We start from the raw sequence: 115343 nt of genomic DNA, 5'->3' as shown, positions 1-115343 counted from the left end.
TTCCCCGTTTTTATACATCTCTATGGCTCTCATTTCTGTATCAGTAAGCGTGTTATATACTGACATTGCACTTTCCAAGTGCTTCATACTATCCTTAGAAATATCCAATTCCTTCAATCTATTTAGTATCTTTTCTCCGGTTTTTGCTTCATTTACTTCTGTCATATAGTTTCCATAACTTATTTCAAATCCATATTGAACATAAGCCCTGGCTGCATCAGTTTTTTCCTCTGCACTATCGATTAATGCCGTTGCCAGTCTCTGTATTTCTGCTTGTCTGTCTACTGCAAATCGTTCTTTTTCAATTGCTGTGTTAAAGTAGTATATGCTTCCACCGTTTAGCAGAGATAGAATAATAAATATGAATCCCATGAATTTTAACAGCTTTGAGATGTTCATAGTAGTCACCTCCAATATAGTATTGCTATTACATATTTTATCACACAGATACATAAAACACCATATTTAGACAGATAATGGCCTAAATTTATAATATTGGTTTTTTAAAGCATTATTTTATATCAAAATTCTTCATTTTCCTATACAAAGCCGCTCTTGATATATTCAAGACATCCGCTGCCTTCGATTTGCTTTTATATTTATCCAGAGCCTTTCTTATGACATCGGCTTCCACTTCTTCCATGGTAGGGAAGTGGTCCTGATATTGCAAACTAAGCTGACTGCTGCCTTTTGGAGCTTGCTCAGTTACATAGAGAGGAAGATCCTTTTTGGAAATGATTCCGTCTTCATCCATTACCACAGCCCTTTCGATTATGTTTTCCAGTTCCCTTATATTTCCTGGATAATCATAACTATTGAGTATCTTCAGGGCGTCTTCTCCCATCCTCACATCTCTTCCTATTTTTTTGCCCATCTTGCCGAGCATGTTGTCTATATAATATATAATATCTTCCTTCCTCTCTCTCAAAGGCGGAATATATATCTTTATGACTTCAAGCCTGTAATACAAATCTTCCCTGAACTTCCCCGAAGCCACCAGCGATCTGAGATCCTTGTGGGTTGCTGCTATAATTCGCACATCCACAGGAATTATCTTATTGCCTCCAACCTTTATTATCTCTTTGTTTTGAATGACTCTCAGTATTTTAGATTGAAGAGCAATATCCATATCGCCTATTTCATCCAGCAAAAGTGTTCCGCCGGCAGCCATCTCAAAAAAGCCGGGATGTCCTCCTTTTCTTGCGCCCGTAAAGGCACCTTCCTCATAGCCAAAAAGTTCACTCTCAAGAAGATTAAAGGGTATGGAAGCGCAATTGACCACCAAAAAAGGCTTGCCCTTTCGTGGACTGTTCTTGTGCACAAATCTAGCCAATACTTCTTTTCCTGTTCCGCTTTCTCCCTCTATGAGAAGGTTTGAGTCAACCATGCCAGCTTTTAAGGCATATTTCATTACTTCCTTCATGGCCTGGCTCTTTCCTACCACCAGGTCGCTTTTATTCTCATTTACTTCATGCAGCTTTTCATAAAGCTGTTTTATGGTAGTATTGGCATACTCCAACTTATCGTTGAGTTTCTTAATCTCGGTTATATCTCTGAATATGGATATGACGCCAATGATCCGTTCACCATCCAATATTGGTACTATATTGGATATGACGGTGGCGTCATATACATGGGTAGTTATGTCTACCAACTTTTTCCCTGTTTCCAATACTCCAAGCATACCAGAATCAGGCACCACATCCTGCACATGCTTGCCTATGAAATAGCTTTTGTCCTTCCTGGTTATCCTGGTATTGGAGTTGTTTACATAGACAACGATGCCTCTGTGATCTATTATGGATATACCATCATGAAGACTTTCAAATATAAATTCTTTATCCTTTATTATCCTTTCCAGCTTGGTCATAGCATCACCCGATATTCAAATTTCTAATTATTAGTATAATATATCGGCATAAGGATGTCTATTTAGCTTTATTAAACTATATGCTCACAACTCTTATTAACATTTCCTAATCTTAACCAATATGTAGTTCATCTTCTATCCCAGTTTATATATTATCTCTATATTTATATATAATCTGCAAAATTCTTATAATATTTAAGCACTCTTGATGTAAGCTGATGCTTATTCAAAGAGCGCTTCATTTTGTAAAGATATTCTAAATTGGGTTTATCGATGATTTTTCAACCAACTATAGGCACAATGCGAAAACAACGCTGCGCCAAGAGGAAGAACGTCTTCATTAAATATTACTTTAGGATTGTGAGAACCACCCTTATGATACTGGGGATCCTCGCCACCAGCCCCTATACCGAAAAATACAGATGGAACGGCTTGTGTAATCAATGCAAAGTCTTCAGAACCCATTTGTTTGGGAAATGGAATCAACTGATCTGCAATCTCGCTCATATATCCTCTTAATTCCAATGCTAGGATCTCATTATTGACAGTTGGTGCAATGCCGCTCACATATTCCACCCTACACTCGGCACGATAGGCCTTCGCCGTTAGATCCGCAATTTCCGTCAGACGTTTTTTAACAAAGTCCCTTACATCTTCTGAGAAAGTTCGAATACTTCCTTTCATAACAACTGTTTCCGGAATAATATTGTAGGCATCTCCTCCGTTAAAGGACCCAATGGTTATTACCACAGGCTCCTGGGGATTAATTTCTCTGGCGAGAACCTCTTGCAGAGCTATATGAATATGGGCGGCAACATTAATAGGATCAACTGCATCCTGAGGTATTGCACCATGTCCCCCTTTACCGGTGACAGTTATACGAAACAGATCAGACGAGGCCAGAATAGGACCTGTACCCCAATATATCATTCCCACATGCAAATCACCAGGAAATACATGGAGTGCCATAGCTGCATCCACCTTTGGATTCTCCAGAATGCCTGCCTCCAACATGGCATTGGCCCCCTCCAGTTTTTCTTCGCCTGGTTGAAACATCAATTTTACAGTGCCTTCAAGCTCTCCTTCATACTTTTTTAATATTTTTGCCGCACCTAATAGCATTGCTGTATGGATATCATGTCCACAAGCATGTGCACAGCCATTGGATGATGAAAATTCCAACCCGCTGTCTTCTATCATCGGAAGAGCATCCATATCTGCACGTAATAAAAAAACTTTTCCTCCTTTTTTTCCACCTATGGTGGCAGTAACTCCACTTTTACATATTTCTTTCGGTTCAACACCAATTTCAGTCAATTTTTTCTTTACAAAGTCAGTGGTCTTAGGCAAATCACTTCCAATCTCAGGTATTTGATGCAAAAACCTGCGATTGGAAATCAGTTCTTCTTTTATTTGATTGGCGCTTTCTAAGAAATTCGGCATACTTACACAACCTTTCTTCTAGATAATAAGATCTAGATTCAAATAAAAGCAAAATTAATGCCAATATCTTAGAACAATATCCGGTTATGCTTGACATGAGTATTTATACATCAAATAATAATAGTAAGTTTAAAGTCACCCTATATCGTAGAAAGGAAGATTCTTATGCAAAAACAGATAGCCCTTATCACTCTGGATTCTCAAGCAGTATACTTTTATGCATTGCAGTTAAAAGATTTGTTCGGTGACATTATTAAAATAGATACTTATAACATTCAAGACGGTACCGCCCGTTCTATTCGAAAAGCCGATTTATATGTGGTTTCCACAGATGCCTTTGATAGCATTGAAGATATCAACAAATATATCCCCTTGGACGGGAACATAGTAGAAATTCGAGTCACTTTTACCAAACAAAGTTTAAAGGAGTTATTATCCCTGCCAAAAGGAACTAAAGCCATGTTCGTAAACCTTAGCAGCAAAATGGCCATCGAGGGAGTAACGCGCCTTAACCAGTTGGGTGTAAACAATATTGAATTTGTCCCTGTATATCCTGATATGGAGGAGTTCCCAAAACTAGATTTTGCAATCACTCCCGGAGAAAAAAGATATGTACCTTCCTTCGTCACCAGAATTATGGATATCGGACCCAGAGTATTAGATGCCGCAACCATTGTAGAAATCGCTTTAAAACTTAATTTAGAATATTTTTTGGAGCAAAACAAGTTTAGAGATTATTTCAATTCTATAGCGGATAACAGCTACAACTTCGATCTCCTGTTCGGCCGTTCTATAAGATTGGAAAGCCAATTTGAGATTCTAATAAACATCCTCGACGAAGGAATTATAGCAATAAATGATGAAGACCGCATATTCGCCTATAATCCTAAAGTAGAAGAGATCCTAGGCATAAAAAAGAACTTGGTAATGAACAAACCGGCAAAAGAAGTTCTTCCCTTTATCCCTTTTGAGGAATGTCGCAAGAATTTATATGAAATTAAATCCCGCCTGATTAAAGTCATGGATACAGATATCAGTCTCACAATAACACCAGTCATAAGAGGAAATAAATATATAGGCGCTTTTGCCTTGCTAAAACGTTTTACGGACGAAGAATATACCCAGCACAAACTGAGAATGCAACTTTTGAACAAAGGTCACAAAGCTAAGTACGTATTCAGCGATATCACAGGAAACAGTCCCCCTATAAAAAAGGCCATCGATATAGCCAAAAAGATGGCTGCAACCAATGGTTCAATTTTGATTACGGGAGAAAGCGGTACAGGAAAAGAGCTTTTTGCCCACGCCATTCACAATCATTCTCCCAGAAGAGATTATCCATTTGTAGCTATTAACTGTGCAGCCATTCCGGACAACCTGCTGGAAAGCGAATTGTTTGGCTACGAGGAAGGCGCCTTCACTGGCGCAAAAAAAGGCGGCAAGTTGGGACTTTTTGAATTTGCCCATAAAGGAACATTGTTTCTGGATGAAATTGAAGGAATGAGTGCAGATTTACAGGTAAAGCTCCTTCGTGTGATACAAGAAAAAGAGGTGTTGCGGGTAGGTGGCAACAAAATTATCAGCGTTGATGTACGTATTATTGCAGCAACCAACGAAAATCTCATGAAACTAGTAGAAAACGGTACATTTCGCAAAGATTTATATTACAGGCTTAATACCCTCCCCATCGAATTGCCTCCTTTAAGAGAAAGAGGTGATGATATTTTATTGTTATTGAATAAAATAAAATCTGATCTGGGAGGTAAATTTGTTCTTTCCAAGGAAGCAGAAGACATCTTTATGAAGCACAATTGGAGCGGCAATGTACGAGAGTTGCACAATTATGTAGAATATCTTACCTACATGAATATTCCGGTAGTGGAGTATGATGATCTTCCTCCTGCTCTAAAAAATAATACTTCTTCATTAAACAAGGACAATATGGATGAAAAGGAAAAGGCCGATTTTCAATTAATTTTGAAGACCATAGGCAGCCGTGAAGAAGATTATCGTTTCATCCTATCACAACTTTATGAAGCATCTAAAAACGGTACATCCATAGGTCGCAAAGCTATTTCAAAACAAGCCGAAAGACAAGGCATTCTTCTAACAGAGCAAGAGGTGCGAGGATTGCTTTTACAAATGGACAGCTTTAAACTTGTAAAAATCTCAAAAGGGCGAGGTGGCAGCAAGATAACAAAAAAAGGTATTCGTTTTCTTGAGCAATTGGGATAAATGGCTAATATGGTTAAAGTTTTATGATTTTTAACCATTTAATACTTCATTGGATATCTTTCTCTTAATAATTATCTCAGAAATTTTTTGAGTTGTCTGGCAGGGAAACTCACAATCCCTGCCAATTTGCATTTGGCATCCTTTTTGCATCTTGAGTATAATGTCAAATATTTGATGAAAGGATGAATCTTAAATGAAGTACAATTTTAACGAACCCATTGATCGCAGCAAAAATTTTTCAGCAAAATATGATGAAGTAAAAAGCAAATTTGGTAGAGGTGATATAATTCCTCTTTGGATCGCTGATATGGATCTTAAGGTTGCTCAGCCAATAATTGATGCCATTCAAGAAAGAGCAAAACAGGGCATTTTCGGTTATACATCTCGCCCAGATTCCTATTTTGAAGCAATCTGCAATTGGCAAAAAAGACGAAACAACTGGCAAATCGACAGAAACCTAGTTGGTTTTAATCTAGGAGTTGTGCCTGCTTTATGTACCGCCATCAAAGAGTTTAGTGAAGAAAATGATAAAATACTATTTATGACGCCTGTATACTCTGAGTTCTTTGATTCAGTTGAAAACTGGGGTCGTATAGCTCTTACCAGCGAGCTCAAAGAAGAAAACTATCATTACTCAGTGGATTTTGATGATTTCGAAGAAAAACTTAAACAGCATCCAAAGTTGTTTATACTCTGTAACCCTCATAATCCTGTAGGTAGAGTATGGACTAGAGAAGAGCTTGTAAAAATAGGTGAGTTGTGTCTTAAATATAATGTTATGGTGGTTTCTGATGAGATTCATTCAGACTTAATGTTATGGGGCAACAAACATATCCCATTTGCCTCCATCTCAGAGGAATTCGCCAATAACACCATCACGTTCATCTCGGCTACAAAGACCTTTAATCTGGCAGGATTGCAAGCCTCTACCACAGTTTTCCCAAACAAGGAAGTCAAGGAAAAATTCGAAAGATTTTGGAAGCGCATGGATATTACCAGAAACAATTGCTTCAGCCTTGTTGCAGTAGAAGCGGCTTATAATTACGGGGAAGAATGGTTGGAACAACTCCTTACCCATATTGAGGGCAACATGATTTATGTAAAAGAATATTGCGAGAAAAACATTCCACAAATAAAGACCTATCTTCCGGAAAGTACTTATCTCATGTGGCTGGATTGCCGTGATTTAGGTTTAAATGGAGATGAACTTGTAAGCTTCATGGTAAACGAAGCCCATCTAGGGCTCAATGACGGCAGAAGCTTTGGTGCAAAGAATGGATTTATGAGATTGAATGTTGCATGCCCGAGATATATTTTAGAAAAAGCTATGGACAATCTGAACATTGCTGTAAACAGACTTATAAAATGACAGTGATTATTACAATTTCTCAATAAAATCCAAAATCAAAAGGAGGAAGAAATAATGTCCAAACCAGAAACATCAAATGAAAACAAGAAAAAAGGTTTTATCATGCGAGCACTGGACGGTGTAGAAAAAGTGGGAAATGCGTTGCCTGATCCCGCAACCTTGTTTGTAGTTCTAACATTGATTACCATTGTCGTATCCTTCATCTGCGCTAAAGCTGGAGTATCAGTCACTTATAAAGGCTATAACTCCGCAACAGGAAAAATAGAAGAAATAACTGTAGCCGCTGTTAATCTGCTTTCTCCAGACAGCATCCGCCATATGGTGACAACCGTGGTAAATAACTTTACAAGCTTTTTTGCCCTCGGTACCGTATTTACCATCATACTTGGCGTCGGTGTAGCTGATGGAACCGGATTTATGGCAGCCTTGTTAAAAAAGGTTGTAGCCATAACTCCAAAAAGGGCAGTAACCGCAGTGGTTGTATTTCTGGGAATCATGTCTAACATCGCATCTTCAACAGGTTATGTTGTATTGGTTCCACTGGGGGCAATTTTATTCATGGCATTCAAAAGACACCCTATTGCAGGCCTTGCCGCAGCATTTGCAGGAGTTTCCGGCGGATGGAGCGCAAACTTGCTGATCGGTACCAACGACCCCATGTTTGCCGGTATGTCTACACAGGCAGCTCAGATGATTGACCCTAACTACACAGTAATGCCTGTGGCTAACTGGTATTTCATGTTTATTTCTACATTTGTAATTACTATAATAGGCACATTAGTAACAGAAAAAATTATCGAACCCCGTCTATCACCCTATAATTTTGAAAGCAATGAAACCGTCAATGATATTTCTGCTGACGAGAAAAGAGGAATGAAATTTGCCGGAATCTCCGCACTTGTCTATGTTATTATAATGTTGATTTTAATCTTGCCAGAGAACGGACTTCTAAGAGATCCGCAAACCGGCAGCATCCTTAAATCTCCATTTATGAGTGGCATTATATTCTTTATGATGCTTCTGTTCTTGATTCCAGGTATTTTTTATGGTATCGGCGCGAAAGTAATCAAGAATGATAAAGATGTTGTTGCATTGATGAACAAAGCAATTTCAGGTCTTTCAAGTTTTATGGTGCTTATTTTCTTTGCAGCGCAATTCACAGCTTGCTTTAACTACTCAAATTTAGGTACCATTATATCCGTATCCGGCGCCAACTTCTTGAAATCCGTCGGATTCGTGGGACTTCCTTTAATTATATGTTTCATTGTCCTAACAGCTTTCATAAATATTTTTATAGCAGTAGACTCTGCAAAATGGGCAATAATGGCTCCCATATTTGTGCCTATGTTTATGCAATTAGGATTTTCCCCTGAGCTTACACAAGTTGCTTATAGAATAGGAGACTCCTGTACAAATATTATCGCTCCATTAATGCCCTTCTTTGTACTGACAGTGGCATTCTTTCAAAAGTATGATAAAAAAGCAGGGATCGGTAGTGTAATCTCCACTATGCTGCCCTACTCAATTTTCTTCTTAATAGGATGGACCGCCCTGTTTATGATCTGGTATATGTTGGGATTGCCTCTAGGTCCCGGTGCGCCACTTTTCTATAATTTAGGATAAACATATGATACATTGATACAATGAAAGGGAGAATGTCCTGATAATAAATGCATTCTCCCTATAATCAATATTCAAAAGGGGATGTTTTATTTGTTACCTAAGCAAAATAAAATTAAAGAATTATTGCGAAAAAACGGAATTGATGGCGCCATCGTATCCTCGCCTGAAAACTTTCACTATACAACAGGCTTTGCCAGTCATCAGCACACTGTCTCTCGTCAACCCATGTTTTCTTCCGTAGTTATGACAAATTCTGATTCTGAAAAAAGCCATGTAATCGCAATGGATTTCGAAGTGCCTGCATTAAAGGAAAAAATGCAAGATTTTGTAGTAAAAAAATATGATACATGGGTAGGTGTCCGGGAATGGGAAGAAATCGTATCCACTAAGGAAAAGGAGCGTCCCGACTCCTTTGAAACCTCCATTGATGTTCTTATAAAGACAGTAAAAGATTTGGATCTAGGGAATAAAACCATCGGAATTGAACTTGATTTTCTATCCTTTAATTATTACAACATTCTAAGAGAAAAATTTCCTGAAGCAAACTTTGTAAATATTTCCGATCTATTTATCTTAGCCAGGAGCATAAAAACCGAAGAAGAAATCGAGATGTTTCGCACCTTGACTCGTATTCAAGACGAAGCATTATATCATGCCTGCCAATTTGTAAACATAGGAGCTTCTGAGAAGCAGGTTGCCCATGAATATCGCAAGCATGTAATGGCTTCAGGTATTTGCACTCCGAGTTCCTGGAGTATGTTTAATACAGGAACTAATAGCTCGAGGCTTTGCTTGCCGTCAGATAGAATCATAAAGGATGGAGACATATTTAAATTCGACGGAGGTGTAAATGCCGAATTTGACTTTTATACCACCGATACCTCCAGATCCTGGATAATAGGCAATAAACACCCTGCCCTTTCCGCCCTTAAAGACAGGCTTTATGAAAGTCAGCGAAAAATGATCGAAGCTGCAAAGCCGGGTCTTCCAATTAACGAACTTTTTAATATCGGCTTTAATCATGTGAAGGAAAAGTACAGTTGTTACCACAGAGGGCATCTTGGACATAGCATCAGCATGGGACCACAAACTGCTGAAGCGCCTTTTATCAATGCAAAAGAAACTCGTCCTTTAGAAGCGGGCATGATTTTATGTATAGAAGTACCATGCTACATTAGCGGCATAGGTGGCTTCAACATTGAGGACATGATTCTCATTACCCCAGAGGGATGTGAAGTTCTAACCTACAGGACTCCACACTATCTTTAATATGCAATAGGAGAGGAATAATGCTATGAAAATACTTATTGTCGGAGGTGTAGCAGGAGGAGCAAGCACTGCTGCACGTCTAAGGAGAAATGATGAAAAAGCTGATATAATTTTGTTTGAAAAAGGCGAATACATATCATTTGCCAACTGCGGATTACCCTATTATATAGGAGATGTAATAACCGATAAGAAAAAACTAATTATTCAAACACCTGAAAAATTCAGCAAACGGTTTAATATAGACATTCGTGTGAATAGTGAAGTAATATCAGTTGACTGCAATTTAAAAAGGGTTATTGTTAAAAATCATTCAACAGGTGAAACTTACGTGGAAAGTTACGACAAACTGGTACTTTCTCCAGGTGCCAAGCCTATTATACCTCATATGAAAGATATGGAACTAAATCACATATTTACGCTAAGAAACATACCCGATACTTATGCAATCAAAAATTTTGTAGAGCAAAATCATCCTAAGAACTGCGTAGTAATCGGCGGAGGTTTCATAGGTCTGGAGATGGCAGAAAATCTATATAAAATAGGATTGGATGTCAGCATAGTGGAAGCTGCATCCCATGTGATTGCACCTATTGACATGGATGTGGCTCATGACATCCACAATTATATCCGCACAAAAGGAATTAAACTCTATCTTAATAGCAAAGCTATAGGATGTACAGCCACTTCGTTGATTCTTCACAACGGCATGGAAATTCCTGCGGATATGATCATTATGAGCGTCGGAGTTTCTCCAGAAACTGAATTTTTAAAAAACAGCGGCATTGAGCTTGGTGAACGAGGGGAAATACTTGTCAATGAATATATGGAGACCTCAGCCCCGGATATTTACGCTTTGGGCGACGCTGTAAGTGTAAAAAATATTATCAGCAACAAGCAAGTGATAATTCCATTGGCCTCCCCCGCAAACAAGCAGGGAAGGATTGTTGCCGATAACATTTGTGGCAAAAAAATAGGCTATAAGGGCAGTCAAGGCACTTCCATCATGAAACTATTTGAAATGACTGTTGCAGTCACAGGAGAGAAAGAAGAATCTCTAATACGCAACGGAATTTCTTATAAAAAAATATTCACCTATTCTGCCTCCCACGCCACATACTATCCCGACAGTCAAATGATGTCTATAAAACTGCTTTTTGCCCCAGATAACGGGAAAATTCTAGGTGCCCAGATAGTAGGATACCAGGGCGTGGATAAACGAATAGATACCCTGGCAAATGCAGTCCGTTTCGGATTAACCGTTTATGACCTTCAGGAGATGGAACTTGCTTATGCTCCGCCATTTTCTTCAGCCAAGGACCCGGTAAACATGGCAGGATATGTGGCAGGGAATGTGCTGGAAGGAAAGATGAAACCTTTCTATATCGAAGATGTTCCTTCCATTCCAAAGGATGCAATCATATTGGATGTTCGTATCGACGAGGAATTTGCCAAGGGACATATTGAAGGTTCTTTCCATATTCCTCTTGATGAATTAAGGGAACGTTTAACTGAACTGGACAAAAGCAAGAAAATTTATATAATATGTCAGATTGGGTTAAGAGGTTATATTGCCCAAAGGATTTTGGACCAAAATGGATATGACACTCTTAATCTATCCGGTGGTTATCGGCTTTACAGTGCTTCAGAAATCGACAAGAAGCAGGAAAAAGCAACTTATGAAAGCTGTCTGCCCTGCGGTAAATCAATTTAATAAAAAAGATATAGAAATAAAAGGATATACATCTCTAAATATAATATATCCTTTTATTTCTTAATTTTTGCTTCTTAACCAATAAGAATATACTTATTCCTTTGAGTCCTTTTCATATCCACAACTTTGTCTGATGGTATGCCATGGAGCAAGGAAACCTTTCTTGAAATGCTTATACGTAAAGTATAAACTAAGATTTATACTTTCCTAGCATTATAAAAAACGACCAAAGTACGCATTTTGGTACAATGTTTGTCCTATGGTGTTAATTATGTAAAGAGCATGATACTTTATTAATCTTTATCATCACATTTAATACCTAACCTCTTAAGTTTTCCATGGAGGTTATCCATCCTCTGACCGTTCCCTAGTTAGTTTCACAACATTGTTTTGATCCATAGCAAAGCCCCTTGAAATCAATAGTCAATTAATCATATCTGAAATTATATAATGATTTTGCAGTCTATTTATAGTCCCTTGCCAATTCCACATAGTGCTGTGCAGAAGCTGTAATACCGGCTCTGTCTTCTTCATTCAGCTCTCTGATTATTTTAGCAGGCATTCCCATAACCATTGAGTTGGAAGGTATTTTCTTATTTGGAGGAACCAAAGCTCCTGCTCCTATTATCACATTATCACCAATTTCAGCTCCATCTAACACAGTGGCTCCCATTCCAACAAGAACATTGTTGCCTATGGTGCAAGCATGTATTATGGCTCCATGCCCCACAGTAACATTGTCTCCGATTACTGTAGGTTGACCATAGTTAACATGAATTGTGCAATTATCCTGTATATTTGTATTCTCTCCTATAGTTATATCACTGGTGTCTCCTCTTACGACTGTTCCAAACCATATGCTGGAGTTCTTATTTATCTTCACTCTGCCTATTACTGTAGCATTTTCCGCTATAAAGCAGCTTTCATGAATATCCGGTTTATGTTCTTTATATTGTATAACCATATGTACCTCCTATAATGCATATTTACATTTTAAATATAACATATATGTTCGCTTCATTCCAATATTAATCATCATGAGACACTGAGAACCGTTCCCCATGTCTCAGATTATACCAATTATTTGATATCTAAACTAATTTATCTCCGCATACTAAACATTGACATATTTATCTATCATTGTTATATTTTTATCGAGTTTTCATTTTTGGGGGTAATAGTATGGATAAGTTAATGTGGATCTATATGGGATTTAGTATTGTATTAGGTTTTGCTGCCATAGCTATTAGAAATAATATCATTTATTTGACAGTTTTTATTGCTGCATTGATTCTATCAAAAATGATTTCTATTTTTACAATAAACAGATCTATTAAATTTATACATAGAAATTTGACTGAGATTGTCAATGGGCAGCTTAACATAAATATCAAAAAATCCAGAATAAAAATTATTAATGAACTTGCTGACAAGATAAATGAGTATTTAGTAAAAACCAGACATTTGCTGGGAGAATATTGTAATTCTTCTGAAATAACGAATAAAGAATCCAAATCCATTAAGACACATTCGGAAAACTTGAAAATCGCAGCAAGTGAGATAGCTTCTACAACCCAAAACATCTCTCAGGCAGTATATGACCAAGCTGCATCTATACAAAGAGTCAATGATAGCATGGAATCATTCACTAATAATGTACAAGAGATTTTTAGAAATGCGGACCTATCTCTAAAAGTAGCCAGAGACTCAAGAAACATTGTGGAAGAAAGCTTCGATATTCTTCGTGAAGCATTTAGTAAAGTAGGAGAGATTAAAGACTACAATGACAAAGTAGTTAATGATATGAAAGAGTTGGATAAATCCATAAGGCAGATATCAACCATTACGGAAGCCGTAGAAGCCATAGCTTCTCAAACTCACCTTTTAGCTTTGAATGCATCCATAGAAGCAGCAAGAGCCGGCGAAACAGGAATGGGTTTTGCCGTAGTAGCAGGTGAAATAAGCAAGCTTGCAGATGATTCATCATCATATGCAAAAAAGATAAAAGGATTGATTGATGCCATAATAGGAAAAATAGATGCATTAACCTCAAATCTAGAAGTTCAAACCCATGTAATAAAAAACAATGTCGCATTTGCCAATAAAGCTCTTGATCAGTCAGATGCAATAAATGAAGCCGTAAATGAAAATATGAAAGCTGCAGAGGCAATTGTAAAGCTGACTGCAGAGCAAAAAGAGAGCATAGTTAATATTAGAGACGAAATAGAATCGATAAATGAAACCGCACAGCAAAATGCTGCAATCTCCGAAGAAATTACAGCATCAACTCAAGAGCAATTATCAATAATAGAAACCATGTATAATTCTATTAATACTCTTAATAATGCAATCCAGCGAGGCAATAACATAATAGAGAACTTTGCTGCAGGCTTTAAGATTACTGATGAAATACAAAGCAAGATTGACACCACTAAGAAATTGATTGAAGAAATAGCTCAATCTGCTGAAGTAAAAAATCTTAGTGGAAAAGAATTGCAAGATTATCTTATGGAAAAGCAATGCTCCCTTAAATATGTTGAATTCATTGCAGTGGTCAATAAAAATGGTTGGATTACCGATTCCAGCATAGATATTCCAGACACCGAGTTAGATAGACAATGCTCTTCCCGCCCCTATTTCCAAGAAGCTATAAAAGGCAAGCAGTATGTAAGTAAAGAGTACATATCCACTATAACTTATAACTACAATATCACAGTATCTACCCCTATATATTCAGAGGGGCAAATAAATGGCATAGTGTTTGCAGATATTAATTTAAGTTGTTAAAATACCGGTAGTGAGACATCGATGACGGTTCTTCCTGCTCATTTTGAAAATGAAACAGAAAAAACCGTCCCCGATGTCTCATATTTTGCTCTTCAGGTAATCTATCAATTCTTCTACAGCTATTGTTTCCTCTTCACCGCTTCCCATATTCTTCAACTTAACGGTTTGGGCTTTTATTTCCTCTTCTCCCATGATGATTACATAAGGAATTCGCTCTTTATTGGCATAATCAAGGCTCTTTCTAAGCTTCCTGCCTGTCATCTCAACATCTACATAAAATCCATTTGTCCTGAGCTTCTGGGCCAGTTTCATTGTCTCTATTTCAGTTCCCATGGGTATGAGATAAAAGTCAATGGGTGATTTGAAATTTTCTTTGTTTTGCATTGACATAGCAGTATAAATGACATCAAGGCCAAAGGATATGCCTACTGCTGGATATTCAATGCCATTGTTCAGAAATCCTCCAATTATGCGATCATACCTTCCGCCACCCCCGAGGCTGGAGGTTATGCTTCCGTCACTGAGAAATATCTCAAATACTGTACCGGTATAAATATCCAAGCCCCTTGCCAGAAAAGGATTCAATCTTGTCTTTGATGTTATGCCCATAGCATCAAGATAGGCTCCAAGCTCCTCCAATTCTTTAACACCTTCAGCCATTGCTTCATTGCTGCAGTTGTTTTTGAAATATTTCAGAGGATTATCAGTTCCCAGCTTCAATATAGAAAGCAGATTGTCTATAACTTCATCGTCAATACCCTTTTCTATGAGTTCCTGACAGACTCCATCCTCTCCAATCTTCTCAATCTTATCCAAGGATAGTATCACATCATTTACCCTTGTCTCCTCCACATCAGCGCTCATGATTATTCCTGACAGAAGCTTGCGATTATTATATGAAACATAAACATCCAAGCCAAGCTTGTCAAAAACTTCTACTGCCATGGCAATATACTCCGCTTCTGCCATGACAGATTTAACCCCTACCATATCCACATCGCATTGGGTAAATTCACGGTTTCTGCCTGTTTTCACCGGACCGTCCCTGAAAACTTTCCCTATCTCATACCTTTTAAATGGTAGTCTTAGGTTGGGATTCATTCCTACTACCTTTGCAAAAGGAACTGTAAGGTCATAGCGGAGAGCAATTTCTCTACCTCCCTGGTCTGACAATTTGTATACTTCCTTGAGTATTTCTGCCCCTCCCGCATATTTTGACGCCATCACATCATAGTAGTTGAGAATAGGAGTCTCCAGCGGCAGATAACCATATTTCTCAAAGGTATTCTCTAAAGTCTTTCTTATCTTGTTTCGAATATATTGCTCTTCCGGCAAATAATCTTTGGTTCCCTTAAGGTTTCTTAGTTTTAGTTCCATACTTTTCCCTCCTCAGAATATTTTCATAAAAAATTAAGAGCCATACAGATTTTTAACCTGCATGGCTCTCATCATATCTACACCATCGCAGGTGCAAGCACAACCAGTGCTTGCACCTGCGAATTGATTCTCAGCTGCAAGCACCCTTCCTATGATGGTGTATGTGGTTATTAAGTTTTGCTACAACTGCATAAATCATAGTAAGGACCCCTTTTCCTTTATATACAGATTTAATATAATCCGCAGTCAGCTGTTGCATAAATATTATCACTTTTGCTTCTTCATTTCAAGCATCAATGCATAAATAATTCCTAAACTTTTTGTTTATTTCCATACTCGGCTCAGATTTAATATTTCCTGAATGTAGCCTAGTATGGACATGGGACTCATAAGCATTTGATAGAATAATACATAGAATACAAAACCTAACTTGTTCTTCCTTATCTTAAGACCAAGCCTTTTAAAAACTCTTTTTTGATAATTATACAATATGCCATTTTGTATCATACACAGGGGAAGAACAAATAAAGTATAGGGCCCAACTATCCAAAACTTGCCGAAGAAAGCCAAAACAAGCCCTGGGATCCAACAAAAGGTGTATATGAAATCAAGATAGGGCATTATAAAGTTTATACCTGTCATGTATTTTACATACATTATTGGCTGTTTCCATGGTTTAATCAGTTTCAAAGCCTCTATCATTCCTCTGGCCCAACGGCTTCTTTGCCTGGACAGGTGTTTCAGAGTAACAGGCACTTCTGTAAAAGCCACTGCCAATGGTTCGAAATATACCATTGAATTGTTCTTTAAAAAGTTCCATGTAAGAACAATATCTTCTCCTATGGCGTCAGGCCAGCCATTCAACGCCTTGATTACTCTGGTTTCATACAACGAGAAGGCACCCTGGGCTACCAAGGTACCCTGATATAGCCCTTGAAGTCTTTTTATGCTGGCGATGCCTAAAAAATAATCCCATTCTTGTATCCTGGCTATAAAATTCTGACGGCTGTTTCTCACCAAAACAGCTCCCGCCACAGCACAGACTCCCTTGGGGGCTGATTTTATCCTTGATACCAGATATCTTACTGCAGATTTGTGAAGTATAGTATCTGCATCCAAAGTTATCACATATTCTGTATCAACATAATCCAATGCTTTATTCAATGCATGATTCTTCCCTGGTTTAGATTCTCTGAGAATCTGTATCGGCAATGAAAGCTTTTCTGCAAATTCCATTGCTATTTTTGCAGTTTCATCGCTGGAATTATTGTCAACCACTATAACTTTTATTATTCCCCCATAATCCTGCTGCTTAATATATTCAAGAGCAGAACCTATATTTTCCTTCTCATTATGGCATGCAATTATTATTGTTATTGGAATATCCGGATCAGATACCTTAAAGGAAGGCTGCCGGTCCAAAAGCAGGCTTACAACCATAAAAGCATTTATATAGCCAGGCAGATAGCTTATTCCAGCAATAATAAAAACAGCAACAGGCAGTGATACCAGTTGACCCAAATCAGAAATCCAATGTAGAGATACAATTATGGAGAAAGTAGTCCAAATAACTGCTACAGCATGTCCAATCCAAAACTTCGATTTAACTGCCATGTATTTTTTCATATTATCTCCAATCTAAAATATCTTTGTTGTAGTAAGTATTATTAATGAATATTTTATATTATAATCCTTTTTCATCGATGACTTCAATTACATTTGATGGTAATTGTCGAATTTTAGCACTTATGTTTTATTATAATTTATTCTACCACAAAAATAAGCCGGAAAAAGTAACAAATGTTACCTTAACCGGCTTATTCAATATGCTATCTTCTATTTAACTTTTCATATCATAGCCTAACAAAGCGGCTCCTATAGCTCCAGCATACTGCGCTTCTTCCTGGGTATATATGGTGCATTTCAGCTTCTTCTCAAGAATGCTCCTGATCTGCTCATTTTTGGACACCCCACCAGTAAAAAATACCGAATCTCTTATTTTAACTCTGTTAGCTATATGTGCAATCTTATTGGATATGGAATGTAGTATGCCTGAAGCAATAGATTCTTTTGTAGCCCCGGCAGCCAGAAGGCTTATGACTTCGCTTTCTGCAAATACTGCACACATGCTGTTTATATCCCTTGGTGCAGATTGAGCGGCTAAATGCTCTAATTCGTCTACTTCTACCTCCAGTACATGGGCCATTACTTGAAGAAATCTACCGGTGCCTGCGGCACATTTATCATTCATTATAAATTCCAGAACATTGCCTTTGTCATCAATAGATATTACCTTGCTGTCCTGCCCTCCCACATCGATAATTGTCCTGGTTTTTGGATTTAGATACATTGCACCCTTGGCATGGCAAGTTATCTCTGTAATCTTTTTGGATGCAAAAGGTATGGATACTCTTCCATAACCTGTCCCTACTATTTCAACTACATCCTTTTCCTTTCCACCGCTTATGTCTAGAATCTTTTTATAAAGCTCTTCTCCCGTCTTTTTCAGATTCCATCCTGTAGGCTGCATTAGTAGATGCATTTTTTCCCCATCATAGGCAGCAGCTTTTGCACATACAGATCCTATATCGATTCCTATACTGATCATTTCATTCTCCTTAAAAGCATTATTAGATAAACTTAATATCTACGTTTTTTCTCTCCAAAGAGTGTAACCCTAATACCTTTATATCATATTTATCAATGATATCCAAAATAGCTTTTTCATCCTCATGTTCATATTTTATTGCAATGCCGCAGCATTTGCTGAGCTGTCTTGGGGTTGGAGTTATTGTATATTTTATATTGCTTTCCTTTAGTCTTTTAGCCATATTCAAGCCATCGGTATGAGTGTTGAACAATATATAGTAATCATATTCCATTATTAGCCAATCATCTCCAGGAATGCTTCAACTCTTGTCTGTATCTGTCCTACGTCATCGTTGCTGTAGTCACTTTCAATAAATAGCACAGGAATGCCTGCTTCCTTCAAGGCTTTTTCTACATTGGCATATTCTATATTGTAAGTATGGCAGAATTGGAGGCTGTTGTATATTACTCCATCTGCTTTATACTCTTTAGCAAGTCTTATGATATCCTCTTCTCTTCCTTTATTAGGAGTGAAACATGCACAATTTATCTTTAAGTATCTGTCAGCCAATGCCTTTACCATGCCATCCATTGTAGTTGGAGTTTCATCTACCAGGTTTTCGAAATATCTTGTACCTGTGCAGGTTTCTTCAGCAACAACCATAGCACCGCTGGTTTCGATTATATGATGTATCTTCCAATTTGGAACAGCCATCGGAGTACCGCTTATAAGTATTCTCTTGCTGCCTTTCTTGTTAACTGCAATACCCTTTTTAATTCTATCCTCCAGCTCATCACAAAGAGCATTGGTCATTTCTATAAATCTTTCCGGATTATCATAGAATGCTATTTGAGATATTAATAGAGCATCCTTGCCGCTTATGGGCAGATCAAGAGCTTTTCTTGCATTATATAGTCTTTGTAAAGCCATTCTCTTTCTATTGCAAAGCTTAATTGCATCATGAAGCTTTTCTTCTGTTATAACATTTCCTGTCAGTTTCTCCAGCTTATCTTTTAAATCATATATCTCTTCTGCCCACTTCTTGTAGTCTTTTTCTCTCTTCATCTGTGGAAGATCCATTACATATGTATCTACATAATCATCAAGAATTTCCCAGGCCTTCTTCTTTGCATCGCAAGTTGTCTCTCCTATTATCATGTCGCAGGATTGGAAATAGGGACAAGTACCGCTTAGTTTAGCTCCTGTAAAGGCCTTTACCAATGGGCATATGTTTCTTGGTAAAACTTTTTCCCCGTCTTCTATCCAGAATTGAGATCCAGCACACAATCCGACGCCTATGGCACCGGCAGCAAGAATAAGCTCATCAGGAACAAATACGCAGAAAGTGCCTACTACCTTGCCGCCCTGCTGTTTATGGTCATCAAGCTCTTTAATTCTAAGACCATGTACCTCAGCTACTACAAAGTTATAGTAATTCATTCCTTCTGGTCTGTTTTCCTGGTTTAGATAAATTCCGCCGTATAATTGTGGAAGAACCTCACATAATACATCATGTTTTTCCAGATCCATACCGAGTTTTTGCCACAGTTCTCTGTAATCTGCCATTTTATACCCCTCCAAAAATTTTTTCATATTAATAATAACATGTCTACCTTTTGTCGAGGATTGTTTGTTTCTATTGTTAGTTTATATCATATTGATTTTTTCTATATCAAAATTGGGACCTTGCAACATATCTTGAAAAAGTTTCTCTTAAATCTTTTTTATGATACAATTGATGTATACTACATTGAGAGGAAGTGGCTTATGTTTTTTTCCCCAATTGATGATTTCATGTTTAATGCGGTTCCAATAATGGTTATGGTAATCTTCGCCATCGTCATAGGTGCATTTGTTATAATCATAGTCAGAAACATCAGTGAAAATATAAGAAACAGCAAAATGGACGAAATCACAATTGCCGCAAGGATTATAGCCAAAAGAATTCATGTATGGGGCGGTCATGGCGATTCCAGTGCTCATACCAGCTACTATGTGACTTTTGAGGATGAAAATGGTGAAAGAATTGAATTCTCTGTTAGCAGCAAATTTTACAGCATGCATACAGAAGGAGACACAGGAATGCTGACCCACCAAGGCACAAGATTCATACATTTTGAAAGGGATAGATTCTGATATTTAAATAGGAGACTTTAACTGTCTCCTGTTTATATTTATATATGAATACATTTCCTAAGACCAACCTGCTTTTCAACGGATTTAATCATTTGAAGTCTCGTTATACATCAATAAACATTTTTTCTTCTATTTTGCTAATGATTTTCTTAATAAATTTGTAATAATTATAGTTATTTTTTCTTAATCACTGTATGTTATTATTACTGATAGAGATATCTCGAAGAGTTCAGGGGTGAGCGTAAATGTACAATATACTTGTTGTAGAAGATGAAAAGGAAATAGCGGCCGCTATTGAAGTATATTTAAAAAACCAGAATTATGGCGTATATAAAGCCTATAACGGCATGGAAGCAATTAATATCTTTGAAAAGGAGCAAATAGATTTAATACTTATGGACGTTATGATGCCCATAATGGATGGTATCCAGACAACCATTAAAATCAGAGAGACCAGCAATGTTCCTATAATCTTTCTCTCTGCCAAATCGGAGGATACGGATAAAATTATGGGACTTAATATAGGCGCCGATGATTATATTACAAAACCCTTTAATCCCTTGGAGCTATTAGCAAGGGTTAATTCTTGTCTTAGAAGGTATACCAGTTACTCTAATTTTTCACAACCTCAGGAAGATGTGATCAGAATAGGAGGCGTTGAGTTGAATTATACCACCAAAGAGGTATTGGTGGACGGAGCACCGGTAAAGACCACTCCTCTTGAGTTTAAGATACTCCATCTTCTGATGAGGCATCCAAACAGAGTATTTTCCATTGAAGAGATATATGAAAAAGTATGGAATGAACCGGCCTATAACCCGGATACGGTTACAGTCCATATACGAAGGATTCGGGAAAAGATAGAAATAAACCCGAAAGAACCAAAATATTTGAAGGTGGTGTGGGGTATTGGATATAAATTTGAAGGATGATATTAATAATAGAGAAAGCATGAGAGATGATAATGATATAGCAGATATTAAAGATAATCAATCATATGAAGAGAATATTAGTGATAATAAGCATCTTAAGGATAAAGACGCTAAAAAAAGCTCCTTGGCAGCTTCTACATGGGGTACTATGCTAATGATGCTGATTCTTTCAGCAGTTTCAGTAGGAAGTTATGCACCTTTAAAAAATTATATATTTGAAAGCTTCGCTGGTTTTCCTTATTATTGGTATCTGGACCGATATATTATATTGGTCTTATCAATAGGGGTTATAAGCTTGCTTTTGCTCATTATAACAGCCTTTGCCATACCTTATTCTCATCAACAAGAAGCTTCAATTGTAAAAATTTTCAATAGAATTTTCATTGAGTTTAAGGCTATAATATGGTTTATATTCTTGGCATTGATTTATATAATTGCTGAAACTAGCTTATATTCTGATTACGAGAGCCAATTTAATATTGCCACCATGCTCTATAATGCAAACTTAGGCTTTTACCTCATAGGCATTCCGGTCACATTCATACTATACAACCTGATTTACCTAAGCATCACATATATAAAGCATATTTATCACACAGGTTTTGTATCTGGCTTTATCAAAAACAGCATATTCGGAAAGCTGCTTTTCTATGTAGCAAACCTTGTAAAGGAGATAGCCAATGGCCTAATGGAAATAAACACCAACGATGATTCCCACAGGAACCTGCTCAAATTATTAGGAATACATTTAATTGTATTGGGATTTATCTCCTTAGCATATCCCCTTGGACCTTTTTTGGCAATTGTGTACACAGGTTTCCTTTTTAGCTATTTGACAAAGGTTATTGATAAAGCCAAAACCTTGACAGAAGCCAGCAGTAAATTGGCCGAGGGTAACTTTGATATAGTGGTGCCTGAAGACATGGGCATATTGACTCCCTATGCCAGAAACCTCAACAACATAAAAGAAGGTTTTAGACTGGCCGTTGAAAAGGAATTAAAAAGCCAGAATATGAAAACCGAACTAATCTCCAATGTGTCTCATGATCTGAAGACTCCTTTAACTTCCATCATCACTTATGTAGACCTGCTTAAGAAGGATGATATAGATGATGAGACACGGAAGGAATATATAGATATTCTTGATAAGAAATCTAAAAGATTGAAAATCCTCATCGAAGATTTATTTGAAGCCAGCAAAGCTAGCAGCGGCAATATAGAGCTTCACATGGAAAAGCTGGATGTGGTGGCATTGCTTAGGCAAACATTGGGTGAATTGGAGGAAAAGATCAATAACAGCAGCCTTCATATGAAGATCAATTTGCCTGATAAAAAGGTGACATGCCAATTAGACGGCAGAAAAACCTATAGAATCTTTGACAATATAATAGGCAATATTTTAAAATATGCCATGCCAAATTCCAGGGTATATATTGATGCAGAAGAAAATGACAAAGAAATCAGCTTTATATTCAAAAATATATCCGCATATGAGATGAACTTCGATCCTTCTGAAATAATGGAGCGCTTTACAAGAGGAGACAAATCCAGAAATACAGAAGGTTCGGGCTTAGGTTTAGCCATTGCAAAAAGTCTTGTTGAGCTGCAAAGAGGCAAGATAAACATAAATATTGACGGAGACTTGTTTAAATTGACAGTAACTTTTCCTAAAATAGATGAGTAACAATAAGGGACAATTCTTTTGGCTACCAAATGATAGCAAAAGAAATTGTCCCCTTATCTTTATATCTGTTTCAATATATGGACGCCTTTTTTATCAAGTTCTTCGACTTTTCTCAATACAATATCCAGTCTCTCCAAAACTATGTTGGACAATTCAGAAGCCTTGTTGCAATATTCCTTCGCTTTCTGGCTATCATCATCTTTTACAGCTTCGATAACAATTTGTCCGCATTCATGAAGTTCCTTGTGAACGCTGTCAATGGATTCCCAATCCTGCTTTAATTCAGGATGATTGATATTTATGGAATGATAAAAATGACCAAAGGCACACTTTTCTCCATTAACCTGTAATGGATATATCTGCATTTCGTCTACGATTTGCTTCAACACATTCATCCAATTCTTGTGCGCTTCCTTTGCCTGATTAATATTCTTCATTAGTTCTTTGTTATCTATGGCATTAATACTTCCACGTAGAGCATCGAGCATATCCTTTACAACACTGGACAATGCGTCATCTATCTCAGATATTTCCCTTGCAACTTCCGCACTTCTTGCTGAATCATCGGCAATTGTTCTGGTCATTAAAGTCAGTTTTTCCGCATCTGCACTGGAAGTCTCCATGGCTTGGCTTATCTCATTGGTTGCGATTCTTATTCCTTCCATGGATTTATTTATAGACACCACATTATCGATGGTATTGGCCAACATCTCCACATTCTGTCCTATGGTTTCCGTAACTTCATCCAGTTTTTGGCTCATTTCTACTGTTGATTTTAAAGTGTGATCTACACTGCTTTTGCCGTCTTGAGCTGCTTTGTGAATATTCATAACAAAAGCATTCATGTCCTCCAGGCTCTTTTTGGTATCATCTGCTAGCTTTCTGATCTCTTGGGCAACAACAGCAAAACCTCTGCCATGCTCCCCAGCTCTGGCAGCTTCTATAGAGGCGTTGAGAGCTAAAAGATTGGTCTGGTCTGCTATGGCCTTCACACTGTTCACTATATAGTTTATGTTATTAGCCATCTCAACTAATTGCTGAATCTGATCGCTCATAATGTTAGCATCATTGACCACATTATCCTTAAGGCTGTTTATTTCTGATAGTTGGGATAAAGATGCATTGTTCCTGGACATAAGTATCTGAGAAGCTTCTGCTAGCTTGTCCAATGTAGTTGAGGTCTCATTTACTGTTTCATTTACCTCACTCATACTGGCTGTTGTTTCTTGAACAATTGCAAGGTTTGATTCGCTGACCAAAGCCATTTCCTTTGCAAATTCCATCAGATTATAGGCTATATATGACATGTTCACGTCAAAATTGCTGAGAGATGATGCAATAGACAGTATTTTCTTTGCAACCTCGCTCATTTTCTTTTCATTATCGAATAATTTATCAAAGGATTTTAACATTCTGCTATGTATATGATAATCTGCTTTCGGTTTTTCTGCTTGGCTTCCTTCCATTTTTCGTTCAACATACTCCAGTATGCATACAGCCTCATCACAAGGCTTTTTTATACTCTTAAACATTATATACCCCCAATCCTATGGATATATTGATCTATTTATACAAAGAATAACATAATTCTACATGTTTCCTCAAGAACAATTATTAAAGAAGCAAAGTGAATTATATTTTTGCTTCTTGCAAAAATATAATCCACTTTGCTTTTATATCACTACTACATCTTTGCAACCATTTTTTACTGCAATATCCTTAAGCTTTGTCATCATATCATCTGTCGGCATGCTGCTTTTGATCATATCTGTTCGAACTCCGATTGGCCTATATTTTATAAGCTTATATTTTATGCTTGGATCCAATTCGGCCAGCCTTTTGCTTGCCATATCCACATTTCTTTCGTTGTTCAAAACATCAGGAACTACCACTGTCCGGATCTCATAAAGCTTACTGATGTATGCAAGATATTCCATATTTTTAAGAACAACTTCGTTGTCCTGGCCTGTTAGCATCTTGTGTTCTTCTTTGTCAAAGGATTTTACATCCAGCATAACCATGTCTATGGCTGTTATAAGCCTGTCATCACCATAAAAGGGAATAGATCCGTTGCTGTCGATGAATGCTGTAAGACCTATTTTCTTAGCCTCTTCACATAGTTCTGTAACAAATTCCTTTTGCAGCATGCATTCTCCACCGGATATGGTAATGCCTGTTATAAAAGGTCTTACATTTTGTATGGCTTTTAGTACATCTTCAACAGTCATATGGCTGATCTTTGGAGAGCTACAGCTTTTACATGCCTTAAGGCAGCTGTCGCATCCCACGCATTTTCCCTTATCCCAGCGGACTATGCCATTTTCCATATGAAGGCACTGGGAAGGGCATACCTCAATACAGATTCCGCAATTTATACAAATGTTTATGGTTTCCGGATTATGGCAGTAAATGCAATTAAAATTGCATCCCTGCAGGAATATGGCGGTCCTGTTTCCAGGACCGTCTACAGAACTAAAAGGAATTATCTTATTTACTAAACCTCTAATCATCTTTTCTCTCTTTTCTGTCCAGCACATGCTGGTTTTTAACGGCACCAAGACCCAAAACTGCTGCTCCGTTCAATACCTGCTCTCCTCTTTCCAGCTTTTCCATATCGGATCTCTTAACCAGATATCCTGTTATCCTTACTACATCACTGTCGGAAGTGTAGAAGGAAATGTATCTTACACCCAGATTCATAGCACCTTTCATTATATCAAGAACATATTGAGGATTTCTCTTAACGGTGCTGTCAAATCTGAATATATCGCCTATACCTGTTGGGAAGTACTTATGGAAAAGGGCACAATGCTTTAAATGATCCCAAATCTCCGGTTCTTCACCGATAGGTATGCGGCATCCGGGAGATATGTTCTTATCCGTATCTATACCTACCTGGGCATGAAGAAGGAATTTGCCGTCAGAGAATTTGCAATATGGGTTATGATGTTTGTTTACTTCTTCCTCCAGTTTTTCTATTATCCTTACGCCTAAATCATTGGCTTCTTTTGAGTGTCCAAATCTATCTCTAAGCTCCTTGGCTCCCAATAGATGGTTAACTGCATCAGCCAATCCTACCATCCCGAACATGGAAGTAAATCTATCGGCACTTATGAGTCCTTCTTTTACAAGGAAGCTGCTTTCGAAATATCCGCTTTCCTCCATGAGGAATTTGATCCTTTCATCCATATAGCCTGCCATTTTCTCCACCGCATCAGGCAGCAGATTGTTTATGAAATCTTCTGTATCCTTAGCCATAGGAGCCAGCTTACCCATGTTCAATCTCACCAGAGTAAAGTTTCCTCCTCCAATGGGCAGCCCGTTGTAGCAGCTAGCAATGGCATAATCCTCACCTAATTCTCCAGCAAACATTTCATGATTTGCAAAACTAGGTTTAGCAGTAATTAGGGCTGTATTTATGGAATCCAGCACAAGATCATCAGGCGTATTCTTGCTATATTTCAAAGTAAGGTTAGGTATTGAAGTATTAAGCTCCCTGGAAGCTTTTAAAATAAGCCTTCCTGCTTTAGTATCTTCAGGACCTATATTGGCATGGCAGAAAGAATCTGTGATTGTCCTGTCTATATGAAGAAGGAACAATTTAATTGCCTGATACGCTTCCTCTTCATCTTCTATAAATCTGTCAAGAATTGTATCTATATTCCCTAAATATACAGGAAAGGATGTTATTGAAGGAACATGCTTATAAAGTATAAGCAAGCTGTTTACGGCTTCCCAGATGTTTCTTGGCGGCTCCAAACCTAAGAATTTGCTTCCGTTCTTTAAGAAAACTTCATAATCCGGCACTATATATCTTGGTCTGTATGGAGCGCTTCCTTCATTAAGATCGCATATGACCCCAGCTTCTCTGTATTTTTGTGTTTCTTCATCGATTTTAAGCGGCTTAATGCTGTTTTCCGCAGCCTTTGCAAGGGCCAATACTTTTTGCTCATATGTGAGAGAAGTATCTTTTATTATTTTTAATATATCATCCATAATAATTCTCCTTACAATTATTTTTGATTATTTTGTATTAAAATTAAATCTATATATGTATATTATAGTACATTTTTTTTAGAGGATAAAGAAATAAATAATAATTATTATCAAGAAAGGAAGCAGTTTCTTTTTCATAAGTAAAACAAGTTTCGAAAACAAAAAGCCTACGGATACTTGCTGTTAAGTCCGCAGGCAATATGGAAAATTTTAATTCCTTATGATTGATGATTTTTTGTTTCCATTGAAGAAAAATATACAGATGGAATGCTCAAAATGAGACACAAAAAACAGTCCATCATGTATCATGTTATAGTTGTACTGCTTGGTCTATGTGAAATAAATATAAGTATTTCTCGTCCACATTCCTCTTCAGTGCAATTTCTAGGGCTTTTTCATAGTATTTTATCTGATTTCTGTAGCGAGATAGTATTTGGTCTATGCTATTTAAATCAACATAATCTGTTTTATAGTCCAGCAAAACCAGTTTATCTCCCTCCAGGAAGTAAAGGTCTATTATCCCCTGAACCAATATCTTTTCATCCGAATTTTCCAGCCCATCATCAGGGAATATTTCTGCTGGGCTCACTTCTATATTGAAAGGCATTTCCCTATATACCTTGTCTGCATTTCTAATTCTCTTCCCCAGAGGAGAGGAAAAGAACTTATATATTCTCTTTGCATCTACAGCCTTGGCCCACTCTTCGGTGATGTATTCTTCTTCATAAAGCCTTTGAACTTGCTCTTTGATGGCTTCTACAGTATCAATATCTTTCAAATCCAAATGTTGCATTATATAATGCATTACACTGCCTCGCTCTGCAGCAGTCATCTTCTTGGTGGATTCCATGAACTTAGGCTTCTTCAGATATTGAGATTTAAACAAGTTCTGAACAGGTTCCTCTTCCTGTGCTGAAATCATTCTTTTTACCTCTGTAACAGAAAGCTTCACCGGAAGTTTTGCAATGTTTTCATAGGGGTATTTCCATTCCAACCTCCTCACTATCTCTTCACCAAGAACTACTTTATCTTTTTCCTGTTCCAATTGCTCAAGAAGATTTGCTTCACCATTTTCCCCTTCTTCTACCAATATATCCATGAAGTCTTCCTTTTTCCAGGTAGTTATTCTCCATGTTGATTCATCATCAACTATAGCTTTTGCATTGCTAAAGTCAATTCCATATGCCTTCAGCAACTCATGGGAGTCTTTATGCCTCATTAACGCCTGTCCTATCCAATCCAGATACCGTCCTCCTCTGGCTACCAGGTGAGGCTTAAGCCTATCTTGTTCACAGTCCAGTGCTGCTGCCCATCTGTCTATTGATTTCTCTAAACTTTTGTCGCAGCCTGTTATTATGAGCTTCTCCTTGGCCCTTGTCAAAGCTACATAAAGCACTCTCATTTCTTCAGAAAGGCTCTCAAGCCTTATTCTCTGTTTTATCGCCAGTTTAGGCACCGTAGCATAGGATATCCTTCTATCTGGGTCTACCAAATCTATGCCAAAACCCAATTCTTCATGGAGAAGAAGTGTCTTGTTGGCATCCTGCAGATTAAACTGCTTTCCCGCACCGGCTACAAATACAACAGGGAATTCAAGACCCTTGCTTTTGTGTATGCTCATTATCCTTACTACATCATCATTTTCTCCCAGTATCTTTGCATTTCCCATATCTCCGCTGCTGGTCTTAAGCTTGTTTATGAAATTTATGAAATTAAACAATCCCTTGAAACTGGTTTCTTCATATTGCTTTGCCCTTTCAAACAAAACCTTCAGATTTGCCTGTCTCTGCTTTCCCTGAGGCATTGCTCCTACATAGCTGTAATATCCCGTATCGTTCATCAAGTACCATATAAGCTCATCTGTAGGCATATGCAGCGCCTTATCCCGCCATATTCCAAGTTTCTCCAGAAAAACTTTGGATTTAGCTCCCAAATCATCCTCTTTACCCGATGTCTTTATCAGAGCTTCATAGAAACTGCTATCCTTATCCTCCAACCTTATATCCATCAGCTCTTCCGATGTAAATCCTCCTATTGGAGATCTTAGAACGGATATCAACGGAATATCCTGCATTGGATTGTCAATTATCTGAAGCAAGGACATTACAACCTGTACCTCAGACCTCTTGAAAAAACCTGTGGCTGTATCCGCAAAAACAGGTATACCCATGGATTCCAACTCCCGATGAAAAACTTCTGCCCATCCTCGCACGGTTCTCAGCAGTATCACTATATCCTTATACTTTATATTTCTATAGCAATCTAAATCTCTGTCATATATTCTGAAAGCCTGGCAGTTATCTTCCCCCATGCCCATGAGGGATAAAATTCTTTTGCCTATAAGCCTTGCCTCTGCCTGTATGGAATCCAAATCTTCCATATCTTCAACTTCCGCGTTTTCTTCTTCATCCGTCTCTACCCTAGAAGTTTCATCTTTTTTCAAATCTACTATGTGAAGCTCTATTGCATAAGGACTTGATTGTCCAACCATGTCTTCTGGATACAAAGCTTCGGGATTGAGAAACTCCCCTTGGTCATAATCTATTTCTCCTATATATGAAGACATAAGCTGGCGGAAAAGGTAATTGACCCCGTCAAGAACTTCCTTTCTGCTTCTAAAGTTCTTAAATAACTTTATCTTTCTTTCCTTGGAGCCCTCTTCTTCCGAATATCTCTTGTACTTATCCAGGAAAAGCTCCGGCTTTGCCTGTCTGAATCTATATATGCTCTGTTTCACATCTCCTACCATGAACACATTCGGTTGTCCCTGATCCCTTTTTGATATAACAGATAGAATTGCTTCTTGAACCAAATTGCTGTCCTGATATTCATCAACAAGTATCTCCTTGAATCTATCCCTTATGCTTAACGCTGCCGGTGATGGCTGGACCCTTCCCTCTTCATCCCTCTGGGTTAATATATGAAGACAAAAATGTTCCAAGTCATTGAAATCGATAACGGCTTTTTCCTTCTTCTTATCAAGATACATCTTGCTAAAATCCGATACCAATTTAGAAAGTGTTAATATAACAGGATAAAGTGCATCTAAGTCTCCCTTTATGTCCTCTGAACTGCAGTTAAATAATCCATCTCCCAAGGAATTGATCCTGTCCTTGGCTTCCTTTCTCAATTCCTTTAAGACCTCATAGGCAGACTTGTCTGCATTCTTATTGGGACCTTGCTGTCTGGAAAACTCCAATGTGCTGTAGGCCTTGTACAACTCATCCCAGGATTCCTCTGAGGCTTTCCTTAGAAGCTTTACCATATTGATGTCATCAGCCAACTGGGCGGCACATTTCTCATAGCCTTGGTTTCCCTGGGCTATCTTTTCTGCCTTCATCAATTGGTTCAAGGCTCCGTCAATCTCTACTTTAGCATGCTCCATGATTATTGTAGCCCAAGGCGTATTGGTAAAATCCCAGTGTCCTGAGGTGTCATATGATTTGCTCATTTTATCCAGCCATTCCTGAGGCCATGGACTGCTCTGCACAAACTCAAAAATATTCAACAGCATTTCTTGAAGCTTCTTATCATCCTTATTTCCGCCATAACGATCCAACAGGTAAATAAAATCCTCATCTTCCTCTTCATATTTTTGCTCAAACAATTCCTCCATGGTTTCCATCTTAAGCAGTAGGCTTTCTGTCTCGTCAGCTATTCGGAAATTAGGGTCCAGATCAAGCAGATGAAAGTTGTTCTTTACCACATCCATACAAAAGGAATGGATAGTAGTAATGCTGGCCTTATTCAAAAGGAGCATCTGCCTTTGAAGCTTCTGGGAATCAGGCTTTTTCTCCAATTCCTTTCCCAAGGCTTCTCCTATTCTCTCTCTCATCTCCGAGGCCGCCGCATTGGTAAAAGTCACTATAAGCATGTTGTCTATATCTATGGGGGTTGACTCATCAATTATCTTTCTTATTATCCTCTCCACCAGCACCGCTGTCTTGCCTGCTCCTGCGGCAGCTGCCACCAGCAAGTCACAGCCTGATGTTTCAATGGCAGATAATTGTTCATTGGTCCAATTAGCCAACATTCTCACCTCCCTTATCTGATTCCCCTCTTTCCAGAAGCCTCCATACATCCTCATCCTTCATGTCCCCAACAACCCTAAACTTATTGGTTTCACCTTCAAATCTGCATATGGCGGAGTAAGGACAGTATTGGCAGGAAATGAACTTCTTCCTCTTATATGGCGATATGGATATATTGCCGGAAAACATCTCCGACGACAGCTTTATCAATGTTTGTCTCACATGGCTTTTGAGCTTTTCAAATTGCTCCATGGTAGCTGCTGATGACCTGCTTCCCAAGCTTCCGTCCTTTCTGATGCTGGCAGGTATTATGAGAGAGTCTCCCTCTATGGTCTTGTCCATCTGCATTATTACATCCTTATCTGCCAGTATCAATCCTTTCATCTTCATTTCCTTCATAAGCTTCTTATACACATCTTCGTCAGAAGTATTTCCGTCTATTCTTAATATGGGGTCATCCAACTTAAAGTATAGTATGCCTGCAGGCATAATGGTGCCTTTCTTACTTTTCAGTCCCTTTTCCCATATGGCGCTTAGATATGTTATGAGCTGTAGCTCTATTCCGTTATATATGTCGGAAAGCTTGAAATCCTTGGAACCGGATTTATAATCTATTATCCTCACATAAGTGCCTTTGTCCGTTTCCAATATGTCTATTCTGTCGATTCTGCCGGTAAGAATAACCTGTTGTCCCCCAGGAATATCCAAAGTTATGGCAGGTAGCCCATCCTCCTGTCCGAAGGCCACTTCATAGGCTATGGGCTGGAAGCCGCTTCTTTTTACTTGTTCTGCAATGATCCAAATGGACCGAGTCACCACTTTCTTCAGCCTATCCTTCAAATAGCCATATCTCTTAGATCTTTTAAAAGGCAGTTGGTGAGATGATTCAATTATTTCATCCACAATTTTTGATATTTGCTCCTGGCACCAAGCCTCATCCACATCTTTCCACTTTATCCCTTGAGATTCCAATTCCTCAGAAAATCTGCTTACTACCAGGTGCAGGAAACTTCCTATATCAGGAGCTTCCAGTTTCATCACCTTTCTCTCCTTTGCCTTCAATCCATATTGGACATAGTAAGAGAAAGGACAGGAAGCAAATCTCTCCAGTCGGGATACGCTGGAATAATGGACATTTCCATAAAGTTTGCCAACTTTTTCTTTTCCAAGAGGCTTTTCTTCATTGCTGTAACTGAGGCCCTGTGCCACATTCATTAGCTTGTCCTTCCATTGATGGTTGTTCATGAACCATAGATATACTTCCTTCCACAGTTCTGTATCCTTATCATCCTTAACAAGATTTCTTAAAATACCTACGAGATAGTTAAAAGAAGGAAGTGGTGGACCTATAAGGTTTATGGCATCTTCTTCTCCCAAAACTTTGCTTTCAACTACCATTTTGGGGAATATCTTCTTCAACCTGTTTATTACATAAGAAGGTCTCAATGCTTTGCCCTCATGATCCGCCACCGGATAGCTGAGCCTTAAATATTTTCCGGCTTTAGTCAAGGTTGTATATAGAAGATATTGTTCCTGGAATGCTTTTGTCTTGGTATCCAAAGCCAGTTCCAATCCCAAGGATTTTAAAATCTCCCTATCTCCGTCGGAAAGCATTCCCTCATCTCTGGCCGCTGCCGGAAACACTCCGTCATTTACCCCCAGAATAAAAAGGGAATGAATTTCATGGCTTCTCCACCTGTCTACGCTTCCAACCAGCAGTTGGTCCGATGAATGAGGTATGATTCCCATATCATATTGGGCAAAGCCTATGTTCAATAGGTTATAAAAATCATCCAGACTCATTTCTTCATTGCCGCTTATCTCAACAACCTGATCCATCACCTGGGTTATTACATCCCATATCTGCTTATACTCTTCGGCAATTTCAAGTTCCCCTCTCTGGGTATATTTCACTATCAGTTCCTCTATTCGCCCAGGTATGCCTATCTGGCACAAAAATTCATAAAGGCATAGACACATCTGCCTGGCCGACTTAGCCTTTTTCAATTCTTCTTTCAACCTTATCAACGGTTCTATTATATTTTGCCTAACAGCATTGACTCTGTCTATTATTTCTCTTTCTTTCATTGTAGGCTCTTCATCACCAAAGGAATGGTTGAGCCTGTATTCCCATTGTTGTTGGTTATACCATTGGCTTCCCCTTATTCCATTGGCCAGCACATAATTCTCCAATAAGTCCACATCTTCTCTGTCCACACCTGCAAGTCCGGTCTTCAGATACCTGAATATGCTTTCGTATGTAAAATTTTTCTGTATTACTCCAATGGCAGATATCACCAACATAGCTAGGGGATGATCCGCCACGGCTCTCTTCTTGTCTATGAAAAAGGGTATGTCAAATTGGGTGAATATGACTCTAACCAGCTTTTCATAGCTGTCCAAATCCTTGGTAACCACCGCCATGTCCTTGTATCTTAATCCTTTGTCTCTGCAAAGATATATTATTTCATTGGCCACCGCTTCCACTTCGCTGTATGGATTTGCAGCAGCCATTATGCCAATACTTTTTGTTTCATCTTTATATACTGTATAAGGATAAGAAAAGAAATTTTTCTCCAGATGAGCCATTGCCCTGTTTTTAGAAAACCTTACGGGAACTTCTCCTTCCATCTTCACAGGCTTATCTATTTGTACTTTCATCTCCTGGGCTATTTCCAACAATCGGCTGCTGGCATATTTGGTAGGAGAAAACACATCCATATCCTGTATCTTTTCCTCATCTATGAGACAATCTGTACATAGGCATACATTAACACGACTGCACAGCTTCAGAAGCTTCTTTATTATCTCATATTCCTGAGGTGTAAATCCCGAAAACTCATCAATCCATATCTCTGCATTTATAAGCTTCTTGCTCCTGTCCATCCTCTTTGCAAGTATTGTGAGATCATCATCCGTATCCATGTATCTTGCGTGAACCATTTCTTCATATCTCTTATATATAAGGCTTAAATCCTCCAGCTTATCTTTTAGAAATCTGTCCCCCACCAGTTCCTTGGTATCATCAAGCAAATCAGGATTTACATTGTATCTTTTGAACTCACTGAGCATACTTGAAATTCTGTCTATAAATCCTCTCTGGCCTGCTGCTCTTCCAAAGGCCTTGAAATTGACTCTTTCTTTCTCAAGTATGCTATATATAATCATAGCCTTCCCAGCTGAATTCACATGGGTTTTGGCGGCTCCTCCCACTTCATCAAGAACCCGGCGGGCAAGGCCTTTGAAGCTCATGACTTCTGCTTCTCCGATGCCTGATGCGCCTAATGCCTTTACTAGATTTCTCTCCGCCTCAAGGGTGAACTGCTCAGGCACCATCAGTATCAACGTCTTATCAGGGTATTTTGTCTTATTTCTCTTAATATCTTCTATACAAAATCGGCTTTTGCCGGAACCGGCTCTGCCATAAATTATCCTCAGGCTCATATAATCACCAACCTAGTCTTTTTATCAATTATATCACATAGACTGTCCAAAAGTTGACAGTAAAATAATGACTGAAATTTTGGTATATTAAAGCTGGAGCAACAAATTGATTTATTATATAATGCTTTTAAACGCTATGAATAGAGGTAATAATTTATGGAAAATATTATAGAAATTAAAAAGAACCCTGATATTGGACAGGCCGCAGAAACATCCACTTTCAGAAATGATACCCTGAAACTCCTTGCCATGCTGACTATGTTAATAGACCACATTGGATACATGTTTTTCCCCAATTATAGAATATTTAGGACCATAGGAAGGCTTGCTTTTCCCATTTTCGCATATCAACTAAGTGTAGGCTATGTCAAAACCTCAAATTTGAAAAAATATTCCATTCGCCTGTTAGGCTTTGCATTGATATCACAGATCCCTTATTCCTTTTTTTCACCCACTCTGGACTTTGAGCCATTGAGGTTGAACATAATGTTTACTCTATTGTTAGCATTGGGTGTGCTTTATGTCTACGATATAGGTATCACCAAAATCAATGCTTTTAAAGATAGCAGGAGTTACAAGGATTTATTGTTAGCAACTGCTTCCTTCCTATGTATCCTGGCAGCTTTAGTAACACCAGAGCTTTTTGAAATAGCATCAGGAGGGAAATTTCGTTTAGAATATGGACTATACGGATTATTAATTATATTGATTTTCCACATGTTTAAAGAAAAAAAAGTTTCCATATTTATAGGTCTTGTGTTCATCTCTTTTCTCTATGCATACCTTACAGGTGTAAAAACTTTCGTTCCTAACTATCTGAATTGGATAGAGAAGCTGAGAAGAGCATGGTTCTATTCATTGAACTATAAAATGGTTTGGCAAAGGATAGTATACTATAAAAGCGGACTAATAACTCTTGAAGGTTTTTTCTTTCAATCCAGAGCCATATTGGCACTAATACCCATTTATGCCTTTGAATCTTGGTATACGAAGGTAAGAATCAACAAATATATAGGATATCTTTTCTATCCTGCACACATAACCATATTGCTGCTAATAGCAAAGTTTGTGCAATGAGCACTTTCAATGTCTGGATTTTCCTACTGCTTGACATTTGAATACCTCATGTTATACTTATATTAACGTTAACCGAAGTTAACATTTGGATTATGTATTATTTTATATCATTGTATTCATGCCACGAAGGCATTTGCTTTCTGAAGGAAAGCATGTGATTTGTGGTATTTTTTGTTTTTGGAGGGATTTTGAATGAAAAAAACATCAACGCTTAGACTTGTTCTCGCAGGACTTTTTACAGCCATGGGCGTTGGACTTCCTATTGCATTCCATGCTCTTTCACTATCAGGAACCATCTTTTTGCCTATGCACATACCCGTCCTGTTATGCGGCATTGTATGCGGTTGGAAATATGGAATGATCACAGGAATCATTGTTCCTATTATATCCAGCTTCCTGACAGGCATGCCACCTCTTTATCCTGTTGGTGCAGCCATGGCTCTTGAATTAGCTGCCTATGGGACTTTCATCGGAATATTATCAAGAAGAATGAATATTATAGCTGCTCTTTTAGGTGCCATGCTGGGGGGTAGGGTTGTACTGGGAATTTCTAATGTGGTGCTAATGGGACTTGCAGGAAAATCCTATACCTTCTCTGCCTTTATATCAGGAGCCTTTGTAACAGCTTTCCCTGGCATCATCCTACAGCTTGTACTTATTCCTTCCATATACTTGATTTTAGAGAAAAACAAACTTCTGGATAAGGCGGTATAGACCATGATTGACCATGAAAGCTATCATAAACTGCTTGATATAATTGACAGTTTACTGGCAAAAAACAGGGAAATAACAATATCTATAGACGGCAACAGCGGCAGCGGCAAAAGCACTTTGGCTCATCATTTAAGCAAAATTTACCATTGCAATGTTTTTCACATGGATGACTTTTTTCTCCGTCCTGAGCAGAGAACAGCGGAGAGAATGCAGGAAGTAGGAGGAAATGTGGATTATGAACGATTCAAATATGAGGTCCTTGATAATCTGAAAAAGAATCAGGAATTCAAATATCGGATATATGACTGCTCTCAGGGAAGACTTACAGATTACATCAAAGTCTCCCCTAAAAGGCTTAACATAGTGGAGGGTGTATATTCCATGCACCCCACCCTAAGGGATTATTATGACCTGAAGATTTTCCTTACTATTGATGCCAAAACCCAAGTACAGAGAATTCTTGAAAGAAGCGGCAAATATATGCTGCAGAGATTTATTAATGAATGGATACCCTTGGAGAATGAATATTTCTCAAAGATGAAAATTCCTGAAATATGTGATTTTGTATTTACTTGTCATCAATAAGTTGGCCGGCAATTTCCACTGCCTGCTTTATATATTCTGACATAGGCAGGTCCTGTGCCCCTACCACATGGCTGTTGCATTTGTTAACAGGAATCAATATCTTTTCTGCTCTGCTCTGTCCAACGGCCTTAGCCATGGCAGGTGTGACCTCGCCCAACATGGAGTCAGCTATGACAATACCTATGGGGCCTATGATTATATCCGCATCTTTGCTTGCAACCATCACTGGATTTTCACCAGTGGCTCCATAGTCGGCTCCGGCCTTCATCATTGCTGCAGTAGCAATGCTGTTGGTACCTATGGCTATCAACTGTAGAGAAGGATATTTTTCTTTCAACTGTTCCACTATCATCTTTCCCATTTTTCCACCTTGTCCATCTATAACTACTATGTTCAATTGACATGCTCCTTTCTTATGTCATTCTTTGGATTGCATTTTCCTAGAAGCTCTATTAACCTAGATTTTACCACAGCTTTGGCTCAAATCATAGGTATAACACAAAATACAAAACCGGCAGTTGCCGGTTTTGCGTTCTTATTTCTCCTGCCTTAAGGCTTTCATTAATGCTACACATGCAAATATCATTACTATGGCAAAGGGGAAAGCTGCTGCAATAGATGCTGTTTGCAGGGCATTAAGGCCACCTCCCAATAGCAGTGCGAATGCAAGCAGTGCCTGTACCATACCCCAGAGTATTTTTTTTGAAGTTGTTGGGTCTAAATCTCCTTGCTGTGACATCATTCCCAATACAAAAGTTGCTGAATTGGCAGATGTTATAAAGAAAGTGCACAGCAGGATTACTGCAATGACGGATATTATGAAACCTAAAGGATATTTGCTCATTACTACGAAGAATGCTGTTTCTGTAACCTTAATGGCCTCTGCTGCCACATCTGGTCCAAGCTTGATGCCAAGAGTTCCGAATACTGCAAACCATATCAATGAAGCAAGCGTGGGAGCTAATATAACACCTAGAACGAATTCTCTTATGGTCCTTCCCTTTGATATTCTAGCGATGAATGTGCCTACAAATGGTGCCCAAGCAATCCACCAAGCCCAGTAGAATATGGTCCAACCACCAATCCAACTGTTGTCTCCGAAGGCTTCGATATGGAAACTGTCATATACAAATTTGTCAATGTAATTTCCGATACCGTTTGTCAAAGAATTAAGCATGGCTACCTTTGGACCGATGATTATTGATAATACTAAAATTGCAAAAGCCAGAACAAGGTTAATATCAGATAAAAGTTTTATGCCTTTATCTATGCCACTAACAGCAGTCCAAACATATATTACTGTTATCACAGCGATTATTGTAAGCTGTATAATGGTTGTAGTTGGCAATCCAAACATGAAGTTAAGTCCGCTGTTTATCTGAAGTGTTCCGATGCCAAGAGATGTAGCAACTCCGGCAACTGTGGCAAATATTGCAAGTATATCGATGGTTTTTCCTATAGGTCCTCTGACACCCTTTTCACCTATTAATGGGAGAAAAATACTGCTAATAAGGCCAGGGGCATTTTTTCTAAATTGGAAGTATCCCAATGCAAGACCTATTACTGCATAGTTAGCCCATGGATGTATGCCCCAATGGAAAAAGGATTGCTTCATAGCAAAGTTAGCTGCCTCTGCTGTGGCTCCTTCCAACCCTAAAGGATTAAGATAATGGTTTAACGGCTCTGCCACTCCCCAGAATACAAGTCCTATGCCCATTCCAGATCCGAACAGCATTCCAAACCAGGAAACTGTACTGAATTCAGGCTTAGAATCATCTGGCCCCAGTTTTATGTCTCCATACCTGGAAAAGCCAATTATAATGCAAAATACTACGAATAGAAACATGGATGTGAGATAAAACCAGCCGAAATTATCCACTAAATAGTAAAATAAAGCATTTGCAGCATTTCCAAAGTTGGCTGGAGTAATAAGTCCCCAGCCAACAATGGCAAATACCACTATCAAGGAAATAATATATACTGTGTTGTCTTTCTTAATTTCCTTCATATGGTAGCCCTCATTTCATTATATTTTAACTTTGAATACGGTTTGCTCTTTTATGTCAGCCGTGAGTGCATCCAGTGCAACACCCACTCTATGATAACGAAGCTTGAACTGAACTTCCTTCGGTGTGCTTGGATCACCAAGCGGATATGGTATTGATATTGTAGGTACCATTCTGTTTGATCCCACTGTCTTTGCCACAGGTATCAGATTAGCCATCTGCACTATGGTTATACCAGCTTTTTCGATTTCTCTTGTCATGGTTGCACCGCAACGTGTACAAGTACCTCAAGTGGAGGTTAGTATAACTGCCTTTACACCATCCGCCACAAGTTCTGCAGCAATCTCCCTTCCCATTCTTGCTGCTTCTGCCTGAGTGGTACCGGTACCAACAGTAGCATAAAAGTATTTATAAACTCCGCCTATCTTTCCTTCTCTTTCATAAGCTCTAAGAGCATCCAATGGAACTACTACATCAGGATCAGCATTGGCTGCTGCAGGATCATAACCGGCATGAATTGTCATGAATTCCCCCTCTACCAAATCATCAAGCTCAGATATATCGTATTTGCCCCATTTAGTTGCTGATGCAGATTGAATTCTGTCAGGATTTCCAACTGGCACAATGCCTCCGGAGGTTACAAGAGCAACCTTTATCTTGCTTAATTCATCCGGTGAAATAGCCGGTGCTATAGGTACCAGGTCTGATGGAGGTATTGGAAGCTCGCTTTTGAACTCTTCTCCTCTTATCTTTTTAAGAAGCATATCGATTACTCTGTCTGCTGCATTTACCGGAGGATCAAGATAAACCTGTCTCCTTATGCCTCTTCCAAAATAGCCTTCTTCTTCAGCCGAAAAAAGCTCTTCCCCATTCATAAGCTTTTTAGCAAACCTAGCCATAGCAGCTACATCTTTTCTCATAGAAGCTGCACTTGCTCCGCCTTTAAAAATATACATATCCTTCCTGAACATTTCAACGCCAGGGTTTTCTTCATTCATTGAAGTTATTACTGGTACATTGAATTTTTCTTTAACAGCTTTGCATATATTTCCGCAGGCGTTTCCATATCTTCCGGCTCTGAATGCAGGTCCTGCAAAGAATATATCAAAATCTTTTCCTTCCAAGGAACTTAATATGGTTTTTATTGCTTCTTCCTGTCTTGAGCCCATAAAGTTGTCACCACATATGATTGTATGTGTAACCTGATATTCTTCACCAAGCTGTTTTTGAAGCTCCAAAGCCGGTCCTACCAGGCCTTCTCTTACTTCAGGAGCATAATCGGCCATTTCTTCTCCGCCTATTTGTCCAAAAAACTGGTTTATATATAAAATAGCTTTTTTCATCTATTACACCTCCCTAAAACTCTTTCATGGTCTTCGTTGACCAACCCACAACCATATCTCCGCAGAATATGGCGTTATTTTCCATTATAATTGAGCCGTCTTCCCTGACAGATGGGCCTAATATTGCATCATTGCTCCATCCTCCGGACAAACCGTCTCTTGCTAAGGATTCCAGCTCTCCTAAAACCGTTTCCATAGGAGGAAGTTCGATGAGTTCAGATACATTTCCGCAGGATACTATGGCGTTTGCTTTTTCATCCAAAGCAACCAAAGGCTGTGAAGCACCATCCCTTCCTGTACATTCATTAGTCAACCCTACAGTCTTGATTCCTGCATCTTCCATGGCAACTATGCAAGCAATAAAATCAGCATCAGGATTTCCATATCCCTCTTCAGCTACAATAGCCGAATCAGCGCCTAAAGATTTTGCCATCTGTGCCACGAAAAGTGCAGCTCTCTGCTTCTGGTCAAGAGCAACATTCAGGTTTGACATTATAACCCCGAGGAAGTTAATAGTCTTTCCATGTTCTTTATATAATCTCTTTATCATAGGGAAGTTCTGAAAATCATAAGTTGACCATTTTGAAGAGCAAGGCATAAATGAACCAGATATCATGGCTCCGTCCAATACCTCATTAGGATGCATGAAGGTTGGGAGCATTCTGTTGCAGTCCCAGCCATAAACCAGATCATTATATCCCAATTCCTCCATCTGTGACTGAGGCTGAAGAACAAGGACTACGCTTGGAAGTGCATTTACTTCTGCTGATCTCTTCGTTATAGGCTCCAGTTCATAAACTTCTGTTTCTTCTGGTTCAAGATTTTCAACACATTTGCCTACATATTCAGCAAGTCTCATACCTGCCCACCTCAGGGCATGATTTTTCTTTTGCTGCTCTCTCTTCTCGAAATCTTCATCGGTATCTGCAACCAGAACCAGGTTTTTCAGCTGTGAATAATAAGTATATTTAGCTCCTTCTCCGCCCATATCTATAAGTCCGTCCTGGAAACCGCCCCAGTGCTTTCCTACCACAAGTATGCTTGAATCCTTAATGGCATGGATTTTGCCATTTCCTGTCTGCATGAGTTCTCCTGTCACTCCCGGAAATACAGGTCCACCGCCTATCCTGCATCTTGCTTCAATAGCTTCCTTTACAGGCACCAGACGAACCATATCTCCAGGCTTCACAATATAAAGATCTGCTTCTGTGATATGCTCGTCCTCAAAAACAACTCTCAGAGCTTCTTCTTTGTTGATAGTCAGAAGACCATCCTTGAATTCGGTTTTAGCTCCAAACACCATGTCCTTTACATAGAAATTTCCAATTTCCAGTCTCATTTTTCCACTCCTTCCAATGCTATTTTTCAATAGCATAATTGTGTTAATTTTGTGATATTTTAATTGTAACATAATATAGTTTATAATGTAAACTTGTTTATTTTTTAATCGTGATTATATATGGTTATGCTTTCTTAGCCCTAGAAAAATTGTATGTTTTTCAATATGTAATTCACATGCTATAATTATTATTGAATTCTGTCTAATGAATGAGGTATTTAAGATGAATGTGGATAAGAAAACTTTACAAAAAAGAAGAATGATGGGATATTTTATCGATGCAGCAAAGAAGATAATAGATGAAAAGGGCATAGAAGCCTTGTCAGTTCGTGAGGTGGCAGACATAGCAGGCTATAACAGCGCTACACTATACAATTATTTTGAAGATTTGGAACATCTAACTTTCTATGCTTCACTAAGTTATCTTAAGGATTATATATACGATTTGAAATGTTATACGAAAGACGTCAGAAATCCAATAGAAAGGTATTTCAAGGTATGGGAGTGCTTTTGCCGTCATTCTTATAGTATGCCTAAAATTTACAATGAAATATTCTTTGGAAAACACAGTAGCAAATTGAACCACTCTATAAAGGATTATTATTCAATATTTCCAGAAGAATTGGAGGATACTGAGGAAGATATTAAGCCAATGCTTTTGGGGGAGAACATATATGAAAGAAACCTCACATTGCTTAAGCCATGCATAAATGCAGCTTATATTAAAGCAAAAGATGTGGATAAACTAAACGAAATGGTATTGCTTATGTATCAAGGTATGCTCACGAGACTGGTCAAAAACCAAACCAGCTATTCTGAAGAGGAAGCCAGGGAAAAAACTTTGTTTTACATTAAAAAGGTTTTTGAATCCTTTGGGCTTAAAAATTTTTACGCTAAAGACGATTCTCAATAGTTCCTAGTATATTAGGACGCAGAATATCAAACACTACTTGCAAATCTAAATCTTCATATTGAGGAGGTTTTTTATGCGCGAAGGATTGATCCCTACATTACTTGGTACTGCAGTTACAGCCACTGGTACCGCAATGAGGGTTAAAGACATGCGCAAGCATGGCATGACCAAAAGGGATACAAGAGTCGCAATAGGAGCAGGCCTCATAGGTCTAGGTCTCGCCCATATGGCTCTTGGCGGCATAGACCTTTTTCAAAACGGAAGATCTTAGATTGGAAATGCGGGGTTGGTTTGCCCCGCATGAATCATTAAAGAATCTGCAATCGCAGTCTTTTTAAACTGATTCATAAGGGACTGTTCCTGAAGTTCCATTTTCTTTTTTATTACATGCCATCCTGTATTCCATAAATTTTTCCAATGTTTCCGGATATGTATTAAAGAACTTATTCAACATCTCTATTTTATTAAGGGCATCCACAGTAACATTGTGCTCAATAAGTTCAACGTTTTTTAACAACTTGTCCTCCACCCCTATAAGCTTTAAAAATTCCTCAATTATCTGATGCCTGTCGAGAAGAAATTTTCCTACTTTTTCTCCCTTTGGGGTAAGCCTTACGATGCTGTACCTTTCATATTTTACAAATCCTAGCTTTGACAGCTTCTGCACCATTCTGGTGGCTGAAGGTGCCTGAACATTCAACAATTCTGCCAGTGTATTAATGCGCGTATACCCTTCAACCATACTGCTTCTATATATCATTTCAAGATAATCTTCCATACTGTGGGACAATACCTGTTGTTGTTTGCCCAGTATTTCATATCCCCTAACAGTATGAAAACCTTGATTTCCATTCATGAAACCACATCCCAATCTCTATTATATTCTTTTCATTTAAATCATATGTGTAACACATTTCCTATATCACTCATATATTAGCCATAGATAACAATTTTACCATTGGCTAACTTTAATAGCTTTGGAGGTGATAATGTGAATAATAATATAGTTCCATTGCATCTTATTCCTTGTGGCAAAAGCGCCAAAGTAAAAGAAATAACTGCAAAGGGTAATATCAGAAGAAGAATGCTGGATTTAGGCCTTATTGTAGATACAATTGTAGAATCACTTCGAAAAAGTCCTTCAGGTGATCCAATAGCATATGAAATCCGCGGAGCAGTAATCGCTCTCCGTTCCGAAGAGGCATCAAAAATATTGGTAGAATTATTATAAATAAATGGGGGGTACAATATGGGGCTTACCAGCCAATCAACGGGTATTAGCACGCTGAAAGAAATGTTGAACATACAGCTGAGTTCCACAGATGATATAGTATTGGCCTTAGCGGGAAATCCCAATACAGGCAAAAGCACAGTCTTTAACAGTCTCACCGGCTTAAATCAACATACAGGCAACTGGACAGGAAAAACAGTTACAACTGCTCAAGGCAATTATAAGTTCAAGGGCAAAAATTTTGTCTTAGTAGATTTACCGGGAACCTATTCCTTATTATCCAATTCAGTGGAAGAAGAAATCGCAAGAGATTTTATATGTTTCGGCAATCCCCACGCTACAATTGTTGTAGCTGACGCAACTTGCCTGGAAAGAAATCTTAACCTGGTTCTACAGATACTTGAAATGACGGATAAAGTAGTTCTATGCGTCAATCTCATGGATGAAGCAAGAAGAAAGAACATAGGAATAGACTTGGACAAATTATCAGATATTCTAGGCATACCTGTTGTAGGAACAAATGCCAGAAATGGAGAAGGCTTGGAAAAGCTAATGGAAGCAGTATATAAAGTATGCAGTGGTGAAATATCAACAAAACCGGTGAAAATACCCTATGATAAAAATATTGAAGCCATAATTGAATCTATAGATGAAAAGATAAAACCTTTGATAAGCAATAAAATCAACAGCAAATGGGTAAGCTTGAAGCTCATAGATGGTGACAAAACCATACTTAAATCCATATATAAATACTTAGACATTGATCTGGCAGAGTTAAATATAATACCTGGAATAGAAACAAATCAAATCCAATACAGCTCAATACGGGATGAAATAGTGTCAAGCATAGTGAAGTTTGCGGAAAGCATAAGTAGACAGGTAGTGCATATAAAAAACAAAACTTATAATCGGTTGGATAGAAAAATCGATGACATATTAACATCAAAATTATTCGGTATTCCAATAATGATTGCATTGTTGGGAATAGTATTCTGGATAACCATCGAAGGAGCTAATGTTCCATCTTCTGCCATAGCAAATGTCCTCTTTGCCATAGAAGACAAGTTAACATTATTATTTATAAAGTATGATCTACCGGATTGGCTTCATGGAGCTCTGGTTCTTGGCGTTTATAGAACCCTTGCCTGGGTCGTATCCGTAATGCTGCCGCCCATGGCCATATTCTTTCCTTTGTTCACTTTTTTAGAAGATCTGGGCTACTTGCCTAGGGTGGCCTTTAATCTTGACAATTACTTTAAAAAAGCATGTGCCCATGGAAAGCAGGCTTTAACCATGTGCATGGGATTTGGGTGCAATGCTGCCGGAGTTATTGGTTGCAGAATAATCGATTCTCCGAGAGAAAGGCTTATTGCCATTCTAACAAACTTCTTTGTTCCTTGTAATGGCCGTTTTCCTACGTTGATCACCATCACAACAATATTCATTGCAGGTGCTGCCAAGGGCCATCTTCAGGCAATAATTGCTACCTTGACGATAACCGGTGTAATAGTTTTGGGAGTGATAATGACCCTGTTTGTATCCAGAATCTTATCTAAAACCATATTGAAGGGCATTCCATCTTCCTTCGCTCTGGAACTTCCTCCTTATAGGAAGCCTCAGGTGGGCAGAATAATAGTAAGATCCATACTTGACAGGACCATATTTGTTTTAAGTCGGGCCGTTGTTGTGGCTGCTCCTGCTGGCCTAATAATATGGCTTATGGCAAATATGAACATAAACGGCATAAGCCTGCTGGATTACGGCGCCGGTTTCCTACAACCCTTTGCTCATCTATTGGGTATGGATGGATATATATTGATGGCTTTCATATTAGGCCTTCCTGCCAATGAAATTGTTATGCCCATAATTATCATGAGCTACATGGCTACAGGTACAATGATAGAGTTGGAGAGCATGGAAGCCTTGAGAAATCTTCTGGTATCTAACGGATGGACTTGGCTCACGGCAATTAATGTAATGCTATTTTGCTTAATGCACTTCCCCTGTGGTACCACTCTTCTGACCATCAGAAAAGAAACAAAGAGCTGGAAATGGACTTTTGCAGCCTTCCTAATACCTACTATGGCAGGAATAACAATAACATTTATAGTAACCCAAACTGTTCGTCTCCTAGGGCTCATATAATTAACGTAGATGAAAAAGGCTTCTTTTGAGAGCATATCATTTTAACAATCAAGGAAGCCTTTCTTGAAACCCATTACGGAAAGTTAATATTAAGGTAGAATTACACTTTCCTATGGGTTATAAAAATTGCGGGGCTTATATACCCCGCATGAATCATTATTCCCTTAAAAGTATATCTACTTTTTTCAATGTCTCCATTATAGGCAGCTTCTGAGGACATGCTGCCTCACATTTGCCGCACTCAACACAAAGGGATGCAGCTTCATTTCTTTCTTTAAGCTTTCTATACATTTCCTTAGAGTATTCCTCTGTGTCATACATGTAATAATCGTTATATAACTGAAAATTATATGGAATCCATACCTTGTTGGGACATGGCATGCAGTACTCGCAGTTGGTACAGCCTATGGCAGTTTTTGATTGGAATTTTTCTGCCGCTTCTTTTATCAAGTCCAGTTCCTCTTGGGTTAATGATCCAGGCAGTGCATCTTCAGCAGTTTTTATATTTTCCTCCACCTGTTTTATATCGCCCATGCCACTTAATACCACTGCTACTTCCTTATGGTTTAATACCCATCTCAAACCCCATTGGGCAGGAGTTCTCTTTACAGTCGCCTTATCCCATATATCCTGTATTTCTTTTGGAGGTGTTTTGGCAAGCTTTCCACCCAGAAGGGGTTCCATAACAATAACCGGAATATTCTTGGAAGCTGCATATTCCAATCCTTCGGTACCCGCCTGATAATCTTCGTTCATATAATTGTATTGTATCTGGCAGAAGTGCCAATCGTAGGAGTCGATTATCTCTTTAAACAAACTCAAATCATCGTGAAAGGAAAAGCCTATATGCTTTATCCTTCCGTCCCTTAAAGCCCTATCTGCAAAATCAAAAACATTTAATTCCTTTATTTTTCCCCATTGCTTTTTGCTCAAACTATGCAATAGATAAAAATCAATGTATTCCAAATCCAGTTTCTGAAGTTGCTCATTGAGGTATTTGTCAAAATCCTCATATGCATTGACAAGCCATACAGGCAGCTTGGTAGCAACTTTGACCTTTTCCCTATACCCATCCTTTAAAGCCTTTCCAACTAGTATTTCGCTGTTGCCCTTATGGTAGTTATAGGCTGTGTCTACATAGTTAACCCCATTATCAATGGCATATCTTATGAGCTTTATGCTTTCCTCTTCCTTGATATTGCCTTGGTCTCCTCCCTCTACAGGAAGTCTCATGGCCCCGAATCCCAAAACGGAAAGCTTTTCTCCCAGCTTTTCAAATTCTCTGTACTGCATACTGCAACCCCCTTTGCTTATTATGGCAACTTACTCATATCTATACTTTAACGCATATAATGTCTTTTTTCCAGAAGGAAAAAGGCTTGCTTAAGCAAGCCTTCTACTATACTCTTTCCACCTTCATTCCTGTCATATGGCCGTTCAAATCCTGTTTCTCCAAGCTGTCATCCTTGACCCGCTCCACTACATCAGCCAATGTTTCTGTCATTATATAATCCTTGTGAACCTCTACTGCCTTGGCAATTTCATCATCACCATCGAAGTAAATCCTTATTCTGTCCAAAACTTCATAGTCATTGTTCTTTCTCATCTGCTGAACCTTGGATATGAACTCTCTTGCATAACCTTCATCCAATAACTCCTGGGTAAGAGTTGTCTCCAATATTACAAACAGATTGTTTTCCATGGCTACTGTGAAACCTTCCTTGGCTGTTATGGTGATGAGGACATGATCCTTAACCACGTCAAGGGTTTCTCCGTCAACCTCCAGCTTGAGGGTTTCACCTGCTTCAAGCTTCTTAACTGCTTCGGCTCCGTCAACTTCTGCCAGAGCTTTACCCAACAACTTGATCTTAGGGCCAAATATGGGGCCTGCAACCTTGAAGTTTGGCTTCAGGCTAAATTCCATATATTCATCAAGATGCTTTGCAAATATTACCTTTTTCACATTTAGCTCTTCCTGGAGCAAAGGAACGAGATCCTTTATCAAATCTTCATATTTGCCATCTATCAATACTTCTGCAATGGGCTGCCTTACCTTTATTTTTACCTTTTCTCTGGCGGCTCTGCCCAAGCTTACCAAGTCTCTAACAAGATCCATTCTCTCCTCAATGTGGGGCTCCAGTAGATCCTTATTGGATACAGGATAATCTGCCATATGCACTGACATCTCTCCTGTCAGGTCTCTATACATTTCTTCTGCCATAAATGGTGCAAATGGAGCAATTATCTTTGTCAATCCAACAAGTATTTCATAGGTTGTATTGTAAACTGCTTTTTTATCATCTGTTAATTCCGTTGCCCAGAATCTTCTTCTTGATCTTCTTATATACCAGTTGGAAAGATCCTCATTTACAAAGTTCTGTATTTTCCTTACTGTCTTTGTCAGATCATATATGGACATTTCATATTCGATTTGAGCCAGTAAGTTATTGTACTTGGAAAGTATCCATCTGTCCAATTCAGGTCTGTCTTTATATTCTATGAAGAATTCCCTTGGGTCTATATCGTCTGTGTTTGCATATAGAGTAAAGAAGGAATATACGTTTCTCAAGGTACCAAAGAATTTGCTTAAAACTTCCTTTAAGCCTTCTTCATCAAACCTTGTAGGTGTCCATGCAGGCGATACATAAAGAAGGTACCATCTTAGTGCATCAGCACCGTATTTGTCAAACATATCAAAAGGATCTACTGTATTGCCTCTGGATTTTGACATTTTATGGCCGTCTTTATCCAGTATCAAGTCATTTACCAATACCCTCTTGTAAGGTGAAGTACCCATTATAAAAGTGGATATAGCCATAAGGGAGTAGAACCAACCTCTTGTCTGATCTATACCCTCACATATGAAATCTGCGGGGAATAATTCATGGAAGTTTTCCTTGTTTTCAAAGGGATAGTGATGCTGTGCGAAAGGCATGGAACCACTATCGAACCAACAGTCTATAACCTCAGTGACCCTTGTCATTGTGCCTCCGCATTTATCACATTTCAGATGCACTTGATCCACATAAGGTCTGTGTAATTCAATGCTCTCATCTATATCCTCTATGGCTCTTTCAACTAACTCTTTTCTTGAACCTACAGAGGTTACATGTCCACATTCACATTTCCAGATATTCAAAGGTGTTCCCCAGTATCTGTTTCTTGATAGGGCCCAGTCATTTACATTTGCCAACCAGTTGCCGAATCTTCCTTCTCCTATAAAATCCGGATACCATTCAACCTTCTTGTTGTTTTCTACAAGCTGGTCTCTCAGCTTTGTCATTTCTATATACCATCCGGGCTTAGCATAATACAATAGAGGCGTCTGGCATCTCCAGCAATGAGGATAGTTGTGGGCTATCTTTTCTTTCTTGTAAAGCTTTCCTTCCTGGGCCAGCCATTTTATTATGTCCAAGTCCGCATCCATTACAAACATGCCTTTCCAAGGCGTTGTGGTGAATTTACCTGTTTCGTCAACAGGCTGTAATACGGGAAGATCATATCTTTTACCTGTATTGTAGTCATCTTCACCAAAGGCCGGAGCAGTATGAACTATACCTGTACCGTCTTCTGTAGTTACATAATCTGCAACAGTTACATAAAACGCTTTCTTGTCAGCTTCCACAAAAGGCATAAGCTGTTCATACTCAATGTATTCTAAATCCTTGCCCTTTAATTCTTCCAATACTTCATAGTTCTCTCCCAGAACCTTATTGGCAAGATGCTTTTCTACATAATATATGGTATCGTCCTGTTTAACCTTTAGATAAGTTTCCTCAGGATTCACGGTCAATGCCACATTGGATGGGAGAGTCCAAGGTGTAGTGGTCCATACAAGGAAGTATTCATCCGCATCTTTTCTCTTGAATTTTACTATTACAGTATTGGTTTTTACTTCTTTATATCCTTGGGCTACTTCGTGGGAAGCCAAACCTGTACCGCAGCGGCTGCAGTATGGCAATATTTTGTGACCTTCATACATGAGGCCTTCTTTGAAAAATTTGTCCAGTATCCACCATTCAGTTTCTATATAATCATTGTCCAATGTTATATACGGGTGATCCAAATCTATGGAATATCCCATTCTCTCTGTCATTTCTCTCCACTGTTTTTCATATGTGAACACAGACTCACGACATTTTTGGTTGAACTCTGCTATTCCGTATTCCTCAATTTCCTGCTTGTTGGAAAGTTTCAACTGTTTCTCAACTTCTATTTCAACAGGCAGTCCATGAGTATCCCAACCTGCTTTTCTCTTAACCTGATATCCCTTCATGCTCTGATATCGGCATACAGAGTCCTTCAAAGTCCTTGCAATTACATGATGTATTCCAGGTCTGCCGTTGGCTGTTGGAGGTCCCTCGTAGAATATGAAGGGTTTAGCTCCTTCTCTATTTTCAACAACTTTGTTGAGAATATCTATCTCTTTCCAAAACTTAGCTATCTCATTTTCTCTCTCTGCTACCGGTTTTTCCGAAAGAGGTTTAAATTTCATCAGACTCATCTCCTTGCTCTTATATTGTAAATTAAAAACCCTATGGCAAAAGCCATAGGGACGTTTGGACACGCGGTACCACCCTCATTACAGTCTGCAATAGACTGTCACTCGGTAAATTTAACGCATTACTGCGGAATGCCCTACTAAATTTCAGGCATCCGGCTCCAAGGTGATCTTCGCCAAGAGCTCTGCAGATAGTCTTTCACCAACCGACTATCTCTCTGGATGCATCATCTCTTGCTACTGTCCTTTTCATAGCCATTACAACAACATTTTTAAGAATTATGCATTATTGTACATCAATAAAATACACTTTGTCAATATATAGATTTCTAATATACTAATTATTAATATTATCAATATTGTATATTCCATACTATGTATTAATCTCTGAAATCAAACAATTTATACTTCCATAATCAACCCAATACAGTTAATGTTCAAACCTACCTATGTACATATAAAATATGCAAAAATCCTAATACAGTCAAAAAGCTTTAGAACATCCTTCTATGGTATAAAAAAGTGAAATTTATACAGAATAGTATTGGAGGTGTATAACATGCAAATACAGTTGTCACAAAAAGAAAGAATGCTCTTGGAAGATCAAAAAAATCACGAGCAGATATGTATACAAAAGTATACAAACTATGCTAATCAAACTCAATGCCCTCAACTAAAACAAATATTCACCAATAATGCTCAGATGGAAAGAACCCATCTTGATACCATCAACCAATTGCTAAGCGGCAAGCTCCCTCAGATGAATCAGCAGCAAAATCAGAATTCCGGGCAGAACATGGGTTCACAAAACACTGGAAACAGCATGAATAATATGAACAATACACAGCAGTTCACCGGAACCAACAAAGATGCAGATATGTGTACAGATATGCTGATGACAGAAAAATATGTCTCAGGAACTTACGATACTACCATATTCGAATTCAGCAATCCCCAAATTCGTGATATACTGAACCATATCCAAAAAGAAGAACAAAAGCATGGGGAAGCTATATTCAAATACATGGAAAGCAACGGCATGTACAGAGTACAATAGTTCATAAGCCTAGTTAAAAGTACGAGATTTTAGCAAAATCTCGTACTTTTATTTATAATGGGAAATACAATACCGGAATAATATGTTAAAATAAAATAAAGATATTTTGTATTAAAACTATTTTCAAGGGGGTCAAATCATGACAAAAATAATGAAACATAAATATGCTCTGATGACGATATTCATTGCTGTCTTTTCGCTTTTTATTTTGACCGGCTGTTCCCAATCAAAGACTCAACTTGAAGAACTAGGCAAAGCGATTATTGAGTCAGAAAAAAAAATTAAAGCTTTAGAATCGGAGATGAACATTCTTACTGATCAAAATGCTAAACTAACCCTTGAATTAGACTCCATTGGCGCACCTGCCAAAATCAAATATGTAAAAGGTTACCAAGGTAATGTGAAAATAGGAGAAGATACTTCATTCAAACTCATGCCTACAGGAACCTCCGAAACACTTGCCACCTTGAAAGCAGGTACTGTAGTGGAAGCTTTGGCAGTAGGTGAAGTAACAACCTTTGATCCCTGCTGAACCCTGCCCTTTGAGACTCAGGATTGGGTGTTAATCGTTTACCAAAGTGATGATATCTCTTATGAAATAGGCTGGATCAGAGCTGCTGCAGTACCTGAAATCAATCGGCAATAATACGGTCAAGCCAATGGATTATATCCTCATAGACCTGTTCTTTATTTATTTCATTTATCATCTCATGGCGACCTCCTTCGTAGAGCTTTAGCTCTACATCTTTTATGTTCAAGGCTTTATACATTTTGTAAAGCTTTGTTGGACCTTTCCCATATTCTCCAAAGGGGTCTTGACTTCCTGATATGATGAATATAGGTAAATCTTTAGGGATTGCTGCTAACTTGCTATGGTCATACAACGGCCCTAAAGCCCTTGATAAATAATAGAAAAAGGCTATAGGGAATAATGTTCCGCAGTAAGGATCTTCCTCATATTCTCTTACTATATTTTCATCCCGGCTAAGCCATGCAAACTTGCTTTTAGGATTGTCTATGCCCTTGTTATAATTAAAGAATGTTATGGTATCCAATAACTTTAACTTCTTTCTTTTTCCAAATAATTTGCTGCATATACTTGTAATTACTATACCAGCAGATATGAGCATTCCTTCTTTTTTTGTGGAGCCGGATAATATGACACCGGAAATGTCATTGCCGTATCTGGTTATGAAATCCTGGGCCAAAAGGGAGCCAAAGCTGTGTCCAAGAACTACCACAGGCAAATTTGGATGTTTTTTCTTTATGTCATTCATCAAATCATATTCATCCTCTATAATTCTATTAAATCCGTCCTCTCCTATATACCCCAGATTTTCAATGCTATTGGCAGTTTTGCCATGGCCTCTGTGGTCATCTGCATATGCAATATAGCCGTTGGCATTTAGATGCTTTGCAAAATCCTGGTATCTTCCGCCGTGCTCAGCCATGCCGTGATATATGAGAACCACTCCTTTTGGTTCTTCCACATTGTCCCAGCGTCGGACGTATATCTCTAATCCATCCTTTGCTTTCATCATGTAATCCATAATTTTTCACCTCTTATAGGAAAAGTAGAGTCACTCCCACTATGGAAACAACAGCCCCCAATATTTCCCTTGGCAGAACCTTTTCTTTAAATATTGCAATTGAAGCCGGTATTATCAACACCGGAGATATGGAACTGATGGATGAAACAATTCCCGTAGCAGTATATTGAACCGCCAGCAGAGAGAATGTTACTCCTATGAAGGGGCCAAATACAGCACCTATGGCTATTTCACCTATGGCTTTTCTATCATCAAAGGCAGCCTTTATTTCCGACCATTTATGCCTGATTGTAATGATAACGGTAAATCCTATGATTGCAGCGATAGTCCTTATCTGTGTAGCTGCAAAGGGATTGTAGGAACCCATGCCCAGCTTGCTGAGTATTAAACCAAAGGCTTGTCCTAAAGCTCCCAAACCGGCATATATAATTCCTCTCACCGGACGATTGAATTGAACCTTGTTCTCCTCCGGATTTCGGCTTAATATTACAAGGCATATTCCTACCATGGTAGTAAACATACCCACTAAGCCCAAGAATGAAATTTTTTCCCCCATGATGAAAAATCCTGCCAATGCCGTGATAGGAGGAGCTGCTGACATGATAAGCAGAGATATTCTGGAGCCGATCTCCACATAAGCTTGAAAAAGAAACAAATCTCCCAATACTAAGCCTATAAGACCGGATATAAGGAGCCAAAACCAGGTATGACTTGTCGCATCCGTTGGAAAGGCAAGCCCCCTAGTCATATATGAAGATATGCTAAGGAAAAGGAAAGCAATAAACAATCTTATATAGTTTACCGACAAAGAACCTACCTTTTTGCCTGCAGATTCAAAGGCAACGGCATTAATCGTCCAGCATATTGCCGTAATCAATGCAGCTATTTCTCCTATATGTGTCCCCACAATTTTCGCCTTCTCCCTTTTATTCAGATTTAAAGCAAAACATATTTACAGTGCGGCTTTTATTCTGTTTAAGGCTTCTTCCAATATGGCCCTCGAACATCCCACATTAATTCTTGCAAATCCTTCTCCCGGTTTTCCAAAGGTTAATCCACTGTTTAATCCTACCTTGGCCTTATTTATCAAGAAATCATTCAAATCATCCTGCTTTGGATATATGGCTCTAAAATCCAGCCATCCCAAATATGTTGCTTCCGGTTTCCTGCACTTCACATTGGGAATGTTCTCTTGTATGTAGCTTATCATGTAGTCGAAATTGCCTTCTATATAGTTCATCACTTCCTTCAGCCAATGTTCCCCATATCTATATGCAGCTTCCAAGGCAGTGAGTCCGAATATATTGAGCATTCCTATGTGCATGCTTTGACTTGCTTTACTATATGCCTTCCTCATATCTTCATCGGGTATCAGCACTATAGAAGCAGTAAGACCGGCTATATTGAAGGTTTTGCTTGGTGCCATAGCTGCCATTGCCATCCTTCTGTACTTTTCATCCAAGGATAAAATGGAATTAAACTTGTTACCTTTCAAAATCAGATCTGAATGGATCTCGTCGGAGAATATTTTCACATCATATTTGAGACATATTTCCGCCATATTCTCCAGTTCTCCTCTAGTCCATACCCTTCCCACAGGATTATGAGGGTTGCACAGTATAAATAATTTTACATTATTATCCCTTATCTTCTTTTCAAAGTCCTCAAAATCTATGGTGTAATATCCTTCATTTTCAACAAGCTGATTCTCAATTAATATTCTGTTGTTATTTTTGGCACTGCTGTGAAACGGCGGATATACGGGAGTCTGTATCATGACCCCTTCTCCTTCTTTTGTAAAGGCATGTACAGCAAGGTTAAATGCTGTTACAACTCCAGGACAGGTAAGTATCCATTTCTGTTCTATATCCAAGTTGTTTCTTCTTTTATTCCACTCTATGAATGGTTCATATACTTTGGATGAAACATGAGGATATCCGAATACTCCATGTTCTGCCCTATTGACTATTGCTTCGATGATTTCTGGACACGATTTGAAATCCATATCCGCAACCCAAAGTGGTAAAACATCATCTCTTCCGAATACCTCTTTTAAACCATCCCATTTTGCACAACCTGTTTGCTTTCTGTTCACCACAACATCAAAATTCATTCTTACTCCTCCTATTTCTTTTGATGATATCATTAAATTGCATATTATTCTGCCGCCTTAAAATTATATATAGGTTTAATGATATCCGTGATTTCCACCGTATCGGCGATATTATTTACTATTTCATCCATAGGTTTGTATACAAGAGGGCATTCATCGAGAGTATCCTTATTCACCGATGTAGTAAAAATACCCTTCATAGTCTCTTTAAATTGAGGGAGAGTAAGAGAATTTTTAGCCTGTGTCCGGCTCATAATGCGGCCTGCTCCATGGGGAGCTGAAAAGTTCCATTCCGGATTTCCTTTTCCTATGCAAATCAAACTCCCGTCCCTCATATTTATAGGTATCAATAAAATCTCTCCCTTTTGTGCCGATACGGCTCCTTTTCTTAAGATCATGTTTTCTGTATCTATATAGTTGTGAATAGTTGTAAAGCTTGATGCAACCTTAAGTTTCATCCCCTTTATTATTTCCTCAGCCATAGCCTTCCTGTTGAGATCAGCAAATTTCTGGATTATTTTCATATCATGGATATAATCATCAAAAAGCTCTCCGGAAACATAAGCCAAAGATTTAGGTATATCTGTCTTGCTGTTCAATGATTTGTAGGCTTCTTCCTGATAATAGCTTGCCACCTCTTTACCCAGATGGCGGCTGCCGGAATGGATAACCAGATAAAGATTGCCTTCGCTGTCCTTATCTATTTCTATAAAATGATTGCCTCCTCCAAGTGTGCCAATGCTGAGCCTCGCCCTCTTCAGGTTGACTTTGCTTCTACATCTTAGCTGGTTCAAATCTATTTCATCGTTATATTTATGTTCCTTATCCCTTATGTCAAATCCACTGGGTATTTTCTCATAGATAAGCTTATCTAGCTTCTGAAGCTCTATATGGTTGCTTTTAAGCTTTACAACCTCCATGCCGCAACCGATATCAACACCAACCAGATTGGGAACCACCTTATCCTCAATGGTCATGGTTGTACCGATGGTACATCCTACCCCGCTATGAACATCAGGCATTATGCGAATTTTACTGTCCTTAGCAAATTCCTGATGGCATAAGGTCTCAATCTGAGTCACCGCACCAGGTTCTATGTTTTCCGTATATACAATTGCACTATTATATTTTCCCTTTATTTCAATCATTCACTATGTCCTTTCTTAATATTTATCATTTATCTGCTTTCCTCCATATGATAATATTTCAGTCTGCTGTCTAATCCGTCAGTATTTATACAATTCATATTCTACAAACATCCTTGATTTCCTTGAAGATTTAAAACATTTTGTTATAATTTGTCTGCCAAGATTACCATGATCTTTGCTGTCATCGATTTCACAGAATAAGAAAGGCATCCCATGAAAATTATAATTGCATGGAAGCCCTTCCTTGTGTAAAGAATACGCTATTTTTTCGCTGTATCATTCAACAAAAACTTTCTTTTTTTCTCATTGTGAAGTTATGGCAGAACACGAAGCTCTAAATAGCTATCCTTATTTATGACATATGTACCTACCTTTGTTGGAATACCATTCCCATAAACAGTTGTAAGTTGTAATATTGTGCTTAACCTTACCTATAAATCCGACAGCGCTTCTCTATATGACGGATCATTAGGAGCCACAATTTTTGTTGTTTCCGGTGATAGAATAAGTTTTCCATCATATTCTTCAAAGTTTCCTATATAGAGCAATGCCTCTGTACTTTTGTCTTTTGTATGTGTTGATCCTACAATTATATATTTATCATCCTTTGATTCAATATATCTGAAATCTCCATTACTGGAACCTCCATCAGATTTTGCCCATTTAAGTTGACCCTTTGAGTCATAACTGACAACTATTGAGTTTACCGGCATTTCAGAATAACTATAGCCTACCGAAATATAGCTACCATCCTTAGTGCCAATTACGCTTAACAAGTTTGTATAATCTGCGTACTTATAAATTTTTCCCCATTCTATATTCCCATTATTATCAAACTTAAACAACCTTCCATCGCTGCATACTTTATAAATTCTTTCTTCCTCCTTTAAATATATACCCGCTCCTGACACAATAATGCCATTATCAGATGTAACTGCCACATCCGTAAACCCATATACAGATGCATAAACTATGGTTCTGATGTCCGGATTCATAAGTTCAAGAGCTTTTACCCATATGATGTTTTGATTTGAATCAAATCTTACCATCAATCCTTTGAGAAGAGCTGACCCGGTTCCATCCATGTATCCGTCTGTGCTATTAGTATATCCTACAGCAACAAAGCTTCCATCCTGACATTCAACCACTGAACTCAATCCTTCGATTCCTCTGCTTCCGAAGCTATCTAACCACATTAGATTCCCATTAGAATCATACATCGCAATAAGACAATCGCCCTCCCCTTTCAGCAATCCGGTCATAGATCCATCCCATGATTTTGTTTCCCCTACTGCTAAGTAATTGCCATCCTTTGTTTCAATAACAGAATTGTATTTATCCAAATTACTTCCGCCAAAATCACTGAACCATTCCATATTTCCTTTTGAATCAAACTTTACAATGATTGCATCATGATTGGGAACCTCAGTATTACCTTCCCTGACAGCCTTTGCAGAACCTACCATATCACCATCTAACGAGTTGCTGCATCCAACAGCTATGTATCCTCCATCCCTTGTCTGCTTTACGTCATAGAAAGTATCAAAAAAACTTCCCCCAAAGGTTTTTATCCATTCTACATTTCCATTTGCATCATATTTCACCAAAACTGCATCATCGGAGCCTTTACTAAACCCTTTCATATCGCCGTCATAAGACCAAGATTCTCCTACCGCCACACATCCTCCATCTTTCGTTAGACTAACTCCCCGGAAATAATCAAAACTAGAACCTCCAAAATAATCAATTATTGGCGATTCTGCTGCAAAAGCTGTAGAAATGCTCATTACCGAGGCCAAAACAATTCCTAGGAAAACAGCCTGCAATTTTTTCATATTAATCCTCCATTCATTTCCATATTTTATAAACATGAATAATTGCTGCCACATAATGCCTATTGTCTCCATTCTATGTAAACTCAAATTATTAGTCAATATTCACCTATATATGCTCATATTATACTACCCATGGTTTATGTTTCTCCATATACATTCACATTGCACATATGAAACACCAGATGATATAATCTAGAAGGAATATGGGCTTAAAGGGAGACAGAATCATGACGGAAAATTATGATATAAAGCTTATCAATAAACGAATTATATCTATGATCCTGCCTGTAGCCTTTGAAGGAGTCCTTCAAATGTCTGCAGGCTTGGTTATGATGGGATTTATCGGCAGGATTGACGTTATAACCGTCAGCGCTTTAGGTATAAGCCAGAGAATTACCCAGATGGTCTGGGCTTTATTTAAAGGCATAACAACAGGAGCCTCCGTATTCGTGGCTCAATACTATGGTGCTAAAGAATGGGAAAAGATGAAACATGTGATGCAACAGACCATCATATCCACAATATTGGTGGTATTGCTGCTTCAAGTAGGAATATATACTTTCTCTTCCCAATTGCTGAGCATATTCGACCCAAGCCCTGAATTACTGGAAAATGCCAACACATATATAAAGACTGTTTCTTTTGGCTTGCCCTTCTTAGCTATTTCCTTGATAGTGGGCGGAGTGCTCCAAGGCATGGGAAATGCCAAAACACCCATGATAATAACGGCCATAATGAACATGATAAATATAGTCTTAGGTTATTTGTTGATATTCGGCGGCTTAGGCTTTGAGCCTATGGGAATAAGAGGAGCAGCCATTGCAACGGCTTTATCACAGGTTGCTGCTTGCATCATTGGCTTGTATGTATTATTCAGCAGGGATGGTGTACTGAGTTCATATCTAAATAAGGACTTCTTCCGCATCGATTTGTCGCAGATAAAATCTGTCTATAGAGTAGGACTCCCAACTTCCATGGAGAATATGTTCTGGCAGTTAGCTGCAATAATACTTACCAGATCCATTCTCACTTACGGCGAAACAGCTTTTGCGGCTCATCAGCTAGGATTACAAGCAGAATCCATATCCTATATGCCCTCCGCAGGCTTTGGAATAGCTGCAACAGCCTTTATAGGACAAGCATTAGGAGCTGGGGACAAAAAGCTTGCGAAAATATATCTGCGACAGATAATGAAAGGTTCCTTAGCCATGACATCTATCAGTATAATAATCCTGGTGTTTTTCCCTAAAACCATGATGACTTTGCTTACAGACAATCCTGAAGTAATCGCCCTGGGAGCCATATATCTCATTCTCATGGGTTTGGTCCAGCTACCTCAAAATGCTTCTCAAGTATTGATAGGAGCCATGAGAGGTGCAGGCTATACCAACATACCCATGTTGGTAGCCGGTACAGGACTTTGGGGTATCAGGGTTCCTTTCACTTTAGTGGTAGTTTATATATTAAAGCTTCCCATAGTAGCTATTTGGGTAGTAATTGCCATAGATATAACATTTAGGTTCCTCTTTAACCTAGTGCTTTATAAGAAAAAGAATATATATGAAAAAACATTAGTATAGGCAGGGAAGTTACCCTGCCTATTCAAATTCTAAGCCTTGTTCCACAGTATGGACAATATTCAAAATGAGGCTCTATCGTTCTTCCACAATGAGAACATCTATTGCCTGTTGTATAACTATTATAAAAATCGGTTTTTACCTCTTTCAAATCCCAGTATGTTATCTCTATCTCTTCTCCTCTTTCTATCCTTTTGCCTTTCTCATTGGGGATCTCATACAGGGTATTGCAGTTGCTGCATATTAAGTTATATTTTTCATTCCATTTGAACAAAGGTATAAAGAAAAAGTGAAAGAAATTATAGGTCTTAAACAGTTTCATACTTGACTCGCTATGACAATGGCTACAGGATATATTGGTCAAATATTTTATTTCTTTTTCCTTACTCTCTATTCCAAATATACCTATAAAAAACATATAATCCTCCACAACTTCATTAATCTTTGAAATATATTATAGCATTTTTATGAGCCATTGACATAGAAACTCAGTTAATATTCCAGAACATCATTTGTCAACACAACTTTTAGATTGCCCGATGATAAGATTTGTCCGTTATAGTCCATGTATTACATAGCCTCTGAGGGCTGCAGCAATACATACATTTTCCTTTCACCTGACAGGGAGTTTTCCTTGGTTTATATTAGCTATCAGACTCTGCTTAGCTTATCTATAGCTTCTTTCTCATCCGGTAGGAAAAATATGCTCTCCCCTTTATTGCTCTCATATATGAAATCTCTCAAACTCTTGCTGGTATATAAAGAAAAATCACCTACAATAGCTACTTTAATATTGTAATTGATGAATTATTGCAATATCTCTCCCGCAAGCCTTGCACTTAAGTCGATGGCTGCTGTCTACAACAGCAATTTACACATCATTCTCCTTTTTAATATTGATATCCATAATAACTTCACCTTCTTTTCTTTATTACTTATAATCATATAAAAATATTGTATAACCAATTTCCAATTTTCTGATATAATATTAGTGAATATTTATTAAAAATACGGAGGTCAACTTTATGCCCAATATTCCGGCATTCATATCCTATGTAATGGTTACTACATTCACTCCTGGTCCCAATAATATAATGGCTATGTCAAATGCCACCAGATACGGATTCAAAAAGAGCATACCATTTAACACAGGTGTATTTACCGGCTTTTTTATCATATTTACTTTATGCGGACTATTTAGCGTCACTCTTTTCAATCTTATACCGTCTATTCAATCAATTATGACTTATTTGGGCGCCGCTTATATACTTTGGCTTGCCTGGAAAACTTACAACAGCAAGCCCAATAGCGATGAAGATAATTCAAGAAACACTAATAAATATATATGGGGATTGCTACTACAGTTTGTAAATCCAAAAGGCATCATTTATGCCATTACAACGGTTTCTGCCTTCGTAGTGCCTTATTATAAGTCTGCTCCTATAATCACAGGCTTTGCCCTTCTGCTGTCCTTCACTGCTTTTGTATCAAACTGCTGCTGGGGATTGTTCGGATCTATATTCCAAAGATTCATTGTGAAAAATGTTAGAATGGTCAATACTATTATGGCTTTACTTCTTGTATATTCTGCTGTATCCCTGTTCCTATAAAGGCTTTGTATTTGCACATTCCTCCAAAAAAGGCTGATAGATCATGAGAGCATTATTTTCTGTTATAAATTCATCGTCGAGCAAATTTCCATCCATATCATAGCATCTTCTGCATATTACATTGTGCCGTATATATCCTCCCCAGTATTCATGGCTTATTGAGTGTTCCTTGTCATATACTTCATATTTGAAGCAAGGTTTTTTGTCTGTCCTCCATTCTCCTGCCAGCTCCTCCCGTCTTAAGGTCAAGTGAAGTTGATAGGTTTCATTGGTTCCATTATATATCTGTAAATCCCGATAGTTATATACACATGTGGCACCGCTTCCAAAGGGTTGAGTCCTGTTGGAATCAGGAAAAACATCATAGCTGTGCCTATATCTCTCTGTCACTGTCAAAGGCGTGTGCAGAGTCATCCAATATATGAGATTGGATAACTGGCACAGACCTCCTCCTATTTCTGCTTTCTATCCTCCATAAAAAAGGGCCATGCCTTCTACGTACCCTTTCCTCTTGGTAGGTTTACCTATCAACCGCCAGTAGGAAAATGTCTCCACCGGCTTAATAATTATGTTATTAAGCCTCTTCAAAGCTATACCAAGATTGATAATCTTGTTATACTGATATCACATATCCACATCTTTAAGTTTTCTCAAGGTAGGAGTGCTATGACTGAAATATACATAGGGCAACAAATTGTCATCTTTGATTGAAGCATATTTTTCAATCCAAAGTACCAATCCAAATATCTCTTGAATGTATAATATTTTTTACCAAGAAAGATTCTTAGCTTTGAACGGGCTTTAGGTTTCATTGCCAGTTTCTCATTGATATATTTCATCGATGCTCATCCTCTATTCTTCATGTATAGTTTTTTATCAAAAAGCTCTTCACATTCTATAGATATATAGCAACCTAGTATATCACAACTATCATGAAAATGATTCCTATTATAGGAATCATAACATAGAATATTTTCTGCATGAACAGATAAAACTCCGATGGCTAATGTGTTATTAAATCAAGCACCTTCCGTGAAAAAGGCTTTGAAGTAAAAATCAATAATACTATCACATGCAGGCAATACAATTTTCAAAAATATATCCTTTGGATTCGTCTCCTTGATTCTTTCAGCTATCATTGTTCTCCCCCTTCACAGGGTACTATCATCAAAAACGCCTGACAACATCCTCACTTTCTTATTGGTGGCATCCAGTTCAACTTCAACGCCTATTGGCAGTGTCAACATGGGATGGGTATGGCAGCAGTCAAAGTCTGCTATGAAAGGAAGCTGTCTTTCACCCAAAACCTCTAATAGTATTTCATAAGGCTTTCTTCCCGTTCCCATATCATTAAAAAGTTCATGCTTTCCTAATATAATACCGGATACTTTGTCAAAAACTCCATTGATCTTTAATAGAGAGAAGCTCCTCTCTATTGTGGCTGCATCCTTTAAGGAATCTTCAATGAAAAGTATGTCTCCTTCCTTTATTTCAGGCATATATTGGCTGCCCCATATTCCCATCATAGTATTGAGATTTCCTCCAATCAATCTTCCCCTTGTAACACCCTCACAAACAGTTATCCACTGATTTTCTCTCTTTTCCTTTTCTCTGTCCTGTTGTGACCAGTCTATGTATTCATCTGTCCAGTATTCCGGTATTGGGAATTCATAAGGCAGTGGTACATCTTCGGTTAACATATCTTTGAAATATTCATAGGTATAATCTACAAAAGGAGGAAATTCTCCAAAAGAAGCTACCAAAGCAGGCCCATAGAAAGTTGATATTCCCGTCTTGGCATATATCCCTAGCAGTATGGCTGTAACATCTGAATAACCTATAATTATCTTTGGGTTTTCTCTAAAAGCTTCATAATCTATATACGGAAGTATGGAATTGGAATTCATGCCGCCTATAGTAGACATAATGCACTTTACCTCAGGATTTCTTATTAACTGATTCAGTTCATCTGCTCTTTCTTTTATAGTGCCGGATCTGTAATAATCATGCTTTCCTGTCAGGGCTCCTTCAATTATTTCAAAACCTTTAGCTTCTAAATAGGCTTTTGCTCTATGAAATCTTTTGGGTACAGTATATGTTATAGGTGATGATGGGGAGAATATCCCGATAGCATCTCCCACCTTCAATCTCTTCATGTTCAACTCTCCTTTGTCCAAGCAATAAGTTTAATTTTTATTTATATATCTAAACTTTATCATAGAAAAATGGTTTTTTCTACCTTTAATCAGCATGACATATTCAATGTGAAATAGTGTTATCATGTATTATATATGACGAATTTTATGTAGAAATGTTCGGGGAGATTTGATATGCATTTTATAGTATTTGATATGGAATTTAACCAGGATTTCTCTTCTTTGCAAAATACCAAAGAGAAATGGCCCAAATATCCATTTGAAATAATTCAGATTGGTGCCTTGAAATTAGATTCTGACTTCAATAGAATCGCTTCTTTTAATAGGTTTGTGAAACCAACTTTCTACGAAAAAGTAAGCTCATTCATCACTGAGTTGACAAATATTACTACGGAACAGCTTATAGAAGAACAGACGTTTCCTGAAGTTTATAAATGCTTCATAGATTTCATGGGGGATTGTGATTCTGTATTTTGCGTCTGGGGCATGTCTGATATAAGAGAGTTATTTAAAATGTGGAATATCATAATTTAGATTCTAAGCATTTGCCCAAAAAATACATTAATCTTCAACCCTATGTATCTAAATATTTTCATCTTCCAGCCAAAAACCTGATGCGATTGGAAAATGCTGTGAGAGCACTTCATATTCCTGTTATATATAACTTTCATGATGCATATTCTGATGCTCACTATACTGCCGAAATATTAAAGAGGATATACAATCCGTCTATTGAACCTTGTTTATACGATCCATCCCATATACCAATAAAAACAAAACAATACAGGAGAGAAATTGATTATGACAAGCTCATAAAGCAGTTTGAAAAAATCTATAATCGAAAAATGACCAAAGAAGAGCAGGAAATGATCAAGCTTGCCTATCATATGGGAAAAACTCGTCAGTTTTTAAAATGATAAAAACATAGCTCCAAAAACAAAACTTTTATTTCTTACTCTGGACTTTTTTGGAAAATCAGAGCCATAAACCGGGCTTTTTGATTCGGATTATTTCGTACATTATGCCACAACATACCTATTATTAACTGTTAAAATCAAATTCAATAGGCATATGTTAACTATAATTCTCTGTAGCCGGAATAATGCAATATCAGCAGGCTTCTGAATGTTAAATCGCATATGCGCCTTGTTCCTGACCTCCAATCCTTTTCCAATGCCAATCCTGAATATGGGCTCCACTTTGTAAAGTAATAATGATTCATTCTCTTATTGAATATGCCGTTATTCTCTCTTAAAAGCTCAGCTAAAAAATCAAGATGCTGCTTTAGTTCTTTAATTTCACTGGCTACTCCAAGCCTAGACAATATCTCCATCCTATGAAACCACATCATCCATTCCGAATCTTTCAGTTTATTGACATCAGGGTTAAAATCCTGCATACAAAAAGCTGCTGGTGCGATTAGTTGATTTCTTTCCAAAATATGTATGTATGGTATAGGTGACAATTCTATCATTTTTTTAATAGAAACAACAACTGTCCTTTTGTTTTCCTCACTTCTCCAACCCTTCGTATATGCAAGAAGCCTCAGGTCATATATACAAGGCCATTTGGTTCCATCCTTAAAGACCAGTTTATCCTTATATTGCTTTGCAACACTATCTATAGTGGAAACTGAACATACAAACTTAAGCTTATCCAACGCCAATTCAATCTGTTCTTTTATGAAGTGTTTATCCTCAATCCCTGCTTGAGCAAAAGCAGCGGCTCTTATAACCTTTGACCCTCCAAAGGATTTATGATCCAGTATTTTCCCAATATTAAAAAGGCATCCTTTGTCGAAGGTGTCTTCTCTTCTTTCCAATTCTTCAAGCATTACTTTAAAAGAAGGCTGACTTGCCAGAACTCCCTTCTCCGAAAATAACCTGATAGCAGTTTCTACCCCTTTTTCACTATGAAAGTCCTCATCTATCCAGCCATCTGAGTTTTGTCTTTCTATAAACTCCCGTAGGAGCTTGTCCTCTAAAATCTGGCTTTGCAATTTTTCCTCCTCTTGAGGACTTATTTCATCCAGAATCTCTCTTTTTACTCTGTATCTTATAGATGGACAAGCATTATCCAATAAAAATCCTATAGTTTGATTCATACTCATCTTCCTTTCTATGGTTATTTAATCAAAAAATCATAGGTCCTTTTCATTGTTCATGATATATTCTCTTGCCTTAATCAATATGTTTCTTGTACTGTCATATGTCACTAAATCATATATCTCATCAAATGAGGCCCATTTATATTCTTTGACTTCATCTTCATTCACGACCACTTCCTGATCTGTTGCAAAAGCTAGAAAGAAAACAACCTCTTTATAAGTATCTTCGGATATCTTATACTTGTCATATGCTATAAATCCATCCTGCGGCGTAACCACTAATCCGGTCTCCTCATATACCTCTCTTATGCAGGTCTCTTTTTCCGTTTCTCCCTCTTCGACATGACCTTTAGGAAAGCCCCAATGTTCTCCTGGAGAATTGCTTTTAATAGCTAAAAACTCTATATCATCATTTATTTTCCTATAAACAATAGCTCCACATGACTTCTCTAATTTCATAAAAACTCCCCTCATCAACATGAAGTATATATTAATATGCATATTGAACTCATTGTCTCGGTTTTCTCATGTTGACTAATTCATTAAATCGCTTTTGTGAAGGTAAACCTCTTTGCTTATCCTTTTTTGGGAATGTGCTATCAAATTCTATTGCAGCTTTTTCGTCTATTTCATATATTGGATCTTCAAAAAAGCATCCTACACAATCAGATAATGCTCCTGGATACAACTCTAAGGCTTGAAATGGAACTGCATACATATTATCAGACGTTCTGATGCCAAATTTTTCAGCTTCAACAAATCCAAACTTATTGTAATATAAAGGGTCTCCATAAATTAATATGGCTCTATATCCAAAGTATCTGGCTAGTTCCATTGTGCGCTATATGAGCATGGCCCCAATACCTTTGCCCTGGTACTCCGGAAGAACAGATACCGATCCAAAAGTAATTACATCATGGTATTTGCTCTTGTCACCCATTATTTTTGATTTTGCATATACTATGTTTCCTACCACCTTACCATCAATTTCGGCAACAAAATCTAACTCCTTTATAAATGAATGACAATTTCTCATCATATGTATCAAATAATGTTCATCACATCCTGGCACATGATTATTCCAAAATGCTTCTCTTGTCATTTCTTCAACAACTCGGTAGTCTGAAGGCATTTCATTGCGTAATATGACTTTTTCCATTAAAGCGCACCTTTTCTGCTTTGTATTTTGATCCAATCATGAAATATATAATATTATTTTTTCCATTCAGAAGCTAACATCCCATAAACAATGTGATTGACATAATGATTGTATAACCACTCCGCTTCTCTTATAATACCCTCTTTTGTAAAACCTAATCTTTCAGCAATGGCTCTGCTCCTATGATTATCTTCGGCACATCTGATTTCTGCCCTGTTTAAATTGTATGTATTAAAAGCATAATCTATAAATACCCTGCATGCTTTTGTCATTACACCTCTTCCCATGTATCTTTTGTCAAGCCAATATCCTATGTTTACCGATCTGTTAAACCAATTGATTCCATAATATCCTATGACCCCTGCAAACTCATCTTTGTACCATATGCCTGCCTGAAATCCTTCGTTTGATGCATACTGTCTCTTTGCCATTTCTATAAATTTAATTGCATCTTCAATTGTCTGAGTACCATCCACCCAGGGTAGCCATTGCCTTAGATAATCCCTGCAATAATTAATTGACTCAAGCAATGTCATTGCATGATTATTATCAAGGAGTCTTAATTCTACATCTTCATCAATAACGTGCTTGAACATATAATTAACCCCTCCCATAAATATATCTATTTGAATTGTATTGCATATGGTGCAAGAACTATGCACTGATTCCAATATTATTCAAATATCTTTTCATATTCAATCCTGTATGGCTTAAATCCGCAACTTTCATGAAGTCCTCTGGATGAAATGTTTCCATAAACTGTTCCGGAGCGAAGAACATTGGCTCCTCTCATTTTTGCTTTTTTCCAACATATTCAATAATATATCTCCCAATTCCGTTTCTTCTATAGGGCTTTGCAACTGCAATTTCATTAATTTCTGCCAATGTTCGTACATCGCCCATACTTTCTGATAGGGCAGAAATATATTCTTCAACCTGATCTTCAACCCTCAGCCACTTATCCTTATATAACTCATAACTTGTTTATTTAAAAAAACTGTATTCAAAGTCATAGTTAATTTGACAATGGAAATCAAGCAATAATTCTTTATCCCTAATAATATCAATGTTCCTATGCAATATCATGCCTAATCCCCCTTATATATTCCCCCAGTATACATATGGCTTTTACTTGATAACTTTCTCAAACTCCGTTATATAAACTCCACCTCTTGCTTCAATATCTTTTTTCATCTTATAACCGTTTTTTAAATATAAATTTATAGCAGGGAGATTATCCTTGCCAGTACACACTATAATTTTACTGATATTTCTATTTAACCTCTCTATAAAATTAATAAGTATATTTGCTATACCCATTCTAAAAAAGTTTGGATGTATCGCCACCCTATGTATATCTAATACATCGTCAATGATTTTAAATGAAATTATACCTGCCAAGATATCATCTATATAATATCCATAAAAATCTTCATCACATTGCTGCAAAACATCTAAAGTTTCCACTAAGGCCGGTATCTCATAAAATCCTATTATCTGAGCCTCTGTTTTGTATGAGGCTCTTTGCAGATCCATTACACGGTTTGCTGTTTCCATATCTTTTAAATTAAGTCTCTTAATCATGACTTTCTCCTTATATCTCGTGCAATTTTACAAATATCCATGCTCTATAATATTGCTTTATAAATGTGTAACTAATTAACATACTATTATGTAACTTTCTATGCGCCTCTACGTGCCTTTGTTATACCAACATTGTCACAACACACAGTATAAGAAAGGCTTCCTTTGGAAGCATTTTAACAATCAAGGAAGCCTTTCTTGAACCCCATTACGGAAAGTCAATTTCTGCTTATTTGATCATATCTGTACCTCGAATTTTTGTTTCCTATGCTACCAAAACTATAAATTTTCTTCCGATAATCTGTTTAAGTTGCTTTTTCGAAACCCACTATTTTATAGAACTCTTTGTTAGAACACATAATTGTATACTCTTCTCCCTTTCTTATGATTCCATCTAGTACTTCATAGATAGCTGCCTGTCATAAACTCACTTCTAGTGCTCTGGTATTGTACCTACTGGCTCGGGAGAAACATGTTCCTTTAACCCACAATGCCATACGATGCAATAAGTCTTCATTTTCATATATTTTAATTATATTTTCATAATGAATTTGCCCCATGATGATATTATCCTGTTCTGTTTTAATTTAAAAATGCACCGATAATAGAAGAGATAATCAGATACTCAAAAGCTACAACTACTATACAAGCCGTCATGAAAATCGATAACTTCATCTCTCCAAGCCGATCCTTCCAATACTTGCCTCTCAATAGAGAAAATATATCCGGTGTAAAGGAATACTCTACAGACTCTCTAAAATCATCAGTGTTTCTAAATATAAAATAAAATATTTTTCTATATACAGGTATGTTGAGCACTAGCAGCACTATAATTATCAATGCCTTTATCTTTATCACCTCCACAATAATACTTGAAGGCAACAATTAAGCCAGCCTTATAATTAAATAATCATCATAATGTTCAAACCCTAGTGCATTATATGCCTTTACAGCAGGAATATTATCCTTCTTTACCATAAGAGTAGGCATCTTACCTCTCCCAGTTATCCTTTCACATATCTCTGATACAACCGCCTTTGCATAACCTTTGCATCTTTCTTCTTCTGGAGTATACACGCTGCCTATCTGATTTACCTTTGGTGTATAGGTCTGAATTCCTGCCTGAGCTACCAGTTTCCCATCTTTTTGTGCAATGATAAAATCTTCCTCCTTGGCCCTTTGGGATAATGTTTTTAATATATCTTCTCTGGTAGCTTCCTGATTGAATCCTTTGATTCTTCCATCCAAAACAAAATCAACTATCTTATCGTCTGTAGATCCGGCAGCATCTATAAAGCTCACTCCTCCCAGTGTGAAAGGTTTAAAGTTTTTGTTTATAAAATAAGAGCTTTCATCAAATTCAAGAACTTTTCTACAATCTTTTATCTCTTCATACAAAGGTTTTACAACCTTTTTCATGCCTAGAAGGAATTGAAAATCTCTTTTTTTCATAATCTCTGCAAAATATGGCACCGCTTTATGGCTTTCATAATGGGGTATACAGCTTCCCAGATTGTAGAAAGGAAGGATTCCTCTTAACTCTTCTCCTTCAAAGAAACCATAATAGTCTCCACACCTTCTAATATCTGGGTTATTATCAATGCCAAATTCAACTACATTGGCATAGAGAAACGATGTCTCAATTTCATTTCTTCCTATATAACTCATAACTTTCTCTTTATCTGATTGTGTAAGCAATTTTATCACTGTCGGCACCTCCATATGATATATAAATTAAAAACCCCACAGAGTCTCCTTAAGAAGTGACTCCGAAGGGTTGTAACCATTCGTGTAGGACTTACCCGGTCCCTATGCTGCTCGCATATACATGCTCAAGCATACTCACTTTTGTTATATTATTCCATATGTTTCCCAATTTGTCAATATGGCTGTTCCTCCATGATTTCGCACATTTTTTTACCACTCAGTACAAGGTATAGCTCGGCCTTGGTAGCGTTGTCATAAGGGAGTACAAAAAGAGTTCCCACACCGAGAAGCAAAGCCCCTAAAAGGTACCATCCTAAGAAGGATAGATCCAATATAAACATATCAAGTTTATGTCCATTTGTCATTTCTATGCTCATGTTTATTGCTTCCCTGGCTCCTATATTGGGGTTTTCAGCCAATATATAAGGTACCATGGAATATGCGTAAGACTTTACTATGCCGGGTATTATGAAAAGCAAATACCATAGAAAATTCTGTACACCTCTAAGAAGCATGGTTTTCACGATTCCCATGTAGTTTTCTCCATCAAAGGCATATTTGAAGCAACCGCTGCTGTCTTCATAAAGAGCCGATTTGACAAAAAACCTTCTTCCTCCAACCTCCAAAGAATAACCTAGAAATATTCGTAAAACTGTAAGAAATAATAATATGAAAATAGAAATAGAACTAAAAATTGCTAAATGGGCAAAGGTTACGTCAAAAGGCAGAAAATTTATCGTCGTGGTATATCCTTCTAATTTTTTTCTTACTTCTAAATCTCCTCCGTCCATTCCAGCCAACAGAATTACCAAGCTTATTAAAAAAGCTTTCCAGTAATTATTTCTCAGTACAGCTTTTGCTCTGTCCTTTAATTCTTTTCTTGTCCACATATGAGTTCCACACCTTCCATCTATATATTTTTATATATCATATTCATTTGATAAAAGGTTGGCACTGACTACAATAGTAAATGCTGCCTCCCAAATAGGATTCTTTATTTATGTCATTACAACATATTGGGCACAGCATTTTTTCATTTTTTGAACTCATCACAGTTTTATAGCCTCCATTTATGCCAAATAAATCTTTTTCCGTATCTCTTCCTCCTTTTTCAACCATTTCCCCAATTGTTGCTTTAATAGATTTAAAAAGATTTATTAAATCTGCTTCTTCTAAAGAGTTCATTTTCCTTTTGGGATGGAGTTTTGCATTCCAAAGGATATCCTGCAAAATACCGTTTCCAAATCCGGGAATTCGCTGCTGAGTTGCAAGAAAAGCCTTTAGACTTAACCCTTTAGTGTCCTCATCCAACATGTTTAAAAAATAATATTCATTGAACTCCACAGAGAAAGGTGATGGTTTTTCTTTTGCAACTTTATAATAAGGATCCTGGTTTTTTCCTTCTCTAAAGCACCACATGCCTCCATACATCTGCACGGAACAAACCATTGCACTTCCATCGTCAAAAGTTATCATAAGTTGATGCTTTACCGGAAGCTTTTCTCCTTTTTCGTAATACTTGATTTTCACACCTTCCCCGAGCAATATTCTGCAATCTTCCGCAGATATTTCAATGAATCCCCCAAAGCTGCTGCTTCCGTCTATATACTTTCCTGACAGAAGCTTTTGATAATCCTTCGGATCTTCAAAATACCAAGCAAATTTATGAGGTGTATTAGCTGCCACAACTTCCTCTATTCTTTTCCCTTTTAAAGTTTCCTTTATCTGTCTTGCAATAACTTTTGCTTCCGGCAATTCAATCATATTGGTACCTTCTTTCTTCTATGTATATGCTTAAATTTTACCATATATTTTCTATATTTGATACTAATGTTAATATAATTCATCATTATAAAATTCACTGCTGTAAATATGACCATTTTTATGATAGTCTAAGATTGTGAGCTTATATAAGGAGGGGTAGCATGGGTAAGTTTAAACACATTGAAGATTTTTTTAAAAAATATAAGTGGAAATATATACTGGGCATATTCGTTCTTCTATTCGTTGATGGCCTTCAGCTTATAACACCTAAGATTTTGGGTTATGTCACAGATGCTTTGAGCGCCCATACGCTATCAATGAAAGAGATATTTTTTTATGCATTTTTAATAGTGCTTATTGCAGTTTTTATAGCAATTTTCAGATATCTATGGAGAATGCTCATAATTGGTTCATCCAGACAGCTGGAATTCTGGCTTCGCAACAAACTGTTTTCTCATTTGGAAAAGCTGTCACTAAATTATTTTTACCATAATAAAACGGGAGATTTGATGGCTCATGCAACCAATGATATAAATGCAGTTAGAATGGCCTTTGGCATGGGTGTTGTAATGATGACTGACGCCATATTCCTCACTGCTTCTACCATCATAATTATGATGGTGTCTATTGACATTAAGTTTACTTTGATAGCTTTGATTCCTTTTCCATTTGTAGCTCTCATTGTTACTTTTTTCGGTAAATTGATTCAAAAGAGATTTAAAAGGGTTCAGGAAACTTTCTCAAGCTTGACGGACAAGGCCCAGGAAAGCTTTTCAGGTATAAGGGTCATAAAATCCTTTGTCCAGGAAGAAAGTGAGATAAATAATTTTGCAAAGGCCAATGAAATAAATTTACAGGCTAATATGAACTTGGTAAAGGTATGGGGAGCTATGTCTCCGCTGGTAATCTTCCTGCCAACCCTTAGTTTTGTAATCACCCTTTATTACGGTGGAACCCTCGTTATAGATAAAGTCATCAGTCTTGGTCAACTGGTAAGCTTCATCTCATACCTAGAGCTTCTCACATGGCCTATGATGGCTATAGGTCATGTTATCAATGTATTACAAAGAGGAATAGCGTCTATGACGAGAATCAACGAGATATTGGATACAGAGCCAGAAATCCACGATGATGATAATACATTGGATATAGATAACTTCGAGGAATCAATAGAGTTTAGAAATCTATCATTTACATATCCAGGAGCAAAGGTGCCTGCCCTTTCAGATATCAATATTAAATTGGAAAAAGGAAAGACCCTGGCTGTCATAGGCAAGACGGGAAGTGGCAAAAGCACCTTGGCCAATTTGCTTCTAAGGCTCTATAATGTGGAAGAAGGAAGCATATTATTAGGCGGCTATGATATAAACAAAATCCCCATCGACCTTCTCAGAAGGAAAATTGGCTATGTACCTCAGGATAATTTTCTCTTTTCCTGCTCCATAAGAGACAATATAGCCTTTGCAGATGAAAATATGCCTTTCGAGAAGATAGAGGAGGCAGCTAAGATAACCAGCGTACATGATGATATAATAGGCTTTCCTAACAAGTTTGACACCCAACTGGGAGAAAGAGGGGTAACCCTTTCAGGAGGCCAAAAGCAGAGGGTTTCCATAGCCAGAGCCATAGCCAAGAATCCGGGCATCATGATATTTGATGATTGCCTTTCTGCTGTGGACACGAAAACCGAGGAAAAAATGCTTAGCAATCTAAAAGAAGTAACCAAAGACAGAACAAGCATAATAATAGCCCATAGAATTTCCACTGTTAAACATGCCGATGAAATAATAGTATTAGATGAAGGCAGGATAATAGAAAGAGGAACCCATGATGAGCTTGTTGCCTTAGGCGGTTACTACAGCAGCATATATCACAAGCAGCTGCTGGAAGAAAAGATTGCAGGACAGGAATAGGGGGTAGTATTTATGAATAACTTTCATGAAGAAGAAGTAGTAGTTAAAACCTTTGATACTCAATTATTGAAAAGACTCCTTAAATATGCCAAACCCTATGTCGGTCTAATATGTACCAGCTTCCTGCTGTTGATTCTCATAACCTTAGGTGATCTTGCCAGACCTTACTTGATGAAGATTGCCATTGATGATTATATTGCAGTTGGCAACAAGGACGGATTAAAAAACATTGCATTGATATTTGTTGCTGTAATCACAGGAAGCTTCGCCTGTAACTACATACAAGTTTATATTTTAAATTATACGGGGCAGAAGATCATATACAACATGAGGCAGGAGCTTTATTCCCATCTTTTGAGGATGTCTCTCTCATTTTATGACAGAAATCCTGTAGGCAGGCTTGTCACTAGGGTAAGCAATGATATGGAAAACCTCAATGAAATGTATACTACCGTTTTGGTAAATCTATTCAAGGATATTTTCACTCTTACAGGCATCGTCATAGTAATGCTGAGAATGAACGCAAAGGTTGCCCTCATAAGCTTTATAGCCATACCCTTTATATTCTTGTCCGCTTTGATATTTAGGAAGGAATCAAGAAAAGCCTACAGAGTGACCAGGGTAAAATTGGCCAAGATAAACGCAACCCTTAGCGAAAACATAAGCGGAATGAAGATCATTCAAATATTCAATAGGGAAAAATATAAATATGATGAGTTTTTTGCCATAAATGATGAGCATAGACAAGCCAGCTTGAGAGAGGTTTTTGTTTTTGCAATCTTCAGGCCTTCAATGGACCTTATATATTCCTTTTCTCTGGCATTGCTTATCTGGTACGGCGGCGGAAGAGTATTACAGGGAGCGCTGCCCTTTGGAGTGCTCTTCGCCTTTGTAAATTACATCGATCAGTTCTTTAAACCAATAAATGATTTGACCGAGAAATTTGATATACTACAATCCGCTATGTCATCGGCAGAAAGAATATTCATGCTCCTTGACCAGGAGGAAGAAATCAAAAATATAGAATCTCCCAAATCATTGGGCAAAGTAATAGGAAAAATCGAATTCAAGAATGTCTGGTTTGCTTATGAAGGAGAAAATTGGGTCTTAAAAGATGTAAGCTTTACCATAAATCCTGGAGAAACAGTAGCCTTTGTAGGTGCCACGAGTGCCGGCAAGACTTCAATAATAAGTTTGATAGCCCGGCTTTATGACATTCAAAAAGGTGAAATACTCATAGACGGCAAGAATATTAAAGAAGTAGACAAATACGAGCTTCGTTCTCATATAGGGGTAGTTCTTCAGGATGTTTTCCTCTTTACAGGAGACATAAAGGGAAACATAAGATTGAACAACCAGAATATAGACGATGAAAAGATAAAGGAAGTAGCCGGCTTTGTAAATGCAGATACCTTCATTGAGAATCTGCCCAACAAATATGATGAGAAGGTTATGGAAAGAGGGGCCACCCTGTCGTCAGGGCAGCGGCAACTATTAGCCTTTGCAAGGGCTCTTGCCTTCAATCCTTCAGTGCTGGTCCTTGATGAAGCAACTTCAAATATAGATACAGAGACAGAACTTTTGATACAAGATGCCATCAAGAAACTGATAAAAGGTAGAACAAACATAATAATCGCCCATAGGCTTTCTACAATACAAAACGCAGACAAGATCATCGTCATGCATAAGGGTAAGATAAGAGAAATGGGCAAACATCAGGAACTCCTAGACAAAAAGGGAATGTATTACGATCTGTATTTATTGCAATACAAGGAATAACTTTGTATAAAAAACATTTCTTTAACAGATAATTAGTTAAAGAAATGTTTTTTTTCAAAGTGGTGGTAGTATGGACTTAAATACTAAAAATCTGGAATCCTTATTGAGCAATAATTTAGATATATGTTTTAAAAATATATATGTTGGCTTAGACAGAACTATTAAAGTAACAATTGTTTATATAGAAGGGCTGACTGAAAAAGAACATCTAAGCAGTTTTGTCATCAGACCCCTTTTGGAAAGCCCTGATTTTCGTGACGCAGAAAAAGAAGAAGAAATAATTGCATTAATTGAATCAGGGGGCTTATATTATCCTCTGAGCAATAAGCTTAAAGATATTGATTCTGCTGTTTCTTCATTATTTAAAGGAAATGTTTTATTGGTTTTTGATGAAGAATCAGTTTCATTTTCATTTGAAGTCCAGGGATTTGAAAAGAGAGCTATAACTGAACCTTCCAGTGAAAATGTAATCAAAGGGCCAAAAGATACCTTCGTGGAAGATCTTATGACCAATATTTCCACAGTAAGAAGAAGAATAGCATCCCCGGACTTAATTATAGAGAAAACAACTGTGGGACAACAAACAAAAACTACAGTTGCTTTAATATATCATAAAGGCATTGCTAACGAAGATATAGTTGATGATATAAGAAGAAGAATCGATTCCATTCGTATTGACGGGGTATTTTCTACTGCATATCTGGAAGAATATTTGATAAGTAAAAAGTATTCACCTTTTCCTCAAATTATATTTACAGAAAGACCTGATAAGTTTTCATCAAATATCATAGAGGGGAGAGTCGGAATAATCATAGACGGCTTTCCCACAGCTTTAATACTTCCAGCCACCTTGGTAGCTTTAATGCAAGCTCCTGAAGATTATTCCACAAACTTCCTAGTGAGCTCTCAAATAAGATTTTTACGATATTTATTGATTATCGTAACTCTTTTTCTGCCGGGCTTTTATATAGCTGTTACCTCTTTTCATCATGAAATGCTGCCGACAGTATTGATATTATCAGTAAAAATAGCCAAAGAAGGAGTCCCCTTCCCAACGTTTCTTGAAACTATAGCTTTGCTTATCGCTTTTGAGATTTTGGTTGAAGCCGGTATCAGACTTCCTAAAAGCATAGGTCAAGCCTTATCAATTGTAGGAGCAGTAGTAGTTGGTCAGGCAGCAGCCCAGGCCAAGCTTTCTTCTCCTGCAGTTGTTGTACTGATATCTGTTACTGCCATATCAAATTTTGTATTGCCCAATCAGGATTTGTCCAATGCCATTAGGCTATGGAGGCTTATCATAGCTATAGCTAGTAGTATAGCTGGTCTTTTTGGCATGTGCATAGGCGGTCTTTTTCTGTTATGTCATCTTTGCTCCATTGAAAATTACGGTGTGCCATATCTGTCACCTTTTGTGTCCAGCACTAACCCTCAATTTCAGGACACTTTTATCAGAAGTCCTGTAAGGTTAATGAAAAAAAGACCTATTGATTTGAAAACCCTAAATAAGAAAAGGATAGATTAAGATATGAACTATAAAGTGTATAAGATACTTATTGTTATTCTTATATTCATGCTTATTACAGCTGGCTGCTCAAATATTAGTTTTGGAAAAGTAGAGATAGATGAGCTGTTAATTCTAAATGCAGTGGGAGTAGACAGGTCAAATGACAATAACGAAAGCGCTGTAGCAATATCCGCTGCTTCAAAAAGCATAAACGCAACCTCAGAAGAGACCAGTAATGCATCTGCTGGTCAAAAGGGTAATTCAGCACTGCTTGTCTCTACTGGTGAAACAGTTTTTGAGGCTATTAGAAAGCTCTCAACCTTTTCTGAAGATAGATTATTCTGGGGACATGTTGACTATATCCTGATTGGAGAAGATGCAGCAAAGGATAACTTGCCCCAATATCTGGACTTTTTTATGAGAGACCATGAGTTGAGATTAAACTCAAAGGTTTTGATAGTAAAGGATAATACGGCCAAGGCCGTTTTTCAGCAAACCATTGAAGAAGAGAACTTTATAGGTGATATACTGGAAAATCTATTTAAATCAAAAGGACGGATGTCCATATCCGATGAATTACTCCTGGTAGAAATTATGGGTATGTTTGATAATACCTGTATATCAACCTACATCCCATGTATTGAATTAATAAATGAACCAAATAATAAAATAAAGCTGTCCGGATTTGCTCTATTCAAAGATACTGATTTGTTTGGGTATATTACTGATGGTATGGCAAGAGGCTTTAACTGGGTCAGAGGAAAAGTTGACTCAGGAGTTATAGCTGTTAAGGACAGAAATGGGCAAAAAATATCACTTGAAATAATAGAATCAAAAACTAAGATAAAACCTGTCATATCCGATGGCAGGCTTGATATAAAGATCAAAATATTATTTTCAACTAATATAACTGGTGTAATGGGAACAAAGAATATTTTTGAAAAGGATGAACTGGATTTTCTGAAAACACAACAGGAGGAAGCAGTTAAAAATGAAGTAAAAAAAATAATAGAGTTTGCTCAAAAAAATAATATGGACATATTTGGAATATGCAATGAAGTTCATCATAAAAAGCCAGTTTATTGGAAAAGTATAAAAGACAACTGGTCTGAGATATTTCCAAATCTCAATATAACAGTGGAAGTTGACTCCAATATAAACAGAACTTATGATATAAAACAACCAGTAAGAAGCGGTTATGGGGTGGATTAATGATTGCCTGGATCATCATAATAATTCTGATATCATCTTGGGAACTTTATAATATGAGAAAAAAAGATTTGAAGAAAGAAAAAGTAATCCTTATTTTTCTTACCTTACTATCTTTATTTATGGTTTTTATAAAATCAAAATATCCTTACGATATCAGTATAGCAAGATTTGCACTTGATCTGTTTGGCTTACCACATTAAATCAAAGGAGAATAGTACATATGCTGGCAGGTAGACAAAAGATATCATTGAAACAGGCTTTGCTTATTTATATTACTTTATTTTTCTCACCTTCAATACGATTCATGCCTTCCTATACTGCAGTCATTGCAAAACAGTGCGGTTATCTGTCCCCTATAGTACCTTTTATTATTTTACTCCCTGTCATTATCTTATTGAATAAAGTATTTATGAAACATAAAGATAAATCTTTGATAGATATTTACTACCATTCCTTAGGCAAAACTGCAGGAAAAGCTTTGCTTTTTTTATATGTCTTATGGATGCTGCTGATAACTGCATTATACACAAGATATTATAGTGAAAGGCTTGTAACTACAGTATTTACCCAAACTAAGATCGATATTTTTATACTGGTAATGATGGTCACTATTGCATATGTATTAAAATCTGGTTTTGTAGTAATTGCAAGAATGAATGAAATAATCTTCCCATTAATCAGCGTAATCTTCTGGAGTTTAGCAATATTTATGCTGCCTAACTTTAAAATAGATAATATCACCCCAATAAGTTATTTAGATATAATACCTATTGTGAGAGCCGGTTTTGGCATCTCTTTTCTATGGGGCTATCTTATTTATATATTATTTTTAAGTGACATTATAAATGATAAAGAAAACTTAAAACATCAGGGTATGTATACATTAACTTATTTGACTATTTCGTCTTCAATTTTAGTTGCCTTTGTAATTGGTATAATTGGCTATTCCATAACAGCTAAAATTCCTCTTCCATTCATGGATGCTGTTAAAATAGTATCCTTTTTTGACATAGTAGCCAAAATTGAATCGGTAGTAGTCATAATATGGATCTTAGCTGATTTTATCCTTATCTCAACCTTTTCATATATTATACTGCATTTACTGAAATCCATATTTAATTTAGAGGATGAAAGACACTTTATCAATATATTTTTAATAATCTTATACTTCCTTGCAATGCTGATCACATCCAGTAAAATTGAACTTGAAGCCTTTTCATATACTATAGGTATTGCAGGCAATTTTTTACTGAATATAATCATACCCTATATTGTTTTGGCTATAGCTTTATTCAAAAAATAAGACACTGGGGACGGTTCTTTTTGTCCCCAGTGTTTTATTTGAGGAGTGAGTATTGTCGGTCTATGGTTATGATGGCATCATAGTTTGGATGCCTCTTTTTTATTGCCTCTTTTACTTCTTCCACCAGTTGCTTTTCATCCTTCTCCCTAAATTCATAGGGCACCACCATATCGAATATCACATTCAAGTGCTTTTCATTGCCCACAACACGAAAGTCATGGATGCTCAAGTCCTGGGGGAATTCCTTCAACACATCCATTACCTGGGTTTTTGCTGTTTGAACAAGCTTATCGTCCGTATTTATTGGATCCATGTGTATCACCAGATGCAATCCTAATTCCTCTGATATTTCTTTTTCAGCTCTATCGATTATATCGTGAGCTTCCATTATATCCATGCTATAGGGCATCTCTGCATGGATGGAGGCCACTATCCTTCCGGGACCATAATTATGAACTATCAAATCATGTATGCCAATTACACCTTCGTAAGAAAGCGTCTTATCCATAATGGCTTTAACCAGGCCCTCATCTGGAGCCTCTCCTAATAGAGGATTCAATGTATCTTTTATGAGATTATAGCCATTGTAAAGTATGAAAATGGATACTGCCAGACCCACATAACCATCAATGGGTATGGTAATCCATTTTGAAGCCATCAAAGATAAGGCTACAACAGAAGTAGCTGCCACATCGCTTAGGCTGTCAAAGGCAGTAGCTTCCATAACTTTGGACCCAATAGTCCTGCCTATTTTTCTGTTAAATAAGGCCAGCCATACTTTAACTATTATTGAAGCCAGCAACAGTATAAATGTAAAGATGCTGAATCTTAAAGCTTCCGGATTAACTATTTTCTTGATGGAGCTTTGAACAAATTCAAAGCCTACCACTATTACCATCAAAGAAACCACCATTGCAGCTATATATTCAAACCTACCGTGACCAAAAGGATGCTCCTTATCAGCAGGTTTTCCGCTCATCATGAATCCAAAGATTGTCACCACAGAAGAACCCACATCTGAAAGATTGTTGAAAGCATCCGCCATTACGGCTATGCTGTTTAAATATAATCCTATGGATAGCTTCAACAAGAACAATATAATATTGGATATGATGCCTGTAATGCCTGATAGATAGGCATATCTCTGTCTTACCTCCCTCGTAGCCGTATTCTTATAATCTCGCACAAAGGTTTTAATCAAAAAGTCAGTAAACAATCCAACATCTCCTAACTAAAATTTTTAAGATAATAAATTGCCAACTGAGTTCTATCTCTTAGATCCAATTTTTCCAAAAGTGCAGTTACATAATTTCTTACGGTTCCTTCGCTCAAATATAGTTTTGCCGATATTTCTTTATTTGATAATCCTTCGGATATTAGCTTCAAAACCTCAGTTTCTCTAGCTGTAAGATCCACATCCGGCTTTCTCTTTTTCTCCTTTTCCATCATAGATGTAAGCACTTCGGCTATGTCTTTTTGAAAAACCGCATTGCCCTTATGCACCGTCCTCAGGCAGTCAATTATGCTGTCTGAGGATTGATTCTTAAGTATGTATCCTTCCGCCCCATTTTTTATGGCTTCTCTAATATATTCATCATCTCTGAAAGTGGTGAGAATTATCACCTTTACATCTTTAAAGTTTTCTTTAATAAGCTTAGTCCCAAGAACCCCATCCATAACAGGCATCCTCACATCCATGAGAACCACATCAGGTTTTTCCTTCAGACAGAATCTATAGGCTTCCTGCCCATTGGATACCGCACCAATGACTTCAATGTCTTCTTCCAATTCAAGCAGAATCTTCAGACTATCCCTTATCAAGGCATCATCATCTACTATTAGCACTTTCAATTATACCACCTCCATCGTCCATTGGTATAATGCATACTATATTAAATCCATCATCTCCGTTTACGGACAGCATGCCTCCTGCATATTTCATTCTTTCCCTCATTCCGCTTATGCCCAAGCCTTCTCTGATATTCTTGCAGCCTCTGCCATTATCCTTTATGTGGAGTCTTGTGTAATTATTATTGGCTTCCAAGATTATTGTAACCTTTGTAGCTTCTGAATGTTTCAATATATTGGTGAAGGCTTCTTTTACATTCTGGCCGAATATTTCAATATGATTGGGTTTTAACAATGCCATATCTCCTTTTTTGGAAAATTCCACGGCACAATAGTTAAAGTTCTTAATAATATTCTCTATATATTCTAATCCCATAGCTTCCTTTGGTCTAATATTATGTACCGTCTCCCTAAGAGTTACTATGGCTTCTGACAGTCCTTTGATGGAGTTCTGCAAGAGTTCCCGTGATTTGTGCCGGTCCTTGTCCCATATTTTGTACGAAGCTTCAAGCTGCATCATGATACCTGCCAGGCTGTGGCCTACGCTGTCATGAATCTCCCTGGCTATTCTATTCCTCTCTCTCAGTTCCGCCAAATGCTCAATATTCTTGGAAGCATTAAGCATCTCAGCTCTAATCTTTTCCAGTTCATATCGCAGCCTTCTCTCATTGTCATAGGCTTCTCTGTACAACCTTTCTCGCGCTTTTATACGGTTACTAATATATGAAAAGTATCCACAAAGTATCATAAGCAACAAATATGTTGCCATGGACTTAGCCTCAAGAAAGATTATCCCGGGAATTATTAACAGTCCGGATATATTCAAATATCCGGACTGAATAAGGTCATAGACCATTATTGGATATATATAAATATAAGTAGCTTCCATATAAGACAGATACAGTATGACAGCAGCCTCTCCAATCATAAGGGCCATACTGTTCTTGTACATATCCCTATATACATTGGAAGCTATGATTATAAGCAGCAAAGATATCTCTATGAATCCAGGGCTGCCTGCAATTATTTTCATTGTTATAACATATGAAAACAATAATATTTTTATTATACATTTCATAGCATGACCTCAAAGCATAATAAACTATTTATTCCATAATACACCATCACCTGTTCATCATCAATATGCTATGCATAGCTATTTATTTTGACTGAACCTACAAGGAAAAAAACCAGTGAAAAAAGCAACAGCACTATTATTTCATTGCCTACAGTTGCTATGTTGCCACCATTTAGTATTTTCTCCACACCTTTCATAGCCCATGTAGCAGGCATCAGTTCACTAATTCTCTGAAGCATAATAGGCATTATTTCTCTTGGCCATAAGCAACCACCAAGCATGGCCATTGGAATCACAATCAATGGTGTCAATGCTGATACATGGCTCAAATTTTTTGACAGGTTCACTATTGCCATACCCATGGATACACAAACCGCAGAGTATATTAATATGAAAATCAGCAGACTTGACATTGAAGAACCAAAACCCATTCCAAACATATACCTAAGGATTCCGAATAATACTATTATCTGTACCCAGATTATTGCAAAGAAACTAAGTATATTGCCCAATGCATATTCCTTAAGGGTTAAGGGAGATATTAAAATTCTTTCATAGGTTTTTAACCTCTTATCCTCTCCAATCAATGATGCAGCATTAATTGCCATATACATCATAAACATCAACATAATCCCTAATCCTGATTGAACATAGTAACCTCCTGATGAAACAGATGAAACATCTTCATATTGCGTTTCAAAATTTCCTTCCATGTAATATTCAAGGCCTTTTTTGAATTCTTCCTCATCACCCTTTGATGCTATGGCTATTTTCCTTGCTGAGTTTATAAAATTATTAATATAAATCTTTGCAGGTATTAGACCATTATAATCTCTTATTCCATAGGTTTTTAACTGTACTTCCTCTCCTGACATCAGGCTTTCTGTAAAGCCTTTGTCTATCTTTACTCCAAAATCTATCTCATCATTTAGCAGTCCATATTTTATTTCTTCTTCTTTAAGAAATAAAACCATACAGTTTTTTTCAAGGCCACGTATAAGACTCTCAGTGAGAAAAGTAACATCATTGTCTGTGATTCCAACTCTTACAGGGCTATTGTTGTTTCCTACAAGCACATATAGCACAAGGGTTATGACCGGAAGAACTACCATCACCATTAAGTTGTATTTATCCCTCAGTAATCTTCTCATATTATTTTTGAATATGATCAAGCCAGGCTCCTCCTTCCCCTAAAAGCACTTATTACCAATAAAGACAATGAAGCTATCCATAGTATTGCCATATAATTTCTTATTTGGCTTTGGCTTCCGTCATAAATTGCATTAAGCATTATCCTAAGACCCAAATAGTTTGGTGACAAAAAGCTCAGCTTTTTCATGACAGATGACATGGAATGATATGGTACATAACCTCCACCTAAAAATGTAAGTACCTGAACCATTGTACTCAGCAATGCATGGGCTTTGTTTTCATTCCCTATTATCATGGAAGTCGCAACTCCTAAACTTGTGGCTAAAACAGCCAAAGTGATACATGTAAACATTATAAATGGTATGTTATCTCCCCAATTGACATCATAAACATATTTTGTAAATAGAATTATGACTGAAGCATCAATTACTAGGGTTAAAATTATACCTGCCACCTTCCCTATAAATATTTCATGAAAATGCAAAGAAGCTGATTTTAGCCTTATTTCTGTCCTATAAAACTGCTCTTCAGCCATGGAAAAGGCTCCATAGGTGGTACCATACATCATGGTCATAATCAGCATGGTCATAGCATAGTAATCTAAAGCCTTAGGTCTTTTACCATCTGGGTTTATAGACTCTTCAGAGATGTTATCATAGAAGGATGTGTTTACGTCATTACCTCCTAACATTGAATAGGCATATTCTGCATTGGCAGATTGGTTGAAGCTGTCAATAACACTTTGCACAACAGAGCTTCTGAAAATATTCCCACTTCTTTTATATACATGGATTCTACCTTCATTGTCTGTTTTTACATGCACAAGAGCAAAGGCCTCTCCGTTTTTTATCTTTTCCATGCCCTTATCAAAATCCTCAACGGTTTCTGTGTTGATGATTTCTTTTATATCTTCCTGTTTCAAAAATTCATTTAAGCTTTGTAGCAACTCATCCTCATTTTCATTTACCAGTATCACCTTTACCGGGTTTATGTTCTCTATTTGGAAGGATCCATCGAGAGCAGCGCCAAGTATAAGTATCATGACTATAGGCAACGCCAGCATGGAAGTCAAATTTCCATAATTCCTCACTTTTCTTAATGCTGTGTAGTAGGCTATATATAAGGCCTTCATGCTGTAGTCACCTCATCTCTCAAGGTTCTGCCTGTCAATGTAAGAAATACTGTTTCCAAATCAGGCTTTTCTGATATGAGAGATACTATCTGATTTCCTGAGTCGATGATGCATTGGATAATATTGTTCAAGTTATTGGTTCCTTTCTTTGATATAACTGTAATCACATTTCCTTCCACGCTGCAATCTACAACATTGTCCATGGTCTTAATTCGATCCACTAAGGTATAATTAATCCCATCCAGAGTTATGACAGTTTTTTCTTCTACTGTCACAAAATCTTTTAACTCTTCCTTGCTTCCTCTGGCTATTATCTTGCCATGATCCATGATGGCTATATAGCTGCATAGCTGTTCAACTTCCTCCATATAATGGGAAGTATATATTATCGTAGAGCCTTCATTCCTCATCTTTTTAACAGATTCAATAATATGATTTCTTGACTGGGGATCTATGCCCACTGTAGGCTCATCCATTATTATAAGCTTAGGCCTATGGACCAAGGCGCAGGCTATGTTGAGCCTTCTTTTCATACCTCCGGAGAAATTTCTCACAAACTGCTTTTTTTGGTCTAAAAGGCCGGTAAATTCTAACACTTCTTCAACTCTGGCCTTTAGCAAAGAACCCTTTAGATCATAAAGCCTACCGAAAAACTCCACATTCTCATAGGCAGTAAGATCCGGGTATATGGCTATATCCTGTGGAACAATACCTATATATTTTTTGATTTCAGAGGCATGTTTTTTCATATCCTTGCCGAATATGTTTATCTCGCCTTTATCTGCATCTCTTATGCCTATTACTGTATCTATGGCAGTGGTCTTCCCAGCTCCGTTAGGTCCCAGGAGTCCGAAAATCTCCCCTTCCTTTATGCTGAAACTTATATTGTCTACTGCAAGAGTATCTCCATATCTTTTTATGAGATTTTTAACTTCCAAAATCATGATAAAACCCTCCTTACTCTTCCTACCATAATATTAAACTTTGGATCATGTCCATTCTAATGACAAAAATCAAAAGATGATATGACATTTGTCATATCATCTTTTGATCTGACTGGTGCGAGCCAGAGGATATATTATTAGATAGCATAACAGGAAGAAAGCTAGGGAATAAAGAGTCATCATGATATATCCTTTACCTCCGGCACAAGATAATACCAAGGATTCCAAAAAACCAAATACTGCCTGAGTAACTCCTGGAATAAACATCAATAGCATTATTAATGCTCCTATTCCAAATAAAAACATCATTCCCTTTTTATAGTAAATGCTTGCTATAAGAGTAAAAAGGACTGTGGCGCAAAGGGTAACCAAAAAGCAAATCCATGTCATTTCAAATATTCCCTTTACTCCAGAAAAAAACTGTCCAAAATGCTCATAATTAAATCCTAAAAGTTTATACATCAACCATTCCCATATTGAAAGGAGAGTATATATAACCGACATTATAAGGGATAGCAATATGTTGTATATAGCAAAACCAAATATGAAATCCTTTCTTGTTATTCCCATGTTAAGCATATATGGCAGAGTTTCATTATAGCACACCATTCCAGAAACTGCCCCAAAAATCACTACAGCGACAATGCTGTTTGTAATAATTACGCTCTCATATCCTCTGCTCTTGAAGTATATTGAAATTAGTATGCCTAATGCTGAAATAGCAAACATGATGGACCAAAATATCACAAAAGACTTCTTTGAATTTAGATAATGCATCTTTAGATGGGACTTTATCCTATTCATTTATGTCACCCCTTTTAATCATTTTTCCGCCTGTGAGGAATATGAACAATTGCTGAAGAGGAATAGAACTTATAGCTAGATCATCTAACTCCATAGCCCTTATTTCATTATCTGAGATACTGTCAAATATAGCTACTGCCATTGTATTCCCAAACTCCTCTTTACTCAAAACCTTTTTCCCGGAAATATGCTTTTCAACTCTATCTTTAGTCCCTCTGATATAAAAAGCCTTGTTCTTTATATCTTCAGAATTACCTTCCAACATTACTTCTCCCTTGTTCAGTATGATTACATCTTCCAACAGATTGCTTACTTCATCTATAAGATGGGTAGATAATATGATGGTTCTTGGGTTTTCCATATAATCCTCTATGAGTACATCATAGAATAATTGCCTGCCGGCAGCATCAAGACCAATATAAGGTTCATCAAATATAGTTATGGGTGCTCTGCTGGCTAATCCTACAATTATCCCCAATTGAGATTTCATGCCTAACGAAAGATTCCTATATGTTTTTCTTTTATCCAGCTGGAACTCTATTAAAAGCCTTTCTGCCAGCTTTTTATCCCAATTATTATAAAAGCTTGAAGCTATGTCTAAAGCTCCTGTTACACTAACATCTTTCAGAAACATACCGTTTTCCTTTACTATGCATATATTTCTTAAGGCTCTGCCATTTTCATAAGGACTCTCACCAAATATCTTCACTTCTCCGTCGTCAGGGAATGTCTGTGCAGTAACAATATTCAAAAGTGTGCTTTTACCTGCCCCGTTTCGCCCAAGCAATCCGTATATCTTATCCTTTTCCATATTCAAATTTATATGGGAAAGTGCCGTGGTTTTTCCAAAATGCTTGGATATGTTCTTGCATTCAACTGCATAGGTCATCATTTATCTCCCCCTTCATAATTTCTTATGATATCTATCAGGTCTTCTTTGGTTATATTTAATTTCTCCGCTTCACGAATAAGTTTGGATATATGATCTTCAATGAATTGTTTCTTTCTTTTGCTTATTATCATATTTCTTGCTCCTTCTGCAACAAACATGCCAATACCTCTCCTCTTAAACAATATTCCTTCTTCTACCAGAAGGTTTATTCCCTTGGCGGCAGTGGCCGGATTTATACCATAAAGTCTGGCAAATTGATTGGTAGAATACACCTGATCTCCTTCGCTCAACTCACCGCTTATAACAGCATCCTCTATGGCTTCAGCAATCTGCATATATATCAATTTATTCTCATCCAAAGGTAACTTCATCAAAGCACCTCCTTGCTTTAGTGGTTAATTACTTGTGTAATTAACTATATAACTTTTGAATTTATTTGTCAATATGATTTTAGAAGTTTATTACAAAAAAAGAACGGTATAACCGTTCTTATATGATATATGTTATTTAGAAATAAATATCTGAAAACTCAATATTCATTCTTTCTATATTTTTTCTTCTTATAGCGTTCAAAGCTTCATCACTGAAAACATTGTTATTATCTACAGGAAGTTCAATTATGAACTCACTTCCACACCCAGGTGCACTTATTAAAGATATGGTTCCATCATGAAGCTCTACCAAGGATTTAACCAACGATAATCCTATGCCGCTACCTTCCTGTTCCCTGGTCAGCGACTTATCAATCTGTCTGAAACGTTCGAATATGATATGCTGTTTTTCTTTGGGAATTCCTATTCCTGTGTCCTTAACACTTATGGCCACACTGCTCACTTTGTCATTTATATATACGCTTATCTTCCCTCCAGGCTTTGTAAACTTAATAGCGTTTGATATGAGATTAAGCATTATTCTCTCTATTTGGTCCGGATCACACCTGATTTCTTTTTCTTCGACATTTGTATCAAACTCCAGCCACAAACCCTTTGCTTGAACATACTGTACTACAGAAAGGGTTATATCCTCCACGATTTTAACTATATCATAGTAACCCATATTCACATCATAATATCCAGAGTCAATCTTAGTTATATCAATCAAGTTGTTTACCATTCTCAGGAGCCTGTAGCAGTTTTGTTTCATAATGTTGGTGTACTTGTCCATATTTTTGCCTTCTTTTTTGTTTTGTATTTCCATTAGCTGCAACGTTCCTAATATCACATTTAAAGGTGTCCTGAACTCATGGGAAATATTTGAGAAAAATTCATTCTTTATCCTATCATATTCCTTTGCTTCTTCCAATTGCCTTTCATTTTCTTTCATTGTCAATCTAAGTTCCTCTGCTTTTTTCCTCTCTGTAATATCTCTTACGATTGCCATCACCTGAATACTCTTTTCATCCGTGAAGCCAACATTTACCACCTCTACATCTATTTCCATGCCTTCTAGATTGCATAGCTTTATTTCAAAAGGACTGCCTCCGCAATTTAGATTTGTTAAAGCTCTGCTCACTTGGTTTTTCATATTGTAAACATAATCAGGATGTATAAAATCATATATACTCCTACCTATTACTTCCTCCTTGCTTGAAGCCTTCAACATCTTTACACCTGCATTATTTATAAAAGTAATTATGTCTCCTTCATGAATCATCACTGCATCAGGCTCCAGTTCCACCAGATTCCTATACCTGCTTTCACTTTTGGCTAATTCCTGTTCCTTTTTTATTAATTCCTGACTCATAAGCTTTCGATCTGTTATATTGACCATATACTTTAGCATATATAGGACTTCCCCAGCATCATTCCTTACAGCAGAAACATTGCAAAACACCCAAACAGTGTCCAAATTTTTCTTCCGTAACTTCTTTTCAATATTATAGGTCTCCCTGCTTCCGTTAATGATACCTCTTGTCAATTCCTCTTCTTTCAAAGCGTCATGCAAATCTGTTATATCCCACCAGTACATGTTAAGAAGTTCATTTTCTGTGTATCCCAATAAAGAACATAATCTTTGAGGTACTTTTATAAACTTTCCTTCTACAGATACATGACAAGTCATTATATCTGATATTTCTTCTGCCCGAGATACAAATGTTTGACCTTCCACGAACTTTTCATAATAGCTTCTGTATCTGTAATCCATGACAGCAGCAATTGTTGCTATGCATATGATGGTTATAATATTCATTGTAAACTCATGATTGGATAAACAAATCAAAGCTGATTTGATGCTAGTATTATTTCTTATGTAAATCATGAACAATATGGCCATAAGTCCACTGCCTACTCCAGACATCACTCCACCCATATATATTGAAAAAATTATAAGCATCGAGAAGATAACCATCAAGGAAGATGGTTTCCATGATATTGAAGAGTTGCAAAACAGCAGTATGGCAAAAACTGTTAACATTATGCCTATGTATTTATTGCGTTTTCTCTGCATCATATTATCTGCTCCCGCACATAGTCTGGATATTATGTAATATATTGACTTATTCTATACATTTATGCCATATCCTCTAAATTAATTATCGCAAGTTCCGACTTCATCTGAGGTGTTTTTTTCTATTTTTCTTCAAATTTCTCCATGCATTATTGAGGTAAAATTATTTTGTATACGTATTATTTTGGTTCTGTTTATGATATTATATAGTCAAGATGCAAAATCTACATTTTGATAATAAAGGGGGTATATGGTTGAATATTGCGGTAGTTGGCGCCGGGACAGGTGGATCTAAAATCATAAAAACCCTTTCTAGCATATCCGATGTAAAAGTTACCATAATAATAGATAAAAACATGGATGCACCGGGTATAGCTCTGGCTAAAGAGATGGGTATTAAATACAGTGATTCCTTAGATGATATAGAAAAAGAGGCACCTGATTTGATTATAGAAGCTACTGGAATACCTGCAGTATCTGATGAATTGACAAAATCATATAAGAACATATGTGAAATCATAAATTACAAAGGTGCAAAGTTATTTATGTCTTTAGTAGAAAAAAATAACCATACATTGAGCAGACTTAATTACCAGATTGCAGCTGTTAAAGAGGCTTCATCCATAGTCCAGACATACCTTAACCAAATAAACAACAGCATCGATAATGTTCATGAAGTAAGCAACAGACTTTTAGAAATTGCTAATAATTCCAACAACCATATAATTGAAAGCGACAAAATACTCCAATATGTCAATAAAATAGCTAAACAAATAAAAATACTAGGAATTAACGCTAACATAGAATCTGCTCGTGCAGGTGAACAGGGAAAAGGTTTTTCAATTGTAGCAAAAGAAGTTCAGAATTTGGCAGACAATAGTGAAATAAGCGCAAAAGAGATAAACAAGATTCTTTTTATGCTTTCGGAAGAGATATCCAAAATCACTGATCAATTGGACAGCCTCAAGAATTATTCAATGATTCAGGTGGAAGCTTCTAAAAAAGCAACAAAAGCTGTAGAAGATCTATTGGAAAAAGCGCAAGTCTAATTGAAAAAAAGAACAGCCTAAGCTGTTCTTTTTTCAAACAAACTGTAAACCACCGGTATAACCACCATTGTAAGCAGTGTTGACACCATGAGGCCGCTCATCAGCGATACTGCCATAGGTACCATGAGACTGCTGCCACCCAGTGCCAATGGTATTAGGCCTATTACTGTTGTTGTAGTTGTAAGCATTATAGGTCTAAATCTCTTATCCACCGCATCAACACAAGATACATTTACATCCTTTCCTTCTGCCCTCTCTGCATTGATGAAGTCAATGAGCAATATGGCATTGTTAACAACTATTCCCGCCAGGCTTACTACACCTAGAAGGGCTGTAAAGGACAGAGGTTGCCTGAATATCGCCAAACCTAATATGGAACCTATAACAGAAAGAGGTATGGTCACAAGTATTATAAAAGGTTGTAAAAAGGACCTGAACTGAAATAACAGTATGATATATACAAGTATTACGGCAAATATCATTGATACTCCCAAATCTCCAAAATACTGTACTATCTTTTCCCTCTCTCCATCAAATACTATTGAAACATCGCCCATATCTGTTTCTTTCAGCTTCTCCTCCAATTTTCGCTCTATGTCCACCGGATTATATCCGGTTTTTACATCGCTGTATACCATGACAGTCATATCTCTGTCGTATTTTTTTACTTGTGGATACATGTGTTCAACGCTTATGGGAGCTACTGACTTAAGAAGAGCTTTAGTATTTGTTACAGAAGATTTTATCATGAAATTCTCCAAGTCTTCCTTTGAGCTTATATTTCCTTCCACCCTCACATTGTATTCATTTCCATGTTGTCTAAGCTTGGTGGCCACCCTGCCCATCAATGCAATATTAACTTCATTTTGCACATCATAGGCACTGAGACCACAATATGCCGCCATTGCAGGATCCAAATCCACATTATATTCATATATTCTGTCTGAATGATCGTCATCAATATTCATGGTTCCTGGTATATCCTCAAGCATTGACTTAATTTGCTCAGCTGAATGAACCAATGTATCCATATCATCACCTGAAATCCTTACAATTACGGGCGCTGTTGTAGGCTCAGCTAACTCCAGCATCTTAACCGCCGCAGTTCCTCCTGCAATTCTCTTGTCCAACTCAAGTTGCAAATGATCCGCAAACTCTGAGTTGGATTTAAACCTTTCTGTCTTTTTCAAATCCAGCTTAATCAAAATCTGTGCATAATCCTTAGAAGGCGTGCTTATAGGTATGGCATTATAAAACTTAGGAAGCCCATCTCCTATGGCTCCTGTATAAAATACTACTTCAGGTTGCTCTTTCAGAACTTTAAACACATTTTCAGTTATCTCTTCTGTTCTATCTAAATCATTGCTTTTCTCACTGTCTATATTTATATACATCATATCCTTGTCTGCATAAGGGAAAAACTGAAGCCCCAACTGCAAAGCTATATATAGAGAAAGAGCAAAAACTCCTATAGATACAGCAATTGTCACCTTTCTAAATCTTAAAGCCTTGCTCAATAGGTTCATAAACATCTTTCTCAAGGAAAAACTTTTGACCTTTCCTCTTCCCGGCTTAAAGAAAATATAGGCCAAGGATGGTGTTACAAATAAAGCTGTTATATATGAAAAGCTCAGTGATAACATTACAATCTGGGGTACGCTTATGACGTATTCTCCGGCTACAGAATCCAACATCAACAAGGGTATAAAAGCAGCTACAGTAGTTAGAGTAGAACTAAATACAGGTACTGCAACTTCCTTTACACCGTCAATGCAAGCTTGGAGCCTGTCATCTCCCCTGTCAAGTCTCACTTGGATGGCATCGCTTATAACTATCGCATTATCCACCAGCATCCCAAGGGCTATTATGAGGGCTGATATGGATATCTGATGGAGCTTGATGCCTGTCAAATACATGGCTATAAAAGTTGCCATGATGGAAAGGGGAATTGCAGTAGAAACAACTATGGCGTTATTAAGACTCATGCCTAGAAACACAACAATTATCACAAAAATCATACCCTCTAAGAGATTCCTAATGAAATTGCTGGTGGACTTAGATACATCTTCAGGTTGGAAAAGTACCTTATCCAGAGTTACATCCTCAGGCAGATTATCTTCTAACTCTTGTAAAGTTTTTTCTACTTTCTTGCCTATATTCACTATGTTTTTATCCTTGACAAAATATCCTGTCAAAAGAACAGCATTCTGTCCATTATGCTTTATCTTATAACTGGAATCCTCAAGACCCATTTCTACATTCGCTATATCCTTTAGCCTTACAGAAGCTCCGCTATCCTGTGACACATATACAACAGTGTTCATTATATCTTCCATGGTCTCATATTGGCTGGATATTTTAACATTGATGGAACTTCCTTCTATGGCACCGGAAGGTATCTCCACATTTGAAGCTTGAATGATGTTTACAACATCCTGCAATGAAAGCATATATTGATTCAGCTTTCCGATATCAACTCTAACTTTAATTTCCTTTTGCTGTGATCCGTTTATATCAAATTTTGATATACCTTCAATCTTCATCAATTCATTTTTTAAATCTTCCGCAAAAAACTCCAGTTCTTCATAGCTGTAATTGCCTCCTGTCAGGCTTATTATGATTCCCGCTGTATCCGCCAAATCTGTCTTTATGTTTATCTTGCTGCAATCTTCAGGAAGCTCGCTTTGAAGATCGTCCATTTTTTCACGTAGCACTCTCCAAGATTCCTCTATATCTGCTCCATTCCTCAATCGTAAAATAACTATGCTTGCACTGTCCCTGGAGTAGGATTGGGAATATTCATATCCTTCAATTTCCACCAGCTTATCTTCTATTTTTTTTGTAACCAGCTTCTCAACAATTTCCGGTGAAGCTCCGGGATATGTGGTTGTCAACATGGCAAAAGGTGGGGTAATATCAGGATCCTCCTGCTTTGGGATTGCAAAATAGCTATAGAGTCCAAATATCATTACCACTACTGCCAATACAAGGGTTATCTTTCTATTTCTCAGTGCGGCGGTAATAGCCTTCATCATAATATCTCCCCCCTTGTCATTGGATAATCTCTAACGAATCTCCATGTTTTATATTCTTAAAGCCTTCAACTATAAGCTTTTCTCCCTTGTTGAGTCCCCAAACTTCAACCATGTCTCCTCTTACACTTCCCATACTTATCTCTCTTTTCTCAGCTACTCCGTCCTTAAATACGTACACATAGTCATAATCGCCTCTTAATACTGTGTTGAGGGGTATCATAATGGAGTAATACTCCTCGGTGGCTATGTTGATTTTAACGATGGCTCCCGCAGGCAACTGTTCATCATCTACAACGGCTTCTGCATTGTATGTCTGGGTCTCACTATCCTTTATTCTAGAGATATTCTTGACAGTTCCCTCATATTTCTTACCATTATGTTCCACCATGATATTATGGCCTATATCCACTTTAGTCACGTCTTCTTCGGTAAGTCCAAAGCTTACGATGTTTTTCTTGCTTCCAAGGACTAACAGAGGGTATCCGGCAGAAATCATCTCTCCCTCTTCATATAATATCTCCATCACATATCCGTCCATATCCGATTTCAAAGTTGCATCAGCCACTGCACTTTCCTTATATTTGAGATCTGCCTCTGCCTGCTCCAACTGGGATTTTAAGGCCAGTTTATCCTCTTCCCTGGCTCCTTTTTCTATTTGCTGCAACAAAGTTTTTGCGCTTATGTATTCCTGTTCTCTTATGGTTACCTCAAGTTCTGCCGCATCCAAATCCTGTTTTGATATGCCGCCTCCCTCATATAGCTTCTTTGCCTTTTCCAAGCTGTCTTTGGCAAATTCATAGGCTTTCTGAGCTTTAATCACATTGGAAGCTGCCAAATCCAAGTCTTCTTCTGTGGCACCGTTAACCGCTTTCATATATTGGGCTTCAGCTCCAGCCTTTGCAGCCTGAGATCCTTCCAATGCTATATTTAATTCCTTTGTATCCAATATAGCCAAAGTGTCTCCCTTTTTTATTTCCTGACCCTTATCCACTTTTATGGAAGCTATTTTACCCGATGTCTTAAAGCCTATCTTTTTCATTTCCTCCGGTTGCACAATTCCTATATATTGAAGCTCTTTTGTAATAAGTCTTTCTTCTATGTCAGTAACTTTGACAGGCTTTTTAATTTCCTCTGCTACCTCTTCCTGAACCTTAGCTTTGCATCCCGTCAGAGTGACCGTAATTATAATCATTGACAAGAACACTAAAATACTTTTATTCTTCATTCAGATAACCTCCAGTTTACAGGATACTTTTGAAAACTTCATCAGTTATTTAAACGTATGTTTTAAACTTCTGTTTTAATAATAGCATGGTGAGTCCTGCTGATCAATAAAAGTGAAAAAAAGCCTTTCGAAATGACCACAAAGAATGATACTGTATATGAAGCTTCTAAATCAGGCCAGAACAGCATCAATAAGCAGCTTCATATATTCCTCCAAATCGTCTTTGCTGCTGAAATTTAATGTTAGAGGACTATCGGAAAAGTTTTCTTCTACAAGCCTGTTAATGACAGGTCCCAAGATTCCTGAAAAAAGCTGCAGATATTTCAGCTTCAGCAATTTTTTGCTCTCCGATTTTAATATGGTGCCTATAATTTGCTGCATCATATCTTGCAGTTCCTTGTTAAGATATATTTTATCAATCAATACAGGGGTATAATTCTTATCATCCAGAGAAAGCTTTACTATAAGGCTTATGAGAGCAGGATATTGGGAAATAAACTCTGACATAGTTTTAGCCCATTCCAGCAGCTTATCATAAGGAGACAATTCGGTAGATGTAAAAATGCTATATAATACATTGTACAAGGCCATGGAGTAATGCATTTCCACTTCCTTAAGAAGATTCTCCTTACTGCCAAAATAGTAGTTAATGGAGGCCACATTGACCCCTGCTGCTTCCGCAAGCTCTCTTATAGTCACATCGCCCCTTGACCCTACCATGTCAATTGCATATTGCATTATTTTGCTTTTTGTATCAAGTTCCATATCGTTCATGACAATACCCTCATTCATCTCATTATTCATTTGCTTTTTAAATTGAGTTTCACAAAACCTAAAACATTACTATGACAAATATCATTTAGAAGATGCGCTTAACCCTGCTATATATCCACTGGACCAAGCCCATTGAAGGTTGAAACCACCACAATCTCCGTCAATGTCAATTATTTCTCCTGCGAAGTACAGACCAGGTGCAATCTTGGATTCCATGGTTTCCGGGTTTATATGAGATACATCTACACCTCCCGCTGTTACCTGAGCCTCACTCCAGGATTGGGTACCGGAAACACTCATTACCCACCTCTTCATCTTATTGGCTATGGCTTTCATGTCATCTTCAGTTACATACCTGCAAGGCATATGGAGATCAGATATACCTGCCTCTTTAAGCAAAACATTTATAAATCTCTTGTTTATTAAACCAACAAAACTAAAATCAAAGGGTTTATCTTCCCTTAAATAAGTTCTCCTCTCCAGCAAATCCTCTAGCTCTTCGAAACTCATGTCAGGAAACAAATCCAGTGCTATATTTACCCTTTTACCCATTCTTAAATGTTCTCCTGCAATTCTGCTCAACTGCATCACAGGAGGTCCTGATAAACCGTAATCAGTAAACAGTATTTCTCCGCTTTCCTTTCTGAGCACTTTACCATCTACTTCAATAGCTGCTTCCCCGTCTATCTTTGCACCGGAGAGGGATTTTAAAAAAGGTGCATCCAACTTTAGTTTAACCAACGAAGGAAAAGGTTCGATTATCTTATGTCCGAAGGCCTTTGCCAATTCATAACCACTTCCATTGGCCCCCAAACTGGGGTTTGCCTTTCCTCCGGTAGTCAGTATGACTTTATCAACCCACATGCTGTCTCTATCCTTAACATTTATCTTAAAGCCTTTTTTTCCATATGAAACAGATTCTACCCGAGCATCACATATCTCTTTGACTCCAAGGCGCTCCATCTCAAACCTGAGCACATCCAATACTGATGAGGCTTGACCTGACGCAGGGAAAACCTTGCCTTCGCCTTCCACAACACAGTGAATGCCCAAATCCTCAAAAAAATCCATAGCAGACCTTTGGTCAAACTTCTTCAAGGCAGAAATTGCAAAATTTACATTGCTACCATGAAAGCTTCGTATATTCATATTAATATTTGTAAGATTGCATCTGCCATTGCCTGTTGCCAACAGTTTCTTCCCCACCCTGGGCAGTTGTTCCAACACTAAAACTTCCGCTCCATTTCTTGCGGCTACTATGGAGGCAAGCATTCCTGCTGCTCCGCCGCCAACTACAGCTATCTTCAACTCTCTCATCACCCATTTATCAATAATTATTGCTATTATTATATCAAACTCTTACCTTTCCTGTTATATCTTTGCTCTTCTGATAATCTTCTATTAAGGAAGGATTATCCTCAAGAATCATTTCCACCAGTTGCTGAACTATGTTTACATGGTCTGACTTTATGGATATGTTTTCAATATATTTATTTATGTCTTCAGGTTTATCCATACCTGCAATTTTTAGAAAATTAAACAATATATCCGCCCTGCCCATTGTTATCTCTTCATCCTGCTTACCGAAAAGCTCCTGTATCCTGTTATATATGAAGGCCGCCAATTCAAAATGGTTTGAAAAGGGCACCGACTGCTTGCTTACCCTTTCATTAAATGCTTTTTGCAACCGTTTTAGTGCGATTTCTCCTGATAATATGAGTCCGTTAAGCTCATCCAATATTTCATATTCATCGGTGGAAAGTTTGCCGCTCAAAGGTTTATATACCAAGTCGTGCTCCACCTCTGCCCATGCATGCATAAGAACAGTTGCTATCTGTATCTCAATCAATGCATCCCAGTGATTCTTCATATCATCTCCATAATGCTCTGGCTTTAATCTTACCCTATAGTGAGTTGCATGATATCCGGAAAAAACCTTTTTGTATATGCCTGAGCCGCCGTTTGGCTCCTGATCCTGTGGAAATTCCTTGACTTCTACAACTTCGAATGTGGATTTAATAAACTTCTCAACCTCCTCCTTATCCCCTGGGAAATATATGGCTATTCTTACTCCCGCCAAATCAACAATATCCTCCAGGATTTCCTGAACATTCTTATATTTATGTTTTTCATTTCTTTTTATCAATTTATCCTTAAGTTTATCAGGTCTTTTGGCTCTATATGTAACAATAGCCCTAATACCTGCTGTTTCCAACTCATTTTCACATATATTTGCACATAGTTTTGAAGCTCTTTCATAGTAATCTATATCCCTAATATATTGCTCCAGAAATTTAGCTAAAACTTCCATATACACACCTCACTAAAATAATGTGTCCTTTATAATTACTCTCAAAATATATTATAGCATTATTACCATTAAGATGATATCAAGCTTTCCATTGACATGATCATTAAAGTTACCTTAAACTAGAATATATGGGATAAGCTTAAATATAGAAGTATGCATTAATGATTTACATCTTCTGCTGAATTTAATATCAAAAAAAGTAAAGATTCGGCACCAACCTGATTAGCAATTTTATAATTCAGAGGGTTCCTGAACTTCTCTTCATTGAGAATTGGTTCAAATCCATGATGGGAAGCTAACCCTTAAGTTATTTATTTTCCCTATGAACTACACAAAAATAAAAGGCGGGTTTAAACATGAAGAATAAAAAATCTAAAAACTTAATATTAATTGGGGTATTCATTGTGCTAGTCCTCTCATTTTCATTTGTAATTGCAGCTCAGAATAAAGACATATCATTGCTGTCCATATTTAAAAGCAATAGTTACAAAATTAAGCTTGGAGATGAAACCAAAAAGCTTGAGAAAAAAGATAACGTGATTTACTTAGGTGTAAACGATCTAAAGACTATGCTGATGAAACACTATGGTTCATCAGACATATATGTGGATTTAATTGATAATAAACCTGATGAAAATGGAATCATCTCCCTTATAGTAGATGAAGAAAGCAGCAATCCTGTTTATAGCTTAGGACAAGTATTTTTTATCAATAACAATGGTTGGTCAGTTAATAAAATTCAGCTTTCTATAGATGACACCAAATACTTACATTTAATAGACAATAATTCATACGTAAATGCTTTGGTTGGCCTCTCTCCGGATATCCATTCAAGGCTAATAAACAGGGATCATACCATTCCTGAAAACTTTAACGACGGCAATATTGTAGCTTTAAAAGGTGTACAAGCCATATTAAGCAGCAAAGGCATGAAGCTGGATAAGGTCACCCTTGAAAATTTAAAAGTCATGCTTGATAAAGCAGCAGAAGATGGGATTAAAGGCTTTGTACTAAACAGCACATATAGATCCTATCAGGAGCAGAAAAGTTTATTTGACTACAGATATAACGAGAGGAAGAACAGCGGAGTAGCAGATCCCTACGAAGAAGCTTCCAAGGTGGTTGCATACCCTGGCACCAGTGAACATCAGACAGGTATGGCATTAGATATACTAAGCACAAAATATCCTAAGGGCAGCACATTTCATAATTCCGAGGAATATGCATGGCTGATGGAAAACTGCTGGGATTATGGTTTCATACCAAGATATCCGGAAGAAAAGGTAGAGAAAACAAGAATAAGCTTTGAACCTTGGCATTACAGATACATTGGCAAACCATTGTCTCTTTATGCCAAAGCGAAAGGATATTGTCTTGAGGAGGTTGTAGAAAGCCTGCAAAATAATAGACTTACAAACTTTAAAGCTTCTAACGAAGAAGAATATGTTTTCCTTTTACTGAAAAAGGACCAAAACTTCATGGTGGAAAGCGGACTCAATGTGGATTTCTCATATTTGGAACTTACGGCAGAAGACAATTTGTTAGTTGTAAAACTGGGTGCCTAAATATTATTTGAGGAGGGCTGCAATCATGAGTTATGCTGATCATCCCCTTATGGAAAAGGTAAAAGAAGCTAAAGAAGTCCTATGGTTAAATCCTCAATATGAATCTGCTGATGTTCATAAGATTGCAGATTTAACAATTGAGAACATTATTGAAGCAGAGGAAAGGCTTAAACGTTTTGCGCCTTATATAGAGGCAACATTTCCTGAAACTAAGGAAACCAAGGGTATAATTGAATCTCCTTTAAAGGAAATAGGCAAAATGAAAAGCCTGATGGAAAAAAACTCGAATTGTCCCATTAAAGGCAACTTGTTATTGAAATGCGACAGTCATCTGCCCATATCCGGCTCTATTAAGGCCAGAGGCGGCATATATGAAGTTTTGAAGCATGCAGAGGATTTGGCCCTTTCAGAAGGTTTGCTGTCATATGAAAGCGATTATAGCATATTGAAGGAAGACAGATTTAAAGAGTTTTTCTCTCGCTACAAGATTGCTGTTGGGTCTACAGGCAATCTTGGATTAAGTATAGGAATAATGAGCGCAGCTCTGGGATTCAAGGTTTACGTCCATATGTCGGCTGATGCAAGACAATGGAAAAAGGATCTGCTGAGACGAAAAGGAGTTAACGTCATAGAGTATGAATCAGATTATAGCAAAGCAGTTGAAGAAGGCAGAATGCAATCTAATATGGATCCTTTAAGCTATTTTGTGGATGATGAAAACTCCAAAGCCTTGTTTATGGGGTATTCCGTAGCCGCATTGAGGTTGGCTAATCAGCTTAAAGACATGGGAATTGAGGTAGATGAGGATCATCCACTGTTTGTCTATCTCCCATGTGGAGTAGGAGGAGGGCCTGGTGGCGTAACCTTCGGATTAAAGCAGATCTATGGCCCCAATGTACACTGTTTCTTTGCAGAACCTACCCATGCTCCCTGCATGTTGTTAGGGATGATGACCGGACTCCACGATAAAATATCGGTTCAAGACATCGGTTTGGACAATATAACTGAAGCCGACGGTCTTGCAGTGGGAAGGCCATCCGGCTTTGTTGGAAAAATCATGGAAGCTATTTTAAGCGGAATATTTACCATAGAGGATAATAAACTTTATAAATATCTCTCCATGCTTGCAGATTCGGAAAATATTTTCATAGAACCTTCTGCTGCTGCAGGCTTTGACGGACCGGCATGGCTTATGTCAAGCCCTGAAGGCAAAGAATATATAGATTCTATGAATCTGCACAGCAAGATGGATAATGCTTGTCATATTGTATGGGCTACCGGAGGAAGCATGGTGCCTGATACCATAATGATGAGCTACTACCACAAAGGAAAGAGCATACGATAAAGAAATAGAAAGGCTTCCTTCAAAAGCGTTTCTATAACAATCAAGGTAGAGCCTTTCTTGAAATGATTTTAACTGAAAGTATAAATTAAGAATTTATACTTTCTAAACATTATAAATAAAAATAACGGAGTCTTCATTTACTCCGTTATTTTTATTTGTATTATCAACGTTTTTTTCAGTCATAATTTACAATCTGAACCCTGCCACATTACTCTGTAACTCTTCAGCCAGCTTTGATAGTTCCTTAGCCATATTGGCTATCTCCTCCATGGCAGCTGTCTGTTCTTCCGAAGCTGCGCTTATTTCTTCGCTTGAAGCAGCAGTTTCCTCAGCAATGGATGCTATGCTTTCTATGGATTCATTCATGCTTCTGCTGCCTTCAGCTACCTGCTGCACTGACGCGCTCAACTCTTGTATCTGACTTGTAATGTTGTTTATATGGTTAAATATGTTTTCAAAGGAGTTTCCTGCTCTGTTAACAGCTTCTACTCCATCAGAAACTTCATTTGTAACGGCACTCATTATATCTATTACCTTATTGGTTTCATTTTGAATGTTTCCTATGAGGTTTGCAATCTGTACCGCCGATGATGAGGATTCTTCTGCCAGTTTTCTCACCTCATCGGCCACCACCGCGAAGCCTTTCCCCGCTTCACCCGCTCTTGCTGCTTCAATGGCTGCATTTAATGCCAATAGATTCGTTTGGCCTGCTATTTCCTTAATAACTTCTACAATTTCACCTATTTTGCTGGATTCATTGCCCAATGCCTTCACGCTTTCAGAAGATTCTTCCGTAACCTTTTGGATGTATTGTATTTTCTCTACAGCTTTCTTTGCTTCATTTAGCCCATTGTTTGCCTCTTTTATAATATTTGTGCTTGCCATTGCGGCAGAATTAGCATTTTCGGCAACCTGTTGTATGCTTTCGGCAATCTGGTTCACCATCCCGCTTGCCTGTGATGCATCTTCCGCTTGTTTTCCAGCTCCTGAAGCCAGCTGATTTATGGTTGAAGCCACTTCTTCTGCTGCTGTTGTGGTCTGCTGAGACGAAAATGATAGCTGCTGGCTTGATACCGCCACTTTTTCAGAGGCCTGGAGAACATTGCTTATAACCGCATGCAGGCTGTTTATCATAGCATTGAATGAATCAGCCAGATCTCGTATTTCATCATTGCTCTTCACATCGACAGACTCTATTGTCAAATTGCCTTCTGCAATATTCCTTGCTATATGGGCCATCTGAGCAATAGGCTTGCCAATCATGCGGGACATGGTCAATGATATGAAGAATCCTATAAGTATGCTTAATGCAATAATAGCAGTTGTAACAAATCTTGTTTCTTTATATAATTTGTTGCATTCCTCATAAGCCTCTAAAGCTAATTGATTTTTTGATTCAATTAGAGCATCCACCTCTTTTCCTATACTGTTTGATAGGAGACGATTTGCCTTTGCCTGTACTTCTGCATATGCAACGAGGTTTTTGTTAGCTGATTGTATCAATACATCTTCATTGGTTTTCAGTTCACTCCAGAATTTTTCTATTTCAGCGATTCTCTTCTTTCCCTCTTCACTGGTCTCAATTTCTTTATAGGCTGCCAAGCTTGACTCAAATCTATCCATCATTGATTTTATACTGTTTGAATATGTATACCTCTCATCAGAGTGTGTTGCCATTATGATATTATATCGGTCTTCTCCCATAGACATCAAGCTGACCTGGGCATCCTTTATGTACTGAATACCTTTAAGTTGTATTTCATATAAATCATTTAACTGATTTTTTAGCTTTTCAATATTGTAAACACTATTTACGCCTGAAATAAAAATCAGTACATTCAAGATAACAAAAGCATATACAAGCTTCCTCCTTATGGTCATTTTTCTCCCTTGTTTTGCTTTAAAACCCTTTTGTCTTGGGAGCCTTTCCTTAATAGCCTTAATGGGATTAACAGGCCTTTCACTCCTGAAATTGATTTTCAAAGGTTTCAGTTTCATTTGTCTCTTCTTGGCAACTTTTTTACTAAATATCCTCCTCATATATAATCCTCCTTTGTTGCACAGATTGTTGCATAAATATTGTTTATATTCTGCATTTGCTAATTTTTATACATATCCATCTACTTCGACATTTTTCCTATTTTTCCTTTTTTATATATTAAAATATAACAAAAAAGGTTGCTTCATAGGTTTTGTTACTCAGGAATCCTTCATTATCTTATTTTTCCAATAAAAGTCACCTCTCATCATATAGTCAGAAAACAATACAATAGTTGTGGATAAACTTGATGAGGAAGAGTTGGGAAATTAATTTTTACCACTTCCCCATATCTCTCATATAATACTATCCCTTCATTTTAAGTGATTTCATAAAAAAACATACAAAAAGGATGATACAGCTAATTGAACATAGCTACATCATCCTTTCTTAATTCCAGTCACCAACCGAGTTTTCAAAGGTTGATTTTACCTGCCTATCTCATAAGCAGATTATATAGCACTTGGGCCATTTCCCCTCTGGTAGTCATACCATTGGGGTTGAGTCTGCCTTCGTTTCCTCTCATGATTCCCACTTCCACAAGATGCTTCATGGCCTCATAGGTCCATGGTGCAACACTGTTTGCATCATCAAAGGATGATATGTATCTGCTGTCAGTCCTTTCCGGCAATCTTCCTATGGCTTTCAGTCCATTGTACAGCAGAGTTGCCATTTCTTGATGAGTAATTTCTTTTTCCGGCCCGAACATGTTATTTCCAATACCTCTGGCTATGTTTAACCGTTTTGCCGTTGCAAGATAGCCGGTGTAATAGGTATCTCCTACGTCCTCAAAATTGTCTTTAATGTCTATATCAGGAGCTATTCCATATGCCTTCATGAGCATTACCATGAATTGCCCTCGGGTCAGATTTGCTCCGGCATTGAAGTTGCCGTCTCCCGTGCCTGTACTTATCCTCCTTGTGGATATAAAAGTGACAGCCTTGCTGTACCATGCATTTTCTGCCACATCCTTGAAGTTTACCTTGTTGTAGCCTACAGCATACAGGGAGAAATGCTTTGTGGTAAAGCCAATTCTTCCTGTTACCGGGTCATAGATGCTGTTGCTTATCACATCTAATTCTCCTGAGGCATTGGGGGCCTTTTCCACTTTGAGCACAATCCTCATTATGGTGCCTTCTGTACTTCCATCTGCCTTACATATAAGTGCAGGTATTCCCACCAGCTCAGTATCACCCTTGAGTTCTCCTTTCACTGTATAGGTAAAACTGGGCAATCTTTCCCCAGCGGTCATGGTCATATCATTAGCCTTGACGGTCACCGAACGCTTTTGGATACTGAAGAAGTAGCTTTGGCTGCCTGTATAATGTATGTCATCTCCCTCCGGTATGGAGATAGTCAGCAAATATTCTCCTGCATCGGTAGGAGCCGTTGGTGATGAATAGCCTCCACCATCTGTGGATTGGTACAGCACCGTAAAGTTTTCTATATTTATCGACGAACCATCGGAGACTAGATTGAATACCGGTGTTCCCTTATAGCCATAGGATTTACCGTTATATACTCCTCCTGTCATGGTTATACCGGAAATGTTCACCGGCTGCTTGTTTGTAGTTTCCACTTCAGCCCTTGTAATGTCCCTCTTAGTCAGGTACAGGCTTCCATTGCCGGACTGCCCGGGTAGATTACGGAGAATTGGAAGCTTGTCTTTCTCAAAAATCCAGGCTATGCTGCTATCCCAGACATCTACTTCCCAATTGCCGGCTACACGTCCGGTGGTTGAATTACCGCTGCCGTTGACAACACCATCGGCATAGCAACACTGCACTGTACCGCTTGTTTTTCCCCCCAGGCCGCCGACATAATTTTTACCATATATGTTCACACTGGTTAAACTTACATTTTTTACCGTTCTACCATCGATACATCCGAACAAACCCATGTAATCATACCAGGGACGGTTAACCTTCAATCCGGTTATACTTTTGTTGTTGCCATCAAAGTGACCCTTGAATGGCTTACTACTCGTTCCAATGGGCATCCAACCCTCACCTGTGCTATAAGCGGAAAGGTCTATGTCATTTCCCAACTTCAAATAAACTGTAGCACTGCTATCATTGAGTATAAAGCTTTCCAGCCTACCCATATTGACCAAGTTGGCAATCTCAGAGAGTTGGGCCCCTGTGGTGATTACAAGAGGGTCCCTCTGGGAGGCGGAGCCCGCCATAAACAACATCATTTTCTTTTCTTTTGGAATGTATACCGTTATGCGAGGAAGTTCCACATCATCAGCAAGAATACAACTCTCTCCTACCTTTGCGGTAAACACATAAATCCCTGATTCGGGATTGTCTGGGTCATAATCATGGTCAGCTTACCAGGTTACGGATATATCCGTAGTCCTGCCTTTCACAGTACCCTTCACTGTTTCGGGAAGTATTGGGTTTCTGGTATTTTGCCAGCGGATATCATCCACAAGCTCTTCAAAAACTGTGATAATTCCCTTTGGATCATCACCAGAACCATCAACAGCATATACCGCATCTGCAACTGTGTTTTCCGGAGACAATTCTCCAACGGTTATGCCCTCGCCATTTTCAGCAGTTGCAATCTGGTAGCTTTCTGAGGCCTCCTCCATTGCATATGCGGTTATAAGCCCCGTGGTTACGATACTGAAAATGATTGTAAAAGCTAAAAATAAAGACAAAATTTCATAATCTTTTTTCTTTTTCATTTTGATCCCTCTTCCTCTTTAATCATTTGTTTCCTTTAAAATACAAATGGATATTTTATTTCACAGGTATAATAGTATCTTGAATGATTTTATCCATTTGTTGAATTTAAGTTCCTAATGCATATTATTACATTTATTCCCTTATAAGTAAAAATAACCAAAATTATATCTTTCCCACAACCTGTTGACATTTGTAGAGTAGGTCAGTGAAAAAATTAATTTTTTTCCCATATTCTTCTTCCTTCAGCATTCATCAAACCACAAGGTTTTGTAAGCCATTTCTGTAAATCATTTGCCGAATTTCTTAAATGTGAGCATGCCGTCTTTTATTCTGCCTTTTATGGTTATATCATAATGTAATCTTCTTAATGATATACCAACCTATCTTGTTCAGATATTTTCCAGCATTCTTCAATCCATAGTAATTCCTCATTCCAATTATCTTTCGATTGAGAACCTTTACCATCAGCTGTACATCCGGTGGCAAATTTGTCCTATTGTTGAATACGATTTAATAATATCACCTATCTTTTGCATAGCTTTCTTAGATGGAAACTGATGCGTCTCTTGGAATATTAGCCCCTTATGTACTTTCACCGATAAATGTGGTCCAGCTTTGCTGGACGCACGCAAAAATAAAGAGACCATATATGGTCTCTTCGTTTCTACATCTTTACAGCTTTAACCTAATATATCTCCTACTCCTTGCAATATATATTTAGGTCTGTATGCAAACTCGTAGGGTGTATTTTCATTGCTGACTCCGCTCAGCACCAATACGGTATCAATTTCTGCCTCTATACCGGATATTATGTCCGTATCCATCCTGTCTCCTATTATAACCGTATCTTCGCTTTTGCAGCCTAAGAGCTTTAGGCCCGTTCTCATCATAAGAGGATTAGGTTTTCCGACAAAATAAGCATGCTTCCCTGTTGCCATTTCAATGGGGGAAATAAGAGCTCGAGTTGCTGGAATTATTCCATCTTCTGAAGGACCTGTCATATCATAATTTGTTCCAATAAGCCTTGCTCCGTTATTCACCAGCTTCACAGCTCTTAATAGACTGTCGTAGTTGTAGCTTCTTGTTTCACCTACCACTACATAATCAGGATTTACATCATTTATGGTTATATCTACATTATATAATGCATTGTAAAGCCCCGCATCACCTATTACATATACACTGCAACCCGGTGCCTGAGTTTTCAAAAAATACGCAGTTGCCAGTGCACTTGTATAAAAATGCTTCTCATCAACATATATATCTAACCTTTCCAGCTTCTGCTTCAACTCCCTTGGAGTTTTTGAAGCATTGTTTGTGAGAAAAAGAAACTCTTTATTTTCAGCTTTTAGCCACTCTACAAACTCCTTTGCTCCCGGAAGAAGAGAATCTCCATGATATATAACACCATCCATATCACATATGAAACCCTTCTTGTTTCTTATTTCTTCCATAAACGTCACCTCCTAGTCACGCCTTATTTATTATTATACTCTTTTATGCAGAAATGTAATGGATAGAAATTCACTATTTCAACATTCTCATAGCCTCAGCAATCCTAGGTATAACCTGTTTCTTCCTTGATACCAAATCCTTTACAAACACTCCTTGACATGCTTCTACATTAAAGGATAATGTTATAATACTTGAGTTTGAGCTCCTAAATAAGAGATAGGAACCTTCCTTTATTATATCAGTAATCAATAGAAGGGTAAGATAATATTCTTTATCTGTGTAAACCTTATCAATAAAATTAATAAATTCCTCCTTGCGGCTGAATACACTATCAATATCCAGAGTAAACACTTGCCCTATACCTACTCTTCCCATTTCCATATGGAAATCCTTAAAATCCCTGTAGAATATCTCTCCTATGCTATAGCCTTCCAAAGAAGTCCCTGCCCTGAACATATTCATGGAATAGGACTCTAAATCCAACCTCACAATTTCATTTAATTCATCTGCTGCTTTCCTGTCCATATTTGTTGTTGTCGGTGACTTAAAAAGCAATGTATCCGATATGATTCCCGATAGCATCAATCCAGCTATATCATAGGGAATTTCTATTCCAATTTCCCTGAACATATTATAAACTATGGTGCAGGTGCTTCCTACAGGCATATTTCTGAAACTTATGGGCATTGATGTAGATATATCTCCTATCTTATGGTGATCAACTATTTCCAATATTTCCGCTTCATGTAAGCCTTCAACACTCTGATCATATTCATTATGGTCTACCAATATAACCTTCTTTTTATTTGGGGTCATTATATGTTTTCTTCCTATGAACCCCAAAAAAAGCTGATTTTCATCAACTACAGGAAAGTACCTGTAGTTCGTATGGATCATTTCTTCTTGTATGTCTTCCAGATATTCTTTTTCATAAAATTTTATTATATTTTTAGACTTCATTATGGATTCTACAGTGTTGCACTGACATATTAGCTTAGACACAGTATATGTATCCATTGGAACCTTTACTATTCCTATTGATTTAGCACTAGCCTCATCTATATATTTTTGAGGTATCTTCTTATTGCCAGTGATCAAGATTAGCTGTACATCCGCTCTTATAGCTTGTTCAATAACCGCATACCGATCCCCGACTATTATTATGTCTCCTTTTTGAATAATTCCTCTTAGGGACTCTTCATATAAAGCCAGCACCCTAATTCTTCCCTTTACTCTATCATTACCCTTGGACAGAATCTCACCATCCAAATCCTTTACTATATTATCCAAATAGGTGTCAAGGCTATAAAAGTCACCTTTTATTAGACCCATGGCAATATCCTTCATTGTAATTATACCTAACAAATGATTATGTTCATCAACTATGGGAAGGGTTTTTATATTGTTTTCATCCATTATTCTATATGCTTGTCGGATTGATGTATTTAGGGGTATGGGCTCTATTCTCTCATAATCCAAATCCATCACTTGAGTCTTTACATTATTGATAAGTTGAGGTTCCGGTATATTAAAATAACTCAATACAAATTTTGATTCATTGTTTAACTCTCCCAGTACACCCGGCATGGTATCATAGCCTGTCCCATTTTTTAAGTAAGATAAGGCAATGGCTGAAGCCACCGAGTCCGTATCCGGGTTCTTGTGTCCAAAAACAAATGTATCCATATCTATCTCCCACTCTCACTCTATGTAATATACATTCAGCCCCATAGGCATAATTATTTTATATTATACCTTTATATATGGAAATTGTCATGTATACAAAATATATTAATAATATAATATCTGACTCCTAAGTTGAGCTTCCATAAGCAAAATTCCACCATGAAGCATCTCTGTTTTTTCTCTTAATTGAAACTATACTATATTGATACCTTATTATGTTACCAGAATAGCTGCTACATTTCTTACGGCATTATTTCCTGCTTTTCTATCAATACAATATTTCTTATACCATTTACCTATAGAGTGAACAGATCCATTATTTCCTGCTGGTTCATCTTAGTAATCATTGTTTCCCCAGGCTGAATCACCGCTTCTATCATTTCTTTTTTCTTCTGCTGCAGTTCATATACCTTTTCTTCTATGGTTCCACGAGTAATAAGCTTTATAACCTGAACAACATTTTTCTGTCCGATTCTGTAAGCTCTGTCTGTGGCTTGGTCCTCCACAGCAGGGTTCCACCAAGGATCATAATGAATAACCATGTCTGCTCCTGTAAGATTAAGCCCTGTCCCTCCGGCTTTCAGTGATATGAGGAAAACCTTTCCTTGGCCTTTGTTGAAAGATTGCACCATTCTTTCCCTAAGCTCCGGCTTTGTGGTTCCATCCAAATGAAAATGATCTATCTTCTCTTTCTCCAGATAACTCTTAATGATATGCAGCATGGAAGCAAATTGGGAAAATAGCAGAATCCTGTGCCCACTTTCTAAAGCGGTTCCAATCAATTCTTCCAACATCTCCAACTTTCCGCTTCCTCCTCTATAACCATCAATAAAAAGCCCTGGATGACAGCATATCTGCCTTAACCTTGTTAGGGCCGCCAGTATTTTTATCTGACTTTTTTCAAAGCCAACACTGTCTATTTCCTTGGATATCTCCCCTCTGGCCTGTTGTAGATATGCCAAATAGATTTTCTTCTGCTCCTCCGTCAACTCTGAAATCATATTGCTTTCTATCTTCTCCGGCAGTTCTTTCAGCACATCCTTCTTCATTCTTCTCAGTATAAAAGGACTGATTTGCTTATTCAGTTCTTTCAATGCTTTTTCATCTTTTTCTCTTACTATAGGCTTCTCATACTTATTTACAAACTTGTTGTGGGATAGCAGATAGCCAGGCATTATAAAATCAAATATGGACCACAGTTCCGTCAACGAGTTTTCAATAGGTGTTCCGGTCAGTGCGAAGAAAACTTTTGCCTTTATGCTTTTCACAGACTTAGCGTTTATAGAGTCAGGATTCTTGATATGCTGGGCTTCATCCAAAAAACAATAAGAAAACTCCATATCCCTGTATAAATCTATATCTCTCCGGATGAGAGGATATGAGGTAACAATGATATCAGCGCTGTCTGCATCCTTCAAAAGCTTCAGCCTGTCTTTAGGTGAACCTGTTACGACAGTAACCCTCATATATGGTACAAACTTTTCCCCCTCTGCCTTCCAGTTATATATGAGAGAAGTAGGAGCTACAACAAGTACAGGTTTATGGTTTTGATTTTTCTCCGATGCCATAAATGCCAAAGCCTCCAAAGTCTTGCCCAATCCCATGTCGTCTGCCAGAATTCCACCCATACCATAAACCGCAAGGGTTTTAAGCCACCTGTACCCCACTTTTTGGTAATCCCTGAGCACCCCTTCCAGATCTCTTGGAATTTGGAAATCCATATCCTTAGGCTCCAGGATATTCTGCACCATTTGCTTGAAAGGCATATTCCTCTCCACATTTGTCAAATTGGCTTCACGAAGCTTTTTATCTAAGTATAAAGCTCTATATTTGGACAATTCCAAAGTTTCATTTCTGAGCTCACTGCCTGATATATGAAGATGCTCTATTAATTCTGATATTTCTATAATCTCGGAAGATTCAAGAGGCACAAAGGAGCCGTCTTTTAATCGATGATATTTCTTTTTTTCTTTTATGGAATTGAACAAATCTTCCAGCTCATCCCTATCTACGCCCTCAAAACTAAATGAAAACTCAAGCAAATCCCATTTCTCATTGAGCCTTACACGCCCTGAAAAGGAACGGGGGTCCTTTATGGTCATCCTTTTAAAGGCATCTGAATAGTACACCTCTGACAACTGTTGCAGTTCAGGAAGTATATCCTTTAAAAAGTAAAATATCTTCTCTTCTTCTTCAAGATAGACTTTATCTTTCATTATTTTGAATTCTGCCTTTTCCAGAAGTCCAATTATTGTTCTTTCCTTTTCCACATCCCTTATGAGTATCCTGCCATTTGACGAAATGTCTTTTCTTAAAATAAATGGGTCTATTGTATCCTCTCCATAGCAAAACTCCACTCTTGCTGAAATTCCTTTATCCAGCTTGTCAAAATATACTTTGGATAACAATTCCTGCTGATAGAAATTCTTCTCCAGCTTCGGATCTATAGAGACTTCTCCCGCATTTCTCAAATAGGGCAGAACTTCTGAAATGAATCTTTCCTTCTCATTTGAAGAAAATATTAATTCCTCTTTTTGTTTTACTATCATGTATTTAAAAAATGGAATAAATGACTGCCTCTGCTTTTCAGAAGGTTTATATATGTTTCCTTCATGGAAAAAATACTCTCCTCCACGAGTAAGAGGATATAATAACCCTTTTATATCCATTTCTAATGCCAGATTATCACCCTTGGCATTAAGCCTAAATTTAACAGGAATATCATCCTCAATTATCTTAACACTCTTCATCTCCCTATCAGCAAACCTAAATGTAAAGGGTTTAGTCTTCAGTATATCAAAAAGTCTCATCAAGATGGCATCGGATATATAAAGCTTTTTTCCTTTAAAGCTGCTGACATTGTTATATGAATAGGGATTTATAGCGATAGCCGCTTGCTCATTTTCATAGAGCTCTATTGCTAATTTGATAATTGCATTATCTGCTTCTGAAAAGCAATGCTCCCTAGGATTAAATGTAAAGTTTTTGCCAAAGGTTATTACTTTTCTCCGGTAGATTCTCTCAATAAAATCCTTGATATTTTTGACAACATATAATCTGTCTTCTCCTATTCGAAGTTCCATTGAAATAAAATTTCTTTTGAAACCATGTCCTATTTCCAAAATAACTTCCAACTTTATTTCTCTCAATGGTAACGAAGCATGTATAGATTCAAAGAAATCGAATATCTCCTTATTTGAAATATTACTTTTCTCATCTATTTTTTTACCTTTGCCAAAGCTATTCTGAGCTGCTTTAAGAACAGCTACTATGTGCTTGCATATCCCTTGATACTCATCAAATGCAGGGCAATCACAATGGCACTCACCTAAACTGCCGTCATATAAAAACTCAATTGTCACCCTGTATTCTTCATTTCCCAGCACATCAGCCTGAAGAACCATTTCTTCCTCATCAAAATATAAATTTTTCACCATGCCTCTTTGATAGTAATTAACACCTCTTGCATAAACACTAAAATTAGAGACATTTTGTAATATTTCTTCATCGACTATATTCAATCTATACATATTAGACTCCTTTGGAAAGATATGATAATGTGTTTGTTATAGCCATCTCGATACTTTAATACAACATACCCAAATTTACTTCTTTGATAATGATCATCTATCAAACCTTCTTTCCTATTTCCTATATAGCTCCATGCCTTCATTAATCAGTTTCTCTTCCCAAATCATATGCAACAACACCAACTCATCCTTATAATCCGTCTTGGTTTCATCCTTGTCATACTCAAGATGTTCAAGTATCTCAACAACAAAATTCTCTTGACCGTATTCATTCCATTCCTTCTGCAATTCCCTGCAAGGATGCATATTAGCTCCCAACCTAACTTTAGTGCCGTTCATCACACCTCTCAAGTCAGGAGTTGCCTGAATATAGCATTTGTTATTTGCTTTGCATCGTATCATAAATATACCCATATCAGGCTTCATCTGTTTATACCATTCCTTAAGCTCCTTCTTTCTGTCCATCAGTTTTCACCTTCTTCATCCTTGGATGTAACCCAATATTCTGCTCCGTTAGGGGTTCTCCCCATATACTTATAATCAATGAGGGACCTTCTCAGTAAAAAATAATCATTGAAGGTATGCCATTTATTTATTATCTCATTGACCTCCTTTTCATTATAGATTCTGTCCCTTTCAAATTTATCGGCCAAGTAGCCTACTACAGCTATCTTAGTCTTGCTGGCTGCAGGCCACTGCTTTATTTTACCCTCCTGATCCAAAAATTGTGAAATATTTACTTTTTTCTTTTCATCAGTCATTAACTAATACCCCATCTCTTTCAATATTCTCGATAAAGTGAACAACCTCTCGCTTATGAGTTCATCATCATTGCTCAATGCCTGACTGAAGAGCTTAATATCTTCATCAATCTTCTCGTTGTCTGTGCATACAGCCACCGTCATGGCATCTCCCTGGAGTCCAACCCTGTCTATTACAGGGTTTTCCTGATCATATAACTTCTCATAGCGATAAGCTTCCCTGAAATACAGCTTTGCTCTGCAAACGAGTATTGCTAAATCTAATACTCTATGCAAGGGCAATTCTTCAGACTGTCTTGACCATTTCTCACCAGTGTATCTCCATACCTTGGCCGAAATATCTACCTTTCCTCTGTCGTTCCACTGGGCCAATCCCAATGACAAGCCCTTGGCATCTGTGTTATATGCATATCTTCCATCTACATTTTCATAGTTTTCTGATACTATGACAGGTTTATGCTTCAAGTTTGTTGGTATCTTCATAATTTCTACCTCCAAATACTAACCTAATTACTGTTCTATTCATGTATTTATTTACTAAATTACTAATATAGTATATTAGTAATTTTACCAGATGTCAATATAGAATGAATTCTTCAAAAGCTAAAAATAAAACTGTAATTTTCTCCTACAATTGGAGCATTGCATATGTTGCATCTTCACAACTAATACTAATCATATAATGTTTAAAATTTTAATTATTGCAGGCATAATCCTTGCGTAGGAGATGAAACAATGGAAGAAAACCTAAAGAAATCAGTAACATTTATGGAGGCAATAGCATTAGTAGTGGGCATGATAATAGGCTCCGGCATATTTCTCAAACCTGGAATTGTGTTCAGCAATGCAGGCTCACCAATGATGGGAGTGCTGGCCTGGATTGCCGGAGGTGTTATAACATTAGCTTCAGCCCTTACAGTGGGAGAAGTTGCATCCTCCATTCCAAAGACAGGAGGCCTATATGTTTATCTTGAAGAATTATACGGAGAAGTATGGGGATTCATGTTGGGCTGGGTCCAGACAGTAATATCCTATCCCGCTTCAGGGGCAGCATTGGCAATAGCCTTTGCCACTTACTCCGCATTCTTTATACCCATGACTGAATTTCAGCAGAAATTATTGGCAATTGCTATATTGGTATTTGTGATAATAATGAACATAATATCCACAAAATACGGTGGAATTATTCAAGTCATATCAACTATAGGAAAGCTCATTCCCATTGCAGGGATTGTCATTTTTGGTTTGATAAAGGGGACAGCCCATGATTTCCGATCTATACCTGTAATAACAGAAGGAGTCGGTTTTGGAGCTGCAATACTGGGCACCTTGTGGGCCTATGACGGTTGGCTGGGTGTTACAAACATGGCAGGAGAGCTTAAAAACCCTGCAAAAGAAATGCCTAGAGCCATAGTTTTGGGAGTTTCAACGGTTACATTAATATATGCCTTGATGAACATCGCAATGCTCAATGTAATGCCAATAGAAAAAATCGCTGCATCAACCAGACCTGTATCTGATATTGCCATTGAGATATTCGGAAACGCAGGCGCTTCATTGATAACGGCAGGTATTATGATATCTGTATTTGGTGCCATGAACGGCTATATAATGACAGGCGCTCGTGTGCCCCTTGCCATGGGAGAAAGAAAACAGCTTCCCTGCTCAGATTTTCTGGCAAAGATACATGAAAGCTTCGGGACCCCTGCCAACGCCCTTATAATTGAGGGTATTATAGCTATAGCTTATATTTTTTCAGGAACCTTCAACACTCTGACGGATTTGCTGGTATTTGTTCTTTGGATATTCTTTGTAATGGGTGTATTTAGCATATTCATATTGAGAAAAAGGGTGCCTGTAGACAGAAGGCCCTATAAAGTACCTCTCTATCCCATAACTCCTATTGTGGGAATACTGGGAGGAATCTATATCATATACAGCACCATAATATCTGAGCCATTAAACTCAATAATCGGGATATGTATAGCTTTGGTGGGCCTTCCTGTATTTTATTATTTAAAGAGAAAAAATCGAGTAGGAGGTAGGTGATTATTTCACCTACCGACCTCTCACACCACCGTACGTACCGTTCGGTATACGGCGGTTCAATAGAATTTATTGTACTAGCATATACCTTTTATAGATACTT

Annotated in this window: 91 protein-coding genes, 3 pseudogenes and 1 other annotated feature (1 of these 95 running past the window's edge); of the genes and pseudogenes, 31 read left to right on the top strand and 63 right to left on the bottom strand. The window is 37.6% G+C overall.

Annotated elements, in window-relative coordinates:
- The 3 genes from BUB48_RS07185 to BUB48_RS07175 all read right to left on the bottom strand — a co-directional run.
- Window positions 1-399, bottom strand: partial view of a methyl-accepting chemotaxis protein gene (locus tag BUB48_RS07185; RefSeq protein WP_073025569.1) — the beginning only. 1299 nt of this gene lie to the left of the window's left edge; the window shows 399 of its 1698 coding nt (coding positions 1-399); its start codon is at window positions 397-399; the stop codon falls past the left edge of the window.
- Window positions 400-511: 112 nt separating this feature from the next.
- Complete coding sequence (locus tag BUB48_RS07180) at window positions 512-1870, bottom strand: sigma-54 interaction domain-containing protein (RefSeq protein ID WP_073025568.1); 1359 nt, start codon at window positions 1868-1870, stop codon at window positions 512-514.
- A gap of 267 nt (window positions 1871-2137) precedes the next feature.
- Window positions 2138-3313, bottom strand: coding sequence for a M20 metallopeptidase family protein (locus BUB48_RS07175; protein WP_073025567.1), 1176 nt, complete (start codon window positions 3311-3313; stop codon window positions 2138-2140).
- Window positions 3314-3478: 165 nt separating this feature from the next.
- Between BUB48_RS07175 and BUB48_RS07170 the strand changes: the two genes are divergently transcribed.
- The 5 genes from BUB48_RS07170 to BUB48_RS07150 all read left to right on the top strand — a co-directional run bounded on the left by BUB48_RS07170 (window position 3479) and on the right by BUB48_RS07150 (window position 11520).
- Complete coding sequence (locus tag BUB48_RS07170; protein WP_073025566.1) at window positions 3479-5548, top strand: sigma-54 interaction domain-containing protein; 2070 nt, start codon at window positions 3479-3481, stop codon at window positions 5546-5548.
- A gap of 193 nt (window positions 5549-5741) precedes the next feature.
- On the top strand, window positions 5742-6917 hold the full coding sequence (locus BUB48_RS07165) for a MalY/PatB family protein (RefSeq protein ID WP_073025565.1): 1176 nt from the start codon (window positions 5742-5744) through the stop codon (window positions 6915-6917).
- Window positions 6918-6971: 54 nt separating this feature from the next.
- Complete coding sequence (locus tag BUB48_RS07160; RefSeq protein WP_073025564.1) at window positions 6972-8540, top strand: AbgT family transporter; 1569 nt, start codon at window positions 6972-6974, stop codon at window positions 8538-8540.
- Between the two features lie 81 nt (window positions 8541-8621).
- Window positions 8622-9809 (top strand): M24 family metallopeptidase, encoded by a 1188-nt coding sequence (locus tag BUB48_RS07155; protein WP_408631043.1) that lies wholly within the window; start codon window positions 8622-8624, stop codon window positions 9807-9809.
- 25 nt (window positions 9810-9834) lie between these two features.
- The gene (locus tag BUB48_RS07150; RefSeq protein WP_073025562.1) at window positions 9835-11520 is read left to right on the top strand and encodes a CoA-disulfide reductase; all 1686 of its coding nucleotides are present in this window, start codon (window positions 9835-9837) and stop codon (window positions 11518-11520) included.
- Between the two features lie 463 nt (window positions 11521-11983).
- Here BUB48_RS07150 and BUB48_RS07145 read toward each other — a convergent pair whose 3' ends face one another.
- Window positions 11984-12484: a gamma carbonic anhydrase family protein gene (locus tag BUB48_RS07145; RefSeq protein WP_073025561.1), complete on the bottom strand. Its 501-nt coding sequence runs from the start codon at window positions 12482-12484 to the stop codon at window positions 11984-11986.
- 218 nt (window positions 12485-12702) lie between these two features.
- Here BUB48_RS07145 and BUB48_RS07140 point away from each other — a divergent pair, with 218 nt between their 5' ends.
- Window positions 12703-14307, top strand: a complete 1605-nt coding sequence (locus BUB48_RS07140; RefSeq protein ID WP_073025560.1) for a methyl-accepting chemotaxis protein — start codon at window positions 12703-12705, stop codon at window positions 14305-14307.
- Window positions 14308-14385: 78 nt separating this feature from the next.
- On the opposite strand, the gene BUB48_RS07135 is transcribed toward BUB48_RS07140, so the two are convergent.
- From BUB48_RS07135 to BUB48_RS07115, 5 genes are all read right to left on the bottom strand, one after another.
- Window positions 14386-15684: a histidine--tRNA ligase gene (locus BUB48_RS07135; RefSeq protein WP_073025559.1), complete on the bottom strand. Its 1299-nt coding sequence runs from the start codon at window positions 15682-15684 to the stop codon at window positions 14386-14388.
- Between the two features lie 324 nt (window positions 15685-16008).
- A complete protein-coding gene (locus BUB48_RS07130) occupies window positions 16009-17310 on the bottom strand; it encodes a glycosyltransferase family 2 protein (protein WP_073025558.1) in 1302 nt (433 codons plus the stop codon).
- 214 nt (window positions 17311-17524) lie between these two features.
- Complete coding sequence (locus BUB48_RS07125) at window positions 17525-18292, bottom strand: acyl-CoA dehydratase activase (protein ID WP_073025557.1); 768 nt, start codon at window positions 18290-18292, stop codon at window positions 17525-17527.
- Window positions 18293-18314: 22 nt separating this feature from the next.
- Complete coding sequence (locus BUB48_RS07120) at window positions 18315-18566, bottom strand: DUF3343 domain-containing protein (RefSeq protein WP_242944180.1); 252 nt, start codon at window positions 18564-18566, stop codon at window positions 18315-18317.
- A 2-nt stretch (window positions 18567-18568) separates the two neighbouring features.
- Window positions 18569-19840, bottom strand: a complete 1272-nt coding sequence (locus BUB48_RS07115) for a double-cubane-cluster-containing anaerobic reductase (protein WP_073025555.1) — start codon at window positions 19838-19840, stop codon at window positions 18569-18571.
- Window positions 19841-20041: 201 nt separating this feature from the next.
- Here BUB48_RS07115 and BUB48_RS07110 point away from each other — a divergent pair, with 201 nt between their 5' ends.
- The 3 genes from BUB48_RS07110 (at window position 20042) to BUB48_RS07100 (ending at window position 23026) form a co-directional block, all read left to right on the top strand.
- Complete coding sequence (locus BUB48_RS07110) at window positions 20042-20410, top strand: DUF2500 domain-containing protein (protein WP_073025554.1); 369 nt, start codon at window positions 20042-20044, stop codon at window positions 20408-20410.
- A gap of 245 nt (window positions 20411-20655) precedes the next feature.
- Window positions 20656-21342, top strand: coding sequence for a response regulator transcription factor (locus tag BUB48_RS07105; RefSeq protein WP_073025553.1), 687 nt, complete (start codon window positions 20656-20658; stop codon window positions 21340-21342).
- Window positions 21320-23026, top strand: coding sequence for a sensor histidine kinase (locus tag BUB48_RS07100; RefSeq protein WP_073025552.1), 1707 nt, complete (start codon window positions 21320-21322; stop codon window positions 23024-23026). The genes BUB48_RS07105 and BUB48_RS07100 overlap by 23 nt, the downstream gene beginning before the upstream one ends.
- A 59-nt stretch (window positions 23027-23085) precedes the next feature.
- On the opposite strand, the gene BUB48_RS07095 is transcribed toward BUB48_RS07100, so the two are convergent.
- The 5 genes from BUB48_RS07095 to addB all read right to left on the bottom strand — a co-directional run bounded on the left by BUB48_RS07095 (window position 23086) and on the right by addB (window position 34497).
- Window positions 23086-24558: a methyl-accepting chemotaxis protein gene (locus BUB48_RS07095; protein ID WP_073025551.1), complete on the bottom strand. Its 1473-nt coding sequence runs from the start codon at window positions 24556-24558 to the stop codon at window positions 23086-23088.
- A 141-nt stretch (window positions 24559-24699) separates the two neighbouring features.
- Entirely contained in the window at window positions 24700-25536 is an 837-nt protein-coding gene (locus BUB48_RS07090) for a YjjW family glycine radical enzyme activase (protein ID WP_073025550.1), read from the bottom strand.
- Window positions 25529-27022: a YjjI family glycine radical enzyme gene (locus BUB48_RS07085; RefSeq protein ID WP_073025549.1), complete on the bottom strand. Its 1494-nt coding sequence runs from the start codon at window positions 27020-27022 to the stop codon at window positions 25529-25531. Before BUB48_RS07085 ends, BUB48_RS07090 begins: the two co-directional genes overlap by 8 nt.
- A 310-nt stretch (window positions 27023-27332) precedes the next feature.
- Window positions 27333-31055 carry a helicase-exonuclease AddAB subunit AddA gene (addA, locus tag BUB48_RS07080; RefSeq protein WP_073025548.1) on the bottom strand — a complete coding sequence of 1241 codons (3723 nt, stop codon included), beginning with the start codon at window positions 31053-31055 and terminating at the stop codon, window positions 27333-27335.
- The gene (addB, locus tag BUB48_RS07075; protein WP_073025547.1) at window positions 31045-34497 is read right to left on the bottom strand and encodes a helicase-exonuclease AddAB subunit AddB; all 3453 of its coding nucleotides are present in this window, start codon (window positions 34495-34497) and stop codon (window positions 31045-31047) included. Before addB ends, addA begins: the two co-directional genes overlap by 11 nt.
- 156 nt (window positions 34498-34653) lie before the next feature.
- Here addB and BUB48_RS07070 point away from each other — a divergent pair, with 156 nt between their 5' ends.
- The 3 genes from BUB48_RS07070 to BUB48_RS07060 all read left to right on the top strand — a co-directional run bounded on the left by BUB48_RS07070 (window position 34654) and on the right by BUB48_RS07060 (window position 36873).
- On the top strand, window positions 34654-35574 hold the full coding sequence (locus tag BUB48_RS07070; protein WP_073025546.1) for a TraX family protein: 921 nt from the start codon (window positions 34654-34656) through the stop codon (window positions 35572-35574).
- Between the two features lie 192 nt (window positions 35575-35766).
- The gene (locus BUB48_RS07065) at window positions 35767-36288 is read left to right on the top strand and encodes an ECF transporter S component (RefSeq protein WP_073025545.1); all 522 of its coding nucleotides are present in this window, start codon (window positions 35767-35769) and stop codon (window positions 36286-36288) included.
- A gap of 3 nt (window positions 36289-36291) precedes the next feature.
- On the top strand, window positions 36292-36873 hold the full coding sequence (locus BUB48_RS07060) for a uridine kinase family protein (RefSeq protein WP_073025544.1): 582 nt from the start codon (window positions 36292-36294) through the stop codon (window positions 36871-36873).
- Here the strand turns inward: BUB48_RS07060 and BUB48_RS07055 are convergent.
- The 4 genes from BUB48_RS07055 to BUB48_RS07035 all read right to left on the bottom strand — a co-directional run bounded on the left by BUB48_RS07055 (window position 36857) and on the right by BUB48_RS07035 (window position 41561).
- Entirely contained in the window at window positions 36857-37270 is a 414-nt protein-coding gene (locus BUB48_RS07055) for a DUF3842 family protein (RefSeq protein WP_073025543.1), read from the bottom strand. The two genes, BUB48_RS07060 and BUB48_RS07055, sit on opposite strands and share 17 nt — an antisense overlap.
- Window positions 37271-37408: 138 nt before the next feature.
- Window positions 37409-38881, bottom strand: a complete 1473-nt coding sequence (locus tag BUB48_RS07050) for a glycine betaine uptake BCCT transporter (RefSeq protein WP_084524415.1) — start codon at window positions 38879-38881, stop codon at window positions 37409-37411.
- Window positions 38882-38899: 18 nt separating this feature from the next.
- The gene (gene grdH, locus BUB48_RS07040; protein ID WP_084524414.1) at window positions 38900-40222 is read right to left on the bottom strand and encodes a betaine reductase selenoprotein B; all 1323 of its coding nucleotides are present in this window, start codon (window positions 40220-40222) and stop codon (window positions 38900-38902) included.
- A gap of 13 nt (window positions 40223-40235) precedes the next feature.
- The gene (locus BUB48_RS07035) at window positions 40236-41561 is read right to left on the bottom strand and encodes a glycine/sarcosine/betaine reductase component B subunit (protein ID WP_073025540.1); all 1326 of its coding nucleotides are present in this window, start codon (window positions 41559-41561) and stop codon (window positions 40236-40238) included.
- Window positions 41562-41784: 223 nt separating this feature from the next.
- Between BUB48_RS07035 and BUB48_RS07030 the strand changes: the two genes are divergently transcribed.
- On the top strand, window positions 41785-42474 hold the full coding sequence (locus BUB48_RS07030) for a TetR/AcrR family transcriptional regulator (protein WP_242944179.1): 690 nt from the start codon (window positions 41785-41787) through the stop codon (window positions 42472-42474).
- Window positions 42475-42547: 73 nt separating this feature from the next.
- A complete protein-coding gene (locus BUB48_RS07025) occupies window positions 42548-42745 on the top strand; it encodes an asparagine synthase (protein ID WP_073025539.1) in 198 nt (65 codons plus the stop codon).
- Between the two features lie 63 nt (window positions 42746-42808).
- On the opposite strand, the gene BUB48_RS07020 is transcribed toward BUB48_RS07025, so the two are convergent.
- A complete protein-coding gene (locus BUB48_RS07020) occupies window positions 42809-43330 on the bottom strand; it encodes an iron dependent repressor, metal binding and dimerization domain protein (protein ID WP_073025538.1) in 522 nt (173 codons plus the stop codon).
- A gap of 135 nt (window positions 43331-43465) precedes the next feature.
- Between BUB48_RS07020 and BUB48_RS07015 the strand changes: the two genes are divergently transcribed.
- The gene (locus BUB48_RS07015) at window positions 43466-43705 is read left to right on the top strand and encodes a FeoA family protein (RefSeq protein WP_073025537.1); all 240 of its coding nucleotides are present in this window, start codon (window positions 43466-43468) and stop codon (window positions 43703-43705) included.
- A gap of 18 nt (window positions 43706-43723) precedes the next feature.
- Window positions 43724-45850: a ferrous iron transport protein B gene (gene feoB / locus BUB48_RS07010; RefSeq protein ID WP_073025536.1), complete on the top strand. Its 2127-nt coding sequence runs from the start codon at window positions 43724-43726 to the stop codon at window positions 45848-45850.
- 156 nt (window positions 45851-46006) lie between these two features.
- Here feoB and BUB48_RS07005 read toward each other — a convergent pair whose 3' ends face one another.
- Window positions 46007-47143, bottom strand: coding sequence for an aldo/keto reductase (locus BUB48_RS07005; RefSeq protein ID WP_073025535.1), 1137 nt, complete (start codon window positions 47141-47143; stop codon window positions 46007-46009).
- A gap of 106 nt (window positions 47144-47249) precedes the next feature.
- The gene (ileS, locus tag BUB48_RS07000; RefSeq protein WP_084524421.1) at window positions 47250-50348 is read right to left on the bottom strand and encodes an isoleucine--tRNA ligase; all 3099 of its coding nucleotides are present in this window, start codon (window positions 50346-50348) and stop codon (window positions 47250-47252) included.
- A gap of 50 nt (window positions 50349-50398) precedes the next feature.
- Window positions 50399-50613 (bottom strand) — a binding site (T-box leader).
- A gap of 297 nt (window positions 50614-50910) precedes the next feature.
- On the opposite strand from ileS, the gene BUB48_RS06995 reads away from it, so the two are divergent.
- Together BUB48_RS06995 and BUB48_RS06990 are read left to right on the top strand one after the other, a co-directional pair.
- Window positions 50911-51408, top strand: a complete 498-nt coding sequence (locus BUB48_RS06995; RefSeq protein WP_073025534.1) for a spore coat protein — start codon at window positions 50911-50913, stop codon at window positions 51406-51408.
- A 139-nt stretch (window positions 51409-51547) separates the two neighbouring features.
- Complete coding sequence (locus BUB48_RS06990; RefSeq protein WP_073025533.1) at window positions 51548-51940, top strand: hypothetical protein; 393 nt, start codon at window positions 51548-51550, stop codon at window positions 51938-51940.
- A gap of 100 nt (window positions 51941-52040) precedes the next feature.
- Here BUB48_RS06990 and BUB48_RS06985 read toward each other — a convergent pair whose 3' ends face one another.
- The 5 genes from BUB48_RS06985 to BUB48_RS06965 form a co-directional block, all read right to left on the bottom strand.
- Window positions 52041-52958, bottom strand: a complete 918-nt coding sequence (locus tag BUB48_RS06985) for an alpha/beta hydrolase (RefSeq protein WP_073025532.1) — start codon at window positions 52956-52958, stop codon at window positions 52041-52043.
- Between the two features lie 13 nt (window positions 52959-52971).
- Window positions 52972-53865: a DMT family transporter gene (locus BUB48_RS06980; RefSeq protein WP_242944178.1), complete on the bottom strand. Its 894-nt coding sequence runs from the start codon at window positions 53863-53865 to the stop codon at window positions 52972-52974.
- A 45-nt stretch (window positions 53866-53910) separates the two neighbouring features.
- The gene (locus BUB48_RS06975) at window positions 53911-55071 is read right to left on the bottom strand and encodes a MalY/PatB family protein (protein ID WP_073025530.1); all 1161 of its coding nucleotides are present in this window, start codon (window positions 55069-55071) and stop codon (window positions 53911-53913) included.
- 44 nt (window positions 55072-55115) lie between these two features.
- A complete protein-coding gene (locus BUB48_RS06970) occupies window positions 55116-56219 on the bottom strand; it encodes an RtcB family protein (protein ID WP_073025529.1) in 1104 nt (367 codons plus the stop codon).
- Between the two features lie 431 nt (window positions 56220-56650).
- Window positions 56651-58054 carry a hypothetical protein gene (locus tag BUB48_RS06965; protein ID WP_073025528.1) on the bottom strand — a complete coding sequence of 468 codons (1404 nt, stop codon included), beginning with the start codon at window positions 58052-58054 and terminating at the stop codon, window positions 56651-56653.
- 227 nt (window positions 58055-58281) lie between these two features.
- On the opposite strand from BUB48_RS06965, the gene BUB48_RS06960 reads away from it, so the two are divergent.
- On the top strand, window positions 58282-59634 hold the full coding sequence (locus tag BUB48_RS06960; protein WP_073025527.1) for an MATE family efflux transporter: 1353 nt from the start codon (window positions 58282-58284) through the stop codon (window positions 59632-59634).
- A gap of 22 nt (window positions 59635-59656) precedes the next feature.
- Here the strand turns inward: BUB48_RS06960 and BUB48_RS06955 are convergent, their stop codons facing one another.
- Together BUB48_RS06955 and BUB48_RS19095 are read right to left on the bottom strand one after the other, a co-directional pair.
- A complete protein-coding gene (locus BUB48_RS06955; RefSeq protein ID WP_073025526.1) occupies window positions 59657-60049 on the bottom strand; it encodes a zinc-ribbon domain-containing protein in 393 nt (130 codons plus the stop codon).
- A gap of 233 nt (window positions 60050-60282) precedes the next feature.
- Window positions 60283-60477 (bottom strand): annotated as a pseudogene (locus BUB48_RS19095) (DUF4180 domain-containing protein); the annotation flags it as partial.
- A 179-nt stretch (window positions 60478-60656) separates the two neighbouring features.
- Between BUB48_RS19095 and BUB48_RS06945 the strand changes: the two are divergent.
- Window positions 60657-61241, top strand: coding sequence for a LysE family transporter (locus tag BUB48_RS06945; protein WP_073025525.1), 585 nt, complete (start codon window positions 60657-60659; stop codon window positions 61239-61241).
- Here BUB48_RS06945 and BUB48_RS06940 read toward each other — a convergent pair.
- Together BUB48_RS06940 and BUB48_RS06935 are read right to left on the bottom strand one after the other, a co-directional pair.
- Window positions 61236-62080 (bottom strand): annotated as a pseudogene (locus BUB48_RS06940) (VanW family protein). The gene BUB48_RS06945 and the pseudogene BUB48_RS06940 sit on opposite strands and share 6 nt — an antisense overlap.
- Window positions 62081-62392: 312 nt before the next feature.
- A complete protein-coding gene (locus tag BUB48_RS06935; protein WP_073025524.1) occupies window positions 62393-63397 on the bottom strand; it encodes a S66 family peptidase in 1005 nt (334 codons plus the stop codon).
- Between the two features lie 174 nt (window positions 63398-63571).
- Between BUB48_RS06935 and BUB48_RS18520 the strand changes: the two genes are divergently transcribed.
- Both BUB48_RS18520 and BUB48_RS18515 read left to right on the top strand, forming a co-directional pair.
- Window positions 63572-63931: a 3'-5' exonuclease gene (locus BUB48_RS18520; RefSeq protein WP_242944177.1), complete on the top strand. Its 360-nt coding sequence runs from the start codon at window positions 63572-63574 to the stop codon at window positions 63929-63931.
- Window positions 63913-64314, top strand: coding sequence for a 3'-5' exonuclease family protein (locus tag BUB48_RS18515; protein ID WP_242944176.1), 402 nt, complete (start codon window positions 63913-63915; stop codon window positions 64312-64314). The genes BUB48_RS18520 and BUB48_RS18515 overlap by 19 nt, the downstream gene beginning before the upstream one ends.
- 161 nt (window positions 64315-64475) lie before the next feature.
- Here BUB48_RS18515 and BUB48_RS06925 read toward each other — a convergent pair whose 3' ends face one another.
- The 9 genes and pseudogenes from BUB48_RS06925 to BUB48_RS06885 form a co-directional block, all read right to left on the bottom strand.
- A complete protein-coding gene (locus BUB48_RS06925; protein WP_073025523.1) occupies window positions 64476-65501 on the bottom strand; it encodes a hypothetical protein in 1026 nt (341 codons plus the stop codon).
- Between the two features lie 36 nt (window positions 65502-65537).
- Window positions 65538-65963 (bottom strand): bis(5'-nucleosyl)-tetraphosphatase, encoded by a 426-nt coding sequence (locus BUB48_RS06920; protein ID WP_073025522.1) that lies wholly within the window; start codon window positions 65961-65963, stop codon window positions 65538-65540.
- A 49-nt stretch (window positions 65964-66012) separates the two neighbouring features.
- Window positions 66013-66663 (bottom strand): annotated as a pseudogene (locus BUB48_RS19090) (GNAT family N-acetyltransferase).
- Between the two features lie 53 nt (window positions 66664-66716).
- Window positions 66717-67259: a GNAT family N-acetyltransferase gene (locus BUB48_RS06910; RefSeq protein ID WP_073025521.1), complete on the bottom strand. Its 543-nt coding sequence runs from the start codon at window positions 67257-67259 to the stop codon at window positions 66717-66719.
- Window positions 67260-67791: 532 nt separating this feature from the next.
- Window positions 67792-68247 carry a GNAT family N-acetyltransferase gene (locus tag BUB48_RS06905; protein ID WP_073025520.1) on the bottom strand — a complete coding sequence of 152 codons (456 nt, stop codon included), beginning with the start codon at window positions 68245-68247 and terminating at the stop codon, window positions 67792-67794.
- Between the two features lie 582 nt (window positions 68248-68829).
- Window positions 68830-69132, bottom strand: coding sequence for a hypothetical protein (locus BUB48_RS06900; protein WP_242944175.1), 303 nt, complete (start codon window positions 69130-69132; stop codon window positions 68830-68832).
- Window positions 69133-69954 (bottom strand): GNAT family N-acetyltransferase, encoded by an 822-nt coding sequence (locus BUB48_RS06895; protein WP_073025519.1) that lies wholly within the window; start codon window positions 69952-69954, stop codon window positions 69133-69135.
- 173 nt (window positions 69955-70127) lie between these two features.
- A complete protein-coding gene (locus BUB48_RS06890) occupies window positions 70128-70844 on the bottom strand; it encodes a DUF975 family protein (RefSeq protein WP_073025518.1) in 717 nt (238 codons plus the stop codon).
- Between the two features lie 43 nt (window positions 70845-70887).
- Complete coding sequence (locus BUB48_RS06885) at window positions 70888-71718, bottom strand: DNA-formamidopyrimidine glycosylase family protein (RefSeq protein ID WP_073025517.1); 831 nt, start codon at window positions 71716-71718, stop codon at window positions 70888-70890.
- A 161-nt stretch (window positions 71719-71879) separates the two neighbouring features.
- Here BUB48_RS06885 and BUB48_RS06880 point away from each other — a divergent pair, with 161 nt between their 5' ends.
- The 5 genes from BUB48_RS06880 to BUB48_RS06855 all read left to right on the top strand — a co-directional run bounded on the left by BUB48_RS06880 (window position 71880) and on the right by BUB48_RS06855 (window position 79429).
- Window positions 71880-73631 carry an ABC transporter ATP-binding protein gene (locus tag BUB48_RS06880; RefSeq protein WP_073025516.1) on the top strand — a complete coding sequence of 584 codons (1752 nt, stop codon included), beginning with the start codon at window positions 71880-71882 and terminating at the stop codon, window positions 73629-73631.
- A 12-nt stretch (window positions 73632-73643) separates the two neighbouring features.
- Complete coding sequence (locus tag BUB48_RS06875) at window positions 73644-75410, top strand: ABC transporter ATP-binding protein (protein ID WP_073025515.1); 1767 nt, start codon at window positions 73644-73646, stop codon at window positions 75408-75410.
- Window positions 75411-75480: 70 nt separating this feature from the next.
- On the top strand, window positions 75481-76932 hold the full coding sequence (locus BUB48_RS06870; protein ID WP_073025514.1) for a spore germination protein: 1452 nt from the start codon (window positions 75481-75483) through the stop codon (window positions 76930-76932).
- Window positions 76933-76935: 3 nt separating this feature from the next.
- The gene (locus BUB48_RS06865; protein ID WP_073025513.1) at window positions 76936-78126 is read left to right on the top strand and encodes a Ger(x)C family spore germination protein; all 1191 of its coding nucleotides are present in this window, start codon (window positions 76936-76938) and stop codon (window positions 78124-78126) included.
- Window positions 78127-78346: 220 nt separating this feature from the next.
- The gene (locus tag BUB48_RS06855; RefSeq protein ID WP_073025511.1) at window positions 78347-79429 is read left to right on the top strand and encodes a GerAB/ArcD/ProY family transporter; all 1083 of its coding nucleotides are present in this window, start codon (window positions 78347-78349) and stop codon (window positions 79427-79429) included.
- 34 nt (window positions 79430-79463) lie between these two features.
- Here BUB48_RS06855 and BUB48_RS06850 read toward each other — a convergent pair whose 3' ends face one another.
- From BUB48_RS06850 to BUB48_RS06805, 10 genes are all read right to left on the bottom strand, one after another.
- The gene (locus BUB48_RS06850; RefSeq protein WP_073025510.1) at window positions 79464-80645 is read right to left on the bottom strand and encodes a cation diffusion facilitator family transporter; all 1182 of its coding nucleotides are present in this window, start codon (window positions 80643-80645) and stop codon (window positions 79464-79466) included.
- An 11-nt stretch (window positions 80646-80656) separates the two neighbouring features.
- Window positions 80657-81280, bottom strand: a complete 624-nt coding sequence (locus tag BUB48_RS06845; protein ID WP_073025509.1) for a response regulator transcription factor — start codon at window positions 81278-81280, stop codon at window positions 80657-80659.
- Window positions 81258-82355: a sensor histidine kinase gene (locus tag BUB48_RS06840; protein ID WP_073025508.1), complete on the bottom strand. Its 1098-nt coding sequence runs from the start codon at window positions 82353-82355 to the stop codon at window positions 81258-81260. Before BUB48_RS06840 ends, BUB48_RS06845 begins: the two co-directional genes overlap by 23 nt.
- A 68-nt stretch (window positions 82356-82423) precedes the next feature.
- Window positions 82424-83527: an ABC transporter permease gene (locus tag BUB48_RS06835; RefSeq protein ID WP_073025507.1), complete on the bottom strand. Its 1104-nt coding sequence runs from the start codon at window positions 83525-83527 to the stop codon at window positions 82424-82426.
- Complete coding sequence (locus BUB48_RS06830; RefSeq protein WP_073025506.1) at window positions 83524-84639, bottom strand: ABC transporter permease; 1116 nt, start codon at window positions 84637-84639, stop codon at window positions 83524-83526. Before BUB48_RS06830 ends, BUB48_RS06835 begins: the two co-directional genes overlap by 4 nt.
- Window positions 84636-85586 carry an ABC transporter ATP-binding protein gene (locus BUB48_RS06825; protein WP_139249939.1) on the bottom strand — a complete coding sequence of 317 codons (951 nt, stop codon included), beginning with the start codon at window positions 85584-85586 and terminating at the stop codon, window positions 84636-84638. Before BUB48_RS06825 ends, BUB48_RS06830 begins: the two co-directional genes overlap by 4 nt.
- A 93-nt stretch (window positions 85587-85679) precedes the next feature.
- Window positions 85680-86387, bottom strand: a complete 708-nt coding sequence (locus tag BUB48_RS06820) for a hypothetical protein (protein WP_073025504.1) — start codon at window positions 86385-86387, stop codon at window positions 85680-85682.
- Entirely contained in the window at window positions 86380-87279 is a 900-nt protein-coding gene (locus BUB48_RS06815; RefSeq protein WP_073025503.1) for an ABC transporter ATP-binding protein, read from the bottom strand. The genes BUB48_RS06820 and BUB48_RS06815 overlap by 8 nt, the downstream gene beginning before the upstream one ends.
- On the bottom strand, window positions 87276-87650 hold the full coding sequence (locus tag BUB48_RS06810) for a GntR family transcriptional regulator (RefSeq protein WP_073025502.1): 375 nt from the start codon (window positions 87648-87650) through the stop codon (window positions 87276-87278). Before BUB48_RS06810 ends, BUB48_RS06815 begins: the two co-directional genes overlap by 4 nt.
- 136 nt (window positions 87651-87786) lie before the next feature.
- Entirely contained in the window at window positions 87787-89730 is a 1944-nt protein-coding gene (locus BUB48_RS06805; protein WP_073025501.1) for a sensor histidine kinase, read from the bottom strand.
- 251 nt (window positions 89731-89981) lie between these two features.
- Between BUB48_RS06805 and BUB48_RS06800 the strand changes: the two genes are divergently transcribed.
- On the top strand, window positions 89982-90776 hold the full coding sequence (locus BUB48_RS06800) for a methyl-accepting chemotaxis protein (protein ID WP_073025500.1): 795 nt from the start codon (window positions 89982-89984) through the stop codon (window positions 90774-90776).
- A gap of 17 nt (window positions 90777-90793) precedes the next feature.
- On the opposite strand, the gene BUB48_RS06795 is transcribed toward BUB48_RS06800, so the two are convergent.
- The 5 genes from BUB48_RS06795 to BUB48_RS06775 form a co-directional block, all read right to left on the bottom strand.
- On the bottom strand, window positions 90794-93811 hold the full coding sequence (locus BUB48_RS06795; RefSeq protein ID WP_084524408.1) for an efflux RND transporter permease subunit: 3018 nt from the start codon (window positions 93809-93811) through the stop codon (window positions 90794-90796).
- Window positions 93812-93827: 16 nt separating this feature from the next.
- On the bottom strand, window positions 93828-95036 hold the full coding sequence (locus tag BUB48_RS06790; protein ID WP_073025499.1) for an efflux RND transporter periplasmic adaptor subunit: 1209 nt from the start codon (window positions 95034-95036) through the stop codon (window positions 93828-93830).
- Between the two features lie 171 nt (window positions 95037-95207).
- On the bottom strand, window positions 95208-95810 hold the full coding sequence (locus tag BUB48_RS06785) for a TetR/AcrR family transcriptional regulator (protein ID WP_073025498.1): 603 nt from the start codon (window positions 95808-95810) through the stop codon (window positions 95208-95210).
- Between the two features lie 81 nt (window positions 95811-95891).
- Window positions 95892-97127, bottom strand: coding sequence for a BaiN/RdsA family NAD(P)/FAD-dependent oxidoreductase (locus BUB48_RS06780; RefSeq protein WP_073025497.1), 1236 nt, complete (start codon window positions 97125-97127; stop codon window positions 95892-95894).
- Window positions 97128-97161: 34 nt separating this feature from the next.
- A complete protein-coding gene (locus BUB48_RS06775) occupies window positions 97162-98121 on the bottom strand; it encodes a GTP pyrophosphokinase (protein ID WP_073025496.1) in 960 nt (319 codons plus the stop codon).
- 356 nt (window positions 98122-98477) lie between these two features.
- On the opposite strand from BUB48_RS06775, the gene BUB48_RS06770 reads away from it, so the two are divergent.
- Entirely contained in the window at window positions 98478-99686 is a 1209-nt protein-coding gene (locus BUB48_RS06770) for a M15 family metallopeptidase (RefSeq protein WP_073025495.1), read from the top strand.
- Window positions 99687-99711: 25 nt separating this feature from the next.
- Complete coding sequence (locus BUB48_RS06765; RefSeq protein WP_073025494.1) at window positions 99712-101031, top strand: D-serine ammonia-lyase; 1320 nt, start codon at window positions 99712-99714, stop codon at window positions 101029-101031.
- A 186-nt stretch (window positions 101032-101217) separates the two neighbouring features.
- Here BUB48_RS06765 and BUB48_RS06760 read toward each other — a convergent pair whose 3' ends face one another.
- From BUB48_RS06760 to BUB48_RS06715, 9 genes are all read right to left on the bottom strand, one after another.
- Window positions 101218-103071 (bottom strand): methyl-accepting chemotaxis protein, encoded by a 1854-nt coding sequence (locus BUB48_RS06760; protein ID WP_073025493.1) that lies wholly within the window; start codon window positions 103069-103071, stop codon window positions 101218-101220.
- Between the two features lie 434 nt (window positions 103072-103505).
- Window positions 103506-105356, bottom strand: a complete 1851-nt coding sequence (locus tag BUB48_RS18510; protein ID WP_073025492.1) for an S-layer homology domain-containing protein — start codon at window positions 105354-105356, stop codon at window positions 103506-103508.
- A gap of 45 nt (window positions 105357-105401) precedes the next feature.
- On the bottom strand, window positions 105402-105761 hold the full coding sequence (locus BUB48_RS06750; RefSeq protein ID WP_073025491.1) for a hypothetical protein: 360 nt from the start codon (window positions 105759-105761) through the stop codon (window positions 105402-105404).
- Window positions 105762-106442: 681 nt separating this feature from the next.
- Window positions 106443-107216, bottom strand: coding sequence for an HAD-IIA family hydrolase (locus BUB48_RS06740; RefSeq protein WP_073025489.1), 774 nt, complete (start codon window positions 107214-107216; stop codon window positions 106443-106445).
- 73 nt (window positions 107217-107289) lie between these two features.
- Window positions 107290-108903, bottom strand: coding sequence for a putative manganese-dependent inorganic diphosphatase (locus BUB48_RS06735; RefSeq protein ID WP_073025488.1), 1614 nt, complete (start codon window positions 108901-108903; stop codon window positions 107290-107292).
- A gap of 296 nt (window positions 108904-109199) precedes the next feature.
- The gene (locus BUB48_RS06730) at window positions 109200-112433 is read right to left on the bottom strand and encodes a DEAD/DEAH box helicase (RefSeq protein WP_073025487.1); all 3234 of its coding nucleotides are present in this window, start codon (window positions 112431-112433) and stop codon (window positions 109200-109202) included.
- A gap of 114 nt (window positions 112434-112547) precedes the next feature.
- Window positions 112548-112898 carry a GIY-YIG nuclease family protein gene (locus BUB48_RS06725; RefSeq protein ID WP_073025486.1) on the bottom strand — a complete coding sequence of 117 codons (351 nt, stop codon included), beginning with the start codon at window positions 112896-112898 and terminating at the stop codon, window positions 112548-112550.
- Window positions 112898-113194, bottom strand: coding sequence for a DUF2087 domain-containing protein (locus tag BUB48_RS06720; RefSeq protein ID WP_073025485.1), 297 nt, complete (start codon window positions 113192-113194; stop codon window positions 112898-112900). Before BUB48_RS06720 ends, BUB48_RS06725 begins: the two co-directional genes overlap by 1 nt.
- A gap of 3 nt (window positions 113195-113197) precedes the next feature.
- Window positions 113198-113677, bottom strand: coding sequence for a DUF6530 family protein (locus BUB48_RS06715; RefSeq protein ID WP_073025484.1), 480 nt, complete (start codon window positions 113675-113677; stop codon window positions 113198-113200).
- Between the two features lie 252 nt (window positions 113678-113929).
- On the opposite strand from BUB48_RS06715, the gene BUB48_RS06710 reads away from it, so the two are divergent.
- A complete protein-coding gene (locus BUB48_RS06710; protein WP_073025483.1) occupies window positions 113930-115243 on the top strand; it encodes an APC family permease in 1314 nt (437 codons plus the stop codon).
- Window positions 115244-115343: the final 100 nt, after the last annotated feature.

The organism is Lutispora thermophila DSM 19022 (genome assembly GCF_900142105.1).
In the GTDB taxonomy this organism is placed as follows: Bacteria; Bacillota; Clostridia; order Lutisporales; family Lutisporaceae; genus Lutispora; species Lutispora thermophila.
The sequence above is the reverse complement of the archived record's forward strand: the minus strand, read 5'-3'. Positions and strand labels throughout refer to the sequence as shown.

Coding starts and splice junctions, on each gene's coding strand:
- BUB48_RS07110 (WP_073025554.1), top strand. CDS start 20,042: ATGTTTTTTTCCCCAATTGATGATTTCATGTTTAATGCGGTTCCAATA.
- BUB48_RS07150 (WP_073025562.1), top strand. CDS start 9,835: ATGAAAATACTTATTGTCGGAGGTGTAGCAGGAGGAGCAAGCACTGCT.
- BUB48_RS06730 (WP_073025487.1), bottom strand. CDS start 112,433: ATGTATAGATTGAATATAGTCGATGAAGAAATATTACAAAATGTCTCT.
- BUB48_RS06775 (WP_073025496.1), bottom strand. CDS start 98,121: ATGGAAGTTTTAGCTAAATTTCTGGAGCAATATATTAGGGATATAGAT.
- BUB48_RS07180 (WP_073025568.1), bottom strand. CDS start 1,870: ATGACCAAGCTGGAAAGGATAATAAAGGATAAAGAATTTATATTTGAA.
- BUB48_RS07070 (WP_073025546.1), top strand. CDS start 34,654: ATGGAAAATATTATAGAAATTAAAAAGAACCCTGATATTGGACAGGCC.
- BUB48_RS07090 (WP_073025550.1), bottom strand. CDS start 25,536: ATGATTAGAGGTTTAGTAAATAAGATAATTCCTTTTAGTTCTGTAGAC.
- BUB48_RS06990 (WP_073025533.1), top strand. CDS start 51,548: ATGACAAAAATAATGAAACATAAATATGCTCTGATGACGATATTCATT.
- BUB48_RS07145 (WP_073025561.1), bottom strand. CDS start 12,484: ATGGTTATACAATATAAAGAACATAAACCGGATATTCATGAAAGCTGC.
- BUB48_RS07020 (WP_073025538.1), bottom strand. CDS start 43,330: ATGAATGGAAATCAAGGTTTTCATACTGTTAGGGGATATGAAATACTG.
- addA (WP_073025548.1), bottom strand. CDS start 31,055: ATGTTGGCTAATTGGACCAATGAACAATTATCTGCCATTGAAACATCA.
- BUB48_RS06975 (WP_073025530.1), bottom strand. CDS start 55,071: ATGAATTTTGATGTTGTGGTGAACAGAAAGCAAACAGGTTGTGCAAAA.
- BUB48_RS06955 (WP_073025526.1), bottom strand. CDS start 60,049: ATGTTTTTTATAGGTATATTTGGAATAGAGAGTAAGGAAAAAGAAATA.
- BUB48_RS07170 (WP_073025566.1), top strand. CDS start 3,479: ATGCAAAAACAGATAGCCCTTATCACTCTGGATTCTCAAGCAGTATAC.
- BUB48_RS18520 (WP_242944177.1), top strand. CDS start 63,572: ATGCATTTTATAGTATTTGATATGGAATTTAACCAGGATTTCTCTTCT.
- BUB48_RS07165 (WP_073025565.1), top strand. CDS start 5,742: ATGAAGTACAATTTTAACGAACCCATTGATCGCAGCAAAAATTTTTCA.
- BUB48_RS06855 (WP_073025511.1), top strand. CDS start 78,347: ATGCTGGCAGGTAGACAAAAGATATCATTGAAACAGGCTTTGCTTATT.
- BUB48_RS07085 (WP_073025549.1), bottom strand. CDS start 27,022: ATGGATGATATATTAAAAATAATAAAAGATACTTCTCTCACATATGAG.
- BUB48_RS07140 (WP_073025560.1), top strand. CDS start 12,703: ATGGATAAGTTAATGTGGATCTATATGGGATTTAGTATTGTATTAGGT.
- BUB48_RS06920 (WP_073025522.1), bottom strand. CDS start 65,963: ATGAAATTAGAGAAGTCATGTGGAGCTATTGTTTATAGGAAAATAAAT.
- BUB48_RS06965 (WP_073025528.1), bottom strand. CDS start 58,054: ATGAAAAAATTGCAGGCTGTTTTCCTAGGAATTGTTTTGGCCTCGGTA.
- BUB48_RS06740 (WP_073025489.1), bottom strand. CDS start 107,216: ATGGAAGAAATAAGAAACAAGAAGGGTTTCATATGTGATATGGATGGT.
- BUB48_RS07160 (WP_073025564.1), top strand. CDS start 6,972: ATGTCCAAACCAGAAACATCAAATGAAAACAAGAAAAAAGGTTTTATC.
- BUB48_RS06815 (WP_073025503.1), bottom strand. CDS start 87,279: ATGATGACCTATGCAGTTGAATGCAAGAACATATCCAAGCATTTTGGA.
- BUB48_RS07155 (WP_408631043.1), top strand. CDS start 8,622: ATGTTTTATTTGTTACCTAAGCAAAATAAAATTAAAGAATTATTGCGA.
- BUB48_RS06865 (WP_073025513.1), top strand. CDS start 76,936: ATGAACTATAAAGTGTATAAGATACTTATTGTTATTCTTATATTCATG.
- BUB48_RS06985 (WP_073025532.1), bottom strand. CDS start 52,958: ATGGATTACATGATGAAAGCAAAGGATGGATTAGAGATATACGTCCGA.
- BUB48_RS06885 (WP_073025517.1), bottom strand. CDS start 71,718: ATGATTGAATTGCCGGAAGCAAAAGTTATTGCAAGACAGATAAAGGAA.
- addB (WP_073025547.1), bottom strand. CDS start 34,497: ATGAGCCTGAGGATAATTTATGGCAGAGCCGGTTCCGGCAAAAGCCGA.
- BUB48_RS07025 (WP_073025539.1), top strand. CDS start 42,548: ATGCGCGAAGGATTGATCCCTACATTACTTGGTACTGCAGTTACAGCC.
- BUB48_RS06905 (WP_073025520.1), bottom strand. CDS start 68,247: ATGATTAAGAGACTTAATTTAAAAGATATGGAAACAGCAAACCGTGTA.
- BUB48_RS06750 (WP_073025491.1), bottom strand. CDS start 105,761: ATGAAAAAGAAAAAAGATTATGAAATTTTGTCTTTATTTTTAGCTTTT.
- BUB48_RS07105 (WP_073025553.1), top strand. CDS start 20,656: ATGTACAATATACTTGTTGTAGAAGATGAAAAGGAAATAGCGGCCGCT.
- BUB48_RS07175 (WP_073025567.1), bottom strand. CDS start 3,313: ATGCCGAATTTCTTAGAAAGCGCCAATCAAATAAAAGAAGAACTGATT.
- BUB48_RS06875 (WP_073025515.1), top strand. CDS start 73,644: ATGAATAACTTTCATGAAGAAGAAGTAGTAGTTAAAACCTTTGATACT.
- BUB48_RS06925 (WP_073025523.1), bottom strand. CDS start 65,501: ATGAATCAAACTATAGGATTTTTATTGGATAATGCTTGTCCATCTATA.
- BUB48_RS07060 (WP_073025544.1), top strand. CDS start 36,292: ATGATTGACCATGAAAGCTATCATAAACTGCTTGATATAATTGACAGT.
- BUB48_RS07030 (WP_242944179.1), top strand. CDS start 41,785: ATGAATGTGGATAAGAAAACTTTACAAAAAAGAAGAATGATGGGATAT.
- BUB48_RS06765 (WP_073025494.1), top strand. CDS start 99,712: ATGAGTTATGCTGATCATCCCCTTATGGAAAAGGTAAAAGAAGCTAAA.
- BUB48_RS07115 (WP_073025555.1), bottom strand. CDS start 19,840: ATGGCAGATTACAGAGAACTGTGGCAAAAACTCGGTATGGATCTGGAA.
- BUB48_RS06960 (WP_073025527.1), top strand. CDS start 58,282: ATGACGGAAAATTATGATATAAAGCTTATCAATAAACGAATTATATCT.
- BUB48_RS07035 (WP_073025540.1), bottom strand. CDS start 41,561: ATGAGACTGGAAATTGGAAATTTCTATGTAAAGGACATGGTGTTTGGA.
- BUB48_RS06995 (WP_073025534.1), top strand. CDS start 50,911: ATGCAAATACAGTTGTCACAAAAAGAAAGAATGCTCTTGGAAGATCAA.
- BUB48_RS06770 (WP_073025495.1), top strand. CDS start 98,478: ATGAAGAATAAAAAATCTAAAAACTTAATATTAATTGGGGTATTCATT.
- BUB48_RS06880 (WP_073025516.1), top strand. CDS start 71,880: ATGGGTAAGTTTAAACACATTGAAGATTTTTTTAAAAAATATAAGTGG.
- BUB48_RS06970 (WP_073025529.1), bottom strand. CDS start 56,219: ATGATTGAAATAAAGGGAAAATATAATAGTGCAATTGTATATACGGAA.
- BUB48_RS07005 (WP_073025535.1), bottom strand. CDS start 47,143: ATGCAGTACAGAGAATTTGAAAAGCTGGGAGAAAAGCTTTCCGTTTTG.
- BUB48_RS06780 (WP_073025497.1), bottom strand. CDS start 97,127: ATGAGAGAGTTGAAGATAGCTGTAGTTGGCGGCGGAGCAGCAGGAATG.
- BUB48_RS06840 (WP_073025508.1), bottom strand. CDS start 82,355: ATGAAATGTATAATAAAAATATTATTGTTTTCATATGTTATAACAATG.
- BUB48_RS07125 (WP_073025557.1), bottom strand. CDS start 18,292: ATGATCAGTATAGGAATCGATATAGGATCTGTATGTGCAAAAGCTGCT.
- BUB48_RS06725 (WP_073025486.1), bottom strand. CDS start 112,898: ATGGACAGAAAGAAGGAGCTTAAGGAATGGTATAAACAGATGAAGCCT.
- BUB48_RS07130 (WP_073025558.1), bottom strand. CDS start 17,310: ATGAAAAAATACATGGCAGTTAAATCGAAGTTTTGGATTGGACATGCT.
- BUB48_RS07065 (WP_073025545.1), top strand. CDS start 35,767: ATGAAAAAAACATCAACGCTTAGACTTGTTCTCGCAGGACTTTTTACA.
- BUB48_RS06760 (WP_073025493.1), bottom strand. CDS start 103,071: ATGAGGAGGATATTTAGTAAAAAAGTTGCCAAGAAGAGACAAATGAAA.
- BUB48_RS06715 (WP_073025484.1), bottom strand. CDS start 113,677: ATGAAGATACCAACAAACTTGAAGCATAAACCTGTCATAGTATCAGAA.
- BUB48_RS06795 (WP_084524408.1), bottom strand. CDS start 93,811: ATGATGAAGGCTATTACCGCCGCACTGAGAAATAGAAAGATAACCCTT.
- BUB48_RS06830 (WP_073025506.1), bottom strand. CDS start 84,639: ATGAAGGCCTTATATATAGCCTACTACACAGCATTAAGAAAAGTGAGG.
- BUB48_RS06805 (WP_073025501.1), bottom strand. CDS start 89,730: ATGATGCAGAGAAAACGCAATAAATACATAGGCATAATGTTAACAGTT.
- BUB48_RS06735 (WP_073025488.1), bottom strand. CDS start 108,903: ATGGATACATTTGTTTTTGGACACAAGAACCCGGATACGGACTCGGTG.
- BUB48_RS06710 (WP_073025483.1), top strand. CDS start 113,930: ATGGAAGAAAACCTAAAGAAATCAGTAACATTTATGGAGGCAATAGCA.
- BUB48_RS06890 (WP_073025518.1), bottom strand. CDS start 70,844: ATGTGGACAAGAAAAGAATTAAAGGACAGAGCAAAAGCTGTACTGAGA.
- BUB48_RS07050 (WP_084524415.1), bottom strand. CDS start 38,881: ATGAAGGAAATTAAGAAAGACAACACAGTATATATTATTTCCTTGATA.
- BUB48_RS07135 (WP_073025559.1), bottom strand. CDS start 15,684: ATGGAACTAAAACTAAGAAACCTTAAGGGAACCAAAGATTATTTGCCG.
- BUB48_RS07095 (WP_073025551.1), bottom strand. CDS start 24,558: ATGTTTAAGAGTATAAAAAAGCCTTGTGATGAGGCTGTATGCATACTG.
- BUB48_RS06720 (WP_073025485.1), bottom strand. CDS start 113,194: ATGACTGATGAAAAGAAAAAAGTAAATATTTCACAATTTTTGGATCAG.
- BUB48_RS06870 (WP_073025514.1), top strand. CDS start 75,481: ATGGACTTAAATACTAAAAATCTGGAATCCTTATTGAGCAATAATTTA.
- BUB48_RS06790 (WP_073025499.1), bottom strand. CDS start 95,036: ATGAAGAATAAAAGTATTTTAGTGTTCTTGTCAATGATTATAATTACG.
- BUB48_RS06945 (WP_073025525.1), top strand. CDS start 60,657: ATGCCCAATATTCCGGCATTCATATCCTATGTAATGGTTACTACATTC.
- BUB48_RS06910 (WP_073025521.1), bottom strand. CDS start 67,259: ATGTTCAAGCACGTTATTGATGAAGATGTAGAATTAAGACTCCTTGAT.
- BUB48_RS07120 (WP_242944180.1), bottom strand. CDS start 18,566: ATGGAATATGATTACTATATATTGTTCAACACTCATACCGATGGCTTG.
- BUB48_RS06935 (WP_073025524.1), bottom strand. CDS start 63,397: ATGAAGAGATTGAAGGTGGGAGATGCTATCGGGATATTCTCCCCATCA.
- BUB48_RS06820 (WP_073025504.1), bottom strand. CDS start 86,387: ATGAATAGGATAAAGTCCCATCTAAAGATGCATTATCTAAATTCAAAG.
- BUB48_RS06785 (WP_073025498.1), bottom strand. CDS start 95,810: ATGAACGATATGGAACTTGATACAAAAAGCAAAATAATGCAATATGCA.
- BUB48_RS06810 (WP_073025502.1), bottom strand. CDS start 87,650: ATGAAGTTACCTTTGGATGAGAATAAATTGATATATATGCAGATTGCT.
- feoB (WP_073025536.1), top strand. CDS start 43,724: ATGGGGCTTACCAGCCAATCAACGGGTATTAGCACGCTGAAAGAAATG.